The organism is Pseudomonas sp. SWRI81, from assembly GCF_014268545.1.
Classification (GTDB): domain Bacteria; phylum Pseudomonadota; class Gammaproteobacteria; order Pseudomonadales; family Pseudomonadaceae; genus Aquipseudomonas; species Aquipseudomonas hamedanensis.
The window spans coordinates 1-109,051 of sequence record NZ_JABWQS010000017.1; the positions used below are offsets into that span (position 1 = coordinate 1).

Annotated in this window: 95 protein-coding genes and 1 tRNA gene; 55 read left to right on the plus strand and 41 right to left on the minus strand. The window is 60.0% G+C overall.

From position 1 onward, the window contains the following. Positions 1–258: hypothetical protein (locus tag HU765_RS26820; RefSeq protein WP_238344700.1), on the plus strand; the 258-nt coding region annotated here is incomplete at its 5' end. A gap of 122 nt (positions 259–380) precedes the next feature. Here the strand turns inward: HU765_RS26820 and tyrS are convergent. Beyond that, entirely contained in the window at positions 381–1,580 is a 1,200-nt protein-coding gene (tyrS, locus tag HU765_RS13000; protein ID WP_186550948.1) for a tyrosine--tRNA ligase, read from the minus strand. A gap of 213 nt (positions 1,581–1,793) precedes the next feature. Here tyrS and HU765_RS13005 point away from each other — a divergent pair, with 213 nt between their 5' ends. Then, the gene (locus tag HU765_RS13005) at positions 1,794–3,230 is read left to right on the plus strand and encodes a peptidoglycan DD-metalloendopeptidase family protein (protein WP_186620974.1); all 1,437 of its coding nucleotides are present in this window, start codon (positions 1,794–1,796) and stop codon (positions 3,228–3,230) included. Positions 3,231–3,233: 3 nt separating this feature from the next. Beyond that, on the plus strand, positions 3,234–4,325 hold the full coding sequence (locus HU765_RS13010) for an anhydro-N-acetylmuramic acid kinase (protein WP_186620976.1): 1,092 nt from the start codon (positions 3,234–3,236) through the stop codon (positions 4,323–4,325). Between the two features lie 69 nt (positions 4,326–4,394). On the opposite strand, the gene erpA is transcribed toward HU765_RS13010, so the two are convergent. After that, positions 4,395–4,745 carry an iron-sulfur cluster insertion protein ErpA gene (erpA, locus tag HU765_RS13015; protein ID WP_007918905.1) on the minus strand — a complete coding sequence of 117 codons (351 nt, stop codon included), beginning with the start codon at positions 4,743–4,745 and terminating at the stop codon, positions 4,395–4,397. A 168-nt stretch (positions 4,746–4,913) separates the two neighbouring features. Then, positions 4,914–5,948 (minus strand): N-acetyl-gamma-glutamyl-phosphate reductase, encoded by a 1,035-nt coding sequence (gene argC / locus HU765_RS13020; RefSeq protein ID WP_186620978.1) that lies wholly within the window; start codon positions 5,946–5,948, stop codon positions 4,914–4,916. Positions 5,949–6,082: 134 nt separating this feature from the next. On the opposite strand from argC, the gene hemJ reads away from it, so the two are divergent. The 6 genes from hemJ (at position 6,083) to coq7 (ending at position 10,668) form a co-directional block, all read left to right on the plus strand. Next, positions 6,083–6,511 carry a protoporphyrinogen oxidase HemJ gene (gene hemJ / locus HU765_RS13025; RefSeq protein WP_186620980.1) on the plus strand — a complete coding sequence of 143 codons (429 nt, stop codon included), beginning with the start codon at positions 6,083–6,085 and terminating at the stop codon, positions 6,509–6,511. Between the two features lie 33 nt (positions 6,512–6,544). After that, the gene (locus HU765_RS13030) at positions 6,545–7,513 is read left to right on the plus strand and encodes a nitronate monooxygenase family protein (protein WP_186620981.1); all 969 of its coding nucleotides are present in this window, start codon (positions 6,545–6,547) and stop codon (positions 7,511–7,513) included. Positions 7,514–7,589: 76 nt separating this feature from the next. Then, positions 7,590–8,540, plus strand: a complete 951-nt coding sequence (locus tag HU765_RS13035; protein ID WP_186620982.1) for a DUF805 domain-containing protein — start codon at positions 7,590–7,592, stop codon at positions 8,538–8,540. Between the two features lie 61 nt (positions 8,541–8,601). Continuing rightward, a complete protein-coding gene (locus tag HU765_RS13040) occupies positions 8,602–9,390 on the plus strand; it encodes an SDR family oxidoreductase (protein WP_186620983.1) in 789 nt (262 codons plus the stop codon). An 80-nt stretch (positions 9,391–9,470) separates the two neighbouring features. Next, complete coding sequence (locus HU765_RS13045) at positions 9,471–9,809, plus strand: histidine triad nucleotide-binding protein (protein WP_016772924.1); 339 nt, start codon at positions 9,471–9,473, stop codon at positions 9,807–9,809. Positions 9,810–10,020: 211 nt separating this feature from the next. Further along, positions 10,021–10,668 (plus strand): 2-polyprenyl-3-methyl-6-methoxy-1,4-benzoquinone monooxygenase, encoded by a 648-nt coding sequence (gene coq7, locus HU765_RS13050; protein WP_186550940.1) that lies wholly within the window; start codon positions 10,021–10,023, stop codon positions 10,666–10,668. Positions 10,669–10,785: 117 nt separating this feature from the next. Here coq7 and speD read toward each other — a convergent pair whose 3' ends face one another. Together speD and HU765_RS13060 are read right to left on the minus strand one after the other, a co-directional pair. Then, on the minus strand, positions 10,786–11,580 hold the full coding sequence (gene speD, locus HU765_RS13055) for an adenosylmethionine decarboxylase (RefSeq protein WP_034155105.1): 795 nt from the start codon (positions 11,578–11,580) through the stop codon (positions 10,786–10,788). Positions 11,581–11,817: 237 nt separating this feature from the next. Continuing rightward, a complete protein-coding gene (locus tag HU765_RS13060; RefSeq protein WP_186620984.1) occupies positions 11,818–12,240 on the minus strand; it encodes an OsmC family protein in 423 nt (140 codons plus the stop codon). A gap of 236 nt (positions 12,241–12,476) precedes the next feature. On the opposite strand from HU765_RS13060, the gene crp reads away from it, so the two are divergent. Further along, a complete protein-coding gene (gene crp / locus HU765_RS13065; RefSeq protein ID WP_186550939.1) occupies positions 12,477–13,121 on the plus strand; it encodes a cAMP-activated global transcriptional regulator CRP in 645 nt (214 codons plus the stop codon). Here crp and HU765_RS13070 read toward each other — a convergent pair. The 4 genes from HU765_RS13070 to HU765_RS13085 all read right to left on the minus strand — a co-directional run bounded on the left by HU765_RS13070 (position 13,118) and on the right by HU765_RS13085 (position 16,429). Beyond that, complete coding sequence (locus tag HU765_RS13070) at positions 13,118–13,819, minus strand: lipoate--protein ligase family protein (RefSeq protein WP_186550938.1); 702 nt, start codon at positions 13,817–13,819, stop codon at positions 13,118–13,120. The genes crp and HU765_RS13070 overlap by 4 nt on opposite strands. Positions 13,820–13,940: 121 nt before the next feature. After that, positions 13,941–14,780, minus strand: coding sequence for an indole-3-glycerol phosphate synthase TrpC (gene trpC / locus HU765_RS13075; protein ID WP_186620985.1), 840 nt, complete (start codon positions 14,778–14,780; stop codon positions 13,941–13,943). Then, on the minus strand, positions 14,777–15,826 hold the full coding sequence (trpD, locus tag HU765_RS13080; protein ID WP_186620986.1) for an anthranilate phosphoribosyltransferase: 1,050 nt from the start codon (positions 15,824–15,826) through the stop codon (positions 14,777–14,779). The genes trpC and trpD overlap by 4 nt, the downstream gene beginning before the upstream one ends. Positions 15,827–15,835: 9 nt before the next feature. Then, complete coding sequence (locus HU765_RS13085) at positions 15,836–16,429, minus strand: aminodeoxychorismate/anthranilate synthase component II (protein ID WP_186620987.1); 594 nt, start codon at positions 16,427–16,429, stop codon at positions 15,836–15,838. Positions 16,430–16,837: 408 nt separating this feature from the next. Here HU765_RS13085 and estP point away from each other — a divergent pair, with 408 nt between their 5' ends. Next, entirely contained in the window at positions 16,838–18,745 is a 1,908-nt protein-coding gene (gene estP / locus HU765_RS13090; protein WP_186620989.1) for an esterase EstP, read from the plus strand. Positions 18,746–18,916: 171 nt separating this feature from the next. Here estP and trpE read toward each other — a convergent pair whose 3' ends face one another. The 10 genes from trpE to HU765_RS13140 all read right to left on the minus strand — a co-directional run bounded on the left by trpE (position 18,917) and on the right by HU765_RS13140 (position 31,760). Then, entirely contained in the window at positions 18,917–20,398 is a 1,482-nt protein-coding gene (gene trpE, locus HU765_RS13095) for an anthranilate synthase component I (protein WP_186620990.1), read from the minus strand. A gap of 69 nt (positions 20,399–20,467) precedes the next feature. Continuing rightward, positions 20,468–21,286 carry a phosphoglycolate phosphatase gene (locus tag HU765_RS13100; protein WP_186550932.1) on the minus strand — a complete coding sequence of 273 codons (819 nt, stop codon included), beginning with the start codon at positions 21,284–21,286 and terminating at the stop codon, positions 20,468–20,470. After that, positions 21,283–21,957, minus strand: a complete 675-nt coding sequence (rpe, locus tag HU765_RS13105; protein WP_007918813.1) for a ribulose-phosphate 3-epimerase — start codon at positions 21,955–21,957, stop codon at positions 21,283–21,285. Before rpe ends, HU765_RS13100 begins: the two co-directional genes overlap by 4 nt. 114 nt (positions 21,958–22,071) lie before the next feature. Further along, positions 22,072–23,220, minus strand: a complete 1,149-nt coding sequence (locus HU765_RS13110; protein ID WP_186620991.1) for an iron-containing alcohol dehydrogenase — start codon at positions 23,218–23,220, stop codon at positions 22,072–22,074. 501 nt (positions 23,221–23,721) lie between these two features. Next, positions 23,722–24,546, minus strand: coding sequence for an ABC transporter permease (locus tag HU765_RS13115; RefSeq protein ID WP_186620992.1), 825 nt, complete (start codon positions 24,544–24,546; stop codon positions 23,722–23,724). Between the two features lie 12 nt (positions 24,547–24,558). Continuing rightward, positions 24,559–25,806 carry an ABC transporter permease gene (locus tag HU765_RS13120; protein ID WP_186620993.1) on the minus strand — a complete coding sequence of 416 codons (1,248 nt, stop codon included), beginning with the start codon at positions 25,804–25,806 and terminating at the stop codon, positions 24,559–24,561. Positions 25,807–26,066: 260 nt separating this feature from the next. Then, positions 26,067–27,110 carry an ABC transporter substrate-binding protein gene (locus tag HU765_RS13125; protein WP_186550928.1) on the minus strand — a complete coding sequence of 348 codons (1,044 nt, stop codon included), beginning with the start codon at positions 27,108–27,110 and terminating at the stop codon, positions 26,067–26,069. Between the two features lie 48 nt (positions 27,111–27,158). Beyond that, positions 27,159–28,283 carry an ABC transporter ATP-binding protein gene (locus tag HU765_RS13130; protein WP_186550927.1) on the minus strand — a complete coding sequence of 375 codons (1,125 nt, stop codon included), beginning with the start codon at positions 28,281–28,283 and terminating at the stop codon, positions 27,159–27,161. Positions 28,284–28,621: 338 nt separating this feature from the next. Next, positions 28,622–29,251 carry a response regulator transcription factor gene (locus HU765_RS13135; protein WP_116028308.1) on the minus strand — a complete coding sequence of 210 codons (630 nt, stop codon included), beginning with the start codon at positions 29,249–29,251 and terminating at the stop codon, positions 28,622–28,624. 112 nt (positions 29,252–29,363) lie between these two features. Then, positions 29,364–31,760: a sensor histidine kinase gene (locus HU765_RS13140; protein WP_186620994.1), complete on the minus strand. Its 2,397-nt coding sequence runs from the start codon at positions 31,758–31,760 to the stop codon at positions 29,364–29,366. 74 nt (positions 31,761–31,834) lie between these two features. Here HU765_RS13140 and HU765_RS13145 point away from each other — a divergent pair, with 74 nt between their 5' ends. Further along, the gene (locus tag HU765_RS13145) at positions 31,835–32,824 is read left to right on the plus strand and encodes an alpha/beta hydrolase family protein (RefSeq protein WP_186620995.1); all 990 of its coding nucleotides are present in this window, start codon (positions 31,835–31,837) and stop codon (positions 32,822–32,824) included. Between the two features lie 123 nt (positions 32,825–32,947). Here HU765_RS13145 and HU765_RS13150 read toward each other — a convergent pair whose 3' ends face one another. From HU765_RS13150 to HU765_RS13160, 3 genes are read right to left on the minus strand one after another with little or no spacing between them, the layout of a single operon-like run. Beyond that, positions 32,948–33,715: a TerB family tellurite resistance protein gene (locus HU765_RS13150; RefSeq protein WP_186620997.1), complete on the minus strand. Its 768-nt coding sequence runs from the start codon at positions 33,713–33,715 to the stop codon at positions 32,948–32,950. Position 33,716: 1 nt separating this feature from the next. Further along, on the minus strand, positions 33,717–34,388 hold the full coding sequence (murU, locus tag HU765_RS13155; protein WP_186620999.1) for an N-acetylmuramate alpha-1-phosphate uridylyltransferase MurU: 672 nt from the start codon (positions 34,386–34,388) through the stop codon (positions 33,717–33,719). Next, positions 34,385–35,404 (minus strand): phosphotransferase, encoded by a 1,020-nt coding sequence (locus HU765_RS13160; protein ID WP_186621002.1) that lies wholly within the window; start codon positions 35,402–35,404, stop codon positions 34,385–34,387. Before HU765_RS13160 ends, murU begins: the two co-directional genes overlap by 4 nt. Positions 35,405–35,534: 130 nt before the next feature. Here HU765_RS13160 and HU765_RS13165 point away from each other — a divergent pair, with 130 nt between their 5' ends. The 11 genes from HU765_RS13165 to HU765_RS13215 all read left to right on the plus strand — a co-directional run bounded on the left by HU765_RS13165 (position 35,535) and on the right by HU765_RS13215 (position 49,634). Next, a complete protein-coding gene (locus HU765_RS13165) occupies positions 35,535–38,336 on the plus strand; it encodes an LPS-assembly protein LptD (protein ID WP_186621003.1) in 2,802 nt (933 codons plus the stop codon). Beyond that, on the plus strand, positions 38,311–39,633 hold the full coding sequence (gene surA / locus HU765_RS13170; protein WP_186550920.1) for a peptidylprolyl isomerase SurA: 1,323 nt from the start codon (positions 38,311–38,313) through the stop codon (positions 39,631–39,633). The genes HU765_RS13165 and surA overlap by 26 nt, the downstream gene beginning before the upstream one ends. Further along, a complete protein-coding gene (pdxA, locus tag HU765_RS13175) occupies positions 39,630–40,619 on the plus strand; it encodes a 4-hydroxythreonine-4-phosphate dehydrogenase PdxA (RefSeq protein WP_186621004.1) in 990 nt (329 codons plus the stop codon). Before surA ends, pdxA begins: the two co-directional genes overlap by 4 nt. After that, positions 40,616–41,434: a 16S rRNA (adenine(1518)-N(6)/adenine(1519)-N(6))-dimethyltransferase RsmA gene (gene rsmA, locus HU765_RS13180; RefSeq protein ID WP_186621005.1), complete on the plus strand. Its 819-nt coding sequence runs from the start codon at positions 40,616–40,618 to the stop codon at positions 41,432–41,434. Before pdxA ends, rsmA begins: the two co-directional genes overlap by 4 nt. A 112-nt stretch (positions 41,435–41,546) precedes the next feature. After that, complete coding sequence (gene apaG / locus HU765_RS13185; RefSeq protein WP_186550917.1) at positions 41,547–41,927, plus strand: Co2+/Mg2+ efflux protein ApaG; 381 nt, start codon at positions 41,547–41,549, stop codon at positions 41,925–41,927. Further along, complete coding sequence (locus HU765_RS13190; RefSeq protein ID WP_186621006.1) at positions 41,927–42,808, plus strand: symmetrical bis(5'-nucleosyl)-tetraphosphatase; 882 nt, start codon at positions 41,927–41,929, stop codon at positions 42,806–42,808. The genes apaG and HU765_RS13190 overlap by 1 nt, the downstream gene beginning before the upstream one ends. Positions 42,809–42,841: 33 nt before the next feature. Next, complete coding sequence (glpE, locus tag HU765_RS13195) at positions 42,842–43,171, plus strand: thiosulfate sulfurtransferase GlpE (protein ID WP_186621007.1); 330 nt, start codon at positions 42,842–42,844, stop codon at positions 43,169–43,171. 296 nt (positions 43,172–43,467) lie between these two features. Continuing rightward, on the plus strand, positions 43,468–45,390 hold the full coding sequence (locus HU765_RS13200; RefSeq protein WP_186621008.1) for a PrkA family serine protein kinase: 1,923 nt from the start codon (positions 43,468–43,470) through the stop codon (positions 45,388–45,390). A gap of 120 nt (positions 45,391–45,510) precedes the next feature. Further along, positions 45,511–46,782, plus strand: coding sequence for a YeaH/YhbH family protein (locus HU765_RS13205; RefSeq protein WP_039757709.1), 1,272 nt, complete (start codon positions 45,511–45,513; stop codon positions 46,780–46,782). Further along, complete coding sequence (locus HU765_RS13210; protein WP_186621009.1) at positions 46,779–48,341, plus strand: SpoVR family protein; 1,563 nt, start codon at positions 46,779–46,781, stop codon at positions 48,339–48,341. The genes HU765_RS13205 and HU765_RS13210 overlap by 4 nt, the downstream gene beginning before the upstream one ends. 63 nt (positions 48,342–48,404) lie before the next feature. Beyond that, on the plus strand, positions 48,405–49,634 hold the full coding sequence (locus HU765_RS13215) for a multifunctional CCA addition/repair protein (RefSeq protein WP_186621011.1): 1,230 nt from the start codon (positions 48,405–48,407) through the stop codon (positions 49,632–49,634). An 84-nt stretch (positions 49,635–49,718) separates the two neighbouring features. On the opposite strand, the gene folK is transcribed toward HU765_RS13215, so the two are convergent. Continuing rightward, on the minus strand, positions 49,719–50,237 hold the full coding sequence (gene folK, locus HU765_RS13220) for a 2-amino-4-hydroxy-6-hydroxymethyldihydropteridine diphosphokinase (RefSeq protein WP_186550906.1): 519 nt from the start codon (positions 50,235–50,237) through the stop codon (positions 49,719–49,721). Then, complete coding sequence (folB, locus tag HU765_RS13225) at positions 50,228–50,584, minus strand: dihydroneopterin aldolase (protein ID WP_186550904.1); 357 nt, start codon at positions 50,582–50,584, stop codon at positions 50,228–50,230. Before folB ends, folK begins: the two co-directional genes overlap by 10 nt. A gap of 74 nt (positions 50,585–50,658) precedes the next feature. Here folB and plsY point away from each other — a divergent pair, with 74 nt between their 5' ends. Further along, positions 50,659–51,228, plus strand: coding sequence for a glycerol-3-phosphate 1-O-acyltransferase PlsY (plsY, locus tag HU765_RS13230; RefSeq protein WP_186550902.1), 570 nt, complete (start codon positions 50,659–50,661; stop codon positions 51,226–51,228). Between the two features lie 23 nt (positions 51,229–51,251). On the opposite strand, the gene tsaD is transcribed toward plsY, so the two are convergent. Further along, the gene (gene tsaD / locus HU765_RS13235) at positions 51,252–52,277 is read right to left on the minus strand and encodes a tRNA (adenosine(37)-N6)-threonylcarbamoyltransferase complex transferase subunit TsaD (RefSeq protein ID WP_186550900.1); all 1,026 of its coding nucleotides are present in this window, start codon (positions 52,275–52,277) and stop codon (positions 51,252–51,254) included. A 199-nt stretch (positions 52,278–52,476) separates the two neighbouring features. On the opposite strand from tsaD, the gene rpsU reads away from it, so the two are divergent. The 16 genes from rpsU to HU765_RS13315 all read left to right on the plus strand — a co-directional run bounded on the left by rpsU (position 52,477) and on the right by HU765_RS13315 (position 72,978). Next, entirely contained in the window at positions 52,477–52,692 is a 216-nt protein-coding gene (gene rpsU, locus HU765_RS13240) for a 30S ribosomal protein S21 (protein WP_002551877.1), read from the plus strand. Between the two features lie 486 nt (positions 52,693–53,178). Continuing rightward, positions 53,179–55,143, plus strand: coding sequence for a DNA primase (dnaG, locus tag HU765_RS13245; protein ID WP_186621070.1), 1,965 nt, complete (start codon positions 53,179–53,181; stop codon positions 55,141–55,143). Between the two features lie 67 nt (positions 55,144–55,210). After that, on the plus strand, positions 55,211–57,058 hold the full coding sequence (gene rpoD, locus HU765_RS13250) for an RNA polymerase sigma factor RpoD (RefSeq protein WP_186621013.1): 1,848 nt from the start codon (positions 55,211–55,213) through the stop codon (positions 57,056–57,058). Between the two features lie 125 nt (positions 57,059–57,183). After that, the gene (locus HU765_RS13255; protein WP_186621015.1) at positions 57,184–60,930 is read left to right on the plus strand and encodes a bifunctional diguanylate cyclase/phosphodiesterase; all 3,747 of its coding nucleotides are present in this window, start codon (positions 57,184–57,186) and stop codon (positions 60,928–60,930) included. A gap of 15 nt (positions 60,931–60,945) precedes the next feature. After that, positions 60,946–61,022, plus strand: a tRNA-Ile gene (locus tag HU765_RS13260). 195 nt (positions 61,023–61,217) lie between these two features. Continuing rightward, entirely contained in the window at positions 61,218–61,817 is a 600-nt protein-coding gene (locus tag HU765_RS13265; RefSeq protein ID WP_186621017.1) for a PBECR2 nuclease fold domain-containing protein, read from the plus strand. A gap of 245 nt (positions 61,818–62,062) precedes the next feature. Further along, a complete protein-coding gene (locus HU765_RS13270; RefSeq protein ID WP_186550886.1) occupies positions 62,063–62,524 on the plus strand; it encodes an Lrp/AsnC family transcriptional regulator in 462 nt (153 codons plus the stop codon). A gap of 223 nt (positions 62,525–62,747) precedes the next feature. Further along, on the plus strand, positions 62,748–64,430 hold the full coding sequence (locus HU765_RS13275) for an NAD(P)/FAD-dependent oxidoreductase (RefSeq protein WP_186621019.1): 1,683 nt from the start codon (positions 62,748–62,750) through the stop codon (positions 64,428–64,430). Positions 64,431–64,442: 12 nt separating this feature from the next. Then, positions 64,443–65,237 carry a carbon-nitrogen hydrolase family protein gene (locus tag HU765_RS13280; protein ID WP_186621021.1) on the plus strand — a complete coding sequence of 265 codons (795 nt, stop codon included), beginning with the start codon at positions 64,443–64,445 and terminating at the stop codon, positions 65,235–65,237. A gap of 38 nt (positions 65,238–65,275) precedes the next feature. Further along, entirely contained in the window at positions 65,276–67,687 is a 2,412-nt protein-coding gene (gene pqqF / locus HU765_RS13285; protein WP_186621023.1) for a pyrroloquinoline quinone biosynthesis protein PqqF, read from the plus strand. Positions 67,688–67,843: 156 nt separating this feature from the next. Beyond that, a complete protein-coding gene (pqqA, locus tag HU765_RS13290) occupies positions 67,844–67,918 on the plus strand; it encodes a pyrroloquinoline quinone precursor peptide PqqA (RefSeq protein ID WP_003444522.1) in 75 nt (24 codons plus the stop codon). Positions 67,919–67,999: 81 nt separating this feature from the next. Further along, positions 68,000–68,911 (plus strand): pyrroloquinoline quinone biosynthesis protein PqqB, encoded by a 912-nt coding sequence (pqqB, locus tag HU765_RS13295; protein ID WP_186621025.1) that lies wholly within the window; start codon positions 68,000–68,002, stop codon positions 68,909–68,911. A gap of 136 nt (positions 68,912–69,047) precedes the next feature. Then, a complete protein-coding gene (pqqC, locus tag HU765_RS13300) occupies positions 69,048–69,800 on the plus strand; it encodes a pyrroloquinoline-quinone synthase PqqC (RefSeq protein ID WP_186621027.1) in 753 nt (250 codons plus the stop codon). Further along, positions 69,797–70,072, plus strand: a complete 276-nt coding sequence (pqqD, locus tag HU765_RS13305; protein ID WP_186550876.1) for a pyrroloquinoline quinone biosynthesis peptide chaperone PqqD — start codon at positions 69,797–69,799, stop codon at positions 70,070–70,072. The genes pqqC and pqqD overlap by 4 nt, the downstream gene beginning before the upstream one ends. After that, positions 70,044–71,204, plus strand: a complete 1,161-nt coding sequence (pqqE, locus tag HU765_RS13310; protein WP_186621029.1) for a pyrroloquinoline quinone biosynthesis protein PqqE — start codon at positions 70,044–70,046, stop codon at positions 71,202–71,204. Before pqqD ends, pqqE begins: the two co-directional genes overlap by 29 nt. Beyond that, complete coding sequence (locus tag HU765_RS13315; RefSeq protein ID WP_186621030.1) at positions 71,170–72,978, plus strand: S9 family peptidase; 1,809 nt, start codon at positions 71,170–71,172, stop codon at positions 72,976–72,978. Before pqqE ends, HU765_RS13315 begins: the two co-directional genes overlap by 35 nt. Before the next feature lie 110 nt (positions 72,979–73,088). Here the strand turns inward: HU765_RS13315 and HU765_RS13320 are convergent, their stop codons facing one another. From HU765_RS13320 to HU765_RS13335, 4 genes are all read right to left on the minus strand, one after another. Then, positions 73,089–73,247, minus strand: a complete 159-nt coding sequence (locus HU765_RS13320) for a YqaE/Pmp3 family membrane protein (RefSeq protein ID WP_003228885.1) — start codon at positions 73,245–73,247, stop codon at positions 73,089–73,091. A 95-nt stretch (positions 73,248–73,342) separates the two neighbouring features. Beyond that, positions 73,343–73,663 (minus strand): DNA-binding transcriptional regulator, encoded by a 321-nt coding sequence (locus HU765_RS13325; RefSeq protein WP_186621031.1) that lies wholly within the window; start codon positions 73,661–73,663, stop codon positions 73,343–73,345. Next, the gene (locus HU765_RS13330; RefSeq protein ID WP_186621032.1) at positions 73,641–74,012 is read right to left on the minus strand and encodes a type II toxin-antitoxin system RelE/ParE family toxin; all 372 of its coding nucleotides are present in this window, start codon (positions 74,010–74,012) and stop codon (positions 73,641–73,643) included. The genes HU765_RS13325 and HU765_RS13330 overlap by 23 nt, the downstream gene beginning before the upstream one ends. A gap of 249 nt (positions 74,013–74,261) precedes the next feature. Beyond that, a complete protein-coding gene (locus HU765_RS13335) occupies positions 74,262–75,545 on the minus strand; it encodes an aminotransferase class III-fold pyridoxal phosphate-dependent enzyme (RefSeq protein ID WP_186621033.1) in 1,284 nt (427 codons plus the stop codon). A gap of 169 nt (positions 75,546–75,714) precedes the next feature. Between HU765_RS13335 and HU765_RS13340 the strand changes: the two genes are divergently transcribed. Beyond that, on the plus strand, positions 75,715–76,629 hold the full coding sequence (locus tag HU765_RS13340; RefSeq protein ID WP_186621034.1) for a LysR family transcriptional regulator: 915 nt from the start codon (positions 75,715–75,717) through the stop codon (positions 76,627–76,629). Positions 76,630–76,856: 227 nt separating this feature from the next. Here the strand turns inward: HU765_RS13340 and HU765_RS13345 are convergent, their stop codons facing one another. The 10 genes from HU765_RS13345 to bioB form a co-directional block, all read right to left on the minus strand. After that, positions 76,857–78,635 (minus strand): acyl-CoA dehydrogenase C-terminal domain-containing protein, encoded by a 1,779-nt coding sequence (locus tag HU765_RS13345; RefSeq protein ID WP_186621035.1) that lies wholly within the window; start codon positions 78,633–78,635, stop codon positions 76,857–76,859. Positions 78,636–78,897: 262 nt separating this feature from the next. Continuing rightward, positions 78,898–80,694 (minus strand): acyl-CoA dehydrogenase C-terminal domain-containing protein, encoded by a 1,797-nt coding sequence (locus tag HU765_RS13350; protein WP_186621036.1) that lies wholly within the window; start codon positions 80,692–80,694, stop codon positions 78,898–78,900. A 90-nt stretch (positions 80,695–80,784) separates the two neighbouring features. Continuing rightward, positions 80,785–82,074: a GGDEF domain-containing protein gene (locus HU765_RS13355; RefSeq protein WP_186621038.1), complete on the minus strand. Its 1,290-nt coding sequence runs from the start codon at positions 82,072–82,074 to the stop codon at positions 80,785–80,787. Positions 82,075–82,266: 192 nt separating this feature from the next. Then, a complete protein-coding gene (locus tag HU765_RS13360) occupies positions 82,267–84,072 on the minus strand; it encodes a phenylacyl-CoA dehydrogenase (RefSeq protein WP_186550855.1) in 1,806 nt (601 codons plus the stop codon). A 274-nt stretch (positions 84,073–84,346) separates the two neighbouring features. After that, the gene (locus HU765_RS13365; RefSeq protein WP_186621040.1) at positions 84,347–84,643 is read right to left on the minus strand and encodes a pyrroloquinoline quinone biosynthesis protein PqqE; all 297 of its coding nucleotides are present in this window, start codon (positions 84,641–84,643) and stop codon (positions 84,347–84,349) included. 108 nt (positions 84,644–84,751) lie between these two features. Continuing rightward, positions 84,752–85,432 carry a dethiobiotin synthase gene (gene bioD, locus HU765_RS13370; protein ID WP_186550851.1) on the minus strand — a complete coding sequence of 227 codons (681 nt, stop codon included), beginning with the start codon at positions 85,430–85,432 and terminating at the stop codon, positions 84,752–84,754. Further along, positions 85,429–86,238 (minus strand): malonyl-ACP O-methyltransferase BioC, encoded by an 810-nt coding sequence (bioC, locus tag HU765_RS13375; protein WP_186621042.1) that lies wholly within the window; start codon positions 86,236–86,238, stop codon positions 85,429–85,431. The genes bioD and bioC overlap by 4 nt, the downstream gene beginning before the upstream one ends. Further along, entirely contained in the window at positions 86,231–86,962 is a 732-nt protein-coding gene (locus tag HU765_RS13380; protein WP_186621044.1) for an alpha/beta fold hydrolase, read from the minus strand. Before HU765_RS13380 ends, bioC begins: the two co-directional genes overlap by 8 nt. Further along, positions 86,955–88,133, minus strand: a complete 1,179-nt coding sequence (gene bioF / locus HU765_RS13385) for an 8-amino-7-oxononanoate synthase (protein WP_186621046.1) — start codon at positions 88,131–88,133, stop codon at positions 86,955–86,957. The genes HU765_RS13380 and bioF overlap by 8 nt, the downstream gene beginning before the upstream one ends. Before the next feature lie 159 nt (positions 88,134–88,292). Beyond that, positions 88,293–89,348: a biotin synthase BioB gene (bioB, locus tag HU765_RS13390; protein ID WP_186550843.1), complete on the minus strand. Its 1,056-nt coding sequence runs from the start codon at positions 89,346–89,348 to the stop codon at positions 88,293–88,295. A 90-nt stretch (positions 89,349–89,438) separates the two neighbouring features. Between bioB and HU765_RS13395 the strand changes: the two genes are divergently transcribed. The 5 genes from HU765_RS13395 to rarD all read left to right on the plus strand — a co-directional run bounded on the left by HU765_RS13395 (position 89,439) and on the right by rarD (position 95,329). Next, positions 89,439–90,173: a ComF family protein gene (locus HU765_RS13395; RefSeq protein WP_186621048.1), complete on the plus strand. Its 735-nt coding sequence runs from the start codon at positions 89,439–89,441 to the stop codon at positions 90,171–90,173. Between the two features lie 184 nt (positions 90,174–90,357). Further along, positions 90,358–91,122 (plus strand): TOBE domain-containing protein, encoded by a 765-nt coding sequence (locus HU765_RS13400; protein WP_186621050.1) that lies wholly within the window; start codon positions 90,358–90,360, stop codon positions 91,120–91,122. Positions 91,123–91,192: 70 nt separating this feature from the next. After that, positions 91,193–93,094 carry a PhoX family phosphatase gene (locus HU765_RS13405; RefSeq protein ID WP_186621052.1) on the plus strand — a complete coding sequence of 634 codons (1,902 nt, stop codon included), beginning with the start codon at positions 91,193–91,195 and terminating at the stop codon, positions 93,092–93,094. 166 nt (positions 93,095–93,260) lie between these two features. Continuing rightward, positions 93,261–94,235: a serine/threonine protein kinase gene (locus HU765_RS13410; RefSeq protein WP_186621057.1), complete on the plus strand. Its 975-nt coding sequence runs from the start codon at positions 93,261–93,263 to the stop codon at positions 94,233–94,235. Positions 94,236–94,441: 206 nt separating this feature from the next. Continuing rightward, complete coding sequence (gene rarD, locus HU765_RS13415; protein ID WP_186549172.1) at positions 94,442–95,329, plus strand: EamA family transporter RarD; 888 nt, start codon at positions 94,442–94,444, stop codon at positions 95,327–95,329. 223 nt (positions 95,330–95,552) lie between these two features. On the opposite strand, the gene HU765_RS13420 is transcribed toward rarD, so the two are convergent. Then, positions 95,553–96,071, minus strand: coding sequence for a glycine cleavage system protein R (locus tag HU765_RS13420; RefSeq protein WP_186621058.1), 519 nt, complete (start codon positions 96,069–96,071; stop codon positions 95,553–95,555). Between the two features lie 655 nt (positions 96,072–96,726). Between HU765_RS13420 and HU765_RS13425 the strand changes: the two genes are divergently transcribed. After that, the gene (locus tag HU765_RS13425; protein ID WP_186621059.1) at positions 96,727–98,904 is read left to right on the plus strand and encodes a malate synthase G; all 2,178 of its coding nucleotides are present in this window, start codon (positions 96,727–96,729) and stop codon (positions 98,902–98,904) included. A 208-nt stretch (positions 98,905–99,112) separates the two neighbouring features. Here the strand turns inward: HU765_RS13425 and HU765_RS13430 are convergent, their stop codons facing one another. After that, the gene (locus tag HU765_RS13430) at positions 99,113–99,559 is read right to left on the minus strand and encodes a response regulator (protein ID WP_186621061.1); all 447 of its coding nucleotides are present in this window, start codon (positions 99,557–99,559) and stop codon (positions 99,113–99,115) included. A gap of 251 nt (positions 99,560–99,810) precedes the next feature. Here HU765_RS13430 and HU765_RS13435 point away from each other — a divergent pair, with 251 nt between their 5' ends. The 8 genes from HU765_RS13435 to HU765_RS13470 all read left to right on the plus strand — a co-directional run bounded on the left by HU765_RS13435 (position 99,811) and on the right by HU765_RS13470 (position 108,963). Next, positions 99,811–101,751, plus strand: coding sequence for a DUF294 nucleotidyltransferase-like domain-containing protein (locus HU765_RS13435; RefSeq protein WP_186621063.1), 1,941 nt, complete (start codon positions 99,811–99,813; stop codon positions 101,749–101,751). Beyond that, the gene (locus HU765_RS13440; RefSeq protein WP_186621064.1) at positions 101,748–102,455 is read left to right on the plus strand and encodes a 3'-5' exonuclease; all 708 of its coding nucleotides are present in this window, start codon (positions 101,748–101,750) and stop codon (positions 102,453–102,455) included. Before HU765_RS13435 ends, HU765_RS13440 begins: the two co-directional genes overlap by 4 nt. A gap of 204 nt (positions 102,456–102,659) precedes the next feature. Then, positions 102,660–103,136 carry an RNA polymerase sigma factor gene (locus HU765_RS13445; protein ID WP_189684247.1) on the plus strand — a complete coding sequence of 159 codons (477 nt, stop codon included), beginning with the start codon at positions 102,660–102,662 and terminating at the stop codon, positions 103,134–103,136. Next, positions 103,133–104,107, plus strand: a complete 975-nt coding sequence (locus HU765_RS13450) for a FecR family protein (protein ID WP_186621065.1) — start codon at positions 103,133–103,135, stop codon at positions 104,105–104,107. The genes HU765_RS13445 and HU765_RS13450 overlap by 4 nt, the downstream gene beginning before the upstream one ends. Positions 104,108–104,343: 236 nt before the next feature. Continuing rightward, positions 104,344–106,770 (plus strand): TonB-dependent siderophore receptor, encoded by a 2,427-nt coding sequence (locus HU765_RS13455; RefSeq protein WP_186621066.1) that lies wholly within the window; start codon positions 104,344–104,346, stop codon positions 106,768–106,770. Positions 106,771–106,844: 74 nt separating this feature from the next. Next, positions 106,845–107,975, plus strand: coding sequence for a PepSY domain-containing protein (locus HU765_RS13460; protein ID WP_186621067.1), 1,131 nt, complete (start codon positions 106,845–106,847; stop codon positions 107,973–107,975). Next, positions 107,972–108,151, plus strand: a complete 180-nt coding sequence (locus tag HU765_RS13465) for a hypothetical protein (RefSeq protein WP_186621068.1) — start codon at positions 107,972–107,974, stop codon at positions 108,149–108,151. Before HU765_RS13460 ends, HU765_RS13465 begins: the two co-directional genes overlap by 4 nt. Before the next feature lie 182 nt (positions 108,152–108,333). Further along, a complete protein-coding gene (locus tag HU765_RS13470) occupies positions 108,334–108,963 on the plus strand; it encodes a glutathione S-transferase (RefSeq protein ID WP_186621069.1) in 630 nt (209 codons plus the stop codon). Positions 108,964–109,051: the final 88 nt, after the last annotated feature.

Below are 109,051 nucleotides of genomic sequence, written 5' to 3' on the forward strand. Positions count from 1 at the left end.
TCTTTCGTCTCAACCGAGGCGCGCATTCTACAGCAGCCTCATTTGCTGTCAAGTGATTATTTTCAGAAGTTTTCGAAAAATTCTTCAACAACTTCAACCACTTGCGCTTCCGATCTCTCGTTAGCGGGAGGCGCATTCTACAGCGTTACTCGCTGCTGTCAACACCTCTTTTTCTCCGCTTTCGACCGAGAAGATCGAACCGTTGAAAGCGCCATACATCACTGCGATTCCAACTCCTTCCAGCCTTCGATGATCTGAAGCAAGCCGCTGTCGAAAACCGCATAACTCTTTGAATCTCAAGGAGTTTTCCGTTTCGACTGCGCCGGAAGTGGGGCGAATTATAGACTTCTAAAATTCGCCGTCAACCCCTATTTTCAACTTTATTCGGATTTCAACGTGATACGGGCAAAAGCCTTCTTGCCAGCCTGGCAAACATGAGTCGCACCCAGTACATATATAAAGGAGCGATCAACCACTTCACCATCAACACGCACACCACCCGCAGCCAGCAGATCACGCGCCGCTGCCGAGTTCTTCACCAGGCCTGCTTTATTAAGGACAGCCGCAATCGGCATATCTTCAGTCGAAGCCAGCTCGATCTCTGGCAAGTCATCCGGCAGCTCGCCATCCTTCATCCGATTACCCGCACCACGGTGAGCGTTAGCCGCAGCCTCCTCACCATGGAAACGGGCAACGATCTCTTCAGCCAGCTTGATTTTGATGTCACGGGGATTGGCACCCGCCTCAACGTCAGCCCGGAACGCATTGATTTCATCCATCGAGCGGAAGCTGAGCAATTCGAAGTAACGCCACATCAGCGCATCCGGAATCGAAACCAGCTTACTGTACATGACGCCCGGAGCTTCCTGAATACCGACGTAGTTACCCAGGGATTTGGACATCTTCTTGACGCCATCCAACCCTTCAAGCAACGGCATGGTCAGAATGCATTGAGCCTCTTGACCATAACCACGCTGAAGCTCACGCCCCATCAGCAGATTGAATTTCTGATCGGTACCACCCAACTCGACATCCGCACGCAGAGCGACCGAGTCATAACCCTGCACCAGCGGATAGAGGAACTCATGGATAGCGATGGGCTGATTTGTGGTGTAACGCTTGTCGAAGTCATCGCGCTCCAGCATGCGCGCGACGGTGTACTGCGAAGTCAGGCGAATGAAGTCCGCCGGCCCCATCTGGTCCATCCAGGTCGAATTGAACGCAACTTCGGTTTTCGCCGGATCAAGAATCTTGAACACCTGGGTCTTGTAGGTCTCGGCGTTTTCGAGCACCTGCTCGCGAGTCAACGGAGGACGCGTGGCGCTTTTGCCACTGGGATCACCGATCATCCCGGTGAAGTCACCTATAAGGAAGATCACCTGATGCCCCAAGTCCTGGAACTGGCGCAGCTTATTAATAAGCACGGTATGCCCCAGGTGCAGATCCGGTGCGGTTGGATCGAAACCAGCCTTGATACGCAGCGGCTGGCCGCGCTTGAGCTTCTCGATCAGCTCGGACTCGACCAATAGTTCTTCCGCACCACGTTTAATCAGCGCTAGCTGCTCTTCAACCGACTTCATAACAGACCCGCAAGGCTCAGACTCAAAGGGACCCAACCATACAAGATCGCGCACCAATTACAAGTTTTGCCCGGCGCGCGGACACCAATCCACTGACAGGAGGTCTGTAGACTTGCTTCAGAGATGATTTGGTTATATTTTATACAGTTATTTCATCTTCATCATGTCATTCATCTTTTCCAATTCATTCTTTTTTCAAAGTCAAAATTACCTATGACCACAGAACCGTCTAAAGCGCCTCCGCTTTACCCGAAGACCCACCTGCTTGCCGCAAGTGGAATCGCCGCCCTTCTCAGCCTGGCGCTGCTGGTATTTCCCTCTAGCGATGTCGAAGCCAAAAAGACGACTCTGAGTCTTGAGCTGGAAAGTCCTGCTGAACAACTGACACAAGACCAAGACGCTGCCGACGCAGCCCAAGCCACAAACGAACCCGCAACGTCACCGTTCGCACAAATCGAAAACAGCGACGAAAACAGCGACGAAAACGCCGCGCAAACCGCTGAAACCGCGCCGGCACCTGCTGCGCTTGCAGAAAAGCCGAAAGAGCCAGGCCATCGCGAAGTAGTCGTTTCCAAAGGCGATACGCTGTCCACCCTGTTTGAAAAGGTCGGCCTGCCAGCGGCGTCCGTCCATGAAGTGCTGGCAAGCGATAAGCAGGCCAAGCAATTCAGCCAGCTCAAACGCGGTCAGAAACTCGAATTCGAACTGAGCCCTGAAGGCCAGTTGACCAGCCTGCACAGCAAAGTCAGCGACGTTGAAACCATCACCCTGACCAAGAACGACAAGGGTTATTCGTTCAACCGTGTGACCGCCAAGCCAACTGTTCGCACTGCTTACGTCCACGGCGTTATCAACAGCTCGCTGTCGCAGTCCGCTGCGCGCGCCGGCCTCTCTCACAGCCTGACGATGGATATGGCCAGCGTCTTCGGCTACGACGTCGACTTCGCTCAAGACATTCGTCAGGGCGACGAATTCGATGTGATCTACGAGCAGAAAGTCATCAACGGCAAAGCAGTCGGCACCGGCCCGATTCTGTCCGCTCGCTTCACCAACCGCGGCAAGACCTACACCGCCGTTCGCTATACCAACAAACAAGGCAACAGCAGCTATTACACTGCCGATGGCAACAGCATGCGCAAGGCCTTCATCCGTACGCCGGTTGACTTCGCCCGCATCAGCTCGAAGTTCTCCATGGGCCGCAAACACCCGATCCTGAACAAGATCCGCGCCCACAAAGGCGTCGATTACGCAGCGCCACGAGGCACGCCGATCAAGGCTGCCGGTGACGGAAAAGTGCTGTTGGCCGGCCGTCGTGGTGGTTACGGCAACACTGTGATCATTCAGCACGGCAACACTTATCGCACGCTCTACGGCCACATGCAGGGTTTCGCCAAAGGCGTGAAAACCGGCGGTACCGTCAAGCAAGGTCAAGTCATTGGCTACATCGGTACTACGGGCCTGTCCACCGGCCCGCATCTGCATTACGAGTTCCAGGTCAACGGCGTTCACGTCGATCCGCTGGGCCAGAAGCTGCCGATGGCCGATCCAATCGCCAAGTCGGAACGAGCGCGCTTCCTGGCGCAGAGCCAGCCGTTGATGGCGCGCATGGACCAAGAGAAGGCCACCATGCTGGCTTCGAGCAAGCGCTAAGCCATGGCCCTGTATATCGGCGTGATGTCCGGAACCAGTCTCGACGGGCTGGACATTGCCCTGATCGAGCAGACCTCGGCGATCAAACTGATCGCCACTCATTACCTGCCAATGCCCGATTCCCTGCGCGCCGAGCTGCTTGGCTTGTGCGCGAGCGGCTCCGACGAGATCGCCCGCTCGGCTATTGCCCAGCAACACTGGGTCGAGCTCGCCGCTTCAGGTATTCATTCCCTCCTCGCTCAGCAACAGCTCCAACCCGAAGCTATCCGCGCTATCGGCAGTCACGGCCAGACCATTCGCCATGAGCCGGCGCGCGGTTTCACCGTGCAGATCGGCAATCCGGCCCTGCTGACAGAGTTGACCGGCATTACCGTTGTCAGCGACTTTCGCAGCCGCGATGTCGCGGCGGGCGGTCAAGGCGCCCCTCTGGTCCCAGCCTTTCATGAAGCCTTGTTTGAAGAGCGTACCGGCAACCAGGCAGTCTTGAATGTCGGCGGTTTCAGCAATCTCAGCCTGATTGAGCCGAACAAACCTGTAGCCGGTTTCGACTGCGGCCCGGGAAATGTTCTGATGGATGCCTGGATTCACCAGAACCGCGGCGAAAATTATGACCGGGACGGGCAATGGGCTGCGACAGGCACCGCTCAGCCAATCCTGCTAAAGGCACTGCTCAGCGACCCGTTCTTCGTTACCACGGGCCCGAAGAGTACTGGCCGTGAAGTCTTCAATCTGCCTTGGCTGGAACGCCATCTCTCGCGCCTGCCGATGTTTTCGGCCGAAGACGTGCAAGCCACGCTGCTCGAGCTGACTGCGCTGACCATCGTCGAGTCGCTGCAGAGTGCTCAATCGGACACTCAGGAACTGCTGGTCTGTGGCGGCGGCGCGCATAACGCCACACTGATGACGCGTCTGGGGCAGCTACTGCCCAATACCAAAGTCGCCAGCACGGCCACCCACGGCGTTGATCCTGACTGGGTCGAAGCCATGGCCTTTGCCTGGCTCGCCCGTTGCTGCCTCGAAGGCATTGCCGCTAATCGACCAAGCGTCACCGGCGCTCGCGGCCTGCGCGTACTCGGCGCCATCTACCCGGCATAATCGCCAGACACAAAAACGCCGCAGAACCGTAAGGCTCTGCGGCGTTTTGTTATCTGCAGTGGAATGCGTTCAGATCGAGAAGGAAGATCCGCAACCACACGTAGTGGTGGCGTTCGGGTTCTTGATCACGAAGCGCGAACCTTCCAGGCCTTCCTGATAATCCACTTCAGCACCGGCCAGGTACTGGAAGCTCATCGGGTCGACCACCAGACTTACGCCTTCTCGTTCGACGATAGTGTCGTCATCGGCCACGTCTTCATCGAAGGTAAAACCGTACTGAAACCCTGAACAACCGCCGCCCGTAACGAATACGCGCAGCTTCAAGCGATCATTCCCCTCTTCATCGACCAGGCTCTTCACCTTGTGCGCAGCACCTTGAGTGAATTGCAAAGCCGTGGGGGTGAAGGATTCGACGCTCATGCTGACTATCTCCCGGCGTTACGCCGCCATAATGCGTGATGACGCGCATTATCCGCTTGTCCTAGAAAATTGGTCAACTATTAGAAAAGCAGCGGCAAGCTTCAAGCGGTGAGCTTCAAGCTTGCGACTGATCTCTTGTAGCTTGTGGCTTGAAGCTCGTTGCTGCTTCTAAGGAAGCATCCCGGCGTGGGACAGACCAAAGCGCTCGTCCAGCCCGAACAGAATGTTCATGTTCTGCACCGCCTGCCCCGAGGCGCCCTTGACCAGATTGTCGATCACCGAAAGCACCACTACCAGATCGCCATCCTGCGGCCGATGCACGGCAATACGGCAGACGTTGGCGCCACGCACACTCCGGGTTTCCGGGTGGCTGCCCGCTGGCATTACGTCGACGAACGGTTCGTTGGCATAACGTTTTTCAAACAGCACCTGCAGGTCCACCGAACGATCGGTGACGGTTGCGTAGAGCGTGGAGTGAATGCCTCGAATCATTGGCGTCAGGTGTGGCACGAAGGTCAGCCCTACGTCCTTGCCCGCCGCACGACGCAAGCCCTGGCGAATTTCCGGCAGGTGACGGTGACCCTTCACCGCGTAGGCCTTCATGCTTTCCGACGTCTCGGAGTACAACGAGCCCACAGCCGCACCGCGACCGGCACCGCTGACGCCGGATTTGCAGTCGGCGATCAGACGCGAAGTATCCGCCAGACCGGCTTCGAGCAAAGGCAGGAAGCCCAATTGCGTAGCGGTTGGGTAGCAACCCGGAACAGCGATCAGGCGCGCTTGGCGAATCTGTTCGCGATTGACTTCCGGCAGACCATAAACAGCTTCATCCAGCAGCTCCGGCGCGCCATGCGGCTGGCCGTACCACTTGGCCCACTCTTCGGCGTCTTGCAGGCGGAAATCGGCTGACAGGTCGATCACCTTGGTGCCTGCTGCCAACAGTTCGCCGGCCAAAGCATGAGCGACGCCATGCGGTGTAGCGAAGAACACCACATCGCAAGCGCCCAGGGTCTTGATGTCCGGCACGCTGAAGGCCAGACCGTCATAGTGGCCACGCAGGTTCGGGTACATGTCAGCCACGGCCAGACCGGCCTCGGATCGGGAAGTGATGACCACTACCTCTGCCTGCGGATGTTGTGCCAACAGACGCAGCAGTTCGACACCGGTGTAACCCGTGCCGCCGACAATACCGACCTTGACCATAAACCTGCCCTCAACGAACCCACTGGAAAGCCGTCGATAATAGGGGCCGCGCGCGGCTGCGACAACCGTCAAGGTGACGCGCGGACGCTCAAGCCTCTACTATCTGGCTACCGTGAATGAGGGAATAACCAAAAATGCTCTATCTATGGCTCAAAGCGTTTCATATCGTCAGCGTCGTATGCTGGTTTGCAGGGCTGTTCTACCTGCCGCGACTGTTCGTTTACCACGCACAAAGCGAAGACTCGATCAGTAAGGAACGCTTCAGCATCATGGAGCGCAAACTGTATCGCGGGATCATGGGGCCGGCGATGATCGCCACGCTGATCTTCGGTGGCTGGCTGATCTACCTGAACCCGAGCATTTTCAGCCAGGGCGGCTGGATTCACGCCAAGCTGACTCTCGTCGTCTTGCTGATCGGCTACCACCACATGTGTGGCGCACAGGTAAAACGTTTCGCCCGTGGCGAGAACACCCGCAGCCATGTCTTTTATCGCTGGTTCAATGAAGTGCCGGTTCTGCTATTGCTGGCTATCGTAATTCTGGTCGTGGTCAAGCCGTTCTAACTTCAATACGTACAGATCTCTGGGGTGTCCATCATGTCGCTGCCCGCTCTGCTCGAACAACGTCTGCGTTTGCCTGTGGTGGCCGCGCCGATGTTCCTGATTTCCAATCCCGAGCTGGTGCTCGCCTGCTGCCGTAACGGCGTGGTCGGCAGCTTTCCGGCGCTGAACCAACGCGAAAGCAGCGGTTTCAAGGCATGGCTGGAACAGATCGAGGCGGGGCTGGCGACGCTGGACAATCCGGCCCCTTACGCCGTGAACCTGATCGTGCACAACAGCAACCCACGCTTGCAGGCGGATCTGGAGATCTGCGTCGAGCACCGTGTACCGATCGTGATTACCAGCCTCGGTGCGGTGAAAGAGCTGGTCGATGCAGTTCATAGCTACGGTGGCCTGGTGTTCCACGATGTAACCACGCGCCGGCACGCCGAGAAAGCCGCCGAGGCCGGTGTCGATGGTTTGATCGCGGTCGCCGCCGGCGCTGGCGGTCATGCCGGCACCTGGAGCCCGTTCGCACTGATTGCCGAAATCCGCGAATTCTTCGACAAGACCTTATTGCTTGCCGGATGCTTGAACCACGGCCACGAGATTCTTGCCGCGCAACTGCTCGGCGCAGATTTGGCCTACTTCGGTACACGATTTATCGGCACCCTCGAAAGCCATGCGCCTGACGCCTATAAAGAAATGCTGCTGACAGCCAAGGCGGCGGACATCATTCATACTCCGGCGGTGTCAGGGGTTCCGGCCAGCTTCATGCGCCAGAGCCTGGAGGCCGCCGGGTTCGACATGGCCGCGCTGCAAGGCAAGGGCGAAGTGAATTTCGGCGACAAGCTCAAACCGATCAACGACGAAGCCAAAGCCTGGAAGACCGTATGGTCGGCTGGCCAAGGCGTCGGGCAGATAAGTGATCTGCCAAGCGTGGATCAATTGATCGCTCGCCTTGATGCCGAGTACCGCCAGGCGCAGAAACGCGCAGCGCAATTGCCGCAACGCTGGCCACGTTAACCCTGCCAGGCCGATTGCCTGGATCGGCCTGACACTGACTCCCTTTGAATCTACTCGCGACAAGGATGCCCCGGCCATGAGCGAACCCCGCTACAAGATCGTATTCGACGGAGCTTTACAGCCCGGTGTCGACCTCGCTACCGCCAAGCTCAATCTGGCCGATCTGTTCAAAACCGATGTCACCGCCATCGAGCGCCTGTTCAATGGCCGTACGGTCGCCCTCAAGCGTGACCTGTCCCACAGCGACGCCCAGACCTATCTGCAAGCGCTGAGCAAAACCGGGATCGATGCGCGGATCGAAACGCAAACAGCCATTGAACTGAACCTGGCGGATGTTCACGAAAACACCGCCGCCGTGGCCGAACCGGACTCACCTTATGCACCACCGCGCGCCAGCGTCGGTGAACGCCTTCCTGAATTCGCGACGCTCAAGCCATTGAGTGTCGAAGGCCGGATCGGACGCCTGCGCTTTCTTGCCTGGACCATGGTCCTGAGCCTGGTGACCTTGCCCATCGTCGGCGTGTTCGCCCTGCTGGCCCTCGGGCTGGTCAGCGGCGACTCGACCACCGGGCTGATTGTCGGCGCGATTCTCGCGTGCTTCCTGTTTATCGGCTTCCTGATCGTCAGCATTCTGTTCAGCGTCCAACGTCTGCACGATATCGGCTGGTCGGGCTGGCTCTGGCTGTTGAACCTGGTGCCGTTCGTGGGCAGCTTCTTTCCTCTGGTCATCATGGTCGTCCCGGGCAATACCGGCGCCAACCGCTATGGCCCGCCACCTCCACCCAACAGCACGGCGGTAAAAGTGCTGTGTTCGTTGTGGATTGTATTTTTCGCACTGATCTTTGCCGGCGGAATACTCGGTGGCTTCTCGGCCGTTCAGGAGGAATACGAAAGCAGCCTGGAAAGCAGCTATGACAGTGGCGCGGTGAGCACTGATGAAATCGAGATCGAAGTCGAACCGCCGGTGAATTCCGCCGACGATGCAGCCGAAGCGGCGCAGGCCCCTGTAGACTCTGCGAAAGAATGAACAGCGCTCCCCGCCGTGACACCCGCGTCGCCGGCGCGGAGCTGTTGCGATGGAGAATTGCATGACCCGTTACGCTCTGATCACTGGCGCTTCCAGCGGCATCGGCCTGGCCATGGCCGAAGCGCTGGCCCGGCGTGGCCGCAGCCTGATACTGGTGGCACGACAGCGTGATCAGCTGGAAAGTATTGCCATCGAACTGACCCAGCGCTTCGACGTCGAGGTACTGTTTCGCGCCTGCGATCTGGGCGAGCCCTTGCGTTTGTCCGGGTTCCTGCTGGAACTGGAGGAAGGCGACCGGCAGATCGATCTGTTGGTCAATTGTGCCGGTATCGGCACCTGCGGACCTTTTCTGGCGCAGGACTGGATGACCGAGCAGGATCTGATCGAAGTGAACATTCTCGCCCTCACCCGCCTGTGCCATGCCATCGGCAACAGCATGGCACTGCAAGGCGGCGGGCAGATTCTCAATGTCGCCTCGATGGCGGCGTTCAATCCGGGGCCGTGGATGAGCACCTATCACGCCAGCAAGGCCTATGTGCTGCACTTTTCCGAAGCCCTGCGGATCGAGCTGAAAAAATGTGCGGTCAAGGTCTCGGTGCTGTGCCCTGGCCCGACACGCACAGCCTTTTTCCGCACGGCGCAAATGGACAGCGACAAACTCAACGACAGCCACAACCTGATGAGTCCCGAAGAAGTCGCGCTGTATACCGTACGCGCCCTCGACAAAAATCGCGCAATCATTATCCCGGGTCGACGCAATCGTTGGGTCGCCTTCGTCTCGCGATTCGGCTCGCGCTGGCTCAATCGGACCCTCGCCGGCATGGCTAACAAGTCTTACTGCCCGCGCTGAATCGCCCTACAGCAAAACACTGGGAGGGTTGATCTCCCGTGGGTACACTCAAGCCAGTCCAAACAACGGAGAAAACAGCAGTGGATACTCTGTTCACCAAGATCATCAATCGGGAAATCCCGGCCAACATCATTTACGAGGACGACCAGGTTCTGGCCTTCCACGATATTGCCCCGCAGGCACCGGTGCATTTCCTGGTGATCCCGAAGAAGCCGGTGCGTACGCTTAATGACCTGACCGAGGACGACAAGGCATTGGCCGGGCACATCCTGTTCACGGCGCAGCGTCTCGCGCTGGAGCTGGGCTGCGAGGAAGGCTTTCGCGTGGTGATGAACTGCAATGAACTCGGCGGGCAAACGGTCTATCACATCCATATGCACGTGCTGGGTCAGCGCCAGATGAACTGGCCACCGGGCTGATTCACGGCAACCGACGGTGGGAGCGAGCCTGCTCGCGAAGGCTTCGGCAGGCTCAGCAGATGGGTACCAGTGACTCTGCTTTCGCGAGCAGGCTCGCTCCCACCAATAGACCCACAGTGCGATCCAGCGCTGCGCGACCAATGACCCAACGCAAACCCTCGTCGGCCGATTCGGTTAAACTGGCCACCGAGATATTTCCCCGGAGGTCAGCATGACTACCCAACGTCACTACTCGCCCATTGACCGTCTTCTGCTGCAAGCCGATGCCGCGATGCGCACCCTGTTGCCCTTCAGCGGCCAGCCGTACCGCCCGTCGCCCGCCATCCTGCAGCCGGACACGCCGATGAGCGATGAAGACACCCGTCACGTCGCTGGCCTGATGCGCATCAACCATACCGGTGAAGTCTGTGCCCAGGCGCTGTACCAGGGACAGGCGCTGACCGCCAAGCTGCCTCAGGTGCGCGAGGCCATGGAACATGCGGCCGAAGAAGAAATCGATCATCTGGTCTGGTGCGAACAGCGCATCCATCAGTTGGGCAGCCATACCAGTGTCCTGAATCCGCTTTTTTACGGCATGTCGTTCGGGATTGGCGCCGTGGCCGGATTGATCAGCGACAAGGTCAGTCTGGGTTTTGTCGCGGCGACCGAGCATCAGGTGTGCAAGCACCTGAATGAACATCTGGAGCAATTGCCCGCCGAGGATGAGAAGTCCCGGGCGATTCTGGAGCAGATGCGCATCGATGAAGAACATCATGCGGAAAGTGCGCTGGACGCAGGCGGTTTTCGTTTTCCGGCGCCGGTGAAATTCGGGATGAGTTTGTTGGCGAAGGTGATGACCAAGAGTACTTATCGGATCTGAGATCTCGATTGCTGTAAATGGCCTCTTCGCGAGCAGGCTCGCGCCTACAGGGGGCTGTGTTCGAGCAATAAAAAAGGCGACTGCCGTGAGGGAGTCGCCTTTTTTGTGCCTGGAATCTTAAGTCGGCATGTTGCGCGCGTAGAAGATTTCGAGCATTTCGTGTTTCACACGATCAGTCACCTGAGCACGCTGCTCAGAGGACAGATTGCTGGTGGCGTCGCCGAACAGGTAGTTATCCAGTTCGAAGTTCTTCAGCAGCATTTTGGTGTGGAACAGGTTTTCCTGGTACACGTTCACGTCGGTCATCTGGTACGCGTCGCGGGTGTCTTCGGACAGGTAGTTCTGGATCGAGTTGATCTCGTGGTCGATGAAGTGCTTGTTGCCTTCAACGTCACGGGTAAAGCCGCGCACACGGTAATCCACGGTCACGATGTCCGAATCGAACTGGTGAATGAGGAAGTTGAGCGCCTTGAGCGGTGAAATGACACCACAGGTCGACACGTCGATATCCACACGGAAGGTAGCGATACCGTCGTCCGGATGGATTTCCGGGTAGGTGTGCACCGTGATGTGGCTCTTGTCGAGGTGGGCCAGGATAATTTCGGGCAACGGGCCCGGCGATTCTTCGATCTGGCTTTCGGTCGGGGTTACCGGCTCTTCCGAAATCAGAATCGTGACGCTGGCGCCCTGGGGTTCATAGTCCTGACTGGCGATGTTCAGGATGTTGGCACCAATGATCTCGACAACTTCTGTGAGAATCTGCGTCAGGCGTTTCGCGTTGTACTCTTGATTGATGTACTCGACGTAGGCCTGCTGGTCTTGCGGGGTTTCCGCGTAGCAGATGTCATAGATGTTGAAGCTCAAGGTCTTTGTCAGGTTATTGAACCCGTGGAGCTTGAGTTTGCTTTTCACCGTTAAAAACTCTCTATGTATGCGGCGCGGCCGCGTGATCAAGCATGCCCGTCAAATGCGAACAACGCACCTGCGTAGGACGGTTAACACCTCTTCGCGATGGCGATTTTGGTTATCTGTTCAGGCGAATGACCCGTCGGCTGACCGATCACTGCCCTGAAAAAAGTGGCGCATTATGCAGACGTCAGCGGGGGATCGCCAGAGTCTGCACTGCTTTTATGATAGTTGAATGTCGGATCAACCGAGTTCGACGATTTCGTAGTCGTGGGTAATCGCCACGCCAGCCGCGCCGAGCATGATCGAGGCCGAGCAATACTTCTCGGCGGACAGCTCGATGGCGCGTTTGACCTGAGCCTCTTTCAGACCACGGCCCTTGACCACGAAGTGCATGTGGATCCTGGTAAACACCTTCGGATCTTCAGTCGCACGCTCGGCTTCGAGGAAGGCTTCACAGCTTTCAACGGCTTGGCGGGACTTCTTCAGAATGCTGACCACGTCGAAGTTGCTGCAACCGCCGACGCCCAGCAGCAACATTTCCATCGGGCGAACCCCAAGGTTACGGCCACCGGCGTCCGGCGGACCATCCATCACCACGACATGACCGCTACCGGATTCGCCGAGGAACATGGCTTCGCCAGCCCATTGGATGCGTGCCTTCATCGCCCAGACTCCACTGTAAAAAAAGGGTCGCCAGCTTAGCACAGCGGTTTGGCCTGACAGCGACCGACGTCCTAGGACCGCTACCTCTAAGCTGTAGGTAATTTCTCGAATTTCCGACGAAGTGTCTGGTAAGCTGGCGCCAATTCGCTGGCGCGCCTGTCAGTCAGCGTCACGACCGCCTACGGCGCCTCATAAAAAAATCAAACATCACCGTGCAGTTTTTTCGGGATACAACCATGGTTGCTATTACCCCCACATCCAAAATCAAGAATCTCGACAAGCTGTTGATGCATTGCCAGCGCCGTCGCCATGCGGCCAAGAGCAACATTATCTGTGCCGGTGACCGCTCCGATACGCTGTACTTCATTATCAAGGGCTCGGTCACCATCCTGATCGAAGACGACGATGGCCGCGAAATGATCATTGCGTACCTGAACGCCGGTGATTTCTTCGGTGAGCTGGGCCTGTTCGAACAGGCGGGCCAGGAACAACAACGCAGTGCCTGGGTACGGGCCAAGGTCGAATGCGAAACGGCGGAAATCAGTTACACCAAGTTCCGCGAACTGTCGCAGCAGGATCCGGACATTCTTTACGTCCTCAGCGGACAAATCGCACAGCGCCTGCGCAACACCACGCGCAAGGTCGGCGATCTGGCGTTCTTCGACGTCACCGGTCGAGTCGCTCGCTGCCTGCTGGAACTGTGCAAACAGCCGGACGCCATGACTCACCCGGACGGCATGCAGATCAAAGTGACCCGTCAGGAAATCGGCCGGATCGTCGGTTGTTCGCGAGAGATGGTCGGTCGCGTGCTCAAGGATCTTGAGGAACGCAACCTGGTCGACGTGAAAGGCAAGACCATGGTGGTCTACGGGACACGCTAAGCGCTGTAGATCCGCGCCAGCATCAAGCGAAACAATTCATCCAGACGCGCCAAGGCCTGTGGCGCGTTGAATTTCTCATGCAGGGCGATGTGGCTTTCAGCCCTCACCCGCTGCTCCAGACCGCAGGCCTCATTGAAGCGATTGACCGCTGCGACCAATGCCTGGCGCTCGTCATCGATCAACATCGCACCGTGCACCAGCCCGACCGGACGCTGACCGCCCTGACTCTGGCGCCAGCGCTGGGCGGTGCCGACCATCTTGCGCCCGTCCAGATTGACGTTGAAACGACCGTCGCAAAAGGCGCCGTCGACTTCGCCCACCGACGAGGTGCCGCCCAATTCATCCAGTAACTGACAGATCGGATCGCAGAGACGGCGGTAGCCGGTTTCGATGCGATTCAAGTCGCCTTCGCTGCGCGGCGGCGCATACACCAAGGCAATATTGATCGTTGAAGCGGACTGCGGCACCGGCTCACCGCCGGTTTCGCGCAGCAGTACCGGCCAACCGGCGGCGGCGGAGACTTCGCAGGCGTGGTCGAATTCAGGGAGGCGATTGAGGCGGCGCGGCATGACCAGCGCGCGATCGGTGGGTTGCCAGAACAGCAGGCCGAATTCGGCGTCGCCGGCGCAGATCGAGGCCAACAAGTCTTGTTCGGCTTGCAGGCCGGATTCGATGGTCAGGGGGGTTGGCAGCGACATGGTGAGCTCCGGCAAGTCGAGTCTCTTTAGCGGATTCGAGGGCCCCATCGCGAGCAGGCTCACTCCTACAGGGGGAACGCGTTTCAAATGTAGGAGTGAGCCTGCTCGCGATGGCGTCGAATCAGTCGAGGGTCGAACCGCTTATCACCGGACCGCCACGTTCCGGGAAGAACAGGCGCTGCAATTCAATGCCTGGGTTCTCTGCGCGCATGAACGCTTCGCCGACCAGGAACGCGTAGACGTCGCTGATTTCCATCAACTCGACATCGGCGCGATTGAGAATGCCGCTTTCGGTGATTACCAATCGATCCCGCGGAATTCGCGGCAGCAGGTCGAGGGTGGTCTCCAGGCTGACATCGAAGGTGTGCAGATTACGGTTGTTAACCCCGACCAGCGGCGTGTCGAGGGTTTTCAACGCGCGCTCAAGTTCGTCGCCGTCGTGCACTTCCACCAGCACATCGAGACCGACGCCTTTGGCCACGGCTGCCAGCTCGGCCATTTTCACATCGTCGAGTGCGGAGACGATCAACAGCACGCAATCGGCGCCCAAGGCTCGGGCTTCAACGATCTGGTACGGATCGATCATGAAATCCTTGCGGATGACCGGCAGTTTGCAGGCGGCACGGGCCTGTTGCAGGTAAGCATCGGCGCCCTGGAAGTAATCGACATCGGTCAGCACGGACAGGCAGGTCGCCCCGCCCTTCTCGTAGCTTTTGGCGAGGTCGGCGGGTACGAAATCCTCGCGGATCACGCCTTTGCTCGGTGAGGCCTTTTTGATTTCGGCAATCACCGCAGGCTGTTTTTTCTTCGCCTGCGCCAGCAACGCTTGAGCAAAACCACGGGGCGCATCGGCCGCCCGGGCCAGGTTTTCCAGCTCACTGAGGCTTACACGGGCACTGCGCTCGGCAACTTCCTCGACTTTGCGCGCAAGGATCTTCTCCAGAACCGTCGGTACGCTCATCCCTCATTCTCCACTTTGAATACCGCGGTAAAGGCACCCAGCTCCTCGAGTTTTTCCCGAGCGAGGCCGGTGTGCAGGGCATCGTGCGCAAGCTCTACGCCCTGTTTCAAACTGTTCGCCACGTCGGCGGCATACAGCGCGGCACCGGCGTTAAGCACAATCATCTCGGCCGCTTTCTGGCCGTTTTCGGTCTTGCGCTTGCCCAGCGCATCGCGGATCAGCGCCAGCGACGCTTCCGGGCCTTCGACCGACAGGCCGTGCAGGCTCTGGCTTTTCATGCCCAGATCTTCCGGCTCGACCCAATATTCGCTGATTTCATTGTTCTTCAGCTCGGCGACGAAGGTCGGCGCGGCGAGGCTGAACTCGTCCAGCCCGTCCTTCGAATGCACCACCAGCACATGTTTGCTGCCCAATCGCTGCAAGACTTCGGCCAATGGCCGGCACAGCGCCTGGGTGAACACACCCACCACCTGATGTTTCACACCGGCCGGATTCGTAAGCGGGCCAAGCATATTGAACAGTGTCCGCAGGCCCAGGTCGCGGCGCGGGCCGGCGGCGTACTTCATGGCTTTGTGATGGGTCTGGGCGAACATGAAACCGATGCCGACGTTGTCGATACAACGCGCAACCTGAACCGGGGTCAGGTTCAGGTAGATGCCGGCGGCTTCCAGCAGGTCGGCACTGCCGCTCTTGCCGGAGACTGCGCGGTTGCCGTGCTTGGCCACGGTGCAACCGGCCGCAGCGACAACAAAAGAGGAAGCGGTCGAGACGTTGAAGATGTTCGCGCCGTCGCCGCCGGTGCCGACCACGTCGACCACGCCATCGAGGGTTTTCAACTCGACCTGATCGGCCAGCTCGCGCATCACCGACACGGCGCCGACGATTTCGTCGATGCTCTCGCTCTTCATGCGCATGGCCATCATGAACGCGCCGATCTGCGCGTCGCTGCATTGGCCAGTCATGATTTCGCGCATCACGTCGCGCATTTCATCGGTGCTGAGGTCGAGGTGATCGACGATACGGCTCAGGGCTGTCTTGATATTCATGGAAAGTCCTTAGCGCGTGCCGCCGGTTTGTTTGAGGAAATTGGCAAACAGTTCATGGCCCTGCTCGGTGAGGATCGACTCGGGATGAAACTGTACGCCCTCGATGTTCAGGGTTTTGTGACGCAGGCCCATGATCTCATCGACCGAGCCGTCGTCGTGTTGCGTCCACGCGGTCAGCTCCAGGCAATCGGGCAAAGTCTGGTGCTTGACGATCAGCGAGTGGTAGCGGGTGACGGTCAGCGGATGATTGAGGCCGGCAAAAACGCCCTTGTCCTCGTGGAATACCGGGCTAGTCTTACCGTGCATCACTTGACGCGCGCGTACGACATCGCCACCAAAGGCCTGGCCGATCGACTGATGGCCCAGGCAGACGCCGAGGATCGGCAGTTTGCCGGCGAAGTATTTGATCGCGTCGATGGAGACGCCGGCTTCGGTCGGCGTGCAAGGACCGGGGGACACCACGATGCGCTCAGGGTTGAGCGCTTCGATCTGAGCAATCGTCAATTCATCGTTGCGCACGACTTTGACCTCGGCCCCCAGCTCGCCGAGGTATTGCACAACGTTGTAAGTAAAGGAGTCGTAGTTGTCGATCATCAGCAACATGGCGTTTCGAACCTCTTGAATTCTGACTTGGAGACAGCCTTCAGATGACTTGCCCGCAGGGCGCTGCACGATGTCGGACGCCGGAACAGACGGCGACACAGCGGCATTTCAAACAGACAAGGAAGGCAAAGCGATACAGATCCGGCGGGGCCGGCGGAAAAGATTCAGGCGCGCCAACGCCAGCGGGCGTGTGCCTTGATGACTTGATCCAGAAGTTTGCTGGTGATCAACACGGGGAAGGTCTCGTTCATACGTTCCGGCACAGTAACTTAGCTGGGCAGAGCGTGCAATATGACCTTGGCTGCAAGGGATAAAACCAGACAGGGATTGGCGATCGATGGCAAAAGGCCGGAAGTTTTTGGTACTGTCGTTTCGTTCACCTACAACAATAAATAAACGGACTTGCTCATGAATAAAAAGACGTTGTTTGCACCCATGGCCGGCTGCCTGCTCGCGCTGGCCTGCGCCCAGGCGAATGCGGCGCCCAACCCCTATTCGAATTTCATTGTGTTTGGCGACAGCCTCAATGACGCCGGGACGTTCGCCGACAGCGGCGGGCCGGCAGGCGCCACCGAGCGTTACACCAACCGCACCGGGCCGCTGTATCAGGATGGCAGCGGCGAACTGTATTCGTTGAATTCCACCCAACTGCTGGGCGGCCGCCTGGGCTTCACGGCGGATCAGACAGCGTCGTCAAGTTCAGCCGTGCGCGCCGACAACGGTCAGGTCGACGGCAGCAACTGGGCGGTCGGCGGTTATCGCACCGACCAGATTCTCGACTCGATCACCACGCAATCGGCCACGGGCGAACGTACCCGCGCCGGCTACTTGCCGTCGAACGGTTTGCGTGCCGACCCGAATGCCCTCTATTACATTTCCGGCGGCGGCAACGACTTCCTGCAAGGCCGTGTCCTCAGTCTGCCCCAGGCCAGTGCCGCTGCCGATCGCCTGGCTGACAGCGTGCAAACCCTGCAAACCGCCGGCGCCAAATACGTGATGGTCTGGCTGCTGCCCGACGTTGGCTTGACCCCGGCCCTGAACGGCACGCCGCTGCAGGCCTTCAGCAGTACCCTCGCCAACCAGTTCAACAGCCAGTTGGTGACGCGTCTGCGAGGCATTGACGCGGAAATCATACCGTTGAATATTCCGGCGCTGCTCTCGGAGGCTTTTGCCGATCCGGGACGCTTTGGCCTGGCCACTGACCAGAACCTTACCGCGACCTGTTTCAGCGGCAACGGCTGCCCCGAAAACGCCCGTTACGGGATCAACAGTGCCACGCCGGATCCGACCAAGTTGATCTACAACGACGGCGTGCACCCAACCGAGTCCGGGCAGAAACTGATCGCCGACTACGCTTATTCCTTGCTGGCAGCACCGTGGGAATTGAGCCTGCTGACGGAAATGGCCCACGGCACCGTGCGTGCACATCAGGATGAATTGCGTAACCAGTGGCAGGCGGACTGGGAGAACTGGCAAGCGGTCGGCCAATGGCGCGCCCTTGTCTCTGCAGGCGGCCAGCACCTGGATGTCGACAGCCAAAGCAGCGGCGCCAGCGCCGATGGCAGCGGTTATAACCTCAACGTCGGCGGCAGCTATCGCCTCAACGATGCCTGGCGTGTGGGCGTGGCAGCAGGTTTCTACCGGCAGAACCTGGAGGCTGGACACAACGACTCTGACTACAAACTCAACAGCTACATGGGCACCGCATTCGCCCAGTTCCAGCAGAATCGCTGGTGGGCTGATGCCGCACTGACCGGCGGCAAACTCGACTACGACAACCTCAAGCGCAAGTTTGACCTCGGCGCCAGCGAGGGTGCGGAGAAAGGCGATACCGACGGCAGCCTGTGGGCGTTCAGCACCCGTATCGGTTATGACATTGCCCAGCCGGGCAGCGAATGGCACCTGTCGCCGTTCGTCAGCGCCGACTACGCCAGCGTCGATGTCGACGGTTACTCGGAAAAGAGCAATCGCGCCACCGCGCTGAGCTTCGATGACCAGAGTCGCGATTCGAAACGCCTGGGCCTGGGTATTCAGGGCAAGTACAACTTCACCGCGCAAACCCAGGTGTACGGCGAATACGCGCATGAGCGGGAGTACGAAGATGACGTGCAGAAGGTCAACATCGCGCTTAACACTTTGCCGGCCAATGACTTCACGCTTGAAGGCTACACACCGGCGAGCCACCTGAACCGCTTGAGCCTGGGAGTCAGTCACAAGCTGACGACGGATCTGGCGTTGCGCGCTGGTTATACGCTGCGCAAGGACGATGACTTCAAGCAGCAGGGCTTGAATGTCGGGGTTGTGCTGGATTTCTGAGTTGCAGACGCAAAAAAGCGGCGCCCTCACAGGCGCCGCTTTTTTTTGCCCCGACACAATCCAAATGTAGGAGTGAGCCTGCTCGCGATTGCGGTGGGTCAGTCAACGAATATGTTGAATATTAGTCCGCAATCGCGAGCAGGCTCACTCCTACAAGGGTTTTGTGTTGGCTCAGGCTTGCGGGGTTTGTTCGGCAAGGGCCACGGCGCGGAACATCGCGCGGCGCTTGTTCAGGGTTTCTTCCCATTCCAGCGCCGGCACCGAGTCGGCGACGATGCCGCCGCCGGCCTGCACGTGCAACTCACCGTTCTTGATCACCGCCGTGCGAATGGCAATGGCGGTGTCCATGTTGCCGTTCCAGGCGAAATAACCGACTGCGCCGCCATACACGCCACGCTTGACCGGCTCGAGTTCGTCGATGATTTCCATTGCGCGAATCTTCGGCGCGCCGGACAAAGTGCCCGCCGGCAGAATCGCCCGCAGCGCGTCCATCGCAGTCAGGCCGGCCTTCAACTGGCCGGTGACGTTGGAGACGATGTGCATCACGTTGGAATAACGCTCGATGACCATCTTCTCGGTGAGTTTCACCGAGCCGATTTCCGAGACGCGCCCAGTGTCGTTGCGGCCCAGGTCGATCAGCATCAAATGCTCGGCGATCTCTTTGTCGTCCGACAGCAAGTCTTGTTCCAGCGCCACATCGGCTTCTTCGGTGGCGCCACGCGGGCGCGTACCGGCAATCGGGCGCACGGTGATCAGGTTGTCCTCGACCCGCACCAGCACTTCCGGCGAACTGCCGACGACGTGGAAGTCGCCGAAGTTGAAGAAGTACATGTATGGCGTCGGGTTGAAGCAACGCAGGGCACGGTACAGATCGATCGGCGCAGCCTTGAAATCGATCGACATGCGCTGCGACGGCACCACCTGCATGCAGTCACCGGCAAGGATGTATTCCTTGATGGTGTCGACGGCTTTTTCGTAATCGTCTTGAGTAAAACTCGAACGAAACACCGGATCGGCCGACTGCTGCTTGCTGAAATCCAGGCCACGACGCGGGGTGATCGGCTGGCGCAGTTTTTCCAACAGCGTCTGCAGTTGCGCCTGGCCCTGCTCGAAGGCATCGGCCTGGGCCGGGTCGGCGAGGACGATTGCGTGCATCTTGCCGGCGAGGTTGTCGAACACCACGACCGCGTCGGACACCATGAGCAGAATATCCGGAACGCCCAGCGGATCCGGGTTCGGGCACTTGCCCAGGCGCTTCTCGACATACCGCACGCAGTCGTAACCGAAGTAGCCGACCAGACCACCATTGAAGCGCGGCAGACCGGCGATGGTCGGCACGTTGTAGCGCGCCTTGAAGGTTTCGACAAAGGCCAGCGGATCATCGACATCGTGACTTTCGGTCTCGACGCCATCAACGGTGATGCTCACGTGATGGTCGTGGACCCGCAGCACGGTGCGGCACGGCAAACCGATGATCGAGTAACGGCCCCACTTTTCGCCGCCCTGCACCGATTCGAGCAGGTAGGAGTTGGGTTGGTCGGCCAGTTTCAGGTAGATCGACAGCGGCGTGTCGAAGTCGGCCAGGGTTTCGCAGGCCAGCGGGATGCGGTTGTAGCCGTCAGCGGCCAGACGCAGGAATTCTTCGCGGATCATAAGGTGCCTCGTGGTGTGAGGTGCAATCAGTCAGTCAGGCAAACGCGCCGGCAGGCCGGCCAGAATCAGTCAGGCGCGCCAACGCCAGCGGGCCAGGGCCTTGATGACTTTCATCCAGAGTTTGCGGGTGACCACCACGATGGCGTTTCCAGAAGGGGGTTGAGCAGCGTCGGGCAACGTTATCTCAGCGGCCGTGACGAGGCAACCGGGAATTAGTTTGCGCAGATCGTCGATCACCAGTGCCGGCGATTCCTCGGCAATTGGCCGGCCATGGTTATAGCCGTAACTCAGTGCCACACACTTGACCCCCGCCGCTTTCGCCGCCAGCACGTCACTGCGCGAGTCACCGACGAACAAGGATTGCGAGGCCGGAATGTTGGCCATTTTCATCACGAAGAACAGCGCGGCCGGGTCAGGTTTCTTCTGCGGCAGGGTGTCGCCGCCGATGATCCACTTGAAGTAACGGCCGATTTTCATCTGATCCAGCAGCGGCGCGACGAAACGCTCCGGCTTGTTGGTGATCAACGCCATGGCCACGCCTTGTTTGTGCAGCCACTTGAGGGTGTCGCGCACACCGGGATACACCACGGTCAGCTCATGGCTGGCGCCGTAGGCCTCCATGAAAATCTCCAGCGCACGCTCGGCCTCGGTGTCATCCACCGCCGTGTGATCGATGCCACCGGCCAGCGCGCGACGCACCAGCACCGGTGCGCCATTGCCAACCCATTCGCGCACCGCCGCGATGCCCGCAGGCGGGCGGCCGAGGGTGAGCAGCATGCGATCCACCGCCACCGCCAGATCGGGAACAGAATCGATCAGGGTGCCATCCAGATCGAACATCACCAACCGTGGCAGCTGCCCTGGGAACAACTGCTCAAAACCGCTCATGGCCGCGCCAGTGCCAGTTCGGAACGCATCTTGTCGATGACTTCCTGATAGTTTGGCGCGTTGAAAATGGCCGAACCGGCGACAAAGGTGTCAGCGCCAGCGGCAGCGATTTCGCGGATGTTGTTGACGTTGACGCCGCCGTCGATTTCCAGGCGGATGTCACGGCCCGAAGCGTCGATGATCGCCCGCGCTTCACGCAGTTTGTCGAGGGTGCCGGGAATGAACTTCTGCCCGCCGAAGCCTGGGTTGACGCTCATCAGCAAAACCATGTCGACCTTGTCGATCACGTACTTGAGCACGTCCAGCGGGGTCGCCGGGTTGAACACCAGGCCGGACTTGCAGCCACCTTCACGGATCAGTTGCAGCGAGCGGTCGACGTGCAGCGTGGCTTCCGGGTGAAAGGTGATGTACGTCGCGCCGGCCTCGATGAAATCGCCAACGATGCGATCCACCGGGCTGACCATCAGGTGCGCGTCGATCGGCGCGGTGACGCCGTACTTGCGCAGTGCGGCGCAGACCATCGGGCCGATGGTCAGGTTCGGCACGTAGTGGTTGTCCATGACGTCGAAATGGACGAAGTCGGCGCCGGCGGCGAGAACGTTGTCCACTTCCTCGCCGAGGCGGGCGAAGTCGGCGGAGAGGATCGACGGAGCAATTACGAAGGGCTGCATGACGCACCTGTGCTGAGCTAAATCACGATGGCGCGCATTGTATACCTCAAGTTTGTGCGCACGCACCGTGACCGCGATGATTGGGTTGTGCCATGAGTCCTCAGCGACTGTGCCTCAGTAGGCCGCGCGGTAGATCTTCTCGATGTCGACGGCGCTGAGCTTGCGCGGATTGTTGCGCATCAGGCGCTCGATCCCGGCGGCTTCCACGGCCATCGCCGGGATCGCCTCTTCCGGCACGCCGAAACTGCGCAGCCCGGCGGGAATTTCCACCGCCGCGCACAGTTCCGTCATCGCCTGCACGGCTTTGTCCGCCGCCTCGTTCGCGCTCAGATGAGCGGTCTTCACGCCCATGGCTTCGGCAATATCCTGCATGCGTTCGACGCAGGCCATTTTGTTCCAGGTCATGACATAGGGCAGCAACAAGGCGTTACTGACGCCGTGGGCAATGTTGAAACGCCCGCCCAGCGGATAGGCCAGCGCATGCACTGCCCCCACCCCGGCGTTGCCGAACGCCATGCCGGCCATCAGGCTGGCGGTGGCCATGTCTTCGCGCGCTTGCAGGTTGGCGCCGTTGGCGTAGGCCTTGGGCAAGGCGCTGGCAATCAGTTTGATCGCGCCGATGGCGAGGGAATCGGTGATCGGCGAGGCATTCACCGACAGATAGGATTCGATGGCGTGCACCAGCGCATCGACGCCACTGGCCGCGGTAACGCTGCGCGGACAGGTCAGGGTCATTTGCGGGCTGACCAGTGCGACATCCGGCAGCAGGAAATCGCTGACGATGCCTTTCTTCAGTTGCGCGACCTTGTCCGAAAGAATCGCGACGTTGGTCACCTCCGAGCCGGTGCCGGCGGTGGTCGGGATGGCGATCAGCGGCGGGCCTTTGCGCGGCACCTGATCGACACCGAACAGGTCCTCAAGTGCGCCGTGGTAACCGGCGTACGCGGCGACACTTTTGGCGATGTCGATGGCGCTGCCGCCACCGAGGCCGATCAAACCGTCATGCCCGCCTTCGCGGTAGGCGCGCATGCAGTCTTCGACGATGGCAATCTCCGGGTCGGGCAGCACACGGTCGAAAATCTCGTACTCGCGCCCGCCCAGTTGTACCAGCGCCAGCTCGACGGTGCCGGACTTGACCAGCGCGGCGTCGGTGACGATCAGCGGGTTGTCGATGTCCAGCCGGGTAAGTTCTGCCGCCAATTGTTCGATGGCTGCGGCGCCGGTGATCAGTTTGTGAGCGATTTTGAACTGGGACAGACTCATGGTGCGCAGCCTCTTATAGATAGGGGAGCTGGGCACAAGATTAGCTGGGGATTTGGGGTTGTCTGCTATTCAGGGTGTGAATGACCGAGAACTTTGCATACAACACAAATCCCTTGTGGGAGGGGGCTTGCTCCCGAAAGCGGTGGATCAGTTGAAACAATGTCGACTGACCCACCGCTTTCGGGGGCAAGCCCCCTCCCACATTTTTTGACCGAGTGCGGCGTCAGACCTGCGCAGTACGCAGTTTCTCGCTTCGGCCACGCAGCCATTCCAAAGTCAGCAGCAAGATCACCGAAGATGTGCGAGTTGGGCACAAGATTAGCTGGAGATTTGGGGTTGTCTGCTATTCAGGGTGTGAATGACCAAGAACTGTGCATACAACACAAATCCCTTGTGGGAGGGGGCTTGCTCTCGAAAGCGGTGGATCAGTTGAAACAATCTCGACTGACCCACCGCTTTCGGGAGCAAGCCCCCTCCCACATTTTTTGACCGAGTGCGGCGTCAGACCTGGGCGGTACGCAGTTTCTCGCTTCGGCCACGCAGCCATTCCAGGGTCAGCAGCAAGATCACCGAGAAGGCAATCAGCAACGTCGCGGCAGCGGCGATAGTCGGACTGAGGTTCTCGCGAATCCCGCTGAACATCTGCCGAGGCAAGGTTGCCTGCTCTGGCCCTGCCAGAAACAGCGTCACCACCACTTCATCAAACGAAGTGGCAAAGGCAAACAGCGCCCCGGAAATCACCCCCGGCGCGATCAGCGGCAAGGTCACCCGGCGAAACGCGGTCAGCGGCGAAGCCCCTAGGCTGGCAGCCGCTCGCACCAGATTGTGATTAAACCCCTGCAACGTCGCTGATACCGTAATGATTACAAACGGTACGCCGAGCACCGCGTGCACGACGATTAGCGAGAAGAAACTATTGCCAAGGCCCAGCGGCGCGAAGAACAGATAACTCGCCACACCGATGATCACTACCGGTACCACCATCGGCGAAATCACCAGCGCCATCACCAGCGATTTGCCCGGGAAGTCCCCGCGAGTCAGGCCGATCGCCGCCAGGGTGCCGAAAATCATCGCCAGCACGGTCGCGGCCGGAGCAACGATGATGCTGTTCTTCAGGGCGCGCATCCATTCGGCCGAGGCGAAGAAGTCGTGGTACCACTGCAGCGAAAAACCCTGCAGGGGGTAGACCAGAAAACTTCCCGAGTTGAACGACAGCGGCACGATCACCAGCACCGGCAGAATCAGGAACAACAGGATCAGGCCGCAGAGGATCCGCAGGCTGTAGAACCACACCCGTTCAACGGGCGACATGTAAGGACTCAGCATCGCAAATTCCCCTTAGCTCAGGCGCAGGCGACTGGCGCCCACCAGCCAGCTGTAGATCAGATAAAGCACCACGGTCGCCAGCAAGAGCAGACCGCCCAGCGCGGTGGCCATGCCCCAGTTGATGCTGGTGTTGGTGTAGAAGGCGACGAAGTAGCTGACCATTTGGTCGTTCGGGCTGCCGAGCAGCGCCGGGGTGATGTAGTAGCCGATGGCGAGGATGAACACCAACAGGCACCCGGCGCCGACGCCGGCGTAGGTCTGCGGGAAGTACACCCGCCAGAAACTGGCGAACGGATGGCAGCCGAGGGAAATCGCCGCGCGCATGTAGGTTGGCGAGATGCCTTTCATCACGCTGTAGATCGGCAGAATCATGAACGGCAACAGGATGTGCACCATCGAGATGTACACGCCGGTACGGTTGAACACTAGCTCCAGCGGCTTATCAATGATGCCCATCGCCAGCAATGCGCTGTTGATCAGCCCGCCGGATTGCAGCAGCACGATCCACGCGGCAACGCGTACCAGAATCGACGTCCAGAACGGCAGCAGCACCAGAATCATCAACAGGTTGCTCTGTCGCGACGGCAGGTTCGCCAGCAGGTACGCCAATGGATAAGCCAGCAACAGGCAGATCACGGTGATGACCAGCCCCATCCAGAAGGTGCGGGCAAAGATGTCGAGATAGATCGCCTGGTCCGGGGTCGCCGGGGCGAGTTCGCCGAGGTCATCGATTCGGTGGTCGACCGCCGCCAGCAGGTAATACGGAGTGATGCTGCTGGTGTTGCGTTTCACCGCTTGCCAATAAGCCGGATCGCCCCAACGCTCGTCCAGCGCTTCGAGCGCTTCTTTATAGGAGGCCGGTTCGCTGGCAAACGGCAGCGCCCGGGCGGTTTTGGTCAGCAGGCTGCGGTAGCCGGCCAACTCCATGTTCAAGCGCTTGGACAGATCGCCCAGCGTCTGGTTTTTGCGGGCTTCGGCGAGGTCTTCGCTGGCAGCCTTGTACACCGGTTCGGCGGGCAGACCGCGGCCGTCCCAACCCGCGATGGCCGTAACGGTGCGCGGCATGCCGCCGACCACTTCCGGGTTGCCGACGCTTTTATAGAGCAGCGCCACGATCGGCACCAGAAACACCAGCAACAGAAACAGCACCAGCGGCGCAATCAGCGCCTGCGCTTTCCAGCGGTTGACCCGCTCGGCGTGCTTGAGCTTCTGCTTCAAGGTGGGGCTGGCGCCCTCGTTCAGGGGAACGGCGATGGCCATGACGTACTCCGCAAATCTTTTGATCGTTACAGAGGTGGCAAGCCACCTCTGTTGAGTTGAAACACAGCAACCTGTGGGAGCGAGCCTTGTGGCGAGGGGATTTATCCCCGTTCGGCTGCGCAGCAGTCGTAAAACCTGAGAATGCGGTTTATCTGACCCACCGAGCGGGTATGGCTTTGGGGCTGCTTCGCAACCCAACGGGGATAAATCCCCTCGCCACACATTCACCCTTGCCATTTCCCGTACAGGTAAGAAAGTGGTTATTTCGCAGCCCAGGAATTAAAGCGCTGTTCCAGCTGCTCGCCGTTGTCAGCCCAGAAGCTGACGTCGATCTGCACCTGGTTGGCGATGTTTTCCGGGGTGGTCGGCATGTCTTTCAGGACATCCTTGGCCAGCAGCGGCACTGCCTGGGTGTTGGCCGGGCCGTAGGCGATGTTTTCCGAATAGGTCTTCTGCTGCTGCGGCTGCACCGAGAAGGCGATGAATTTCTTCGCCGCTTCGGCGCGCTTGGCGTCCAGGCCTTTAGGGATCGCCCAGGCGTCGAAGTCGTAGATGCCGCCGTTCCACACCACTTTCAGGTTGGATTCTTTCTGCACGGCGGCGATACGACCGTTATAGGCCGAGCTCATGACCACATCACCAGAGGCGAGGTATTGCGGCGGTTGCGCGCCGGCTTCCCACCATTGAATGCTTGGCTTGAGTTCATCGAGTTTTTTGAACGCGCGATCCTGACCGTCCTTGCCGGCCAGCACCTTGTAGACGTCTTTTGGCGCCACGCCATCGGCCATCAACGCGAATTCAAGGGTGTACTTGGCGCCTTTACGCAGGCCACGCTTGCCCGGGAATTGCTTGGTGTCCCAGAAATCCGCCCAACTGGTCGGTGCGGTTTTCAGCTTGTCGGCGTTATAGGCCAACACGGTCGACCAGACGAAGAAACCGACGCCGCACGGCTGGATCGCACCTTTGACGTAGTCTTCGGTCTTGCCGAACAGCGCCGGATCGAGTTGCTCGAACATGTCTTCGTCGCAACCACGGGACAGCTCTGGCGATTCAACTTCTACCAAGTCCCAGGACACGCTCTTGGTGTCGACCATGGCTTTGACCTTGGCCATTTCGCCGTTGTACTCGCCGGCAACAATCTTGCCATTGCCTGCTGCTTCCCACGGGGCATAGAAGGCTTTGACTTGCGCCGCCTTGTTCGCCCCGCCAAACGACACCACGGTCAAATCCGGGCCGGCGGCCATCGCGCCGGTTGCACCCATCAGGCCCAGAGTCAGGGCGGTGAACTTCAGGGATCTCAACATTTATTGTTCTCTCCACGTGCAGGGTTGGTGTTGGTATTGCCGGGGCGCTTAGTGCGCCTCTAAAAGAGGATCAAGCGCGCGAACGTGCTCGACCTGCCAGCCAAGCGGTACCACGTCACCGACGCTGAGCGCTGGATCGAGCTCGGCAATCGGTTGTTTCACGAAGAAGTCGGTCTTGCCGCAGACTTCCAGGCGCACCCGGACGTGGTCGCCCAGATAGATGAATTCCGCCACCCTCCCTGAGAAGCGGTTGACACATTGATCGCTGGAGCCGTTGAGGCTGACGCGTTCAGGACGAATCGACAGCGTGACTGGCTCACCGGTCTGGCCGACGTTGACCGCCAGCGCCTCGACCTTTTCGCCCCGACCCAACTCAACCACGCAGCGCTCGCCGCTCTGGCTGAGCAGGCGCCCGTTGAGGCGGTTGTTCTCGCCGATGAAATTGGCGACGAAGGTGTTTTTCGGTTCTTCGTAAAGCGTGCGCGGCGGCGCAATCTGCTGGATCTCGCCCTGATGGAACACCGCGACACGATCCGACATGGTCAGCGCTTCACCCTGGTCGTGGGTCACATAGACCACGGTCACGCCGAGGCGCTGGTGCAGGTGTTTGATCTCCATCTGCATGTGTTCACGCAGTTGTTTGTCGAGCGCGCCCAACGGTTCGTCCATCAACACCAGTTGCGGTTCGAACACCAGCGCACGGGCCAGCGCCACACGTTGCTGCTGACCACCGGACAACTGCGCCGGATAGCGCGAAGCGAACGCGTCGAGCTGGACCATGCTGAGGACTTTCTTCACCCGGTCGCTGACGTCGCTTTTGTTCAGGCCACGGACGGTCAGCGGGAAGGCGAGGTTCTCGGCCACGGTCATGTGTGGGAACAGTGCGTAGTTCTGAAACACCATGCCGATGTCGCGCTTGTGCGGTGGCACGTTGTTGATCGAGCGCCCGGCCAGGAGGATTTCCCCGGCAGTTGGCGTTTCGAAACCGGCGAGCATCATCAGGCTGGTGGTCTTGCCGGAACCGGACGGCCCGAGCAGGGTGAGGAACTCGCCTTTGCGAATGTCCAGGTTGAGGTCTTTGACGATCAGGTTCTCGCCGTCGTAGCTCTTCTGCACTCCACGAAAGCTGACCAGCACATCACTGGCCCCTGCGTTTGAATCGACCTGGCTCATACCCGCACCTTTGTTGTTGATGACTGCTTGTTCATCAAGCCTAGTGGCTGGCAGCAGCCACGCAAATCGGGGCGCAGGAGAGAATCGCTTAAGCGCGATGGAAGATTGGGGGTAGGGATTGCCCTACAAGGATGGCGCTAATGGATAAGGCAGTGGCAAGTGGCGAGCTGCAAGCCGCAAGCAAGGGCAAAAGCGTTTGTCGTGAATGGATATGCCCACACGCAAATCCCCTGTAGGAGTGAGCCTGCTCGCGATAGCGGTAGGTCAGTCGCTGAATTGTTTTCAGAAAGGACGCTATCGCGAGCAGGCTCACTCCTACAGTTTGATCGCGGTGATGCTCAGAGGAGTTTATGCTCCATCGCATATTTCACCAGCTCGGCCAGTGAAGTGATGTTGAGCTTCTGCATCAGCCTTGCCTTGTGCGTGCTGATGGTCTTGCTGCTCAGAGCCAGTTGCTGGGCGATGTCATTGACGTTGGCGCCCTGGGCCAGTCGTTCGAACACCGAGAACTCGCGCTCGGACAGCAAAGAATGCAGGGGGCGCGCGTCAGTCAACCCGACTTCGAAGACCATGCGATCGGCCAGATCCGGATCGATGTAACGCCCGCCCGCCGCCACTTTACGAATGGCTGTGAGCAACAGCGCCGGATCGCTGTCCTTGGTCGCATACCCGGCCGCGCCGACCTTCAGTGCGCGCGCGGCCATCTGCGCTTCGTCGTGCATCGACAACACCAGAATCGCCGGCGGGTTGTTCAGTGCGCGGATGCGCGGGATCGCTTCCAGGCCATTGACCCCGGGCATGGAGATGTCCAGCAACACCACTTCACAAGGGACGCTGCGCAGGGTTTCGAGCAGTTGCTCACCATTGCTCGCCTCACCCACCACTTGCAGGTCCTTGGCCAGGCCAATCAATTGCTTGATGCCCTCGCGAACGATGGTGTGGTCTTCGGCTACCAGTACACGGATCACATTTTTCTCCTCAGCCAATATTTCGCGAGCAGGCTCGCTCCCACCCTGAAATGCACTCCTCTGTGGGAGCGAGCCTGCTCGCGAAGAGGCCCGCATCAGCGCCACACAATGATCAGACTGCCTCTACCGGCACCCAGACATTCAGACTGGTGCCCTCCCCCGGCTCACTCACAAGCTCCAGCCGCCCGCCCATGATCAACACCCGCTCACGCATGCCAACCAATCCAAACGACGTCGGCCGCCCCTCGGCAACGACAAATCCTACGCCATCGTCGCTGACCGTCAGGCACAATTCATCGCCCGCAAGCTCCAGCGTCAATTCCACGGTATGCGCCTGGGCATGACGCATCACATTGGTCAGCGCCTCCTGCAGGATCCGGAACAGCCCCACCGCTTTGGCATCGCTAAGCGCCGGCAGGTTATCCGGCACCCGCACCAGACACGGAATCTGCGTGCGCGCTTCAAAACGACGCGCCTGCCACTCGATTGCCGAGGCAATCCCGGCATCGAGAATCGGCGGACGCAATGCCGTTGCTACATCACGGACCAACTGAAACAGCTGCGCGATCAGGCGCTTCATGCTGTTGAGCCGTTCGTTCAGACCCGGATCGAGTTGCGCGTAGGCCAGTTCGCACATCGACGTTTCCAGTTTCAGCACGGTCAGCATCTGCCCCAGTTCATCATGGACCTCACGCGCGATGCGCGCCTTCTCTTCTTCGCGCACGCTCTCAAGGTGCGCCGACAGCTCGCGCAGTTGCTCGCGCGAGGCGGCCAGCTCCAGTTCGATGCGCTTGCTTTCACTGATGTCCCAGACGATGCCGTCCCACACGTAAGCGCCATCTTCCAGCTGCCGGGTGATCGCCTTGATCTCGGCCCAGCGCTGTTCGCCATGGCGTGTGACGATGCGGCCCTGCCACGACCAGTCGCTGTCGGTGTCCAGTGCCTGATCCTGGGTGCGGTGATAACTGGCCTTGTCGTCGGGGTGCACCAGACTGCGCAGGCCCATGTCACGATGGGCGATGACTGCGGGCGCGTAGCCGACCAGACTTTCGCTGCCTTCGCTGATGTAGGCAAAATCGATCTGTCCGGTGACCGGCGCCCGCTCCAGTCGAAACACCAGGCCCGGGACGTTGGCGGCGATGCCTTGCAGCCGCGCCTCACTTTCCTGCAATGCGGCAAGTGCGCGTCGGCGGTCGGTGACGTCGGTGAGGTAGACCACCAGATATTCGCTGTCGCGAAAGCGCAGAAAGCTCAGGGATACGTCCGCTGGCAGTACGCTGCCATCGGCGCGCAGGCAACTGGTTTCGAAGCTCAGCGGCCCCTCTTCACTGGCCCGCGCACGCTTCCACAGATTGAGCCAGCGGTCCATGTGCAGGCCGGGTTCGAAGTCGATCAGCGGCCGTTCGATCAACCCGCCCGAGGGATAACCGAGCATGTTTTCCGCCGCCCGATTGGCGTAGCGCACATGACTGTCCCAGTTGACCCAAAGGATGCCGACAGTGCTTTGATCGATGGAAAACTGCGTCAGCCGCAACGCCTCTTCGCTGGCCGCCCGGAGCGCAATGTCTTCGCGTGCACTGAGCAAGCGCTGTTCGAGACTGTGCTGCTGGCGCCGCTGCCAGAACACGATCGCCACGCAACTGAGGAGCATCACCGCGAATAACAGGCTGAGGTTTTGCCAGAATCCCGGTGATTCGGCGAGCCGTGGGTATTTCGGCTGTAGCCATTGGTTATGCAGTTGCTCCAGATCCTTGGCCGGGATTGCGCGCAAGGCACTCTGGACGATGCCGGCCAACTCCGGCCAATCGCGCCGCGAGGCCACACGCAGCAATTGCGGCAGGCCGATATCACCGACCACCACCAGTTCGGCGAATTCCGGCTCTACCGACAGGCGCCCCAACTGCGCTTCGTCGACCACCGCGTACGCCGCCTGCTGACTCAACAGCAATTGCAACGCCTGGCGTTCCAGCGGCACACCTTGCAGATTCAGATGTGGATAGTTGCTGCGCAGATAATCGGCGGTGGTGCTCGGCATGCGCACGGCGACGCGGGTCTGGCTGTCGAGTTTTTCCAGATCGACCGCGCCGCTGCTTTTCCGGTCACTGACCACCAGTTGCGGCACGCGCATGTACGGATCGGAAAACTGCCAGAGGCGCAACGCGCCCGGGGTCTGGCTCAGACCCGGGGCGATGTCGATTTCACCTTCGCGCAAAGCGGCCTCCAGTTGCCCTAGATCCTGGAAGTTGCGCCAGCTCAGTTCGACACCCAGGGTTCTGGCGAGCAATTTCATCAGCTCGACGTTGGCCCCGGACAATCGCTGCAAGCGTCGATCGTAAGTCGCGTAGGGCGCCTGCAAGACCAGGCCGACGCGCAACTCAGGGTGCTGCGCCAGCCATTGCTGCTGGTCTGGCGTCAGTTGCGCGACATGTGCCGGTGGCGCAGGCGCCGCCCAGCCCATCAAGGGAAGCCACAAACAGCCGATAACCCACAGGCAGCAAAATCGCTTCATTGAAGTCTCATACACTGACAAATTCTGACCAACCCATTAGGCTGCCGGGATACATTTCTGGCCTGGAATAACCGATGCCCTCTGTCTATCGCCTGGCAATGCCAGCATTGTGCCTGTCGCTGATCCTGCCTTGTGCGTTTTCCGTCAGCGCCGCTGATCCGGCACCTGCCCCCGCGGCGGAAAAACCCGCCGAAGAACAACCCGTCGAACGTCAGCCACTGCTTGAGCGTAGTCAGGAAGAAGCGGCGGCACTGCAACGTAAGGTGCCGGCGCAGGAACAGCAACAACTGCAAGCAGGCAGCGAGACATTTCTGGCCCTGTGGAAGCAGGCCAACACCGCCGAACCGAAAGGCGCAGTGATCATCGTCCCCGGTGCCGGCGAAACCGCTGACTGGCCGCAGGCTATCGGCCCGTTGCGGCAAAAACTGCCGAACGCGCAGTGGAGCAGCCTGAGCATCACCCTGCCTGACGTGCAAGGCGACGCCATCGCCCCGCGCGTGGTCGAACCCGCCGCCGCGCCGAAAGCCCCGGAAACCGCAAGCAAGGACGCCACCACCGCGCAGCCGATCGAACAAGCCGCTGGCGGTGAAGCGGAAGTCGCCGAACAGGTGGTGGCCGAAACTGTCGAGGAACACGCCAAAGCCGATGCCGAGCGCATTTTTGCGCGGATCGATGCGGCCATCGCCTACGCCGAACAGCAGAGTGCGCGCAGCATCGTCGTGCTCGGTCATGGCACCGGCGCCTATTGGGCGGCGCGTTTTCTGAGCGAACGACAAACTGCGCAGGTGGAAAAACTGGTCATGGTCGATGCACAGACGCCGGCCAAGGCCCTGCCGCCGCTGGCGGAACTGACACCGACATTGAAGCTGCCGACGGTGGATATTTTCTACATGGACAAAGCGCTGGATCGCAACGCGGCGCTGGAGCGCATGCAGGCGAGCAGGCGCTTGAAGACCTCGGCGTTCAGCCAGGTGGCGCTGAAGGTGTTGCCGGACAAGAACGCTGAGCAGGAGCAATTGTTTCGGCGGGTGCGGGGCTGGTTGAGTCCTCAAGCTACTGACTGACTTTCAGACCGAGTCGGCCCTATTCGCGAGCAGGCTCGCTCCCACATTGGATCTATGCACACAATTCAATGTGGGAGCGAGCCTGCTCGCGAAGGGGCAGCACAAACGACATCCATCTACCGCCTAACGAAAATCCCGCCGCTCGCGAATCAAGGTATAGGCGTTATGCAACTCGCGCGTACGCTCCGTCGCCTCGCGCACCTGCGCCGCCGTCGCGCCACTGCCGGCAATCTTGTCCGGGTGGTGGCGACTGAGCAGACGCCGATACGCCCGCTTGATCTGCGCCGGCTCACTGCCCGCGGACACCCCGAGCAGTTTCATCGCCTCCTGATAACTCACCGCCGCGCTGACGATGGGCCGTTTACCCGGCTCGTAATCGCTGGCCAGCGCTTGCACCTGCTGCGGCGTCCAGCCCAGCCACTTGCCCCACTGCGCCAGCAACTCCCGCTCGCTGACCCCGGCACGACCGTCGGCCCAGACCATCCGCCAACAAGCGCGCAACACGCCTTCCGCCGCGTGGGGCTGAGCACTCAGGCGGCGCAGATAACCTCGCAAATGATCGCTGCCTGACTTGCCACGATTGAACGCGGCGATCGCCCGACGTGTCGCCGGCTCGCTCATTTCCAGCGCGCGCATCTCATTGCGCGCCTGCTGAATGTGCCCATCGGTGACGCGTCCGTCGCTCTTGGCGAGACGCCCAAGTAACACGAACAGCAATTCGTCGTTGCGCAGCATCGGCCGACCGCCGAGTCTTTCCCGCAAATGCCCCCAGCTCTGCAGGTGCAGGCGCCGGTCCAGCGCCTGCCCCAACAATGCCCCAAGCATGGCCCCCGGAATGCTGGCAATGGCAAAACCCGCTCCGGCTCCAATCAGAGTCCCTGGCCACAACATGTCAGCGACTCGCTTCTATCAAGGCTTCGGCTTCGGCCAGACGCTCATGCGTACCGACATCCACCCAGTGACCTTTCAGCCGCTCGCCTGTCACTTCGCCGTCGGCCATGGCCTTGCGCAATAACGGCGCGAGCTTGAAGGCGCCCTCGCTGCAGCCATCGAACAACTGCGGGTGGAGCACGGCGATGCCGCTGTAGGTCAGGGTCTGTGCATCAGGCTCGCCGTCCTGCACTTTGCCGTCGAACAGCGTGAAATCACCGTTCGGGTGATGCGCCGGATTATCCGCCAGCACCAGATGCGCCAGGCTGTTGATCGGCTGGTGCAACACGCTGAAGTCGTAATCGGTCCAGATGTCGCCGTTGACCACCACAAACGCATCGTCACCGAGCAACGGCAGCGCCCGGAAGATTCCACCTCCGGTTTCCAGCGGCTCGCCTTCGGGCGAGTACTGAATGCTCAGGCCAAACCGCGAGCCATCACCGAGGTAATCCTCGATCTGCTGACCCAGCCAGGCATGGTTGATCACGATGTCGTTGAAGCCTGCGGCCGCGAGGGTCCGCAGGTGATATTCAATCAACGGCACGCCACCGGCACGCACCAGTGGTTTCGGCGTGGTCAGGGTCAGCGGGCGCATGCGCTCGCCTTTGCCCGCCGCCAGAATCATTGCCTTCATGCCGTCGCTCCAGCACGCAAGCTGCTGAACAACGCTTGCAGTTCCGCCAGTTCGGGACGCCGGGCGATCACCGCGTCTATATAAGAGAAGAAGCGCGGCACGTCCGCCAGATAGCGTGGCTTGCCGTCGCGGTGGCAGATGCGCGCGAAGATACCGATGACTTTCAGATGGCGCTGCACGCCCATCAAATCGCTGGCGCGCAGGAAGTCTTCGAAGTCCGCATGCACGGGGATATCCAGCGCCGACGCTTGCTGCCAATAACTTTCCAGCCAGCCGCGCACACGTTCTTCAGGCCAACTGAGGAAGGCGTCCTTGAACAGGCAGGTCACGTCATAAGTCACCGGACCATAGACCGCGTCCTGAAAATCCAGCACGCCGGGATTTGGCTCGCTGATCATCAGGTTGCGCGGCATGTAGTCGCGGTGCACCAGCACTTTGGGCTGCGCCAGGGCGCTGTTGATCAACAGCTCACTGATGCGCTGCCACTGTTGCTGTTGGGTCGCATCGAACTCGACGCCCAGCTCGCGCTTGACGTACCACTCGGGAAACAGCTCCAGCTCGCGACGCAGCAAGGCAACGTCATAACCGGGCAGCGGCGCTACCATCGGCAATTGCTGAAAAGCCAACAGCGCTTGCAGGGCATCGTGAAATAACGCGTCGGCATTTTCGCCGTCGATCACGTCCAGATACGTCTTGTTGCCCAGGTCATTGAGCAAAAGAAATCCGCGATCGAGGTCTTCGGCGTAAATTTTCGGCACATTAATTCCGGATTTCGCCAGCAAAAAGGCGATATCCACGAACGGTTTGCAGTTTTCCTGCGGTGGCGGCGCGTCCATCACGACGAAGCTGCGACCGTCGCCCTCCCAGCGGAAGTAGCGGCGGAAACTCGCGTCGCTGCTGGCCGCGGTCAACGTGGCCGGGGGCACGGGGCCCCAGCCCTGCTCGGCAAACAACTTTGCCAACTGCTCATCGAGCCAAACTTTCAGGTGTTGCAAGCGTACATCTTGGTCAGGCATTGCAAGGGTCTCCGACGGCGCTAGCCGTCAAGCGGGTCATGCTTTATTATCCAGCATCTTTTTCAGACCATCGAGAGGCGTGCGGCCCACACCGCGGGCAGATGGCACGCAGGAAGCCCGGACTAATAAGATGGCATTGAAATCCCCCGCGTTTCGTAAAAAATTTCCGTTGTTGGTAACCGGCAGTCTGCTGGCTATGCAACCTCTGGCCAGTCCATTCGTTGTTGCCGCCGAGCAGTATGACTGCTCCGTCTCGGCGACGGGTGGCTGGGACTGTGCACCCAAATCACCCGCCGCGGCGTTGCCGCCGCGTCCGGTGCATGACGGCAGTGCCATCAGCTCCAGTGGCGAGGCCCCGGCCGACAGCGGCTCGGTTGCCGACACAGGGCCGAAAACGGCGCTGGTCACCGAAGCCAAGGGCCGTGGCCTGAAATCCCGTAGCGAAGACTACAGTCACCTCGACTGGGTTCCGCGCGAGAAGCTCACCGCCGCCCAACTGGCCGAGACCGGTCCTTATTGCTCCGGTGCCTATATCGAACCGGTTCGTCCTGGCATGAATGACAAGACGAACAAAAGCGATGCTCCGACCTTTATCGGCGCAAAAGCCTCGCGCTATAACACCGATGATCAAGTCGGTACGCTGGCCGGCGACGTCGTCCTGCGCCAAGGCAGCATGCAGGTCGAATCCGACGAGGCCAGCCTGTACCAAGCCGAGAGCCGCGCCGAGCTCAACGGTGACGTGCGCATCCGCGACAACGGCGCGCTGATCGTCGGCGACCACGCCGATGTCCAGCTCGACACCGGTGAAGCCAAGGTCGACAACGCCGAATACGTGATGCACAAATCGCGCATCCGCGGTAGCGCGCTGTACGCCAAGCGCGCCGAAAACGCGATCATCCGCTTGAAGGACGGCACGTACACCACGTGCGAACCGAACAGCAATGCGTGGCAGCTCAAAGGCAACAACATCACGTTGAACCCGGCCACCGGTTTCGGTACCGCGACCAACGTGACCTTGCGCGTCAAAGACATTCCGATTCTGTACACGCCGTACATTTACTTCCCGATCGACGACCGTCGCCAGTCGGGCTTCCTGCCGCCGACCATCGGTTCGGGCACAGACACCGGCTTCATGCTGGTCACGCCTTATTACTTCAACCTGGCACCGAACTACGACGCCACGTTGTATCCACGTTACATGAGCAAGCGCGGCATGTTGGTGGAAGGCGAGTTCCGTTACCTGACCAAGTCGAGTGAAGGTCAGTTTGGTGCGGCGTACCTCAATGACGAGGACGATGATCGCAAGCGCCAGTCGGATTACAGCGAGACTCGCTACATGTACAACTGGCAGCACAAGGGCGGTCTCGACTCCCGCTTGCTGACCGAAGTCGATTACACCAAGATCAGCGATCCGTATTACTTCCAGGATTTGCAGACCGATCAGATTGGTGTGAAAAGTTCTGACTATGTGAATCAGCAGGGCGCGGTCACCTACCGTGGTGACAGCTATACCGCACGCCTGAATGCTCAGCAGTACCAACTGGCGACTGTTTCGAACATCACGCCTTATGGTCGTTTGCCGCAGATCACCTTCAATGGTCAGTTGCCGTACCACCCGGAAGGTCTGAATTTCGATTACGAGACCGAGCTGGTACGTTTCGACCGTGACCTGCGCAGCGGCACGTTTGTACAGGAAGACGGCATCACCACCGAGCCGCGCCTGGACAATAATATTCAAGGCCTCGCTCGCGCCAATGGCGACCGTTTGAATCTGAAACCGGGTGTAAGCCTGCCGATGAACTGGACGTATGGTTTCCTCAAGCCATCCTTGAAGTATCAGTACACTCAGTACCAGCTTGACCTGGACAACACCGGTAAATCGCAGATCGATGTGATGACCGCAGAGCAGAAAAAGCTCAACGGCGAATTCGACAGCAACCAGAACCGCGGCGTACCGATCGCCAGCATCGATGGTGGCCTGTACTTCGACCGCAATACCTCGTATTTCGGCAAGAACTACCGCCAGACTCTGGAACCACGCCTCTTCTATCTCTACGTACCTGAGGTCGACCAGGAAGACATTCCGGTATTCGACACCAGCGAGTACACCTTCAACTACGCCTCGTTGTTCCGCGACAACCGCTTCTCCGGCGCAGACCGTGTCGGCGACGAGAACAAATTGTCGCTGGGTGTGACCAGCCGCTGGATCGAAGACAACGGTTTCGAGCGTCAACGCATCAGTGTCGGTCAGGCTCTTTACTTCAAGGACCGCGAAGTTCAATTGCCTGGTATCGCTTTCAAGGATCGTGATGACGCGAAATCCAACGTCTCGCCTTATGCGCTTGAATACGAGTACCGCTGGAACCGCGACTGGCGCACCACCGCCGACTACAACTGGGACCCGGACAGCCACAGCCCGCGTTCCGGCAGCGCGATGTTCCACTACCAACCGGAAGACAACCCGAACAAGGTTATCAACGCCGGCTATCGCTATCGCAATGACCAGGTCCGTTTCGACCAGAACACCGGTAAATGGAGTGTGGGCGGCGGTGATTACGGAACCCCGGGCACCCCTGGCTACGTCAAGGACTACTACAAGATCAAGCAGCATGATTTCTCGGTCATCTGGCCGATCGTTCCGCAGTGGAACGCAATCAGCCGCTGGCAGTACGACTACAACCGCAACCGTACCCTGGAAGCCTTCGGTGGTTTCGAGTACGACAACTGCTGCTGGAAACTGCGCCTGATCAACCGTTACTGGGTTTCCTATGACGAGTTCAGCCAGGAAGCTCCGCAAAACGAAAAAGGCGACCATGGCGTCTTCCTCCAAATTGTTCTGAAGGGACTCGGCGGCCTGACTGGCGCCAAGGTAGAGAGCTTCCTCGACAAAGGCATTCAAGGTTATCGTGAACGTGAAGACCAAGCTTTCTGATTGTCTGCGCCCGGTGCTGCTGGGCGCGCTGTTCCTGGGTACGGCGGCCAACGCCGCCGTACAGTCCATCGACAAAGTGGTAGCGATCGTCGACAACGACGTGGTCATGCAGAGCCAACTGGACCAGCGTGTTCATGAAGTTCAGCAAACCATCGCCAAGCGCGGTGGCGGCTTGCCGCCTCCGGGCGTGTTGGATCAGCAGGTGCTCGAGCGCCTGATCGTCGAAAACCTGCAACTGCAGATCGGCGAACGTTCCGGCATTCGCATCACCGATGAAGAACTGAACCAGGCTGTCGGCACCATCGCTCAGCGCAACAACATGACGGTTGATCAGTTTCGTGCTGCGCTGGCTCGCGATGGCCTGAACTATGACGACGCCCGCGACCAGATCAAGCGCGAAATGATCATCAGCCGTGTGCGTCAGCGTCGCGTGGCAGAACGCATTCAGGTCTCCGAGCAGGAAGTGAAAAATTTCCTCGCCTCCGACCTGGGCAAGATGCAACTGTCCGAAGAACTGCACCTGGCCAACATCCTGATTCCGACACCGGAAAGCGCCAACTCTGATGCCATTCAGAGCGCCGCGCGTCAGGCCATGGAGGTTTACCAGCAGCTCAAGCAAGGCGCCGACTTCGGTCAGATGGCCGTTGCCAAATCCGGCAGCGACAATGCGCTGGAAGGCGGCGACATGGGCTGGCGTAAAGCCGCACAACTGCCACCGCCGTTCGATCGCGAGCTGAGCAGCATGGCCGTTGGCGACATCACTCAGCCTGCACGTACGCCGGGCGGTTTCATCATTCTGAAGCTGTTGGGCAAGCGTGGCGGTGAAGCGCAGATGCGCGATGAAGTGCATGTGCGCCACATCCTGGTCAAGCCAAGTCCGATTCGCGATGAAGCCAAGACCAAGGCGCTGGTTCAGTCGCTGTATGACCGCATCACCGCTGGTGAAGATTTTGCCGAGCTGGCGAAAAACTACTCGGAAGATCCGGGTTCTGCCCTCAACGGCGGCGACCTGAACTGGATCGACCCGAACGTGCTGGTGCCGGAATTCCGCGAAGTGATGGCCTCGACCCCGCAAGGTCAGCTGTCCAGGCCCTTCCAGACCCAATACGGCTGGCACGTGCTGGAAGTCCTTGGCCGTCGCGCCACCGACAGCACCGAACAGGCCCGTGAGCAGCAGGCAATGACCGTACTGCGTAACCGCAAATACGATGAAGAGCTGCAAACCTGGCTGCGTCAGATCCGTGACGAAGCGTACGTAGAGATCAAACTCCCTGGTGCAGACCAGGCAGCGCAGTGAAACCCAAGCGTTTCGCGCTGACACCCGGCGAGCCCGCCGGCATCGGTCCCGACCTGTGCCTGCTGCTCGCCTCGCAAGCCCAGCCTCATCCCCTGATTGCCATCACCAGCCGCGACCTGCTCCTTGAGCGGGCCGCGCAGCTGGGACTGACCGTCAATTTGCTGGATGTCGGGCCGGACCGCTGGCCGGACGCTCCGGCACCGGCCAACAGTCTGTACGTCTGGGATACATCGCTCAGCGCACCGGTGATCGCCGGGCAACTGGATAAGGCCAACGCGGCTTTCGTTCTCGAGACCCTGACCCGTGCCGGCAATGGCTGCCTGAACGGCGACTTCGCCGGGATGATCACCGCGCCTGTCCATAAAGGCGTGATCAACGAGTCCGGCATCGCCTTCTCCGGTCACACTGAATTTCTCGCTAACCTGACCCACACCGCCCAAGTGGTGATGATGCTTGCGACCCGCGGTTTGCGCGTGGCCCTGGTCACCACCCACCTGCCCTTGCGCGAGATTGCCGACGCGATCACGCCAGAGCGACTGGAACGAGTCACGCGAATCCTGCACGCCGACCTGCAAGACAAATTCGGCATCGCCCGGCCCCGCATTCTGGTCTGCGGCCTCAACCCGCACGCCGGTGAAGGCGGACACCTGGGCCATGAAGAAATCGACATCATCGAACCGACATTAGAGCGCCTGCGCGGCGAGGGCATGGACCTCCGTGGCCCGCTGCCTGCCGACACTCTGTTTACCCCCAAATATCTGGAGCACTGCGACGCAGTGCTGGCGATGTACCACGACCAGGGCTTGCCCGTGCTCAAGTACAAAGGCTTCGGCGCTGCGGTCAACGTGACGCTGGGCCTGCCGATCATCCGCACGTCCGTCGACCATGGCACTGCCCTGGATCTGGCCGGCAGCGGCAAGATCGACACCGGCAGCCTGCAAGTCGCCCTGGAAACCGCCTACCAGATGGCCGAGACCCGTTTATGACCGAGCAATACCAACACAAGGCGCGCAAACGCTTTGGCCAGAATTTCCTTCACGATGCCGGCGTTATCGACCGCATCCTGCGCTCCATCCACGCCAGGCCTGACGACCGCCTGCTGGAAATCGGTCCAGGCCAGGGCGCACTGACCCAAGGCTTGCTCGGCTCTGGCGCACAACTTGACGTGGTGGAACTGGACAAGGATCTGATCCCGATCCTCAATCAGCAATTTGCCGGCATGAACAACTTCAACCTGCATCAGGGCGATGCACTGAAGTTTGACTTCAACACGCTCAACGCCGCACCGAACAGCCTGCGCGTGGTCGGCAACCTGCCGTACAACATTTCCACGCCGCTGATTTTCCATCTGCTGAACAACGCCGGGATCATCCGCGACATGCACTTCATGCTGCAGAAAGAAGTGGTCGAGCGGCTGGCCGCAGGCCCGGGTGGCGGTGACTGGGGTCGCCTGTCGATCATGGTTCAGTACCATTGCCGCGTTGAGCATCTGTTCAACGTCGGGCCGGGCGCATTCAACCCGCCGCCGAAGGTCGACTCGGCGATCGTTCGTCTGGTGCCGCACGCGGTGCTGCCGCACCCGGCCAAGGACCACAAGTTGCTGGAGCGCGTTGTGCGCGAGGCGTTCAACCAGCGGCGCAAAACCCTGCGCAACACCCTCAAGCAATTGCTCAGCAATGCCGAGATCGAAGCCGCCGGCGTTGATGGCAGCCTGCGTCCGGAACAGCTGGACCTGGCCGCGTTCGTGCGCCTGGCCGACCAGCTCGCGATACAAGTCCCGGCTGCCCCTGCCGCCGACTGACAGACGATGAACGCTATCGGGCAGGACGCCACTCTGGTTTACTGCCCGATACTTGCCTAGACTGATTCTCCATCAGCTACGCCCCGCGTTCCGCTTCGTTAAGGCCTTTTGCATGTCCGATTCCCGTTACCAGGTCGATGTCAGCGTCGTTACCCGCTATCTGACCGAACAATCGCAACCCGAGCACAGCCGCTTCGCCTTCGCCTACACCATCACCGTGCAGAACAACGGCCAGCTCCCTGCCAAGCTGTTGTCGCGGCACTGGGTGATTACCGATGGTGACGGCCATGTCGAAGAAGTACGCGGTGAAGGTGTCGTCGGTCAGCAGCCACTGATCGCCGCTGGCGAGAGCCACACGTATACCAGCGGCACGGTGATGACTTCCAAGGTCGGCACCATGCAGGGCACCTATCAAATGCTCGCCGACGACGGAAAACGTTTCGACGCGATCATCAAACCGTTTCGCCTCGCTGTGCCTGGGGCCCTGCACTGATGGCGACGTACGCTGTCGGTGACCTGCAGGGCTGCCTCGAACCGCTCAAGTGCCTGCTCAAGCAAGTCGCCTTCGACCCGGCGCTCGATCAGCTGTGGCTGGTCGGCGATCTGGTCAACCGTGGCCCGCAGTCGCTGGAAACCCTGCGTTTTCTCTATGGCATGCGCGGGTCTCTGGTGTGCGTGCTCGGCAACCACGACCTGCACCTGCTGGCCGCAGCGAAGAACATCGAGCGCTTGAAAAAAAGCGACACTTTGCGCGAGATCATCGAGGCGCCCGACGGCCCGGTGCTGATGGAATGGTTGCGCCAGCAAAAGCTGATGCATTACGACGAAATGCGCGATGTCGCCATGGTCCACGCTGGCGTCCCGCCGCAATGGTCGCTGCGCCGCGCCTTGAAGTGCGCCGCCGAAGTCGAGACCGCACTGCGCGACGATAATGTGTTCCCAGCCTACCTCGACGGCATGTATGGCAACGAGCCGACGAAATGGGACAACGACCTCAAAGGCATCGAGCGCCTGCGCGTAATCACCAATTACTTCACGCGCATGCGCTTCTGCACCGCCGAGGGCAAGCTTGACCTCAAAAGCAAGGAAGGCCTCGACAGCGCCCCGCCCGGCTACAAACCGTGGTTTCAGCACAAGGAGCGCAAGACCAAAGGCCTGCGCATCATCTTCGGTCACTGGGCAGCGCTCGAGGGCAATATTCACGAGCCGGGCATTTCGGCGCTGGACACCGGATGCGTATGGGGCGGCAGCCTGACGCTGATGAATGTCGACAGCGGCGAACGCCTGTCGTGCAAATGCGACGAGCATGGTGGGCTTGCATCCTCCGTCGCACCACTTATCCCCGAATCTTCGCCAGTCGGCGCGCCGCGTTAGACTGCACTTTCAGTTGAGCAACAGGAATACGCAATGACCGAATTCAAACGAATCCCTCCAGAACAGGCCAAGGCCCTGCGTGAGAATGGGGCTGTGGTAGTTGACGTTCGTGACCCTCAGACCTATGCCGCGAATCACATTCCCGGATCTCACCACCTGGACAACCATTCGATCGCCGACTTTATCCGCAACGCCGACCTTGATGCACCGGTGGTAGTGGTCTGCTATCACGGCAATTCCAGCCAGAGCGCTGCCGGCTACCTGATCAGCCAAGGCTTCACCGACGTCTACAGCATGGACGGCGGCTTCGAGCTGTGGCGTGCGACTTATCCGTCGGAAACCGCGCAAGAAGCTGTCGAATAATTTTTTTGTCACGCGCAGGCCCCGGCTCCCGCGGGCCTGCGCGCAGCAGACGAACGGTCTGCCACAACTAATTACGTATCTCGCCTTTACCTCTCAAATTCCCAACTATCCTTAAGCGCAGGCCATCCAAATCAGGGGAGAGCCGGTACACCGGCGCGCGGGTCATCGGGAGTAGCTTTCGCGGTTTGTCGACCGTGGGAGAATTCTGGGGGGTAAACAGCAGTTGCCATAACGACTGCTGCCAGCATCGACTGACTGATCCGGCGTCGGCTCCACGTATCGAGCGAGGTGACGTCATGAGTATCTTTAGCCACTTCCAACAACGCTTCGAATCCACACGCCAGGAAGAATTCTCCCTGCAGGAGTACCTGGAACTGTGCAAAAAGGATCGCAGCGCCTACGTTTCCGCCGCCGAACGTCTATTGATGGCGATCGGCGAGCCGGAACTGCTCGACACTTCGACCAACTCGAGGCTGTCGCGCATCTTCTCCAACAAGGTGATCCGCCGCTATCCGGCCTTTGAAGACTTCCACGGGATGGAAGAATGCATCGACCAGATCGTCTCGTATTTCCGCCACGCCGCACAGGGCCTGGAAGAGAAGAAACAGATTCTTTATCTGCTCGGGCCCGTCGGTGGCGGTAAATCGTCCCTGGCCGAGAAGCTGAAACAGCTGATGGAAAAAGTGCCCTTTTACGCAATAAAGGGCTCGCCGGTCTTCGAGTCGCCCCTGGGTCTGTTCAACGCCACCGAAGATGGCGCGATCCTCGAGGAAGACTTCGGCATTCCCCGGCGCTATCTCAATACCATCATGTCGCCTTGGGCGACCAAGCGCCTGGCCGAATTCGGCGGCGACATCAGCCAGTTCCGCGTGGTCAAGCTGTATCCGTCGATCCTGAACCAGATTGCCGTGGCCAAGACCGAGCCGGGCGACGAGAACAACCAGGACATCTCGGCGCTGGTCGGCAAGGTCGATATTCGTAAACTCGAGGAATTCCCACAGAACGACGCCGACGCCTACAGCTACTCCGGTGCGCTGTGCCGGGCCAACCAGGGCCTGATGGAGTTCGTCGAAATGTTCAAGGCACCGATCAAGGTGCTGCACCCGCTGCTGACCGCCACTCAGGAGGGCAACTACAACAGTACCGAGGGCCTCGGTGCGATACCGTTCACCGGGATCCTGCTGGCTCACTCCAACGAATCGGAGTGGCACACCTTTCGCAACAACAAGAACAACGAGGCGTTCATCGACCGGATCTACATCGTCAAGGTGCCGTACTGCCTGCGCGTCAGCGATGAAGTGAAGATCTACGACAAACTGCTCTTCAACAGCTCGCTGTCCAAAGCCCATTGCGCGCCGGACACCCTGAAGATGCTGGCGCAGTTCACCGTGCTGTCACGCCTCAAGGAGCCGGAAAACTCCAACATCTATTCGAAGATGCGCGTCTACGACGGCGAAAACCTCAAGGACACCGATCCGAAAGCCAAGTCGATTCAGGAATACCGCGACTCGGCCGGCGTCGACGAGGGCATGAACGGTCTGTCGACCCGCTTCGCCTTCAAGATTCTGTCCAAGGTCTTCAACTTTGACCCACACGAAATCGCCGCCAACCCCGTGCATCTGCTCTATGTACTGGAACAGCAGATTGAACAGGAGCAATTCCAGGCCGAGACCCGCGAACGTTATCTGCGCTATCTGAAAGAATACCTGGCGCCGCGCTACATCGAGTTCATCGGCAAGGAAATCCAGACGGCGTACCTGGAATCCTACAGCGAGTACGGTCAGAACATCTTCGACCGTTACGTACTGTACGCAGACTTCTGGATTCAGGATCAGGAATACCGCGATCCGGAAACCGGCGAAATCCTCAACCGCGTGGCCCTGAACGAAGAACTGGAAAAAATCGAAAAACCGGCCGGCATCAGCAATCCGAAGGATTTCCGCAACGAAATCGTCAACTTCGTGCTGCGTGCCCGGGCCAACAACAACGGCAAGAATCCGACCTGGCTCAGCTACGAAAAACTGCGGGTGGTCATCGAGAAGAAAATGTTCTCGAACACCGAGGACCTGCTGCCAGTCATCAGCTTCAACGCCAAGGCCAGCAAAGAGGATCAGCAGAAACACAACGATTTTGTTACACGCATGGTCGAACGTGGCTACACCGACAAACAGGTACGACTTCTGTCCGAATGGTACCTGCGGGTCCGCAAGTCGCAGTGAGGCAGCTGCAAGCTATAAGCCACAAGCTGCAAGAAACAAGCGCTCGACCCCGGATTCAGCGGGATTCGCTTCTACTTGCAGCTTGCAGCTCACAACTTGAAGCTGCCCGGAGGGCCACCTATGAGCTATGTGATCGACCGACGCCTCAATGGCAAGAACAAGAGCACGGTGAACCGCCAGCGTTTCCTGCGGCGTTATCGTGACCACATCAAGAAGGCCGTCGAAGAGGCGGTCAGCCGGCGCTCCATTACCGACATGGAACACGGTGAACAGATCAGCATCCCCGGTCGCGACATCGACGAGCCGGTGCTGCACCATGGCCGCGGCGGCAAGCAGACCGTGGTTCATCCCGGCAACAAGGAATTCACTGCCGGCGAACACATCGCGCGGCCACCGGGTGGCGGCGGCGGGCGAGGTCCGGGCAAGGCCGGCAATTCCGGCGAAGGCATGGACGAGTTCGTCTTCCAGATCACCCAGGAGGAGTTCCTCGAATTCATGTTCGAGGACCTGGAACTGCCGAATCTGGTCAAACGCAACCTCACCGGAACGGACACCTTCAAGACCGTGCGTGCCGGGATCAGCAACGAGGGCAACCCGTCTCGTATCAATATCATCCGCACCTTGCGTTCCGCCCACGCGCGCCGTATCGCCCTGTCCGGCAGCAGCCGGGCAAAACTGCGTGAAGCCAAGGAAGAACTGGCGCGCCTCAAACGCGAAGAGCCAGACAACTTCGGCGATATTCAGGAACTTGAAGCTGAAATAGAAAAACTCAGCGCGCGCATTCACCGGGTGCCGTTTCTCGACACTTTCGATCTGAAATACAACCTGTTGGTCAAGCAGCCGAATCCCAGCTCCAAAGCGGTGATGTTCTGCCTGATGGACGTTTCCGGCTCGATGACCCAGGCGACCAAAGACATCGCCAAGCGTTTTTTCATCCTGTTGTACCTGTTCCTCAAGCGCAATTACGACAAGATCGACGTGGTATTCATCCGCCACCACACCAGCGCCCGGGAAGTCGACGAAGAAGAATTCTTCTACTCGCGGGAGACCGGCGGCACCATCGTTTCCAGTGCCCTGAAGCTGATGCAGGAGATCATGGCCGAGCGCTACCCGAGCAACGAGTGGAACATCTACGCCGCACAGGCCTCCGACGGCGACAACTGGAACGACGACTCGCCGATCTGCCGCGATATCCTCATCAACCAGATCATGCCGTTTGTGCAGTACTACACTTACGTGGAGATTACCCCGCGCGAACACCAGGCGTTGTGGTACGAATACGAACGCATCGCCGAAGCCTTCTCTGACACTTTTGCCCAGCAGCAACTGGTCTCGGCCGGAGATATCTATCCGGTCTTCCGTGAACTCTTCCAGCGCAGGTTAGTGACATGACCGCCAAAGAGCAGAAGCGCCAACCCATTTCCACCGGCTCCGAATGGACGTTCGAGCTGATCCAGACCTACGACCGTGAAATTGCCCGTATCGCGGCCCGTTATGCGCTGGATACCTATCCCAACCAGATCGAAGTGATCACCGCCGAGCAAATGATGGACGCCTACGCCTCGGTGGGCATGCCGCTGGGTTATCACCACTGGTCCTACGGCAAGCACTTCCTCAGCACCGAAAAATCCTATAGTCGCGGACAGATGGGGCTGGCGTACGAAATCGTGATCAACTCCGATCCGTGCATCGCCTACCTGATGGAGGAAAACACCATCTGCATGCAGGCGCTGGTGGTGGCCCACGCCTGCTATGGCCATAACAGCTTTTTCAAGGGTAATTACCTGTTCCGCACCTGGACGGACGCCAGCTCGATCATCGACTACCTGGTGTTTGCCAAGCAGTACATCATGCAGTGCGAAGAGCGCCACGGCATTGACGCGGTGGAAGACCTGCTCGACTCCTGCCATGCCCTGATGAACTACGGTGTCGACCGTTACAAGCGGCCGTATCCGATCTCCGCCGAGGAAGAACGTCGGCGGCAAAAGGATCGCGAGGAACATCTGCAGAAGCAGATCAATGACCTGTGGCGCACCATCCCAAAGGGTGCCGACAAATACAGCGACAAAGACAACGCCCGTTTCCCGGCCGAGCCGCAGGAAAACATCCTGTACTTCATCGAAAAGCACGCTCCGCTGCTGGAGCCGTGGCAGCGCGAGATCGTGCGGATCGTGCGCAAGATCGCCCAGTATTTCTATCCACAGCGCCAGACCCAGGTGATGAACGAAGGCTGGGCAACGTTCTGGCACTACACGCTGATGAATGACCTGTATGACGAGGGCCTGGTCACTGACGGCTTCATGATGGAGTTCCTCACGTCGCACACCAGCGTGGTGTTCCAGCCGGGGTTCGACAGCCCTTACTACAGCGGCATCAACCCCTACGCGCTGGGCTTTGCCATGTACCGCGACATCCGGCGCATGTGCGAAGCGCCCACCGAGGAAGACCGCCACTGGTTCCCCGACATCGCCGGTTCCGACTGGCTGTCGACCATCAAGTTCGCCATGAGCAGCTTCAAGGATGAAAGCTTCATCCTGCAGTACCTGTCGCCCAAAGTGATTCGCGACCTGAAGCTGTTCAGCATTCTCGACGACGACCAGAAAGATGACCTGCTGGTGCCGGCAATCCATGATGAAACCGGCTACCGGATCATCCGCGAAACCCTCGCGGCGCAATACAACCTCGGCAATCGTGAGCCGAACGTGCAGATCTACAGCATCGACCGGCGCGGCGACCGCTCCTTGACCTTGCGGCACCAGCAGCACGACCGCAAGCCGTTGGGCGACTCCACTGACGAGGTACTCAAACACCTGCACCGCTTGTGGGGTTTCGACATTCACCTGGAAACCCTGCAGGGCGACCAGATCATGAAAACCCATCACGTGCCGCCGCGCAGTGAACACAGCGAGGGGGATTACGGCCGGCTCGACCTCGCCGTGATTCATCTTTGAGCAGGTTTCAGCCTCCGAAAGTCTGACGCAAGGGTTATCCTGTCGGACTGACGGAGGTTTTTTATGCAGGTTTACAAGGTTGGCGGCGCGGTACGTGACCGTCTGTTGGGATTACCGGTCACTGACGTGGACCGGGTCGTGGTCGGCGCCACCACGGAAGAAATGCTCGCCCAGGGATATCGTCCGGTCGGCGCAGACTTCCCGGTGTTTCTGCACCCGAAAACCGGAGAGGAGTACGCCCTCGCCCGCACGGAGCGCAAAAGCGGTCGCGGCTACGGTGGTTTCACTTTTTACGCCAGCCCGGAAGTCACGCTGGAAGAAGATCTGATCCGCCGCGACCTGACCATCAACGCGATGGCCGAGGACGATGAGCTCAATCTGACCGATCCGTACCATGGCCAGCGTGATCTGGAAGCTCGCATCCTGCGCCACGTTTCTCCGGCGTTCGCCGAAGATCCCTTGCGGGTGTTGCGCGTTGCCCGCTTCGCAGCGCGTTACGCCGGGCTGGGCTTTACGGTCGCCGACGAGACAATGGAACTGATGCGCCAGCTCAGCGAGTCCGGCGAACTGCAAGCGCTGACCGCCGAACGCAGTTGGAAGGAAATTTCCCGGGCACTGATGGAAAATCATCCGCAAGTGTTCGTCGAGGTGTTGCGCGACTGTGGTGCGTTAAAAGTGCTGATGCCGGAAGTCGACGCCTTGTTCGGTGTGCCGCAGCCGGAGACGCATCACCCGGAAATCGACACGGGCCTGCATACGTTGAGCGTGCTGGAGCAGTCCGCCTTGCACAAGCAGCCACTGACGGTGCGCTGGGCCTGCCTTCTGCATGACTTGGGCAAAGGCCTGACACCCGAAGAACAATGGCCGCGGCATATCGCCCATGAACACACCGGATTGAAGCTGATCAAAGCGGTCAACGAACGCTTCAAGGCGCCCAAGGATTGTCAGGAACTGGCGCTGCTGGTCGGGAAATATCACACCCACGGTCATCGGGCACTGGAATTGAAAGCCTCGACGTTGCTGGAGTTGCTGCAGAGTTTCGATGTCTATCGTCGGCCGCAGCGCTTCGAGGAATTTATCGCCGCGTGCGAGATGGACGCTCGTGGCCGTAAGGGCTTGGAGCAGCGCAGTTATCCACAGGCGGATTATTTGCGCGGAGCCGCCGTCGCAGCGCGCGGGGTTGCGGTGCAGCCGTTACTGGAAAAGGGATTCAAGGGGCCTGAGCTGGGTGAAGCGCTGAAGCGTGAACGGCTCAAGGCTTTGAAGGCTTACAAAGAAGCGGCGTCGATTTAAAAAAGCATCGCGAGCAGGCTCACTCCTACAGGGGAATGCATTCCAAATGTAGGAGTGAGCCTGCTCGCGATGGCGCCCTGGATATCACCGCGAATCCAAAGGTGTCAGTTGCACACCCCGCCATTCGAATGCAACCGGCGCCAACACCTGATCGATCTTCGCCTCGGCCCATAATGTCGCGAAGCTCTTTCCCACGCCCGGATGCACCCGATCCGGCGCGATCAGCGACAGCGGCCACAAGACAAAAGCGTTCTTCAGGATTTCCGCCCGCGGCAAAATCAATCCATCGAAGTTTCCCACCAGATCGCCGTACAGCAGCACGTCGATATCCAGCGGCAAGCCCTTGCGGTCCGGCGCGTAACGACCGTTATCCGCCTCGATGAATTTAAGCCGCCGATCCAGCTCCATCAACGGCAGGTCGGTGTACGCCGAGACCACGAAATTGAAGAACGGCCCGCTCTTGATCCCCACCGGCTGGCTTTCAAATACCGCCGAACAGCGGATATCCACCAGAAACGTAGCCAGCGCATCGAGACCGGCGCGCAAATGGGTTTCGCGCTCGATATTGCTACCGAGCCCGAGATAGACCTGAGTCAGCGACATCCGCGCTCGATCTCCACACCCACGCCGCCCTTCGCAGCCGGCACGGCACCGGGCTTGGTCAGTTTCAGGCGCACCCAGGTGATCTTGAACTCACTCATCAGCACTTCAACCAGACGCTCGGCAAACGTCTCGACCAGTTGAAACCGGGCCTGTTCGGCAAACGCCTGGATACGCATGGAGACACTGGCGTAATCGAGCGCCAGTGTCAGGTCGTCACCGGCCGCGGCCGGGCGATTGTCCCAGGCGAAGCTCAGATCAAGACGCAGGCACTGTCGGATGTCGCGCTCCCAGTCGTAGGCACCGATCACGGTGTCGACTTCCAGGCCCTCGATAAACACTCTGTCCAAGCACTTCTCTCCGCTGCACGACAAGGGCGCAATGCGCCGTTAGAATCAGGGCGTCCTCGCCCGGAATAGTTAGCATGTTTTGGTTACTGGCGACTCTCGCCTACCTGCTCGGCTCGCTGTCCTTCGCCATTTTGCTCAGCCGCCTGACCGGACATCCGGATCCGCGAATGAGTGGCTCGGGTAATGCCGGCGCCACCAACATGCTGCGCCTGGCCGGTCGCAAACTGGCGATCCTGACCCTGCTCGGTGATTTGTGCAAAGGCCTGCTGCCGGTGCTGATCGCCGCAGCCGCGGGCCTTTCGTTGCAGGATCAGGCCTGGATCGGCGTATGCGCCGTGATCGGTCACCTGTTCCCGCTGTACTTCCGCTTTCGTGGCGGCAAGGGCGTTGCCACCGCCGCCGGCATGCTGCTGGGCCTGTATCCACCCGCTGCGCTGCTGGCCGTGTGCGCCTGGCTGCTGACGTTCTACCTGACCCGGACCAGCTCGCTGGCGGCATTGATCGCCACGCCGCTGACCCTGCCATTGCTGGCCTGGCAGGAACCGGAGGCGCTGTTGCCGATGAGCGCGCTGACATTGCTGATCGTCTGGCGTCACCGCGGCAATCTACGCGACCTGTTTGCCGGGCGCGAACGGCATTTTTAAATACCGTTCACGGGCGCCGTCTTTTACAAGGCCGACAATTGCTCCATCGGCCAGCGCGCCTGCACGCTGATCGCCAGGCTTTCCTGCTGACCGGCCTGCAGACGCTGGCAACCGGCGAAGGCAATCATCGCGCCGTTGTCGGTGCAGAACTCGGGACGCGCGTAGAACACATCGCCTTTCAGATCGCCCAGCATTTTCTCCAGCGACACACGCAGCGCCTTATTGGCGCTGACGCCGCCAGCAATCACCAGGCGCTTCATGCCCGCTTGTTTCAGGGCGCGCTTGCACTTGATGGTCAAAGTCTCCACCACGGCCTGCTGGAACGCCAGCGCGATGTCGCAACGGGCTTGTTCGCCGTCGTCCCCGGCGCTGACACATTGCTGCCAGGTATTGAGGGCAAAGGTTTTCAAGCCGCTGAAGCTGAAATCCAGACCAGGACGGTCGCACATCGGCCGCGGAAAGGTGAAACGTCCAGCGACGCCCTTCTCGGCCAGTTTGGCGATTTCCGGCCCGCCCGGATAATTGAGGCCCATCATCTTCGCGGTTTTGTCGAAGGCTTCGCCGGCCGCGTCGTCAAGGGTTTCGCCGAGCAGGCTGTATTGACCGATGCCATCGACCTGAACGAGCTGCGTATGACCACCCGAAACCAACAAAGCGACGAACGGGAATTCGGGCGGTTTCGGCTCAAGCATCGGCGCCAGCAAGTGGCCTTCCATGTGGTGCACACCGAGCGCCGGGATCCCCCAGGCAAACGCCAGTGCCTGCGCGCAGGACGCACCGACCAGCAGCGCGCCGACCAGGCCGGGACCGGCGGTATAGGCGATCGCATCGATCTCGGTCGGCACGCAGTCGGCCTCGGCCAACACCTGACGGATCAAGGGCAGCATGCGTTTGACGTGGTCACGCGAGGCCAGCTCCGGCACCACACCGCCATAGACGCGGTGGAGGTCGATCTGGCTGAACAGCGCGTCGGCCAGCAGGCCGCGTTCACTGTCATATAATGCGACGCCGGTTTCGTCGCAGGAGGTTTCTAATCCCAGTACTAGCATGGGTTTGCGCCTTGTTTAGGCTGAATTCGAAGGCGCGCATAATAGTCGCCACGTGATGCCCCGACCAGCGGTTTTCGATCAGAGGCTTTGCATTCCGAGCGATGAGGGGTTAACATCCGCAACCCTTAAAAACCGACGTCTTCAAGTGCTCTTTTGCCGCGAGGATGTTGACCCCGGTAATGAATGAAGGTAGCTCTGGATGCCAGCCGTCAAAGTAAAAGAGAACGAACCCTTCGACGTAGCTCTGCGTCGTTTCAAGCGCTCCTGCGAAAAAGCCGGTGTACTGGCTGAAGTTCGTAGCCGCGAATTTTACGAGAAGCCAACTTCTGAGCGTAAGCGCAAGGCAGCAGCTGCTGTTAAGCGCCACGCCAAGAAAGTTCAGCGCGAACAGCGCCGCGCCGTTCGTCTGTACTAATACACAGACGTTCGTAGCAAGCTTCTTGCCTAAGCCCGGCCCTCAGCCGGGCTAATGGCATTTGCGTAAAACGCTTGATGCTTCACCGTCGAAGCCGCCGATGCGACCGAGACAAATCTGCTTCACCGCGTCAGGCCTGGCTCTTTTGCCAGCGGTGCACGTCTTTTCTGACGAGCCTTTCAAGGCTACTGACGAGCACACCCACTGATTCCTCTTACGACGATCAGCCCAAGGCACCTGCATGCGTGCCCGTTTTATTGAGCTATCCGAGGCCTGCAACCGGCCGTCAGCGGATTCAGCGCAACACTTTCAAATAGTCGAAGACTGATAGGTACTAACGTCAGTGGATTTTCGGCAGATACACTTCCCGACAGCGATCACGCAGACGACACCGGTCGAGCCGCACTTTTTGTGCGTTTCCAACAATCGCCCGCGTCCTACAGCCTGTCGCAACGGACTTATTGCAGCGCAGACGACGAGAACGCCATGGCCGGGCTGATTCCCCAGAGCTTCATTGACGACCTGCTGAACCGCACCGACATCGTCGACGTGGTCAGCTCGCGCGTGCAATTGAAGAAGGCCGGCAAGAACTACACCGCCTGTTGCCCGTTCCATAAAGAGAAAACCCCGTCCTTCAGCGTCAGCCCGGACAAGCAGTTCTACTACTGCTTCGGCTGCGGCGCTGGCGGCAACGCCCTCGGCTTTCTCATGGATCACGACAACCTGGACTTCCCCCAGGCTGTCGAAGACCTGGCGAAAGCCGCCGGTATGGAAATCCCCCGCGAAGAAAGCGGCCGCGAGCGTAAGCCACGCCAGCCGACCGACTCGCCACTGTATCCGCTGCTTACCGCCGCCGCCGACTTTTACCGGCAGGCACTCAAGAGCCATCCGTCGCGCAAGGCCGCGGTGGATTACCTCAAGGGTCGCGGCCTGACCGGCGAGATCGCCCGGGATTTCGGCCTGGGTTTTGCGCCACCGGGCTGGGACAACCTGCTCAAGCATCTGAGCAGCGATACACTGCAGCAGAAGGCGATGATCGAGGCCGGCCTGCTGATCGAGAACGCCGAAACCGGCAAGCGCTACGACCGCTTCCGTGATCGAGTAATGTTCCCGATCCGCGACACCCGGGGGCGCATCATCGCTTTCGGTGGCCGCGTACTGGGCGACGACAAGCCCAAGTACCTGAACTCACCGGAAACTCCGGTATTCCATAAAGGCCAGGAACTCTATGGCCTTTATGAAGCGCGCAAGAACAACCGCAACCTCGACGAAATCATTGTCGTCGAGGGCTATATGGACGTCATCGCCCTCGCCCAGCAAGGCTTGAAGAATGCCGTCGCCACGCTGGGCACCGCGACCAGCGAAGAACATTTGAAGCGCCTGTTTCGCGTCGTGCCCAACGTATTGTTCTGCTTCGACGGCGACCAGGCCGGCCGCAATGCCGCGTGGCGTGCGCTGGAAGCGACACTACCGTGCCTTCAGGACGGGCGCCGCGCGCGATTCCTGTTCCTGCCCGAGGGCGAAGACCCGGACACGCTGGTTCGTGCCGAAGGCACCGATGCCTTCAAGGCGCGCATCAATCAACATGCGCAACCGCTGGCCGATTATTTTTTCCAGCAACTGACCGAAGAAGCCGATCCGCGTTCGCTCGAAGGCAAGGCCCACATGGCCACCCTCGCGGCGCCGCTGATCGACAAGGTTCCAGGGGCGAACCTGCGTATCCTGATGCGCCAGCGCCTGACCGAAATCACCGGCCTGAGCAGCGAGACCGTCAGTCAGCTTGCCCAGAGTGCGCCGCAGGAAGCACCGCCCGCCTACGATCCGGGCATCGATTACGATGCCATGCCGGATTATGGCGACTACCATCAGCCGCAGGCACAGGACATGTATGTGCCGCAGCAGGAATGGACACCGAAGAAACCCGGCGCCGGCGGCAAGAAGTGGGACAAAAAACCCTGGGACAAGAATGGCAAGCGTGGCGGCGATCGCGATCAGCAACGCCCGCGCACGCCGATCGGCGTCGAATCGCCGACCCTGACAGCCCTGAGAACATTGCTTCATCACCCGCAGCTGGCCGGGCGCGTCGAAGACGCCGGGCACATTGCCGATGAAAATCAGACCAACGCCCAGTTGCTTGTGGCGCTGCTGGAAGCCGTACAGAAGAATCCCCAGCTAAACTCATTTCAGTTGATCGCACGATGGCACGGCACCGAACAGGGTCGCTTGCTCAAGGCACTGGCAGAAAAGGAGTGGCTGATTGACGGAGATAACCTTGAACAACAGTTTTTCGACACCATTACTAGCTTGTCAGCCCGCCAACGCGAGCGAAATCTGGAACAGTTGCTCAGGAAAGCGCGACAAAGCGAACTGAGCCTGGAAGAGAAAAATCAACTGCGCGACCTTTTAAGTCGCAATGTTTCCGCATCAAACCCGACCTCAACTGGCGCGTGAGGTCATAGCTCAGGTATAATCCTCGGCTTGTTTTTTGCCCGCCAAGACCTTCAGTGGATAGGGTGTTATGTCCGGAAAAGCGCAACAGCAGTCTCGTATTATTGAGTTGATCAAACTGGGTCGTGAGCAGAAGTATCTGACTTACGCCGAGGTCAACGACCACCTGCCCGAGGATATTTCAGATCCTGAGCAGGTGGAAGACATCATCCGCATGATTAACGACATGGGGATCCCCGTACACGAGAGTGCTCCGGATGCGGACGCCCTTATGTTGGCCGACGCCGATACCGACGAGGCCGCTGCGGAAGAAGCAGCCGCTGCGTTGGCGGCGGTGGAGACCGATATTGGTCGCACCACTGACCCGGTGCGCATGTACATGCGTGAAATGGGTACGGTCGAGCTTCTGACCCGTGAAGGCGAAATCGAAATCGCCAAGCGGATCGAAGAAGGCATTCGTGAAGTGATGAGCGCAATTGCGCACTTCCCTGGCACGGTTGACCACATTCTCTCCGAGTACACCCGCGTCACCACCGAAGGTGGTCGCCTGTCCGACGTCCTCAGCGGTTATATCGACCCGGACGACGGCATCGCGCCGCCTGCCGAAGTGCCGCCGCCTGTCGAAGCGAAAGTCGCTAAAGCCGACGACGAAACCGACGACGAAGAAGCCGAAGCATCTTCCGATGACGAAGAAGAAGCCGAAAGCGGTCCGGACCCGGTCATCGCTGCCCAGCGCTTCGGCGCTGTGGCCGACCAGATGGAAATCACCCGCAAGGCCCTGAAAAAGCACGGTCGTCACAACAAGGCAGCGGTTGCCGAGTTGCTGGCCCTGGCCGAGCTGTTCATGCCGATCAAGCTGGTGCCGAAGCAATTCGAAGCCCTGGTCGAGCGTGTGCGCAGTGCCCTGGATCGTCTGCGTCAGCAAGAGCGCGCGATCATGCAGCTGTGCGTACGTGATGCACGTATGCCACGCGCCGATTTCCTGCGTCAGTTCCCGGGCAATGAAGTCGACGAAAGCTGGTCCGACGCCCTGGCCAAAGGCAAGAGCAAGTACGCCGAAGCCATCGGTCGCGTGCAGCCGGACATCATCCGTTGCCAGCAGAAACTGATCGCGCTGGAAACCGAGACCGGCCTGACCATCGCAGAAATCAAGGACATCAACCGTCGCATGTCGATCGGTGAGGCCAAGGCCCGCCGCGCGAAGAAAGAGATGGTTGAAGCCAACCTGCGTCTGGTGATCTCGATCGCCAAGAAGTACACCAACCGCGGCCTGCAGTTCCTCGACCTGATTCAGGAAGGCAACATCGGCCTGATGAAAGCGGTGGACAAGTTCGAATACCGTCGTGGTTACAAGTTCTCGACTTATGCCACCTGGTGGATCCGTCAGGCGATCACTCGCTCGATCGCCGACCAGGCCCGCACCATCCGTATTCCGGTGCACATGATCGAGACGATCAACAAGCTCAACCGTATTTCCCGGCAGATGTTGCAGGAAATGGGTCGCGAACCGACCCCGGAAGAGCTGGGCGAGCGCATGGAAATGCCTGAGGACAAGATCCGCAAGGTACTGAAGATCGCCAAAGAGCCGATCTCCATGGAAACCCCGATTGGTGATGACGAAGACTCCCATCTGGGCGACTTCATCGAAGACTCGACCATGCAGTCGCCAATCGATGTCGCCACGGTGGAAAGTCTGAAAGAAGCGACTCGCGAAGTGCTGTCCGGCCTCACTGCCCGTGAAGCCAAGGTACTGCGCATGCGTTTCGGTATCGACATGAACACCGACCACACACTCGAAGAAGTGGGCAAACAGTTTGACGTAACGCGTGAGCGGATCCGTCAGATCGAAGCCAAGGCGCTGCGCAAGCTGCGCCACCCGACGCGAAGCGAGCATCTGCGCTCCTTCCTCGACGAGTGATACCAGAACCCCCGGCCCAGGCCGGGGGTTTTGTTTTGTGGCAGATTAAATACCGCGCACCACCCTCCCCGCCGTTACCCCGTCTACACTCGAAACAACCCTCCAAAAGCCATAACGAGAGCGTTATGCACAGACTGGCGCCTGCGCTTTTTCTGCTGTCATTGATGATCTGGACCGCAACGGCTGACGCGCTGACTCTGACCGATGAAGAACGCAGCTGGCTGGCGGCCCATCCTGACCTGCGCCTGGGTGTGGACGCGTCGTGGCCGCCGTTTGAGTTCCGTGATGACCAGAATCGCTATCAAGGCCTGGCCGCCGACTACATAGACGTGATCCGCGAACGCCTGGCGATCAGGCTCACCCCTATCGAACCGGTGAGCTGGACGGTGGTGCTGGAGCAGGTCAAGAAAGGCAAGATCGACTTGCTGCCCGGCATCATGTCCACCCCGGAGCGCCAGAACTACCTGGCGTTTACCCGCCCCTATCTCGACTTTCCGATCGTCATCCTTGCCCATGTCGGCGGGGCACAGCCGCGCAAACTCGATGATCTGTACGGTTTGAAAATTGCCGTGGTGGAAAACTACGCACCCCACGAATTGCTGCGCACGCACCATCCGGATCTGAATCTGGTAGCGATGCCCAACGTCAGCTCGGCCTTGCAGGCACTGGCCACCGACGAAGTGGACGCTGTCGTCGGCGACCTTGCCTCCAGCGTCTGGAGCCTGCGCCAGCTCAAGCTCGACGGGCTGTACGTCAGCGGCGAAACCCCGTATCGCTATCAACTGGCGATGGCCGTGCCCCGCGACAACAAAGTGCTGGTGGGGATTCTCGACAAAGTTCTCGCCGACATGACCCCCGCCGAAATCAGCAGTATTCAGGAGCACTGGGTCGGCAATGTCCTCGACCACCGTACGTTCTGGTCGGATCTATTGATTTATGGCCTGCCGGGTCTGTTGCTGCTGATGACCATCCTTGCCGTGGTGATTCGCATCAACCGTCGTCTGAGCTCGGAAATAACCCGACGCATCGACCTCGAACAGGAATTGCGCAGCAGCGAGTATCACTATCGCGGCCTGGTCGAGAGCCTCTCGGCCATCGCCTGGGAAGCGCGCATGAGCGACTTCACTTACAGCTATGTTTCGCCCCACGCAGAAAATCTGCTTGGTTATCCACAATCCCATTGGCTGATTCCGGGCTTCTGGCACAACATCATCCACCCGGCCGACCTGACCCGCACACAGAATTACTGCAAGCAAGCCTTGAGCGAGGGGCGCGATCATATCGTTGATTATCGCGTCATCACTGCCGACGGCCGCTGCCTGTGGGTGCGTGACATCGTCAGCCTGATCGAGCATGGTCACGAGCCGGTGATGCGCGGGCTGATGATCGACATCAGCGAAATCAAGCGCACGGAGGAGGCTCTGCGACTGTCGGAGCAGAAGTTCGCTTCGGTCTTCCAGCAATGTCCGGATATTCTGGTCATCGCGCGTTTGTCCGACGGCTGTTTGCTGGAGGTCAACGAGGCCTTCGAAGAGCAGATCGGCCTCACGGCTGAGCAAGTGGTAGGCCAAACCGCCACCAACCTGAATATCTGGGGGATTCCCGGTGTCGGGCCGGGGCTGTTGCAACGCTTGCAGGCGGGCAGCATCCGCAATCTGGAAATGCCCTTTCGCCGTAACAACGGCCAATTGTTCACCGGGCTGATTTCCGCCGAGCCATTCGACCTCGACACCACGCCGGCGCTAGTGGTTGTGGTGCGCGACATCAGCCAACTCAAGGAAACCCAGCAACAGCTGCAAACCTCCGAAGAGAAGTTCGCCAAGGCCTTCCACGCGTCACCGGACGGCTTGCTGCTGTCGCGCCAGAGTGACGGCCTGCTGCTTGAGGTCAACGAAGGTTTCAGTCGCATCACCGGGTTCAACAGCGCCATGTCGGTAGATCGCTCGACGCTTGACCTGGGCATCTGGGTCAACCTCAACGAACGCAAACAGATGCTCGACCTGCTGCAGCGCGACGGTTTCGTTCGAGACTTCAGTTGCCATATCCGCCGCAGCGACGGGCAGATTCGCCTGTGCGAAGTGTCCAGTCGCCCGCTGCCGATCGGCGACGAAGACTGCATGCTGACCATCGCTCGCGATATCACTGAACGCCATTTGATGCAGGAAAAACTGCAACAGGCCGCCACCGTGTTCGAGAGCACCGCCGAAGGCGTGCTGATTACCGACACCCAGCAACACATCAGCGCGGTCAACCGGGCGTTTACCGAAATTACCGGCTACAGCGAAAGCGAAGCGCTTGGACATACACCCCGCCTGCTCGCCTCAGGCCTGCATGACAGCGCGTTTTACGCTGCGATGTGGCATCAATTGACCGACGAGGGTCACTGGCAGGGCGAGATTTCCAACCGGCGCAAGAACGGCGAGTTGTACCCGAGCTGGCTGACCATCAGCGCCGTGCGCAACCGTGACAAGTTCATCACTCACTTTGTCGCGGTGTTCGCCGACATCTCCAGCCTCAAACATGCCCAGGCCAGGCTCGACTATCAGGCCCACCATGACCCGCTCACCGGCCTGCCGAACCGTACGCTGTTTGAAAGCCGCTTGTTGGCGGCACTGAACAGTCAACAGGAAAACGGCAGCCTGGGTGCCGTGCTGTTTCTGGATCTGGACCGCTTCAAGCACATCAACGACAGCCTTGGCCATCCGGTCGGCGACCTGCTGCTCAAAGGCATCGCGGTGCGCTTGAAAGAACAACTGCGCGACATCGACACGGTCGCGCGACTGGGCGGCGACGAATTCATCATCCTGCTGCCCGGCCTGCAACAGGCCAGCGATGCCGACAACATCGCGACCAAACTGCTCAACTGCTTCAGCGCGCCGTTCCAGGCTGGTGAACATGAGTTTTTCATCAGCGCCAGTATCGGCACCAGCCTCTATCCTCGCGATGGCTGCGATGTCGCTACCTTGGTGAAGAACGCCGATGCGGCGATGTACCGCTCCAAAGCCAAGGGCCGTAACCGCGTCGAAAGCTACACCCGCGACCTCACCGCCCAAGCCAGTGAACGCGTCGCCCTGGAACACGAACTGCGCCGGGCAATCGAGCGTGATGAACTGTTCCTCTATTACCAGCCAAAAATCAGCCTCATCGACCACCGTCTGGTCGGCGCCGAAGCCTTGATCCGCTGGCGGCATCCAACGTTCGGCGAGGTCCCGCCGGAGCACTTCATTGCGTTGGCCGAAGAAAACGGCATGATCCTGCAGATCGGCGACTGGGTCCTTGAGACCGCGTGCCGGCAAATGTTCGAGTGGAACCAGGTCTACGACAGTCTCGGCCCGCTCTCGGTAAATCTCGCCGGTGCGCAATTGCGCCAGCCGAACTTGCTCGGGCGCATCGAGCAACTGCTCAGCGACAACCGCCTGCAGCCGGAATTACTGCAACTGGAAATTACCGAGAATTTCATCATGAGTCAGGCCGAAGAGGCACTGGCGGTCCTGCATCAACTCAAACGCCTCGGCGTACAACTGGCAATCGACGACTTCGGCACCGGCTACTCTTCGTTGAGTTACCTCAAGCGCCTGCCCCTGGACATCCTCAAAATCGACCAGTCTTTCGTCCGCGGCCTGCCCGACGACCCCCACGACGCAGCGATTGTGCGCGCCATCATTGCGCTGGGACGGAGCATGCAATTCACCATTATTGCCGAAGGCGTCGAAACCCAGGCGCAACAGCAATTCCTCGCCACTGAGGGCTGTGAACAGATCCAGGGCTACATCGTCAGCCTGCCGCTACCACCGGACGAATTCGCCGCAACGTTTCTGCAAGTAACCGTATCGGATTTTTCGGATAGCACAGCCGCGAAACCGTCGCTATAATCCGCGGCCTACTGAGGGCCTATAGCTCAGTTGGTTAGAGCAGAGGACTCATAATCCTTTGGTCCACGGTTCAAGTCCGTGTGGGCCCACCAAATTAAAAGCCGCGCTGAATGCGCGGTTTTTTTTTGGCGTTTAATTTCTCAGTCTTGCTAATCGCGACGCTCGGAAGACAGCTGCGATATCTGTAGGAAGATTCTGAAGTGATGTTTCTGGCACGTTTGCAGCGTTGTTAGGTTCTCCTGCGAGCTAGTAATCTCCGGACGCCATCGCCGCCCAGGATTGTTTCCATGCTCACAAATGCTGCTCCAACAACAAAGGAAGCAGCCGGCCAAGCAACCTGGACCGATCTTGCTTTACCCGACTTGCGAACGCTCTCGAAAGAACTTCGATCAGCCGCAATCGAGGAAATAAAGAGGGCTGACGATGCAGCGGGTGCCTTGGGAATACTCCTTGAATACTTCGGATTCATTGATGAATCAATCATGGCCGTCACCATCCTGACGCCTATTGGAAACGTTGCGGTTGCGAGAGAAAAACTGGCCCACATCGTTGAGAAACGCCCGGATTCCCGCGAGCGCTATGTTCGACACGCTATCGATACCTTAACGGGCCCCTTTGAAATATGGAGAATTCGTTACGATAACGGCGGACATCGAATGGCATTCATCAATGCCTATGAGGCCAAAAACGACATGCTTGTGGTTGTGGACACTCGCAATGGACACGTTTTATGGAATTTCATGCACGCTCCGGCGAGAGCGATGAACAGGCATCGAAAAGGCGTGCTTTTGTATAGGCGGTACATTCTTACGGACAAAAAAAGGGCAGCCATCGGGCCGCCCATAACATCTAAATCCCGATATTTGCATCCCCAGGAAATGGGATGAAGAGGTCTCACCTGACACCGATGTTGCAGCATCGCTGAGGTACCTACGTCTGCTATCGCCCTGCAAGGCAACAGATTTCGCGCTCTTGTTGGCATTCTTGGGAAACAGGGCAGACAAGTCAAATCAATTGTCAGAACATTTGTTTCAGCGGAGCCACACGTAGCCACTTTGTTATCGCTCAAAAGCCTATCGTCGTTTGCCTGTAAAGTGCGCCCCGTTCCGACCCAACGCTTATGGAGCTTCCCTTGCCTGACACCCGCCCCCCCATCCTCGACGAAATCGACCGCCAGTTGATCGCCGCTCTGCAGATCAATGCCCGCGAAAGCGTGGCCATGCTCGCTCGGCAACTGGGGATTGCTCGCACCACCGTCACTTCGCGTCTGGCACGCCTGGAAAAAGCCAAAGTGATTACCGGTTACGGCGTACGCCTCGGTCAGCGCGTGGTCGACGGCGGCCTGCAGGCATACGTCGGGATCAAGGTGCAGCCGCGCTCTGGCAAGGAAGTGCTGCGCCGTTTGAGTGCGATGGCGCAGGTGCAACAGCTCTGTGCGGTGAGTGGCGAGTTTGATTATGTGGCTTGGCTACGTACGGATTCGCCAGAACAGCTCGATCAGTTGCTGGACCAGATTGGCAGTGTCGATGGGGTGGAGAAAACCACGACTTCGATTATTTTAAGTAGCAAGATTGATCGGGGACAGCCGGTTTAAGATATTGGCAGGACTCCCGGGTGGGTGACAGGACCTCTTCGCGAGCAGGCTCGCGCCTACAATCTGGTCGGTGTGCAGTCAGCGATCGTCAAATTGAATGATTGATCGGCAAAACGACGACACTTTGCGTCTTATTAACGTGTTCTAGCCTCCCTAGAATGGCTGGCATCTTTTCCTATACTCAGACGCGAATCCTGCGTCGGGTCGCCAGTAAGGTCAGCCAATGAACAAGAACAATCGCCATCCTGCAGACGGCAAGAAACCAATCACGATTTTCGGTCCGGACTTTCCGTTCGCGTTTGACGACTGGATCGAGCACCCCGCCGGCCTGGGCAGTATTCCTGAGCATAACCATGGCGCCGAAGTGGCAATTGTCGGCGCGGGCATTGCCGGTCTGGTGGCTGCGTATGAACTGATGAAACTCGGTTTGAAGCCGGTGGTGTACGAGGCATCGAAGCTCGGCGGCCGTCTGCGCTCGCAAGCCTTCAACGGTACCGACGCCATCGTCGCGGAACTCGGCGGCATGCGTTTCCCGGTGTCTTCCACGGCGTTCTATCACTACGTCGACAAGCTCGGTCTGGAAACCAAACCTTTCCCGAACCCGCTGACGGGTGCCTCAGGCAGCACCGTGATCGACCTGGAAGGCGAAACCTATTACGCAGAAAGCCTGAAGGATCTTCCAGCATTGTTTCAGGAAGTGGCAGACGCTTGGGCGGATGCGCTGGAGGCCGGTTCGCAGTTCTCCGACATCCAGCAAGCCATTCGCGATCGCGATGTGCCGCGCCTGAAAGAGTTGTGGAACAAGCTTGTGCCGCTGTGGGACGACCGGACCTTTTACGACTTTGTCGCCACCTCGAAAGCCTTCGCCAAATTGTCGTTCCAGCACCGTGAAGTGTTCGGCCAGGTCGGTTTCGGCACCGGCGGCTGGGATTCTGACTTTCCCAACTCCATGCTGGAAATTTTCCGCGTAGTGATGACCAACTGCGATGATCACCAACACCTGGTGGTCGGCGGCGTCGAGCAGGTCCCACAAGGCATCTGGCGCCATGTGCCGGAGCGCTGCGTGCATTGGCCCGCGGGCACCAGTCTGAAATCCCTGCACCGTGGCGCACCGCGTTCCGGTGTGAAAAAAATTGCCCATGCCCCGGGTGGCCGCTTCGCCGTTACCGACAACAACGGTGACACCCGCGAATACGCCGCCGTGCTGACCACCTGCCAGAGCTGGCTGCTGACCACGCAGATCGAATGCGACGAAAGCCTGTTCTCGCAGAAGATGTGGATGGCTCTCGACCGCACGCGCTACATGCAGTCGTCGAAGACTTTCGTGATGGTCGATCGGCCATTCTGGAAGGACAAGGACCCCGAGACCGGCCGCGACCTGATGAGCATGACCCTCACCGATCGCCTGACCCGTGGCACCTACCTGTTCGACAACGGCGACGACAAGCCGGGCGTGATTTGCCTGTCCTATTCATGGATGAGCGACGCGTTGAAAATGCTCCCGCATCCGGTGGAAAAACGCGTTGAGCTGGCGTTGAACGCGTTGAAAAAGATCTACCCGAAAGTCGACATCGCCGCACGCATCATCGGCGATCCGATCACCGTGTCATGGGAGGCCGATCCGTATTTCCTCGGTGCCTTCAAAGGCGCGCTGCCGGGCCATTACCGCTACAACCAGCGCATGTACGCGCACTTCATGCAGGACGAGATGCCGGCCGAGCAGCGCGGGATTTTCATCGCCGGCGACGATGTGTCGTGGACGCCGGCGTGGGTCGAAGGCGCGGTGCAGACTTCGCTCAATGCGGTGTGGGGAATCATGAACCACTTCGGCGGGTCCACACATAAAGAGAACCCCGGCCCGGGTGATGTGTTCAAAGACATCGGCCCTATCGCCCTGCCCGAGTAAGAGGAATCCCTGATGCGCGTAGCCGTTTACCAATGTCCGCCGCTACCACTCGACCCCGTCGCCAACCTGCATCGCCTGCATCAAGTGGCGATGGAGGCCAAAGGCGCTGATCTGCTGGTGCTGCCGGAGATGTTCATGACCGGCTACAACATCGGCGCCGAAGCGGTCAGCACCCTGGCCGAGGTCTACAACGGTGAATGGGCGCAGCAGATCGGCCGGATCGCCAAGGCTGCCGGCTTGGCGATCGTTTACGGTTACCCCGAGCGCACCGCTGACGGGCAGATTTACAACGCTGTGCAACTGATCGACGCGCACGGCGAGCGCCTGTGCAATTACCGCAAATCGCATCTGTTCGGCGACCTCGACCGGTCTATGTTCAGCCCTGGCGATGCGGAGTTGCCGGTGGTTGAACTGAACGGCTGGAAGCTCGGATTCCTGATCTGCTACGACCTGGAATTTCCGGAAAACACTCGTCGTCTGGCCTTGGCCGGCGCCGAGCTGATTGTGGTGCCGACAGCAAACATGATTCCGTTCGACTTTGTCGCCGATGTCACCGTGCGTGCCCGCGCCTTCGAAAACCAGTGCTATGTGGCTTACGCCAATTACTGCGGGCATGAAGGCGATATTCAGTACTGCGGGCAAAGCAGCCTCGCCGCGCCGGACGGCAGCCGTATCGCTCTGGCAGGTCTGGACGAAGCGTTGATCGTTGGCGAACTGGACCGACAACTGATGAACGATTCACGCCAGGCCAACCGCTATCTCAGCGATCGCCGTCCAGAGCTTTACGGCGCGCTCAACCGGCGCTAATCCGCTAGCATGGGCACTTCACTGTTCTGGAAGTGCCCATGCCTGCGCCGACTCACCCCCGCCCCCAAATTGAAACCCTGGCCAACGGCCTGCGCGTGACCCTGCGCCATGTGCCGGGCCTCAAGCGCAGTGCCGCCGCATTGCGGGTGGCCGCTGGCAGTCACGACGTGTCGCTGGCATGGCCGGGGCTGGCGCATTTTCTTGAGCACTTGCTGTTCCTCGGCACCGAGCGTTTTCCCACAGACGAAGGGCTGATGGCCTACGTGCAACGTCACGGCGGGCAGGTGAATGCCAGCACCCGCGAACGCACCACGGATTTTTTCTTCGAGTTGCCTGTGTCGTCCTTCAGCGCGGGGCTCGAGCGTCTGTCAGACATGCTCGCCCGGCCACGTATGAATCTGGACGATCAACTGCGTGAACGGGAAGTGCTGCAGGCCGAATTCGTCGCCTGGTCGCAGGATCCGACAGCGCAACAGCAGTTTGCCTTGTATGAAGGTCTACCAGCGGAGCATCCGTTGCGCGGTTTTCATGCGGGCAATCGGGACAGCTTGCAGGTCGAATCGCCTGGGTTTCAGTCGGCGCTGAAAGATGTCCATCAGCGGTTTTATCGAACCGGGCAAATGAGCCTCAGTCTGGTCGGTCCGCAGAGTATTGATGAATTGCGGGAGTTGGCGCGGCAATTCGCAGCGGTGTTGCCGGTTGGGGATAAAGTGGCCCAGGCCGCACCGCCACCGCTGACGGTGAAAAGTTATCAACAGGTTGGCGCTCACGCGAACCTGTTATTCGCTTTCGAGGCTTTGCCCCAGTCATCCGCCGAGGCGATGGCCTTTCTCTGCCATTGGTTGAACAGCGCCAAAACCGGTGGATTGCTCGCGCATTTGCGCCAGCAAAAACTGGCCGATGGTTTGAAAGCCACGCCGCTCTACCAGTTTGCCGGGCAAGCGCTGCTGCATCTTCAATTCCATGCCGACGGCGAGCACTTGAACGCCATTCACGAACAGCTGCTGGATTGGCTGAGCTTCTTCGCCCGTCAGGACTGGACGCCGTTGCGCGAGGAATACGCCGCCCTGCTTCAGCGCCAGCAGCAAGTCCGCGGCGCGTTGCAACTGGCGCGAATCGACGTCGAGCAGCATGCATTCGGCCTGTCCGAATCGGCTGCCGCCGCGCTTGAGCGCATCCTGCGGGAAATCGGCGTTGTGGATAACTTCAGCGATCAGTGGCACCTGCCCGCAGCCAATCCTTTCTTGCGCGCCAGTGAACCGCTGGCCAACGCCGGGCTGATTCGCGGCCAGACCAGCGCCCACCGTGGCCTGCGCACCTTCGCCCAGGATCGCTCGCGCAGCCGTCGCGAACGGTCTCCTATGCAGTTCAGCCAGACGCTGCCGGACTGCGGCGATGAAGGCGCGATTTATCTTCGTTGGCAGGTCGAGGCGGCAGCCAGCGTCGATCTGCGTTCAAGATTACAGCGCAGTCTGCAGCAAACCCGGCAAGACGCGTCCGAAGCCGGCGTGGAGTTGTCTTTCAGCGCCGCAGGTAACCAATGGCTGCTGAAGATGACCGGACTTCAGGAACCGATGCCTAGCATCCTTGAGCATGCGCTGAAATGTCTGACGATGATCGAAGCCGTTTCGCCGCGCGATGAGCTACAGATACCGTCGATGCCGATCCGCCAACTACTCGAAGCGTTGCCGGAAAAATGCCTGCCCACGATTGAAACCAGCGATGACGCCAATCAGCTGTGGACAACTTCGCGCTGGGACGGCCTCGCTCTAGGGCTAAATCAACAGACCCAGTCAGCCATGGATCTGGCGCTGAGCCGCATTCCCGGCACGCCGGACACTCAGCTACCGGTGACACCGATCACCCAAGGCCAGTACCAATGGAGCCAGATCAACACGGCCTCCAGCGAACACGCCTTGCTGCTGATCTGCCCGACTGCCAGCCGCGACATCGCTGATGAAGCAGCATGGCGCCTTCTGGCTCAGTTGTGCCAGACGCCTTTTTATCAGCGCCTGCGTGCCGAACTGCAATTGGGTTACGCCGTATTCAGCGCCCTGCGCCAGTTGTACGGCAAGACTGCGATTGTCTTTGGCGTGCAATCGCCGACGACTGCGGCGGGCAAGTTGCTCGAATACACTCAGGAGTTTTTCAACGGCATTCCCGCGTTGATCGAAACGCTCGATGAAGCAAGCCTCAAGCAGCAGCGCCAAAGCCTCGCCGATCAGTTCGACGACGCCACGTTTTCCACTAAGGATGCTGCCGACTTGCTGTGGCAGGGCAAACTCGCTGGCCATTCGTCGGATTACTGTGAGCAGTTGGTCGCGGCGATCCAGCAGCTGAATCGCCAGGCTTTGCTCGATGCTGCGCAACGTCTGATCAATGCCGAGGGCGGTTGGCATTGCCTGGCCAATGAATCGATGCCGGACGCGCCGTGGCAAGCGGCAAACTGATCATTACCGAGGCCGCAAAGAGCTTTCTCAAAGATTCAGGGGTCATCGCGCTGAAATTTTGAGTAACATAGCCGCCTAACTAATTGGAACATCGTCGCGCTGCCGTGGACTATACCTATGGATAGCGCTATCCCAACCCACAGAAGGAGACACCTCATGGCCTGGACCAAACCTGCTTACACCGACCTGCGTATCGGCTTCGAAGTCACCATGTACTTCGCCAGCCGCTGAGTTCTGCTTACGTAGAATTGCAGTGCAACGCCTCGGCTCGCCGGGGCGTTTTATTTTCCGCGTTGAAATGATGGAGCGTTCATGTTCGTCCAGATTCTGGGTTCGGCCGCCGGTGGCGGTTTTCCGCAGTGGAACTGCAACTGCGTCAACTGCGCAGGCTTTCGCGACGGCAGCCTGAATGCCAAGGCCCGCACCCAATCGTCCATCGCCCTTTCCGATGACGGTGTGAACTGGGTGCTGTGCAACGCCTCGCCGGACATCCGCGCGCAACTGCAAAGCTTTGCCCCGATGCAACCGGGCCGCGCCCTGCGTGACACCGGCATCAGCGCGATCATCCTGATGGACAGCCAGATCGACCACACCACCGGCCTGCTCAGTCTGCGCGAAGGCTGCCCGCATCAGGTCTGGTGCACAGACATGGTCCACGAAGACCTGAGCACCGGTTTCCCCCTGTTCAAGATGCTTACGCACTGGAACGGCGGTTTGAACTGGAACCGTATCGAACTCGATCAGAGCTTCACCGTCGCAGCCTGCCCGAACCTGCGCTTCACTCCACTGCCATTGCGCAGCGCCGCACCGCCGTATTCGCCGCACCGTTTCGATCCACATCCGGGTGACAACATCGGTTTGATCGTCGAAGACCTCAACACAGGTGGCAAGCTGTTCTACGCGCCGGGCCTGGGCAAAGTCGATGCGCCACTGCTGGAAATCATGGCGGGCAGCGATTGCCTGTTGGTCGACGGCACGCTGTGGGACGACGACGAAATGCAGCGCCGTGGCGTCGGCACCCGCACCGGTCGCGAAATGGGCCACCTGGCGCAGAACGGCCCCGGCGGCATGCTCGAAGTGCTGGAGCAATTGCCTGAACAGCGCAAGGTGCTTATCCACATCAACAACACCAACCCGATTCTTGACGAGGATTCGCCGGAGCGTGCGGAGCTGGCTCGGCGTAATGTTGAGGTGGCGTTTGATGGCATGAGTATTGTGCTGTAGCGCATGACCCCTTCGCGAGCAGGCTCGCTCCCACAGGGGTTTTGTGTACGCCGCAGACCCAATGTGGGAGCGAGCTTGCTCGCGAAAGCGCCCGACCAGACTCCACAGAATCCAATGGTTGTTCAGGAGAACAAACATGCCCGACACGCCAATGTCCCCCGCCGAATTCGAAGCGGCCCTGCGCGCCAAAGGCGCCTATTACCACATCTACCACCCCTACCACGTGGCGATGTACGAAGGCCGGGCGACCCGCGAGCAGATTCAGGGCTGGGTCGCCAACCGTTTTTACTACCAGGTGAACATCCCTCTGAAAGACGCGGCGATCCTCGCCAACTGCCCGGATCGGGAAATCCGCCGCGAGTGGATTCAGCGCCTGCTCGACCACGACGGCGCGCCCGGTGAAGACGGCGGCATCGAAGCCTGGCTGCGTCTGGGCCAGGCTGTCGGCCTCGATCCAGATCAATTGCGCTCGCAAGAGCTGGTGCTGCCCGGCGTGCGTTTCGCCGTCGATGCCTACGTCAACTTCGCCCGCCGCGCCAGTTGGCAGGAAGCCGCCAGCAGCTCGCTGACCGAGCTGTTCGCGCCGCAGATCCACCAATCGCGCCTCGACAGTTGGCCGCAGCATTACCCGTGGATCGACCCGGCCGGCTACGAATATTTCCGCACCCGCCTCGGTCAGGCGCGCCGTGACGTCGAGCATGGTCTGGCGATCACGCTGGAACACTACAAGACCCGCGAAGGCCAGGAGCGCATGCTGGAAATTCTACAGTTCAAACTGGACATTCTTTGGAGCATGCTCGACGCCATGAGCATGGCCTACGAACTGAACCGTCCGCCGTATCACAGCGTGACCGAACAACGGGTCTGGCATAAAGGAATCACCTTATGAGTTTCGACCGCACCTGGACACCGAAATGGCGCCCCGGCTACCGGTTTCAGTACGAACCGGCGCAGAAAGGCCATGTGCTGTTGTATCCGGAGGGCATGATCAAACTGAACGACAGCGCCGCGCTGATCGGTGGCTTGATTGATGGCGAACGCGATGTTGCCGCAGTCATCGCCAAGCTCGAAGAGCAGTTCCCCGACGTGCCTGAGCTTGGTGATGACATCGAGCAATTCATGGAGGTTGCCCGTGCAGAGCACTGGATCACCCTTGACTGATCTGCCGGCAAAACCTGAAGTCGGCCTGCCGCTGTGGCTGCTCGCCGAGCTGACTTACCGCTGCCCGCTGCAATGCCCGTACTGCTCCAATCCACTGGATTTCGCCGAGCAAGGCAAAGAGCTGAGCACCGAGCAGTGGATCAAGGTCTTTCGCGAAGCGCGGGAAATGGGCGCCGCGCAACTGGGCTTTTCCGGTGGCGAACCGTTGGTGCGCCAGGACCTCGCCGAGCTGATTCGCGAAGCACGGCAGTTGGGTTTCTACACTAACCTGATCACCTCCGGCATTGGTCTGACCGAGCAGAAAATCAGCGTTTTCAAAAAGGCCGGGCTCGATCACATTCAGATCAGCTTCCAGGCCAGTGACGAGCAAGTGAACAACCTGCTCGCCGGTTCGAAAAAAGCCTTCGCGCAGAAGCTGGAAATGGCCCGGGCGGTAAAGGCCCACGGCTATCCGATGGTGCTGAACTTCGTCACCCATCGGCACAACATTGACAAGATCGACCGCATCATCGAGCTGTGCATTGCGCTGGAAGCCGACTTCGTCGAACTCGCCACCTGCCAGTTCTACGGCTGGGCGCAGCTCAATCGGGTCGGCTTGTTGCCGACCCAGGAACAATTGGTCCGCGCCGAACGCATCACCAACGAATACCGGGCGAAACTGGAAGCCGAAGGGCATCCGTGCAAGCTGATTTTCGTCACTCCGGACTACTACGAAGAACGCCCGAAAGCCTGCATGAACGGCTGGGGCAGTATTTTCCTGACCGTGACCCCGGACGGCACCGCCCTGCCCTGCCATGGCGCCCGTCAGTTGCCGGTGCAATTTCCCAACGTGCGCGATCACAGCATGCAACACATCTGGTACGACTCGTTCGGCTTCAACCGCTTTCGCGGTTACGACTGGATGCCCGAACCGTGCCGGTCCTGCGATGAAAAAGAGCAGGACTTCGGCGGCTGCCGCTGCCAGGCCTTCATGCTCACCGGCGATGCCAGCAATGCCGACCCGGTGTGCAGCAAGTCGGAACATCACGGCGTGATCCTCAAGGCCCGCGAAGAAGCCGAGCACGCCACTCAAACCATTGAACAACTGGCCTTTCGCAATGAACGAAACTCGCGCCTCATCGCCAAGGGCTGAGCCTTTCAGCGCCGCCCAAGCCGTCGCCGCCGGGACCGACTTCGCCGAATTGCAGCTCGGCGCCCACGGCTTGTTCTGGAATGAATATCGCCCCGAAGATGCGGCCTGTCGCATCTGGCATTGGCGCGACGGCGTGGCGAAACGTCTGACACCCGATGGTTTCAGCGTACGCAGCCGTGTGTACGAATACGGCGGTGGAGCGTTTTGTCTGACGCCTGACGGTGTGGTTTTCGTCAATGAAGCGGATCAACAGCTGTATCGGCAGACGCTGGAGAGTGAGCCGCAAGCGCTGACTTCGGCTGATTGCCGTTATGGCGATCTGCATTTCGCCAATGGTCGGATCCTGGCGGTCGAGGAGCAGCAGGATCAGCATCGCCTGGTGGCAATCGATCTGGTGAGCGGCGCACGGCAGGTCCTGGCCGAGGGCGCCGATTTTTATGCGGCGCCGACGCTCAGCCCGGATGGCCAGCGTCTGGCGTGGGTCGAGTGGAGCCGGCCGCATCAGCCGTGGACCTCGACACGCCTGATGATCGCTGACGGTGATTTTTCCGTGCCTCGCTGTGTCGCCGGCGACCAGATGGAAGAGTCGATCCAGCAGCCGCGTTTTGACGCCCATGGCCGTTTGTATTGCCTGACTGATCGTGGCGGATTCTGGCAACCGTGGGGCGAAACGTGCGACGGACTGCAAGCGCTGTCCAGTGCCACAGCCGATCATGCGCCCGCGCCGTGGCAACTGGGCGGCTGCACCTGGTTACCTGTCGGCGATCGCGTGTTAGCCAGTTGGAGCGAAGGCGGCTTTGGCCGTTTGGCTCTCGGCAATCAAGACTTCACCGGCGATTACAGCCGCTTCCGTCATCTGGCGCTGGATGAGCAGTTTATCTACTGCATTGCCGCGTCACCGCTCAGCCCTTCTGCGGTGATTGCCATTGATCGAGCGACGGGCGCAGTGAACGTTTTGGCGGGTGGCGTGGCTCCATTGCCCGACGAACGCATCAGCCACCCGCAAACCTTGCGCTATCCCAGCGGTTCGGGTGAGGCGCACGGCTTCTTTTATCCGACCATGAGCGATGAGCCAAAACCGCCGCTGGTGGTGTTCATCCACGGCGGCCCGACGTCGGCCTGCTACCCGATACTCGATCCGCGCATTCAGTACTGGACACAACGTGGCTTCGCCGTCGCCGACCTCAACTATCGCGGCAGCAGCGGTTATGGCCGCGAATACCGCCGAGCGTTGCACCTGCGCTGGGGCGAGGTGGATGTCGAGGATGCTTGCGCGGTGGTCGGCTACCTGGCCGAACAGGGTCTGATCGACGGCAACTGCGCGTTTATTCGTGGTGGCAGCGCAGGCGGCTATACGACTTTGTGCGCACTGGCGTTCAGGCAGGTTTTCCGCGCAGGCGCCAGCCTCTACGGCGTCAGCGACCCGGTCACATTGGCCCGGGCCACGCACAAGTTCGAAGGCGATTACCTGGACTGGCTGATCGGCGATCCCGGGCAGGACGCCGAACGCTACGCCGCCCGCACTCCGCTGTTGCATGCGAACAACATTCGCGTGCCGGTGATTTTCTTTCAAGGTGAGCTGGATGCCGTGGTCGTGCCACAACAGACCCGCGACATGGTTGCGGCGCTGGAGCAAAACGGTATTGGTGTCGAGGCGCATTACTACCCCGACGAACGCCACGGCTTTCGCCGCGCGACCAATCAGGCGCATGCGCTGGAACAGGAGTGGACATTTTATCGGCGGGTAATGGGATCAGAGCTTGCTCAGAACTAGCGGTGCCTCATTCGCAAGCAGGCTCGCTCCCACATAGGACTTATGTACAACACAGATCCAGTGTGGGAGCGAGCCTGCTCGCGAAAGCTATCTAATAGACGCTACCGGACTCAACGCTTGGCGATGATATACACCGCATGCACGATGCCCGGAATGTAGCCACACAACGTCAGCAGAATGTTCAACCAGAATGCCCCGCCAAACCCGACCTGCAAAAACACGCCCAGTGGCGGCAACAGAATAGCGATGATGATGCGAATGAAATCCATGGGGCAGCTCCTGAATGGGGGTTGGCTCGCCTGAGCCATACAAGCTAATCGACCAGCGCCGTTCGTCAGGGTTCACTGCAATAGCTGCACCCGACTCAAGCCAGAATTTTCAGTCCATGTTTCTGCACGATGCTCAGCAACTTCAGAGCCATTCCGCTGGGATGTTTGTCACCCGACTCCCATTGTTTTACTGTCGATGCACTGGTGTTCAGATACCGTGCAAACACCGGTTGGCTGACTTTGTTGCGCTCGCGGAGTGCCTTTATTTCCTCGGCCGGGATCGCTGCAGGTACCGATGCCAGACAGGACTCATCGAACTCCCGCATCGTTGCCTTGCTAATGGCTCCGACAGCGAGTAACGCACCGGCTGATTCGTGTATCGATTCAAAGACTTCACTTTTGAATTTCTTGCTCATGAAATATCTCCACAAATTCCTTCATCGCCAACAAATCTCCGATTTGCTCTTCGGTCAGTTGCGCATAGGCCTTCGCCAACTTACGTAAATCCCTTAATTCAATTGGGGTGATATTGCTCTGATCCTGTTTGGCGAACAGTACCTGATAGATCCAATAATGCCCGCCCTTTGCCAAGACAATCGAACGGTGACGGTTAGCATTCAAACGCTTCTTCCACACGCCCCCGCCAAGATCGTCCGCTTGCCCCTGAAGCATCTGGAGAAACGCTCCTTGCAACTCCTCGTCGGTAATCCATGCCCTGCCGGCCTGTAAGGCAAAACGTTTGGTCTTGAACAGCCTGAATGACATAGGTATCCCTTCCAAAAACATACCACCTAGTGGTACATATCGCAAAACAGCTTTTCGTCAATTTCGAGTGGGCCGCGCCCGCATCCTTTGCTGGCGTTTTCTAAAAGACCATTCGCGTCAAAATCTCTCAAGCTCTAAATCCCATCTGCAAAACCCGGCCACAAAAAAACGCCCCACGCCAAAAGAATCAGGCGTGGGGCGTGCGTTATACCGCGAGACGGTTCTTTCAGTTCGGCAGTGCTTGCCCGCTCAGACGGCTATCCCCTTGCGGCATTGCAGCTGTGCCGTGCGTACGCGGGAAAAAGCGCGACCCAACCGCAGAAGCATTTCATCGATGTTGGCTTTGCTGACGGTAAGGGCCGGAGTGAAGCGCAGGCAGTCGGCTTGCGCGGCGTTGAGTATCAGGCCTTCGTGCAGCGCGGCGTGAACGACGGCGTCGGCGCAGTTTTCGGACAGGGTCAGCCCATAAAACAGGCCTTGGCCGCGCAATTCGCCATGGCCGTAGCGCTGCGCCAATCGCGCCAAACCCGCGCGCAGATGCTCGCCGTTGTCATTGATCTGCTGGAGGAAGCTACGGTCGTGCACGCTGTCGAGTACCACCAGGCCGGCCGCGGTCATCAGTGCGTTGCCGTGATGCGTGCCGCCCAGTTCGCCGACGGCGAAGCAACAGGCCTTGCCGCGGGCCAACAGTGCCGCCAACGGCACACCGCCGCCCAAGCCTTTGCCAAGCACGACGATATCGGCGCGTACGCCATAGGACTGCTCGGCGAGCAGGGTGCCGCAACGCCCGATGCCGGTCTGCACTTCGTCGAGTATCAACAGAATGCCTAACTCGCGACACAGTCGCTCGACGCCTTTGAGATAGTGCTCGGTCGCCGGTACAACGCCGGCATCGCTCTGGATCGGCTCAAGCATGATCGCTACGGTCTGCGCATCGACCGCCGCATGCAGTGCTGGCAAGTCGTTGAAGGGTACCGGATCGAAACCCGGTAGCAACGGCGCAAAACGATTGTGCAGATTGTCGCTGTCCGATGCCGAGAGCGTCGCCAGGCTGCGCCCATGGCAACCTTGCTTCGCGACGATGATGCGCGAGGCACCGCCGCGGTGCAGTTGCCCCCATTTGCGCGCCAGTTTGATCGCGGCTTCACAGGCTTCGCTGCCGCTGTTGAGCAGATACGCCTGATCGCTGGCGGTGCTGGCGCACAGGCGTTCGGCCAGGCTGAGCATGCCGCGATTGTGCAGATTGAAACCGGGATTGATCAGCGCCTGAGCCTGGCTGGCGATCGCCTTGACCAGTGCCGAAGGGCTATGGCCAAGGCTGTTCGCGCCGCCGGCCTGGGAAAAATCCAGATAGGCGCGGTCTTGACTGTCCCACAGCCAGGAGCCCTGCCCGCGAACGAAGACCTGTCGGGGACGTTCGACGCTGGGCATCAGCCGCTCGGCGCTCAGCGTATCGCTGTCTGCCGATTGAGCAACCTCGCTGGCGAGGTCATCAAGACTCGGCGCCTGACGCCGCAAACTGAACAGATTCATGGATAAAAACCTCGCTTGAGGTTTTTTGAACTGCCTATGCAAAGACTCGGTATGCGAACGCTATTCATCGCGCTTTCTGGCCCTGTAAGCCTTACGAATGCGGTTAGACTAGGCTCACGGGCGGCTTCAGGCCATTTCGATTTCCCAGCATTTTCGATAAGCATTACTTATGGACTTCAAGCAACTGCGTTATTTCGTCGCGGTCTACGAGGAAGGTCATGTCGGCCGCGCCGCAGAACGCCTGTCGATCTCGCAACCGGCGCTGTCACAGCAGATCCGCCAACTCGAACAAAACCTCGACGTCAGCCTGTTCGAACGCAGCAGCAAGCGCCTCTTGCCGACCCTCGCCGCGCACACGTTGTACAACCACGCGTTGCCACTGCTTGATGGCTTGCAGCGAGCGCGCGAGGCGTTGGGCAATTTCAAGGGGCAGGCACTGCGCACGTTGGCGATCGGTGTGCTGCAAACGGTGCACACCAGCCTCGTGCCGCAGATGCTCGAACGTGTGCGCAAGGCGCAGCCGCATCTGGTGGTGCAGATCTATGAACTGACCGGGCTGGAGATCGAGCGGCGTTTGCTCAACGGTTCACTGGACATCGGCATCAGCTATCTGCCGCCGCGCCAACCGGGTCTGCATGGCGTGCAGCTCTACGAAGACGAGCTGACACTCGTCATCCCGGCAGATCATCCTTTGCGCGAATTCAAGAAAGTCTCGATGCGTCAGGCGGCGGAACTGCCGATGTTGTTGCTGGGTGAAGAATTCCAGATCCGTCAGATCTGGCAGGCGCAACTGAGCAGCCTCGGGCGTCGCCCGCAAGTGCAGGCAGAGCTGAACAATATGCTGGGGATTCTCGACAGTTTGCCTCACACCAAACTGGCGACCGTGCTGCCGGGACGCTCGCAAAAGGAGTACGACGATCAGGCCCTGCTGTGGAAACCGCTGAGCGAGCCACGGGTGCCGCTGCAAGTCGGCCTGGTGTGCCGCGACGTACAACGCCAGCAGGCCTCGTTGGCGCTGCTGCGCACGTTGCTCGAAGAAGTGATGGAGCGCGAAGTGAAGCCGGCGCTTGATCCACGGGTCTGAACACTTTTTCCAGACAAAAGAAAACCCCGCCGAAGCGGGGCTTTGCAGACTGTTTCCCTGACATCCATTTCACTCCGCCACCCTGGCAGAATCCTACGTGTCCGTGTTGTTACTTTGCGCTTCCTGCGCGACGTCCATGAAATGTAGAGTAGCTCTGGATCCAATCCTCGCCTATGGGAGAACAGCAGCACGTCGTGTAAGAAAATGCTTACACGGCGCGCACGGGTTCAGAACTGCGCCGCATCCAGCAGGAACAGGGATTCGCTACCAGCCTTTACCGACGCGCTCAAGGAGTGGATGCGCGGCAGCAGACGGGCGAAATAGAAGCGCGCGGTGCCTAGCTTGCTGGCGTAGAAATCGTCTTGGGTTTCCTTGCCCAGCGAAGCCTTGGCCATCAACGCCCACATATAGGCGTAGGCGGTGTAGCCGAACGCTTGCAAATATTCGACCGATGCCGCGCCGATTTCGTTCGGATTGTTTTTCGCCCGGTCCAGCAGCCACGCGGTCAGCTCGTCGAGGGTATCGACAGCGTCGTTCAGCGGCTTGGTGAACTCGCCCAGATCGGCACTGGCGGTTGCGGTGAAGTGGCGGATCTCATCGGCGAACAGCTTGTAGAACGCACCGCCGCTGCCGACGATCTTGCGCCCGACCAGGTCCAGCGCCTGGATGCCGTTGGTGCCTTCGTAGATCTGCGTGATGCGCACGTCACGCACCAGTTGCTCCTGGCCCCACTCGCGAATGTAACCGTGGCCGCCAAAGATCTGCTGACCGTGAACCGTGGTTTCCAGTCCCAGATCGGTCAGGAATGCCTTGGCGACGGGCGTCAGCAATGCCACCAGATCCTCGGCACGCTTGCGGGTGGTCGGGTCTTCGCTGAACTTCGCGGTGTCAAGCTGCATCGCCACATACGTGGAGAACGCACGGCCGCCTTCGTTCGAGGCTTTCATGGTCAACAACATGCGCCGTACGTCCGGGTGGACGATGATCGGGTCAGCGACCTTGTCCTTGTTTTGCGCACCGGTCGGCGAACGGCTTTGCAGACGGTCGCGCGCGTATTCGACGGCGTTCTGATAAGAGCGCTCGCCGGTTGCCAGGCCCTGAATGCCGACGCCCAAACGCTCGTAGTTCATCATGGTGAACATCGCAGCCAGGCCTTTGTTCGGCTCGCCGACCAGATAACCGACCGCTTCGTCGAAATTCATCACGCAGGTCGCCGAAGCCTGGATGCCCATCTTGTGTTCGATCGAACCGCAATTGGCCGGGTTGCGCGCGCCCAGGCTGCCATCGGCATTGACCATGAACTTCGGCACCAGGAACAGCGAAATGCCCTTCGGACCGGCCGGGGCGTCCGGCAGCTTGGCCAGCACCAGGTGAATGATGTTTTCGGTGAGGTCGTGTTCGCCGCCGGTGATGAAGATTTTGGTGCCGCTGACCTTGTAGGAACCGTCAGCCTGAGGTTCGGCTTTGGTGCGAATGATCCCCAGATCGGTGCCGGCGTGCGGCTCGGTCAGACACATGGAACCGGCCCAGACGCCGGCATACATGTTTGGCAGATACGCCGCTTTCAGTTCTTCGCTGGCGTGGGCGTTGATCGACAGGCAGGCGCCGGCGGTCAGCATCGGGTAGAGACCGAAGGCCAGGCTGGCGGAGTTGACCATTTCTTCGACCTGCGCCGACACGGCTTTGGGCATGCCCATACCGCCGTAGGCCGGATCGCCGCCAACGCCGACCCAGCCGCCTTCGGCATAGGTCTGGTAGGCCTGTGGGAAACCGGCCGGTGTGGTGACGGCGCCGTCGGCCCAGTGACAGCCTTCTTCGTCAGCGGCGCGGCTTAAAGGCGCGATGCTTTTACTGGTGACCTTGCCCGCTTCTTCGAGAATCGCTTCAACGGTTTCCGCATCGACCGTCTCGGCCAGCGCCGGCAATTCGGCCCAGAGTTTGGCGACTTCGAACACTTCATTGAGGACGAAGCGCATATCACGCAGCGGCGCTTTGTAGTCAGCCATGGCAAACCTCGCAAGATCTAAACAGGTGGTTCGTGGAATGATGTTTTCGTTGAGCCTGAGTGTACCCCAACAACTTTTGCGACACATAGGGTCAACCGGTGACTGATTTGTTATTTTTAGTCATTAACTTTGAGCGACATTGAAGTGCTGCAAGGAAACCTGTGGAGAGGGTGCTTGCTCCCGCTCGGATGCGTAGCAGCTGCCAACCGGTGAGCGCTGCGCACTCAAGCGGGAGCAAGCTCCCTCGCCACACAAAGCGGTGTCAGAGCGCAAACGACTCCGCCGGCAAAGTCATCAAGCAATCACTCCCCGCCTCGATCGCCGCTTGATGCGCAGCCGTACGCGGCAACAAGCGCTTGAAGTAAAACTCGCAGGTCGCCAATTTACCGCGCAGATAATCCGCCTCCCCCTCGCCTGTCTCCAACTGAACCTGTGCCACCAGCGCCATGCGCAGCCACAAATACCCGAGGATGATGTAGCCGCTGTACATCAGGTAATCCACCGACGCGGCGCCGACTTCGTCCGGGTTCTTCATGGTCGCCATGCCGACCTTCATTGTCAGGCCGCCCCACTGCTGATTCAGCGTATCAAGCTGCGCAACGAAGCTGCCCAGTTGCGGATGCCCGGCATTTGCCGCGCAGAACTTGTGAACGATTTTGGTAAAGCCACGCAGCAACTTGCCTTGACTGCCCAGCACTTTGCGTCCGAGCAAGTCCAATGCCTGAATGCCGTTGGTGCCTTCATAGATCGGTGCAATGCGGCAATCTCGTACCAGTTGCTCCATGCCCCATTCGCGGATGAAACCGTGGCCACCGAAAATCTGCATGCCGAGGTTGGTCACTTCCAGCCCGGTGTCGGTCATGAACGCCTTGCAGATCGGCGTGAGGAACGCCAACAGGTCTTCAGCGTCCTGACGCGCCTCGGCATCTGCATTTAAATGGGCGACATCGAGCATTTGCGCAGTGAAGTAGGTCAGTGCGCGGTTGCCTTCGTTGAAGGCTTTCATCGTCAGCAACATCCGGCGCACGTCCGGGTGGACGATGATCGGGTCGGCGGGTTTATCCGGAGCCTTGGCGCCAGTCAGCGAGCGCATCTGCAAGCGGTCGTTGGCATATCTGACCGCGCCCTGAAAACTCGCCTCGCCCAGACACAGCCCCTGCATGCCGGTGCCGAGCCGCGCGTGGTTCATCATGGTGAACATGCAGTTGAGGCCTTTGTTCGGCTCGCCGATCAAATAACCGGTGGCGGCATCGAAATTCAACACGCAGGTGGCCGAAGCCTTGATACCCATTTTGTGCTCGATCGAGCCACAGGAAACGCCGTTGCGCTCGCCCGCTTCGCCTGCCGCATCCGGCAAGAATTTCGGCACGATGAACAGGGAAATGCCCTTCGTTCCGGCCGGCGCATCCGGCAGCTTGGCCAGTACCAGATGGATGATGTTGTCACTCAGATCATGTTCGCCGGCCGAGATGAAAATCTTGCTGCCGGTGATCGCGTAGCTGCCATCGGCCCGTGGTACCGCGCGGGTTTTGATAATGCCCAGATCGGTGCCGCAATGGGCTTCGGTCAGGCACATGGTGCCGGTCCATTGTCCGGCGGTGAGTTTGCTCAGGTAGGTGTCTTTCTGCTCCGCGGTGCCGTGGGCGTGAATCGCCGACATCGCGCCATGGGTCAGGCCCGGATACATGCCCCATGAGGTATTGCTGGAGCCGACCATTTCGCTGATCACCAGCCCCAGCGAACTCGGCAGGCCCTGACCGCCGTAGGCCGGATCAGCGGCCAGGCCGTGCCAGCCGCCCTCGACGTATTGTGCGAAGGCTTGTTTGAAGCCTGTAGGCGTTGTCACCACACCGTTGTCGAAATGGCAGCCTTCCTCGTCACCACTGCGATTGATAGGTGCCAGAACGTTCTCGCAGAACTTCGCGCCCTCTTCGAGGATCGCGCTGATCATGTCCGGGCTGGCGTCATGCGCGCCCAGATTGGCGTAGTTGGCGTGGAAATCGAAGACGTGATCGATCAGAAAACGCATGTCGCGCAGAGGCGCTTTGTACTCGGGCATGGTGGATTCTCCGTCAGCAGATTTTTCCAACCTACTGCCGGCCACCACGCGCCACAATCACTGTGCGGACGCTGAATGCGCCGTCATCACTCAACCCGCAGCGGTGTCCATGCGCACCGCGCCGCGGCGGTTCTGCCCGAAGGCCATCACGCAGTTTCGCCCGGCACCCTTGGCGCTGTACAACGCCTGATCGGCTGACTTGAGCACTTCTTCCGGAGTGCGCTGCTCGACGCGTTCGGCAACGCCAATGCTGACCGTCACCGACACGGCGCTGACCCCGCTGCCACTGCGGCGCTGGCGTCCTTGCTGGTCATCCTGCGGGCGGTTTTCCTGATTACGCAATTGAATGCTGTAGGACGCAATCGACTCACGAATCACTTCCAGATGCGGCATGCACTCCTCAAGAGTTTTGCCTGCAAAGACCAGGGCAAATTCCTCGCCGCCATAGCGATACGCCCTACCGCCACCGCTGATTTTCGACAGCTTGCTGGCGACCAGACGCAGGACCTGATCGCCGACATCGTGGCCGTGGGTGTCGTTGAATTTCTTGAAGTGGTCGACGTCGCTCATCGCCAGCACGTAGTTGCGACCCAGGCGCTGCATACGCTCGTTGAGGGCGCGACGTCCCGGCAGACCGGTGAGCTCGTCGCGGAAGGCCATTTGATAGGCTTCGTGCGCCACGGCCGCCGCGATCATCAACATCACCTGGCTGCACATGATGTTCAGGGTGAACGGCAGGATGAAGGTTTTCGGCAGCATCCAGAACACCCCGAGCAAGCCCACCAGTTGGGCTGCATGCAGGGGGCGCGGGTTGCGCCAGTATTGCCAGGCCAACAGCAGAAATGCCGAAATGAACACCGGATAGGAAAGTTGGATCAGGCTCATCCACGCCCCATGCAGCGCCGGCCAGCGAATCTCCGAGAGCCAGAGCAGCAACGCCTGCGGGTAACTTTGCTCGAGTCCCAACGCAACGCTGCCGAATGCCAACAGCACGGCGAACCGCGCGACCATGTCCTGGAACAGATGCGTGCGTTCCTGCCATGCCGCGAACAGGCCAAACAATAACGGCAACAGCAGGCAGACCAGATGAAAAACCACCGCCGCGTCTTCGCGGACCTTGCCGTGATCGCGGTAAAAGTCAGTCTGGGTGTCGAGCAAAAAGTAGGCAATGTACACGGTGAGCATCAGAAACAGCTCGCGCTGGCGTCGGTAGACCGCGCAATACGCACCACCCAGCAGCAACACCAGCGTCGGCAGCACGTTGAATAGAGAGGTGAAGAACACGCTGAGGTCTTTGACGTACGCAGCCGCCAGCCCCGCGAGCAACAACAGCAGCGATGGTAGGAAATGGCTGAAACGTACAGCGGAAGAACGCGGCAAGGGTAAGCTCCGACCCGTCATATCAAAGAGATGGCATTGTGCCTGCAAAGCGCAGTTAAGCACATACAATGTGATGCAGATCACATGCAGCCTCTTTAACGGCCGAAAAGCTGACTATCTGAGCGATTCATCAACAAAAAAAAACCGCTGCCCCCAGTGGGAGCAGCGGTTTTCATGAGACAGCGCTAAGGCTTAGTAGCCCAGTGCGAAGTCTTCTTCCTTCATGTCCATCAGGTTATTGGCGCCCGACAGCATAGTGGCCACGTGAGTACGGGTGCGTGGCAGGATGCGCTGGAAGTAGAAGCGCGCGGTCTGCAGCTTGGCGGTGTAGAACGCCGCGTCGCCTGTGCCTTCTGCCAGCTTCTCGGCTGCCACACGCGCCATGTCGGCCCAGAAATAAGCCAGGCAGGCATAGCCGGAGTACATCAGGTAGTCCACGGAGGCCGCGCCGACTTCTTCACGATCTTTCATGGCCGCCATGCCGACCTTCATCGTCAGCTCGCCCCACTCCTTGTTCAGTGCAGCCAGCGGCGCGACGAATTCCTGAACGGCTTCGTTGCCTTCGTTGGTCTGGCAGAACTTGTGGACGATCTTGGTGAAGCCTTTCAGAGCCTCGCCCTGGGTCATCAGCACTTTACGGCCCAGCAGGTCGAGTGCCTGGATGCCGGTGGTGCCTTCGTACAGCATCGAAATGCGGCTGTCGCGAACGTTCTGCTCCATGCCCCACTCGGCGATAAAGCCGTGGCCGCCGTAGATCTGCACGCCGTGGTTGGCGGCTTCGAAACCGACTTCGGTCATGAACGCTTTGGCGATCGGCGTCATGAACGCCAGCAGTGCGTCGGCTTTCTTTTTCTCTTCTTCGTCAACGCCGTATTTGACGATGTCGACCAGCTTGGCGGTGAAGTACACCATTGCGCGGTTGCCTTCGGCGAACGCCTTCATGGTCAACAGCATGCGGCGCACATCAGGGTGCACGATGATCGGGTCAGCGGCCTTGTCCGGTGCTTTCGGGCCCGTCAGCGAGCGCATTTGCAGGCGATCGCGAGCGTATTTCAGACCACCCTGGAAACCGATTTCGGCGTGAGCCAGACCTTGCAGCGCGGTGCCCAGACGTGCGGTGTTCATAAAGGTGAACATGCAGTTCAGGCCTTTGTTCGCCGGGCCGATCAGGTAACCGGTGGCGCCGTCGAAGTTCATCACGCACGTGGCGTTGCCGTGGATGCCCATCTTGTGTTCCAGCGAACCGCAGGTCACAGCATTGCGTGCGCCAACGGTACCGTCAGCATTCGGCAGGAACTTGGGAACGATGAACAGCGAAATCCCTTTGGTGCCGGCCGGTGCATCCGGCAGGCGCGCCAGTACAATGTGGACGATGTTGTCGGCCATGTCGTGTTCACCGGCCGAAATAAAAATTTTGGTACCGGAGACTTTGTAGGAACCGTCGGCCTGAGGTTCGGCCTTGGTGCGCAGCATGCCCAGGTCGGTGCCGCAGTGCGGTTCGGTCAGGCACATGGTGCCGGTCCATTCGCCGGAAACCAGCTTGGTCAGATAGGCTTCCTGCTGCTCAGGGGTGCCGTGCTCGGAAATAGTGTTCATCGCGCCGTGCGACAGGCCTGGGTACATGCCCCACGACCAGTTGGCTTCGCCAACCATTTCGCTTACCGCCAGGCCCAGCGACTCAGGCAGGCCTTGACCGCCGTGCTCGACGTCATGCGCCAGGCTTGGCCAGCCGCCTTCGACGAATTGCTTGTAAGCCTCTTTGAAGCCAGTCGGGGTTTTCACGCCGGACTCGCTCCAGGTGCAACCCTCAAGGTCGCCCACGCGGTTCAGCGGTGCCAGTACCTGCTCACAAAACTTGGCGCCTTCTTCGAGAATGGCGTCAACCATGTCCGGAGTTGCGTCTGCGCAAGCCGGAAGGCTCTGATAGTGCGCTTCGTAGCCGAGCAGTTCGTCACGAACGAAGCGAATATCACGCAAGGGGGCCTTGTAGTCAGGCATAGCGATAAACCTCTGCTGATGTAACCGGGAATGAACGACCGCGTAGATTTGTTGTGACGGTCAAACAGTTGTTTGAAACATACGTTTACGCCGAAATCTTGTCAAGCGTCGATCTTTTGCCGTTCGTCTTCGCCTTTTTCAAACGCCGGACACAGCAAACCGCCGCAGGCTCGGACGAGCCACGGGCGCAGAGAGAAGATTAGTTGAGCAAGAAGGACTTACCACGAAAAACGCCGCGACAAGGCGCGGCGTTCAATCAGCAGCAGACGAAACGTCAGGCAAAAGTATCGATGATCGTACCCAGCACTTCGTCAGAGGCTTTGACGACTTTGACACCCAGCTCCGCCTGGAGCTTGCCCTGGGACAACTCGATGATGTTGCTGGCCAGGTCCGACTGTTGCGCACGATCCACACCGCGCAGGCGATCGACCTGAACTTCGGACGACTGGCTGGTCACCGAGCGTTCAATAGTGTTATTGGCGATCTGGCTGGCAGCCTGATCGACACGGTTCTGCCCTGACTGAATCGAGCTCAGCCCCGCATAAAAAGCTGTGTTGCCGGAGATTTCCATAGTCGCTCTCATCCCTGTAAAGGATCAATGGCAGCCATTGAAGCAGACACGCCAGAAAAACACCCGTCAAAAACACTAATGGCACAGTGCCCAGTCATAGCGAAAAACTTAGTCGAGCAGATCCAGCTGTAAATACTCGGCCACCGCTTCGGCACTCGGCGCCTTGAGTTTCGGCACTCGGCCCAGGCAAGGTGCGGGAATGCGCTCGGCCAGAGTCGCAAGGTTTTCCTCCAACCGCGAAGTCTTCGGATCGATGATGTTCGCCACCCATCCCGCCAATTGCAGGCCGTCGCGGGCAATCGCCTCGGCCGTCAGCAACGCATGACTGATACAGCCCAGCCTGACGCCTACCACCAAAATCACCGGCAGCTTCAGCGCAATCGCCAGATCCGACAAATTATCCTGGTCCGCCAACGGCACCCGCCAGCCCCCCGCGCCTTCAATGAGGGTGAAGTCGGCATTCATTGCGAGAATCGCGCGCATCGGCGCCAGCAGCGATTGCACGGTCAGCGCCACGCCCGCTTCCCGCGCCGCCAGATGGGGAGCGATCGCCGGTTCGAACGCCACCGGATTGACCTGTTGATAAGTCAGCGGGATCGAACATTCGGCCAGCAGCGCCAGCGCATCGGCATTGCGCAGGCCTTTTGGCGTGACGTCACAACCGGAGGCCACCGGTTTGCCCGCTGCGGTACTCAATCCTGCCGCACGCGCGGCGTGCAGCAACCCGGCGGCGACGGTGGTCTTGCCGACATCGGTATCAGTGCCAGTGATGAACCAGGCTGCGCTCATAGCGGTTTCTCCAACACGGCGTAGACCACCTGGTAAGTCGCCGGCAATCCCGACGCCTCACGGAAACGTTCATAAGCCTCGACCAGACCGAGAATTCGGGCTCGCCCCGTCAACCCGCCCGGCCGCCCCGGATTCAGATTGTGCGCGCCCAAGGCTTTCAATTCATGGGTCAGGCTGCGCACGTCCGGGTAGTGCAACACGTGAGGCTGATTATCCAGCTCTAACGTGCGCAAGCCGCTGGCCGCACACAGTCGCTCGTAGCGAGCGAATTCGCGAAAACGATTGACGTGTACCCGCCCATCGACCTGCCGCCAGCTATCGCGCAACTCAATCAGCGTCCCCGTACAAAGACTGGTAAAGGCAAAGATCCCGCCCGGTTTCAGCACGCGAAACGCTTCGCCGAGTACCGCCTCGAAATCCTCGCACCACTGCACCGCGAGGCTGGAGAAAACCAGATCGCAGGTCGAGTCCCGCAACGGCAATCGCTCTGCATCCCCGGCGATAAAATGCTCGGCGCCGCCGACAGGCCGCGCATGCCTGAGCATGCCCTCGGCAATATCCAGCGCCAAACCGTGACCCTTGGCAAAACGCGAGGCCAACGCGCGAGTGAAATAACCGGTGCCACAGCCCAGATCCAGCCAGCGCGACGGCTGCAATGCCGCCGGCAGACGCTGCAGCAACTGGGTACCGACATCACGTTGCAACTCGGCGACGCTGTCGTAGCTGGCCGCCGCACGGGAGAAAGAAGCCGCCACCTGGCGCTTGTCAGGCAAGCCACTCGGTTGTCCAAAAGACAAATCAGTCATCACCGCACTCGTGTAGAAAAGCCTGGATCGCACCCGCCACTCCGTGTGGGTCCTCCAGGAGAAACGCATGACTGGCCTGTTCGATCAGACCGATTTCAATATCGGGCAACAAGGCGAACAACGCTGCCGCCGCCTCGGCCGGCACCAGCGCATCGAGGCCGGCAAACAGATGAAACTGCGGACCGCGAAAGCCCTGCAACGCTGCACGGGTGTCGAGTTGCGCAAGCAGTTCCAACCCCGCCAGCAGCACATTGGCCGTGGTGTTCGGAGCGCCGCCGAGGAGCAAGCGCGACAAGCCCCGCGGGTCTTCCGCACCTTGGGTGCACAGCAGCGCAAAACGTTTGAGGGTCAACCGAGGATCGGCGCTGCACCCGGCGAGAAACGCCTCGAACGTCGCCCCGGTCATCGCGTTCGGCCACTGTTCATGAGCGACGAAGGACGGATTACTCGCCAGCGTCACCACGCCGCAGCAGCGCTCGCCGCGCCGCGCCGCCAGCCCTGACGCGAGCATGCCACCCAGCGACCAGCCACCGAGCCAGATATCCTGAGGGATGCGCTCATCGAGTTCATCGAGCCAGTCCTGCAGGTCACTGGAGTCCAGCTCCGGCAACGGTTCGATGTCGACCTGCAGATGTTCATCGAGTCCCCGCAGCGCCGCCGCCAAGGGTTCCATCGGCGAGACACCGAGGCCCCAGCCGGGCAGCAGAATCAGGCGATTACGCATGGCAGGGCTCCGATGACAGTTGGGCAAAGCAATCGGCCAGTCCTTCTAACAATAGCTGCACCTGCGCCTCGCTGTGGGCGGCGGTCAAGGTCACTCTTAATCGCGCGCTGCCGGCAGGCACGGTCGGGGGACGAATGGCCGTGACCATCAGCCCGCGCTCGCGCAGCATTTGCGACAACCGCAGCGCACGGCCCGCGTCGCCGACCAGGATCGGCTGGATCGGCGTGAAGCTGTCCATCAGCGCAAGCCCGATCTGCTCGGCGCCTTGGCGGAACTGGCGGATCAGTGTCTGCAAGTGCTCACGACGCCAGTGTTCAGTGCGTAGCAGCTCGAGGCTTTTCAGCGTCGCACAGGCCAGCGCGGGCGGCTGGCTGGTGGTGTAGATGTATGGGCGGGCAAACTGGATCAAGCTTTCGATGAGTTCTTCGCTGCCAGCGATAAATGCCCCGGCGGTGCCGAAGGCTTTGCCGAGGGTACCGACCAGCACCGGTACATCGTCCTGGCTCAAGCCGAAATGCTCGACGATGCCACCTCCGTTGGCGCCCAACGGGCCGAAGCCATGGGCATCGTCGACCATCAGCCACGCGCCTTTGGCCTTGGCCTCTCGCGCCAGCGACGGCAAGTCGGCGAGGTTTCCGTCCATGCTGAACACACCGTCGGTGACCACCAGCGTGTTGCCTGTGGCTTTCTCCAGGCGCTTGGCCAGGCTTGTCGCGTCGTTGTGCAGATAGCGATTGAAACGCGCCCCGGACAACAGACCGGCGTCAAGCAACGATGCATGATTGAGACGATCTTCCAGCACGGTATCGCCCTGCCCGACCAGCGCCGTGACGGCGCCGAGGTTGGCCATGTAACCGGTGGTGAACAGCAGCGCACGGGGCCGGCCGGTGAGATCGCCGAGCGCTTCTTCCAGGGCGTGATGCGGGCCGCTGTGACCGATCACCAGATGCGACGCGCCACCGCCGACGCCCCAACGCTCGGCGCCAGCGCGCCAGGCTTCGATCACCTGCGGATGATTGGCCAGGCCCAGATAGTCGTTGTTGCAAAAGGCGAGCAACGGCTTACCGTCGACTATTACTTCGGGCCCCTGAGGGGACTCCAGCAGCGGACGCTGGCGATAGAGATTTTCCGCGCGGCGGGCAGCAAGGCGTGCGGCGAGATCGAAAGACATGCAGGCCTCGATGTTCAAATGACGCAGGTCCCTGTGGGAGCGGGCTTGCTCGCGAATGCTGTGTGACATTCAACGGTGATGTCGACTGGACTGACGCTTTCGCGAGCAAGCCCGCTCCCACAGGGGTTTTGCATTCCTTCAGAGGAATCCGCGCAGTTCTTAAACCGCAGCGTTATAGAACTGCTCGCTACTCTTCTGCTCGACCAGTGCCTGCTCGATCGCGGCCTGGTGAACCTCATCGGCGTGTTCTTCGCGAGCTTCCGGCTGGATGCCCAGACGTGCGAACAGCTGCATGTCCTTGTCCGCCTGCGGGTTGGCGGTGGTCAGCAATTTATCGCCGTAGAAAATCGAGTTGGCGCCAGCAAAAAACGCCAGGGCCTGCATCTGCTCGTTCATCGCCTCGCGGCCGGCGGACAGGCGCACGTGGGATTGCGGCATGAGAATGCGCGCCACGGCGAGCATGCGGATAAAGTCGAACGGATCGACGTCGTCGGCGTTTTCCAGCGGCGTTCCGGCGACTTTCACCAGCATGTTGATCGGCACCGATTCCGGGTGCTCGGGCAGGTTGGCCAACTGGATCAGCAGATTGGCGCGGTCATCCAGCGATTCGCCCATGCCGAGAATGCCGCCGGAGCAGATTTTCATCCCTGACTCACGTACATAAGCCAGCGTCTGCAGGCGCTCGCTGTACGTGCGGGTAGTGATAATGCTGCCGTAGAACTCCGGCGAGGTGTCGAGGTTGTGGTTGTAGTAATCGAGACCGGCCCTGGCCAGCGCTTCGGTCTGTTCCTGATCGAGGCGACCGAGGGTCATGCAGGTTTCCAGGCCCAGGGCTTTGACGCCCTCAACCATTTTCAACACATACGGCATGTCTTTGGCTGACGGATGTTTCCACGCCGCGCCCATGCAGAAGCGCGTCGAGCCGATGGCCTTGGCGCGTGCCGCCTCTTCAAGGACCTTCTGCACTTCCATCAACTTCTCTTTTTCCAGACCGGTGTTGTAGTGCCCGGACTGCGGGCAGTACTTGCAGTCTTCGGGGCAGGCACCGGTCTTGATCGACAGCAAGGTCGAGACCTGCACGCGGTTGGCGTTGAAATGGGCCCGATGCACCGTTTGCGCCTGGAACAGCAAGTCGTTGAATGGCTGTACGAAGAGCGCTTTGACTTCGGCCAGTGACCAGTCGTGACGCAGGGTGGCGGTGGTGCTCGCACTCATGGGGAGTTCCTTGGTTATGCTTGGCTGGCGCTGCGGGAATGGAATACCCACAGGCGCTACACGGATGTTCGGCATATTTAAGGAAGACGCATGCACTGTCAACCACGTTACGAAGGTACGGTTTACATCTGTTTAAAAAACATACAGACCTGCCTGCTCTGCGATGAGCCCGCCGAAGCACAAATGCCAATGTGTGTGGCGTGTGAAAGCGAACTGCCCTGGCTCGTTAGCCATTGCCAGAGCTGCGCTTTGCCGTTGGCCGCAGACGGGCTGACGTGCGCAGAGTGCCTGCTAGAGCCGCCGACCTTTGAGCAGGTCGCCGCACCCTGGGTTTATGGCTTCCCGGTGGACAGCCTGATCACCCGCTTTAAACACAACGCGAAATGGCCGTTTGGTCACTTGCTCGCCGACGTTCTCGGGCAATACCTGCAACATCGCTTCGATGAAGGCTTGCCGCGTCCTGACGGGTTATTGCCGGTGCCGCTGGCGCGTAAACGCCTGCGTCAACGCGGCTTCAACCAGGCGGCGATGCTGGCGCGCTGGTTGAGTGTTTCGCTGGACTTGCCGTATGAAGAGCAGCTTTTGCGGCGGATCGTGGACACCGATGCCCAGCAGGATCTGGATGCCAAGGCGCGCCAACGCAATTTGCGCAACGCCTTCGCGTTGGCGCCGGATGCCGATGTGAAGGGGCGGCATTGGGCGCTGGTGGATGATGTGCTGACCACCGGTGCGACTGCTCAGGCGCTGGCGCGGTTGTTGATGGACGCAGGTGCGGCGCGGGTAGATGTGTATTGCCTCGCCCGCACGCCGAAACCCGGCGCCTGAAGCCCACTAGATCCCCTGTAGGAGTGAGCCTGCTCGCGATAGCGTCGGCACTGCTTACATCTATGCTGATTGATCCACCGTCATCGCGAGCAGGCTCACTCCTACAGGTTTTGTGTTCGGCTTGACTCATGCGTTGCAAGTGGCCAACGTCCAATTCACCGCCCAAGTCAAAAGCGCCGCAGATATGTCCATGCTTTCTCTCTTGTCCCAACACATCGTCCGCCGCCCGCAACGCATCGCTCTGTTGCAACACATCGCCGAACAGGGCTCGATCACCCGTGCGGCGAAGAGCGCCGGGCTCAGTTACAAAGCGGCATGGGATGCGATTGATGAGCTGAATAACCTTGCGCAGAAACCTCTGGTCGAACGTGTCGTCGGCGGCAAGGGTGGCGGCGGCGCCAGGCTGACCCTTGAGGGCGAGCGTGTGCTGCGCCTGTATCAGAAGCTGCAAGCCTTGCAGGCGCAGGTGCTGGAAGCGGCGGAAGACGCCAGCGATCTCGATTTGCTCGGGCGGCTGATGCTCCGGACCAGTGCGCGCAATCAGTTGCATGGCAGGGTCGTGTCGATTCAGGCACAGGGTCGCAATGACCTGATTCGCCTCGAACTCGCTGAAGGCCTGGGCCTCGACGCGCAGATCACCCACGACAGCACCGTGCATCTGGAATTGCAAAACGGCACGGAAGTGGTGGCGCTGATCAAGGCCGGCTGGCTCGAATTGCTGGGCAACGATCAACCGGCAGCGCCCGGACACAATGTCCTGCGCGGCATCATCGAAGCGGTCCTTGATGCCGAGGATGGCCCCAGCGAGGTTCGCATCTCTTTGCCCAACGGCCACACTCTTTGCGCCTTGGCCGAACCGCTGCATTTGCGTCGTCAGGGCCTGGCCGTCGGGCAACCCGCGCAGGTGCAGTTTTCGCCGTCCAACGTACTGATCGGCACCCCACTCTGATCCGGCCCTGCAACAAAAACGTCATCGCCCCGCATTAAGGTGTTCGCCACAACCATGCAGGGAGCCTGAGATGAGCCTGTTAGAAGAAAACCAATCCACCGATCTGGAAAAAATCGTCGGCCTCAGCCGTCGCGGCTTCATCGGCGCCGGTGCCTTGTGCGGCGCGGCGATGTTTCTTGGCGGCAACCTGCTGAGCCGCAGCGCGCTGGCCGCCAGCGTCAGTGCCGGCACCAGCCGCTTGCTCGGTTTCGAGAGCATCCCGGCGGCAACCACTGACGCCATCAGCCTGCCGAAGGGCTACAAATCCTCGGTGCTGATCAGTTGGGGCCAGCCGCTGCACAAGAACGGTCCGGCCTTCGATCCGAGCGGCAACGGCACGGCCGCCGCGCAGGAAGTACAGTTCGGCGACAACAACGACGGCATGAGCCTGTTCGCTTTCCCTGACGACCGAAACCGCGCGTTGATGGCAATCAACAACGAATACACCAACTACCGTTATCTGTACCCGCACGGCGGCATGCCGCAGTCGGCCGAAGATGTGCGCAAGGCGCTGGCCTGCGAAGGCGTGTCGGTGATCGAAGTCCAGCGCAGGAACGGCCAGTGGCAGTTCGTTCAGGGCTCGCGCTACAACCGCCGCATTCACGGCAACTCGCCGCTGCGCATCAGCGGGCCGGCCGCCGGCCACGACTTGATGAAAACCGCCGCCGACAAGCACGGCAAAAAAGTCCTCGGCACCTTCCAGAACTGCGCCAACGGCAAGACGCCGTGGGGCACTTACCTGACCTGCGAAGAAAACTTCACCGACTGTTTCGGCAGCAGCAACGCGCAACAACAATTCGATGCCGCGCAAAAGCGCTACGGCGTCGTTGCCACCAGCAAAGACATCAACTGGCACCCGCACGATCCGCGCTTCGACATGGCCAAAAACCCCAACGAACTCAACCGTCATGGCTGGGTGGTCGAGATCGATCCGTTCGATCCGCAATCGACCCCGGTCAAGCGCACCGCACTGGGCCGCTTCAAACACGAAAACGCCGCACTGGCCGAGACCAGCGACGGTCGCGCCGTGGTGTACATGGGCGACGACGAGCGTGGCGAGTTCATCTACAAGTTCGTCAGTCGCGACCGCATCAACCACCGCAACCAGAAGGCCAATCGCGACATCCTCGATCACGGCACCTTGTACGTGGCGAAATTCGATGCCGGCGACAACAACCCTGATCACCCGAAAGGCCAGGGCCAGTGGGTCGAACTGACCCACGGCAAGAATGGCATCGACGCCAGCAGCGGTTTTGCCGATCAGGCCGAAGTGTTGATTCACGCACGCCTCGCCGCCAGCGTAGTGGGCGCGACGCGCATGGACCGCCCGGAATGGATCGTCGTCAGTCCCAAGGATGGGCAGGTCTATTGCACCCTGACCAACAACGCCAAGCGCGGCGAAGACGGGCAACCGGTGGGCGGACCGAACCCGCGCGCGAAAAACGTCTACGGGCAGATCCTGCGCTGGCGCACCGACCGCGACGATCATGGCTCGAAGACCTTTGCCTGGGACCTGTTTGTGGTCGCTGGCAACCCGGGCGTACATGCCGGGACGCCAAAAGCCGGCTCGTCCAACATCACCCCGCAAAACATGTTCAACAGCCCCGATGGTCTCGGTTTCGACAAGGCGGGGCGCCTGTGGATTCTCACTGACGGTGATTCGAGCAACGCCGGCGACTTTGCCGGGATGGGCAACAACCAGATGCTTTGCGCGGATCCCAAGACCGGTGAAATTCGCCGCTTCATGGTCGGGCCGGTAGGTTGCGAAGTCACCGGCATCAGCTTCTCGCCGGATCAGAAAACCCTGTTTGTCGGGATTCAGCACCCGGGCGAAAACGGTGGCTCGACCTTCCCCGAGCATCTGCCCAATGGCAAGCCGCGCTCGTCGGTGATGGCGATTACCCGTGAGGATGGCGGGATCGTCGGCGCCTGATACACCCTCATCGCGAGCAGGCTCACTCCTACAGGGGAATGCGTTGCAAATGTAGGAGTGAGCCTGCTCGCGATGGCGTCGGCACAGACACCAACCCCCTCAATGCCTGCCATCTGCGCTACCATGCCGGGCCGGACGCAGCAGCCTGCTGCGCGCAGGAGTCAGCATGGCCCACCCGTTTGAAACCCTCACACCCGACCTTGTCCTCGATGCCGTTGAAAGCATCGGGTTTCTGAGTGATGCACGCATTCTGGCGCTCAACAGCTACGAGAATCGCGTTTACCAGGTCGGCATCGAAGATTCCGAGCCGCTGATCGCCAAGTTCTATCGTCCGCAGCGCTGGACCAACGAAGCCATCCTCGAAGAACACCAGTTCACCTTCGAACTGGCAGACATCGACATTCCGGTGGTCGCGCCGCTGATCCATAACGGCGAAACCCTGCACGAACATGCCGGCTTCCGTTTCACCCTGTTTCCGCGCCGTGGTGGCCGCGCGCCGGAGCCGGGCAATCTCGATCAGCTCTATCGCCTGGGTCAGTTGCTCGGGCGCATGCATGCGGTGGGCGGCACCAAGCCATTCGAACACCGTGAAGCCCTCGCCGTGCAGAACTTCGGTCATGCTTCGCTGAAGACCCTGCTCGAAGGCAACTTCATTCCGAAAAGCCTGCTGCCGGCCTATGAGTCCGTCGCCCGCGACCTGCTCAAGCGCGTCGAAGACGTCTATGCCGCCACGCCGCACCAGAACATCCGCATGCACGGCGACTGCCACCCCGGCAACATGATGTGCCGCGACGAGATGTTCCACATCGTCGACCTCGACGACTGCCGCATGGGTCCGGCAGTGCAGGACATCTGGATGATGCTCGCCGGCGATCGTCAGGAATGTCTGGGGCAGTTGTCGGAGTTGATGGACGGCTACAACGAATTCCACGATTTTGATCCGCGCGAGCTGGCGCTGATCGAACCGCTGCGCGCCCTGCGCCTGATGCACTACAGCGCCTGGCTGGCGCGGCGCTGGGATGACCCGGCGTTTCCGCACAGCTTTCCGTGGTTTGGTACGGAACGGTATTGGGGCGATCAGGTGCTGGCGCTGCGTGAGCAACTGGCGGCGCTCAATGAAGAGCCGCTGAAACTGTTCTGATTCAACGTTTGGCTAATGTGGGAGGGGGCTTGCTCCCGAAAGCGGATCGACATTCAACAATGATGTTGGCTGATACACCGCTTTCGGGAGCAAGCCCCCTCCCACATTTTCCGGTGTTCACAATTCCATGAACATTGGGCTACGACATTTGCAGACAAATCTCCTTACAATCCCTCCTTTGTCAGTTGCCTGAGCAAGGATTCTGCATGCAAGCCGCCAACCCGCGTCGCGGGTACATTCTGGGCCTGAGCGCCTACATCATCTGGGGCCTGTTCCCGATCTATTTCAAAGCCATCGCCGAAGTGCCGGCCGTCGAGATCATCATTCATCGAGTGCTGTGGTCGGCGCTGTTCGGCGCGCTGTTGCTGATGGTGTGGAAGCACCCCGGCTGGCTGCGCGAGTTGCTCGACAATCCCAAGCGTCTGGCGATTCTCGCCTTGAGCGGCACGCTGATCGCGGCCAACTGGCTGACCTACGTGTGGTCGGTGAATAACGGCCGCATGCTTGAGGCCAGCCTGGGTTACTACATCAATCCGCTGGTCAATGTGCTGTTGGGCATGGTGATTCTCGGTGAGCGTCTGCGGCGCATGCAGTGGGTGGCGGTCGGCCTGGCGGCCGTTGGCGTGGCGCAGCAGGTGTGGCAGGTCGGCAGTTTGCCGTGGGTGTCGCTGGCCCTGGCGCTGACGTTCGGTTTCTACGGGCTGATCCGCAAGCAGGCGCCGGTCAAGGCATTGCCGGGGCTGGTGGTGGAAACCTGGATGCTGGTGCCGATCGCTATCGCCTGGTTGTTGTTCAACCAGACCGCGACCAGCGTGCAACCGGCATTCTGGACCACCTCCGAGGCCTGGTGGCTGGTGGCCGCCGGGCCGGTGACACTGGTGCCGCTGGTGTGTTTCAACGCCGCCACCCGCCATCTGCCCTACACCACCATCGGTTTCCTGCAATACATCGCGCCGACGCTGGTGCTGCTGCAAGCTGTGCTGCTGTTCGGCGAGCACTTGTCGTCCAGCACGCTGGTGGCGTTCATGTTTATCTGGGCCGGTCTGGCCGTTTACAGCGTCGACGCGTGGATAAGTCTGCGCCGGCGCAGCTGATCAAAAAACGCACAAACCACCACAGGCCACGGTTATCGTGGCCTGCAGCGTTCCTTCCCAAGGTTATCCACAGCGTGATCCCCGCCGTTTGTGTGCAACTCACTGAAAACTGGCGGTTTTTTGATCAACCTTGGCAAAGCCACGGCCACTATGGGGTTGCGGGCTGTCTCTACAGGTTATCCACAGGCAGGTGCACGTTAAAACTGGATAACCTCAACGGCCGTTAAACGTCTGTGCGTAACACCAACTCGACCATCAGATCATCGGCCAGGGTTTCCAGCCGCGCTTGCAAGACGTCCAGCGATAACGTCAGCGGCACCGCGAGTGTTGCTTCGGCGTGAAACAGCGATTCGCTGCTCATCGGGGCCGGACGCACCTCCGTCACCAGCCTTTCCAGATTCACGCCCTGCTCGCTCAACAACCGTGTGATGTCGCGCACGATGCCGGGGCGATCATTGCCAACCAGTTCCATGGCGATCGGTTTCCAGGTGCAGGATTGCTCGACACCGCTCTCGGCGATCAGCACGCGGATACCGTGCGCCGCCAGCGCCTGTAAGGAATCGACTAATTCGTCGTAAGCCTCCGCCGGCACACCCACACGCAGAATCCCCGCGAATTGCCCCGCCATCCGCGACATGCGGCTTTCCAGCCAGTTGCCGCCGTGCTCGGCAATGCACTGGGCGATGCGCTCGACCTGCCCGGGCTTGTCCGGGGCGAAAACCGTGAGTACGAGATGGTCCATGGCGCAGCCCTCTTGTCATGACTTTTGTTATCGAAGGGCAAGTATAGGCAAGGGCGTTGATTCAGCCCGACCCGGTGCTGGAATTGGAAACCATCTGCAGACGATGACCTGTGGCGAGGGGATTTATCCCCGTCCGGCTGCGCAGCAGTCGTAAATCCTGCCAATTGCGTCTGCCTGGCAGAGCGCAGGGGCGGCTTCGCCACCCAACGGGGATAAATCCCCTCGCCACAGATCCCTCGCCCCAAAGGTGGAGACGCCAAAACTGCGCCATAGCAGCCAAACAGCATTTATGTGTACAACTTTCGATATTTAGCTGGAACAATCCAACAGTTTTTTGAGAACATCCCGTTCCGCGATGTGACCGCAATGCGACATGAGGTCGCAGAACGACGTAATTAGTCTGATTTTCACAAGCGCAACTCATCATGTAGTATGCCGCAGCGCGCACTACATAACGCTGGATCGATGTCTGCCCAAGGCCCGTCCGCAACCCTGAAAGCCCTGTCAGCAAGGCCCCCAAGCCGTTGATTGGTCCCAGCCCAGCCGCCCGCAATGGCATGTACTGGTCGGCAGGTTTGTGGTTTAAATGGCCCGAGGCTTCATTTCCATATTGAAGAGCTGAAAAGCGAAATAGCTGAGCAGAGTGAGGCAAGCAATGACTGAACACGTTCAAGTCGGTGGCCTGCAGGTCGCCAAAGTCCTGTTCGACTTCGTGAACAACGAAGCCATTCCCGGTACCGGCCTCACCGCCGAACAATTCTGGGACGGTGCCGACAAGGTCATTCACGACCTGGCGCCGAAGAACAAAGCCCTACTCGCCAAACGCGATGACTTCCAGGCGCGCATCGATGCCTGGCACCAGCAGCATGCCGGCCAGGCTCACGACGCCGTGGCGTACAAGGCTTTCCTGCAAGAGATCGGTTATCTGCTGCCAGAAGCGGCTGATTTCCAGGCCACGACGCAAAACGTCGACGATGAAATCGCTCGTACCGCCGGCCCGCAACTCGTGGTGCCGGTGATGAACGCTCGCTTCGCACTCAATGCCTCGAACGCTCGCTGGGGTTCGCTGTATGACGCCCTCTACGGCACCGACGCGATCAGCGAAGAAGGTGGCGCGGAAAAAGGCAAAGGCTACAACAAGGTGCGTGGCGACAAAGTCATCGCCTTTGCCCGGGCCTTCCTCGACGAAGCGGCACCGCTGGCTGCCGGTTCCCACGTCGATTCGACCGGCTACAAAATCGCTGACGGCAAACTGGTGGTAACGCTGAAGGGCGGCAGCAACAGCGGCCTGCGCGATGACGCTCAGCTGATCGGTTTCCAGGGCGACGCCAACGCGCCGATCGCGATTCTGCTCAAGCACAACGGCCTGCACTTCGAAATCCAGATCGATGCCAGCACCCCGGTCGGCCAGACCGATGCCGCCGGCGTCAAAGACATCCTGATGGAAGCGGCGCTGACCACCATCATGGACTGCGAAGACTCCGTGGCCGCCGTCGATGCCGACGACAAAGTGGTGATCTACCGCAACTGGCTCGGCCTGATGAAGGGCGACCTGGCGGAAGAAGTCGCCAAGGGCGGCCAGACCTTCACCCGCACCATGAACCCGGATCGCACCTACACCGCGCCCAATGGCGGTGAAGTCACCTTGCACGGCCGTTCGCTGTTGTTCGTGCGCAACGTCGGTCACCTGATGACCATCGACGCGATCCTCGACAAGCACGGCAACGAAGTGCCGGAAGGCATCCTCGACGGCCTGGTCACTTGCCTGGCGGCGGTGCACAACCTCAACGGCAATACTTCGCGGCGCAACACCCGCACCGGTTCGGTCTACATCGTCAAACCGAAGATGCATGGCCCGGAAGAAGCCGCGTTCACCAACGAGCTGTTCGGGCGCATCGAAGATGTCCTGCGCTTGCCGCGCAACACCCTGAAAGTCGGGATCATGGACGAGGAACGCCGCACCACGGTCAACCTCAAGGCCTGCATCCAGGCCGCGAGCGAGCGCGTGGTGTTCATCAACACCGGTTTCCTCGACCGCACCGGCGACGAAATCCACACCTCCATGGAAGCCGGCCCAGTGGTGCGCAAGGCTGACATGAAGGCCGAGAAGTGGATCGGCGCCTATGAGAACTGGAACGTCGATATCGGTTTGAGCACCGGCCTGCAAGGTCGCGCGCAAATCGGTAAAGGCATGTGGGCGATGCCGGACCTGATGGCTGCGATGCTTGAACAGAAAATCGCTCACCCACTGGCCGGCGCCAACACCGCCTGGGTGCCATCGCCGACCGCCGCTGCGCTGCACGCGCTGCATTATCACAAGGTCGACGTGTTCGCCCGTCAGGCCGAACTGGCCAAACGTGCACGCGCCTCGGTGGACGACATCCTGACCATCCCGCTGGCAGTGAACCCGAACTGGACGCCAGAGCAGATCAAGCACGAACTGGACAATAACGCCCAGGGCATTCTTGGCTACGTGGTGCGCTGGATCGATCAGGGCGTCGGTTGTTCGAAAGTGCCGGACATCAATGACATCGGCCTGATGGAAGACCGTGCGACGCTGCGTATTTCCAGCCAGCACATCGCCAACTGGTTGCGCCACGGCATCGTCACCCAGGACCAGGTCATGGAAAGCCTCAAGCGCATGGCGCCGGTGGTCGACCGTCAGAACGCCAACGACCCGCTGTATCGTCCGCTCGCCCCGGATTTCGACCGCAACATCGCCTTCCAGGCGGCGGTCGAACTGGTGATCGAAGGCACCCAACAGCCGAACGGCTACACCGAGCCGGTGTTGCACCGTCGTCGTCGTGAGTTCAAGGCTGCGAATGGTCTGTAATTTGCGCTGATGCTGGAAACGAAAAAGGCCCTGATCGAGAGATCAGGGCCTTTTTCATTGGAGAACCGAAATTCTACTATCACTCGAGAGCCAATGTGGGAGCGGGCTTGCTCGCGAAAGCGCCCTGTCTGTCGACATCAATGTTGAATGCCGGTCCGCATTCGCGAGCAAGCCCGCTCCCACATTGGATTTTCATTGATTCGCAATGTCAGGGTTCAATGCCCAATTCGTGTTTCACCAGACCGAGCAGCTTCTCCGTATCAATCGGCTTGAGCAGAAAATCCACCACGCTCAGATGCATCGCCTCGATCGCGTCTTTCACGTCGGCATCGCCGGAGACAATGATGATCGGCATCGCTGCACGCACCGACTCGCGAACCTGCCGGATCAGCTCCAGGCCATCGACGTTGCCCATGCGCAGATCGGTAATCACCAGCCCGATCGAAGGCTTTTCGTCGAGCATTTTCAGCGCGGTTTCACCGCTGGCCGCGGTCATGCAGCGAATCCCGTCCAGCGCGAGAATTTCCGACAACAGTTCCCGGGCATCCTTGTCGTCGTCGACGATCAAGACACGCTGCGGCGGCAGATCGGGTTCGAGCATCACTGCGCTGAGCGCTTCACGCTCGGCATCGCTCAAAATATCGTGGTCGGACATGGCGTTCTCTAAGTGTTCCAAACAATCATCTGGCAAGTCGTCAGACATCGCCAGACAGCGCTTCAATGTGCACTTCGTCGGATTTTTTTCCAAGGGGCAACGGCACGCTTTTCCGGGCTTTTGCGTAGGGTATTTCCGAAATGTTGCCAATGGTGGCAAAACCTAGACTTACGTCCAATGGGCACCCCGCCTGTGGGGGAAGACCATGGTTGCCACGATCCGACAACAACAATTCGAAAAAGACTGCGGTAATGGTTATGAGTAAAGCGGACGCCTTCACCCAGGCAGGGAAAACCGCGGTTTTGCAGAATATTCAGGGCACCCTGCAATTCCTCCAGCGCTTCCCGCCCTTCAATCAGATGGAACACGCCCACCTCGCTTATCTGGTGGAGCAATGTCAGCTGCGTTTTTTCGCCCAGGGCGAGAGCATCATCAAACCCGCCGACGGCCCGGTCGAACATTTCCATATCGTCAAGCAGGGTCGCGTGGTCGGCGAACGCCAGCACATCACCAAACCCGGCACCGAAACCACCTTTGAAATCACCACCGGCGAATGCTTTCCGCTGGCGGCCCTGCTCGGTGAGCGCGCCACACGCACCGAACATCTGGCGGGTGAAGATACTTTTTGCCTGCAACTGAACAAACTGGCGTTCATCAAACTGTTCGCGCTCTCCAGCACCTTCCGTGATTTCGCTTTGCGCGGGGTCAGCAGCCTGCTCGATCAGGTCAACCAGCAGGTGCAGCAAAAAGCCGTGGAAACCCTCGGCACGCAATATTCGCTGAACACCCGACTGGGTGAGCTGGCGATGCGGCATCCGGTAACGTGCAGCGCGGACACGCCATTGCGCGAGGCGGTAAAGCTGATGCACGAGCAACAGGTCGGCAGCATCGTCGCGGTGGATGAGCACAAGGCGCCGCTGGGGATTTTTACTCTGCGCGATCTACGCCATGTGGTGGCCGAAGGTGCCGGCGATTTCAGCGATGCCATCGAACAGCATATGACCCGCGCGCCATTCTATCTGTCACCGGATCACAGCGCATTCGACGCAGCGATCGCCATGACCGAGCGGCACATTGCGCACGTTTGCCTGGTCAAGGATCAGCGCCTGTGTGGCGTGGTCTCCGAGCGCGATCTGTTCAGTCTGCAACGGGTCGATCTGGTCCACCTGGCCCGAACGATTCGCAGTGCCCAGCGGGTTGAGCAACTGGTGATCCTGCGCGGTGAGATCGGCCAACTGGTCGAACGCATGCTCGCCCACGGCGCATCCTCAACGCAGATCACTCACATTATCACCTTGCTCAACGATCACACCGTATGCCGGGTGATCGAGCTGACCCTCGCCGAAAAAGGCGATCCCGGCGTACCGTTCAGCTGGTTGTGTTTCGGCAGTGAAGGTCGCCGCGAGCAAACGCTGCACACCGATCAGGACAACGGCATCCTGTTCGACGCCCGCGATGCGGTGCACGCAGCGGAGATCCGCGGCAGGTTGCTGCCGATTGCCCAGCAGATCAACCAGAGTCTGGCGCAGTGTGGCTTCACCCTGTGCAAGGGCAACATCATGGCCGGCAACCCCGAGCTGTGTCTGTCGCGGGCCGAATGGGCGCGGCGCTTCGCGGCATTTATTCGAGAGGCGACGCCAGAGAACCTGTTGGGCTCAAGCATTTATTTCGACCTGCGCGTGGTCTGGGGCGATGAGCAAGGCTGCGAGCAATTGCGCCGAGGCATTCTCGAGCAGGTCGGCGACAACCGTTTGTTCCAGCGCATGCTGGCTGAAAACGCGCTGCGCAATCGCCCGCCGGTGGGCCGATTCCGTGAGTTCGTGCTGGCACGCAAGAATGGCGAGAAAGCCACGCTGGATCTGAAAATCCAGGGCCTGACGCCGTTCGTGGATGGCGCCCGCTTGCTGGCGCTGGCCAACGGCATCGACGCCAACAACACCCTCGAACGCTTCCGCCAACTGGTGGACAAAGAGGTGATCGAGCCGCTGGACGGCGCCGCATACGAAGAGGCCTATCACTTCATTCAGCAAACGCGGATGCAACAGCATCAATTACAGACCCGCGAGAATCTGCCGTACTCCAACCGCGTCGATCCCGACAGCCTCAATCATCTGGACCGGCGCATCCTGCGTGAATCCCTGCGCCAGGCGCAGCGTCTGCAAAGCAGCCTGACCTTGCGGTATCAGCTATGAGCCTGTTTTCCTGGCTGCGCCCGGCCAGCCCGGTGGTGTCGGTGGATTTACAGCAGCGGCTGGCAAAGTTGCCAGTCATCACCGGGCTGAGCGAATGCAGCCTGCGCGAGCAGCGTTGGGTGGTGCTGGATCTGGAAACCACCGGCCTCAATATCAACAAGGACCGCGTGCTGTCGATTGGCGCGGTGGCCATCGAGGACGGCGCGGTTGATTTCAGCCAGCAGTTCGAGCGCACCTTGCAATATAGTGAGTTGAAGGTCAGCCCAAGCGTGCTGATTCATGGGTTGGGGCCAAATGCGATTGCCGCCGGCAGTGACCCGGCCGAGGCCCTCGTGGAGTTCATGGAGTTTGTCGGCGACAGCCCGTTGCTGGCGTTCCATGCGCCATTCGATCAGCACATGCTCGGGCGCGCGTTGAAGGAACATCTGGGGCATAAGTTGCAGCATGTGTTTCTGGATGTGGCGGATATCGCGCCACTGTTGTGTCCACAAGCGAACATTCGCGAAGCCGGCCTGGATGAATGGATCGAGTGGTTCCGGCTTGAAGTGTTCGAGCGGCATAACGCGAGTGCCGATGCGCTGGCCACGGCGGAACTGGCGTTGATTCTGTTCAGCCGGGCGCGGGCGCAGCAGATTCACAGTCCGTTGAATCTGCAGCAGCGGCTGGGTCAGTGGAAGCGACGGCAGCAGGCACCGTCCTTTTAGCTTTTCGACGCCTGTCCGGCCGCCTTCGCGAGCAGGCTCGCTCTCACAAGGCAGCGCGTTGCCTCATATCACCTGACCAGTGGCCAATTGCTAACCATTCCCACCTCTGCCAGAATCGCGAACAATTCGCGTTAGTTAATATTTCCCAATCGGTGATGTCCGGTGTCGTCAGTCCCAAGTCCCCGCAGTGAGCTCGTCGGTGCGATGTATCGCGATCATCGCGCTTGGCTGCTGGCGTGGTTGCGGCGCAATGTGGCATGTCCGCAGCGTGCCGAAGATTTGAGCCAGGACACCTTTGTGCGCCTGCTCAACCGCGACGAGCTGCTGACACCACGTGAGCCACGGGCATTTCTGGTGGCGATCGCCAAAGGCCTGCTGTTCGATTATTTCCGTCGCGCCGCGCTGGAACAGGCCTACCTCACCGAGTTGATGCTGATCCCCGCGGGCGAACAACCGTCGGTGGAAGAACAGCAGATGATCCTCGACGACCTCAAGGCCATCGACCGCCTGCTCGGCAAGCTGTCGACCAAGGCCCGCGCCGCCTTCCTTTATAACCGCCTCGATGGCCTCAGCCACGCCGAAATCGCCGACAAGCTGGGTGTCTCGGTGCCGCGCGTGCGGCAGTATCTGGCGCAAGGCCTGCGCCAGTGTTACGTGGCGTTGTACGGTGAGCCGACATGAGCCCGGCCAGTTCCAGACCGGTACCGGCCCATGTGCTGGACGCGGCGATTGCCTGGCAGTTGACCCTCGATTCGAGCACCGCGCTGGAGCGTGAGGAATTCGCCAAATGGCACGCGGCCCATGAAGAGCATGCCCGCGCCTGGCGCCAGTTGGGCATGCTCGATCAGCGTTTCAGCGTCGCCAAGGGCCCGGCCCGAAGTGCGTTGCTGCAATCGCGCGAAGGCATCCGTCGGCGCGTGCGCAAACTCGGCAGCGGGCTGGCCAGCGTCGTCGTGATCATCGGTCTGGGGTTATTTGTCAGTGAGCGTTATCTGCCGCTGGACTACTGGCTCGCCGATCAGCGCACCGCTACCGGCGAACAGCGCACCCTACGCTTGCCCGATGGCACCCTGCTCAATCTCAACACCCACAGCGCGGTGGATGTGCGCTTCGATGAGCAGCGCCGTTTGGTCGTGCTGCAGGAAGGCGAAATCCTCGTCGAGACTGGCCATGGCGATGCGCGGCCGTTCATCGTCGAAACCCGCGAAGGCAGCATGCGCGCTCTGGGTACACGGTTTCTGGTCAAGCGCGAAGAGCAAGGCACGCGCCTGAGCGTGTTGCAGTCGGCGGTCGCCGCACAGGCGCAAGGCAACCCGGCAGAACAGATTCTGCGCGAAGGCCAGCAAGTGCTGCTGCGCAGCGACGGGCTGGGCTCAATTGTCGCGCTCAACCCCGGCGCCGATGCGTGGACGCGCGGCATGCTGGTGGTGGATAACGCGCGGCTAGGGGATCTGGTGCAGGAGCTGGGACGCTATCGGCGCGGCCATCTGGGCGTGGCGCCGGACGTGGCGGACCTGCGCATCACCGGCAGCTTCCCGTTGCATGACACCGATAAAGCGCTGAGTGCATTGCTGCCGACCCTGCCAGTGCAGATCGAGCGGCATACACAGTATTGGGTGACTGTGGCGAAGGCTGAGACCAAACCCGAGTAATGCGGCGTCTGAGCGGCCGCCTTCGGGAGCAAGCCCCCTCCCACATTTGAAATGCATTCTCCTTGTGGGAGCGGGCTTGCTCGCGAATGGGCCGTTAGCCACAGCACCAGAAACAGGCTCAACCCAGATATCGGCAGCCCCGGTAAACCGAAATAATTTCCACCCAGCCCTATCACTTTTCGAATCTCGTCCGGCACACAGGCAATTGAGAAATATTTCCATTCAGGAGCCGCCGTATGTCCCGTTCGCTAGACACCTTGTTGCGTCCCAGTCTGCTTGCCATTGCCATTGCTTGCGGGACACCGCTGATCAGCAGCCCGCTGCTCGCTGCTGAACAAGCGTCCAGCGTGCGCGCCTACAGCCTGCCGGCGGCGCCGCTGTCGACCACGCTGAACCAGATCGCCAGCCAGGGCGGCCTCGCGCTGTCGCTGAACCCGTCGCTGGCGGCCGGCAAGACCTCGGCGCCGGTCAACGGTCAATATGACCCTGCCGGCGCCCTGCGTGCAGCGCTGCGCGGCACCGGTCTGCAACTGGAACAAAGCAGCGCCGGCACCTTCACCCTGGTGGCCGTGCCCGACGGCACGATGGCCCTGCCGGAAACCGCGATCATCGGCGTGGAAAACCTGGAAAGTGCCTGGGGCCCGGTCGAGGGCTATACCGCGACCCGCACCGCCGCCGGTACCAAGACCGACACTGCACTGGTCGAAGCACCGCGTTCGATTTCCGTTGCCACCCGTCAGCAAATGGACGACCGCAGCGTGCACAGCCTCGATGACGCCGTGCGCTACATGCCGGGTATCACCGCCAGCAGCTATGGCAGCGACACGCGCACCGACTGGCTGCGTGTACGCGGTTTCGAACCGACCCAGTTCCTCGATGGCCTGCCGCTGCCCAAAGGCGTGTACGCCAACCCGAAACAGGAAACCTGGAACCTTGACCGCCTCGCCCTGCTGCGCGGCCCGGCCTCGTCGGTGTACGGCCAGACCCCGCCGGGCGGCCTGCTCGACATGGTCAGCCGGCGTCCCAGCGCCGAAACCAGCAGCGAAATCCAGCTGCAATACGGCAGCGACAATCATCGCCAGATCAACTTTGCCAGCACCGGCAAGATCGATGACGCCGGGCAGTTTCTCTACGGCATCAGCGGCGTGGTGCGCGACAGCGGCACGCAGGTCGATCATGTCGACAACAAGCGCTACAACATCGCGCCGAGCCTGACCTGGAATATCGATGACGACACCAAATTCACCCTGCTGAGCCAGTTCACCCGCGACGATACCGGCATCACCAGCCAGTTTTTGCCGATCCAGGGCACCAAAATCAAATCGCCGTTCGGTGATATTTCTCACCATAAAAATCTCGGCGATCCGGACTGGGAATATTACGACCGCACTTACTACGCGCTGGGTTACGCCTTTGAGCATCGGTTGAACGATGTCTGGCAGTTCAAGCAGAACCTGCGTTATACCAAGTCGGATTTGTCGTTCCAGTCGCTGACGCCCGGTTCCTACCCGTTCACGACCGTGGATGAGCAGGGCAACGTCGGCCGCACCAGCACGAGCGTCGACGAGGACATCAGCCAGTTCGCCGTCGACAACAACTTCCAGGCCGACTTCTCTACCGGTGATATCCGCCACACCCTGCTGCTGGGCCTGGACCACCAGCGCAGCAACACCAACTACACCTCAATCTTCGGCGATGGCCTGACCACCAACGTGATCACGCCGATCTACGGCCAGCCAATCGTGCGCCCGGCGCGCTCCACAGCGTTTTACGACTACAACCAGAAAACCTTCCAGACCGGTCTCTACGTCCAGGACCAGATGGCCCTCGACCAATGGCGCCTGACCCTCGGCGGCCGTGAAGACTGGGTGCACACCAGCACTGAGTTCTTCAACAAGGGCGATGCGACAAATACTCAGCGCGACAAACAGTTCAGCGGCAACGCCGCGCTCAGTTACGTGTTCGACAACGGCTTTGTACCGTACCTGTCGTATGCCGAATCCTTCCAGCCGACCACGGGCGCTGACGCCACCTCGACCGGTTCGCTCAAGCCAACCGAAGGCAAGCAGTGGGAACTGGGTATCAAATACCAGCCACCGGGCAGCAAGACCCTGCTGACCGCCGCCGTGTATGACCTCACCCAGAAGAACGTGTCGGTCAACACCTTCGTCAACAATGTCTCGATCACCAGCCAGGCCGGCGAAGTGAAGGTCAAGGGCCTGGAACTGGAAGCGGTCTCCGACGTGACCGACAACCTGAAAGTCATCGCCGCCTACACCCTGGCCAAGTCCGAAGTGCAGAACGGCGTCGACAAGGGCAACCGCCTGCAATTGATGCCGAACCAGCAAGCCTCGCTGTGGACCGACTACACCTGGCACACCGGCGTGCTTGACGGTTTCGGCGTGGGCGCCGGCGTGCGTTACACCGGCAATACCTACGGCGACAAGGCCAACACCTGGCTGGGCAAGGCTGACGCCTACACCGTGTTCGACGCTTCGGTGCATTACGACCTCGGCCGCCTGGACAACAGCCTCAAAGGCGCGTCGCTGGCAGTCAACGCGACCAACCTGTTCGATAAAGACTACATTTCCACCTGCGACGGCTTCTATTGCTATTACGGCGACCAGCGCAGCGTGGTCGCCAGCGCGACTTACAAATGGTAAGCCAGTGAGCTGAAACAGGCCCTGTTACCAGGCCGTCCTCCGTGGACGGCTTTGGTGCTTTTGAAGGTCATGAAATGAAAAGTAAAACAATTCGTCGCTGGTCGTTCATCCACACCTGGACCAGCCTGATTTGCACCGTGTTTCTGCTGATGCTGGCATTGACCGGTCTGCCGCTGATTTTCCATCACGAGATCGAGCACCTGCTCGGCGATGCGCCTGAAGTGCGCGAGATGCCGGCCGACACACCGCGGCTGAATCTGGCGCAGTTGGTCGCAGCGGCCGAAAAACATCGCCCCGATGATGTCGTGCAGTACTTCGGTTTCGACGACGATGAGCCGAACGCCGTGCTGACCATCATGGCAAAAACCGCCGGCACCGAGCCGAACGCTTCCCACACGTTCATGCTCGATGCACGCACCGGTGAAGCGCTGGAAACGCCTTCGGCCAACGGCGGCTTGATGCTGTTCATCCTGCGCCTGCATGTCGACATGTTTGCCGGATTGCCTGGCAAGCTGCTGCTGGCGTTCATGGGTCTGCTGTTTGTCGTGGCGATTGTCTCCGGAACGGTGCTGTACCTGCCGTTCATGCGCCGCTTGAAATTCGCCACCGTGCGCCAAGACAAATCCACACGCCTGCGCTGGCTCGACCTGCATAACCTGATTGGCGTCGTGACGCTGACGTGGTGCCTGGTGGTGGGCGTGACCGGGGTGATCAGCGCCTGCGCCGACCTGCTGATCGCCGCGTGGCGCAACGACGCGCTGACCACGCTGATCGCACCGTATCGCGATGCACCGCCGCTAACCAGACTGGCACCGGCCACGCGCCTGCTCGATATCGCCGCTGAAGTGGCACCGGGCATGAAACCCGACTTCATCGCTTTCCCCGGCACACGATTTTCCAGCGAACACCATTACTCGGTGTTCATGAAGGGCGGCACGCACCTGACCTCGCACCTGCTGACGCCGGTGCTGATCGATGCCACGACCCTGCAAGTCACCGCCGTGGCCGAACGCCCGTGGTACATGGACGCCATGGGCATGTCGCAGCCGCTGCACTTCGGTGATTACGGCGGCATGCCGATGAAGATCCTTTGGGCGACGCTGGATGTGCTGACTATCGTTGTGCTGGCGAGCGGCGTGTATCTGTGGGTGGTGCGGCGTAAAGCGGCCAGACCGGTGCTGGAAACCACGGAGGCTTCGGCATGAAACCGCGTCAGTCGAGTTTCTGGAAAGTCTTCAGCACGCCGATTGTGATTGCGCTGCTCAGTGCCGGGGGGTTGTTTGCGGCGTTGCTCGGGGACGGACTCTGGGATGCGTTGAGCTGGGTCGGGCTTGGCGTGCCGGCATTCCTGGCGATAAGAGGCTTCCTGCAACGCGGGTGATTTTTGTATTGCCTGACGTGGCCCCTTCGCGAGCAAGCCCGCTCCCACATTTGGAATGCGTTCCCATGTGGGAGCGGGCTTGCTCGCGAAGGCGCCAGTGATTACACCATCAATGCCTCGCCAGCCGATCACTATCTGACTAGGCTAACCTCCTGCTCTTCGACGACCACCGAGGCTTGAACATGTCCGCCCCCAGCATGACCCTGTACCACAACACCCTGTCGCCCTTCGTCCGCAAGGTCATGGTGCTGCTGCACGAAACCGGTCAGCAGGATCGCGTCGCCCTGCAAGACTGTGTGCTCAGCCCGGTCAGCCCGGACCCGGCGCTGATCGCCGACAACCCGCTGAGCAAGATCCCCGCCCTGCGCCTGGCCGATGGCAACGTCATCCATGACAGCCGGGTGATCCTCGAATACCTCGACCAGCAGCACGTCGGCAACCCGCTGATCCCCCGCGAAGGCGCGGCGCGCTGGCGGCGGTTGACCCTGGCGTCGATGGCCGACGGGATCATGGATGCCTCGGTGATGGTGCGATACGAAACCGTTTTGCGTCCGGTAGAGAAGCACTGGGACGAATGGCTCGACGCCCAGCGCGACAAGATTCGTCGCGCCCTGGCCGTGCTGGAAAAGGATGCGATCGCCGAGCTGACCAGCCATTTCGATGTCGCGGCGATTAGTGTTGCCTGCGCATTGGGCTATCTGGATCTGCGCTTCCCCGACCTGGACTGGCGCGCGGCCAATCCGCAACTGGCCAACTGGTATTTTGAGGTGAGTCAGCGACCGTCCATGGTTGCGACAATGCCCAAGTCCTGATTCTGCGGCGCTTGCTCGGCCCCTATCGCGAGCAGGCTCGCTCCCACAGTTGGCCGCGTTCCCCTGTAGGAGTGAGCCTGCTCGCGAT

What these genes read in the sequence shown, in the direction of transcription:
- tyrS (WP_186550948.1), bottom strand. Translation starts at nt 1,580, where the DNA reads ATGAAGTCGGTTGAAGAGCAGCTAGCGCTGATTAAACGTGGTGCGGAA.
- HU765_RS13005 (WP_186620974.1), top strand. Translation starts at nt 1,794, where the DNA reads ATGACCACAGAACCGTCTAAAGCGCCTCCGCTTTACCCGAAGACCCAC.
- HU765_RS13010 (WP_186620976.1), top strand. Translation starts at nt 3,234, where the DNA reads ATGGCCCTGTATATCGGCGTGATGTCCGGAACCAGTCTCGACGGGCTG.
- erpA (WP_007918905.1), bottom strand. Translation starts at nt 4,745, where the DNA reads ATGAGCGTCGAATCCTTCACCCCCACGGCTTTGCAATTCACTCAAGGT.
- argC (WP_186620978.1), bottom strand. Translation starts at nt 5,948, where the DNA reads ATGGTCAAGGTCGGTATTGTCGGCGGCACGGGTTACACCGGTGTCGAA.
- hemJ (WP_186620980.1), top strand. Translation starts at nt 6,083, where the DNA reads ATGCTCTATCTATGGCTCAAAGCGTTTCATATCGTCAGCGTCGTATGC.
- HU765_RS13030 (WP_186620981.1), top strand. Translation starts at nt 6,545, where the DNA reads ATGTCGCTGCCCGCTCTGCTCGAACAACGTCTGCGTTTGCCTGTGGTG.
- HU765_RS13035 (WP_186620982.1), top strand. Translation starts at nt 7,590, where the DNA reads ATGAGCGAACCCCGCTACAAGATCGTATTCGACGGAGCTTTACAGCCC.
- HU765_RS13040 (WP_186620983.1), top strand. Translation starts at nt 8,602, where the DNA reads ATGACCCGTTACGCTCTGATCACTGGCGCTTCCAGCGGCATCGGCCTG.
- coq7 (WP_186550940.1), top strand. Translation starts at nt 10,021, where the DNA reads ATGACTACCCAACGTCACTACTCGCCCATTGACCGTCTTCTGCTGCAA.
- HU765_RS13060 (WP_186620984.1), bottom strand. Translation starts at nt 12,240, where the DNA reads ATGAAGGCACGCATCCAATGGGCTGGCGAAGCCATGTTCCTCGGCGAA.
- crp (WP_186550939.1), top strand. Translation starts at nt 12,477, where the DNA reads ATGGTTGCTATTACCCCCACATCCAAAATCAAGAATCTCGACAAGCTG.
- HU765_RS13070 (WP_186550938.1), bottom strand. Translation starts at nt 13,819, where the DNA reads ATGTCGCTGCCAACCCCCCTGACCATCGAATCCGGCCTGCAAGCCGAA.
- trpC (WP_186620985.1), bottom strand. Translation starts at nt 14,780, where the DNA reads ATGAGCGTACCGACGGTTCTGGAGAAGATCCTTGCGCGCAAAGTCGAG.
- trpD (WP_186620986.1), bottom strand. Translation starts at nt 15,826, where the DNA reads ATGAATATCAAGACAGCCCTGAGCCGTATCGTCGATCACCTCGACCTC.
- HU765_RS13085 (WP_186620987.1), bottom strand. Translation starts at nt 16,429, where the DNA reads ATGTTGCTGATGATCGACAACTACGACTCCTTTACTTACAACGTTGTG.
- estP (WP_186620989.1), top strand. Translation starts at nt 16,838, where the DNA reads ATGAATAAAAAGACGTTGTTTGCACCCATGGCCGGCTGCCTGCTCGCG.
- trpE (WP_186620990.1), bottom strand. Translation starts at nt 20,398, where the DNA reads ATGATCCGCGAAGAATTCCTGCGTCTGGCCGCTGACGGCTACAACCGC.
- HU765_RS13100 (WP_186550932.1), bottom strand. Translation starts at nt 21,286, where the DNA reads ATGAGCGGTTTTGAGCAGTTGTTCCCAGGGCAGCTGCCACGGTTGGTG.
- rpe (WP_007918813.1), bottom strand. Translation starts at nt 21,957, where the DNA reads ATGCAGCCCTTCGTAATTGCTCCGTCGATCCTCTCCGCCGACTTCGCC.
- HU765_RS13110 (WP_186620991.1), bottom strand. Translation starts at nt 23,220, where the DNA reads ATGAGTCTGTCCCAGTTCAAAATCGCTCACAAACTGATCACCGGCGCC.
- HU765_RS13115 (WP_186620992.1), bottom strand. Translation starts at nt 24,546, where the DNA reads ATGCTGAGTCCTTACATGTCGCCCGTTGAACGGGTGTGGTTCTACAGC.
- HU765_RS13120 (WP_186620993.1), bottom strand. Translation starts at nt 25,806, where the DNA reads ATGGCCATCGCCGTTCCCCTGAACGAGGGCGCCAGCCCCACCTTGAAG.
- HU765_RS13125 (WP_186550928.1), bottom strand. Translation starts at nt 27,110, where the DNA reads ATGTTGAGATCCCTGAAGTTCACCGCCCTGACTCTGGGCCTGATGGGT.
- HU765_RS13130 (WP_186550927.1), bottom strand. Translation starts at nt 28,283, where the DNA reads ATGAGCCAGGTCGATTCAAACGCAGGGGCCAGTGATGTGCTGGTCAGC.
- HU765_RS13140 (WP_186620994.1), bottom strand. Translation starts at nt 31,760, where the DNA reads ATGAAGCGATTTTGCTGCCTGTGGGTTATCGGCTGTTTGTGGCTTCCC.
- HU765_RS13145 (WP_186620995.1), top strand. Translation starts at nt 31,835, where the DNA reads ATGCCCTCTGTCTATCGCCTGGCAATGCCAGCATTGTGCCTGTCGCTG.
- HU765_RS13150 (WP_186620997.1), bottom strand. Translation starts at nt 33,715, where the DNA reads ATGTTGTGGCCAGGGACTCTGATTGGAGCCGGAGCGGGTTTTGCCATT.
- murU (WP_186620999.1), bottom strand. Translation starts at nt 34,388, where the DNA reads ATGAAGGCAATGATTCTGGCGGCGGGCAAAGGCGAGCGCATGCGCCCG.
- HU765_RS13160 (WP_186621002.1), bottom strand. Translation starts at nt 35,404, where the DNA reads ATGCCTGACCAAGATGTACGCTTGCAACACCTGAAAGTTTGGCTCGAT.
- HU765_RS13165 (WP_186621003.1), top strand. Translation starts at nt 35,535, where the DNA reads ATGGCATTGAAATCCCCCGCGTTTCGTAAAAAATTTCCGTTGTTGGTA.
- rsmA (WP_186621005.1), top strand. Translation starts at nt 40,616, where the DNA reads ATGACCGAGCAATACCAACACAAGGCGCGCAAACGCTTTGGCCAGAAT.
- apaG (WP_186550917.1), top strand. Translation starts at nt 41,547, where the DNA reads ATGTCCGATTCCCGTTACCAGGTCGATGTCAGCGTCGTTACCCGCTAT.
- HU765_RS13190 (WP_186621006.1), top strand. Translation starts at nt 41,927, where the DNA reads ATGGCGACGTACGCTGTCGGTGACCTGCAGGGCTGCCTCGAACCGCTC.
- glpE (WP_186621007.1), top strand. Translation starts at nt 42,842, where the DNA reads ATGACCGAATTCAAACGAATCCCTCCAGAACAGGCCAAGGCCCTGCGT.
- HU765_RS13200 (WP_186621008.1), top strand. Translation starts at nt 43,468, where the DNA reads ATGAGTATCTTTAGCCACTTCCAACAACGCTTCGAATCCACACGCCAG.
- HU765_RS13205 (WP_039757709.1), top strand. Translation starts at nt 45,511, where the DNA reads ATGAGCTATGTGATCGACCGACGCCTCAATGGCAAGAACAAGAGCACG.
- HU765_RS13210 (WP_186621009.1), top strand. Translation starts at nt 46,779, where the DNA reads ATGACCGCCAAAGAGCAGAAGCGCCAACCCATTTCCACCGGCTCCGAA.
- HU765_RS13215 (WP_186621011.1), top strand. Translation starts at nt 48,405, where the DNA reads ATGCAGGTTTACAAGGTTGGCGGCGCGGTACGTGACCGTCTGTTGGGA.
- folK (WP_186550906.1), bottom strand. Translation starts at nt 50,237, where the DNA reads ATGTCGCTGACTCAGGTCTATCTCGGGCTCGGTAGCAATATCGAGCGC.
- plsY (WP_186550902.1), top strand. Translation starts at nt 50,659, where the DNA reads ATGTTTTGGTTACTGGCGACTCTCGCCTACCTGCTCGGCTCGCTGTCC.
- tsaD (WP_186550900.1), bottom strand. Translation starts at nt 52,277, where the DNA reads ATGCTAGTACTGGGATTAGAAACCTCCTGCGACGAAACCGGCGTCGCA.
- rpsU (WP_002551877.1), top strand. Translation starts at nt 52,477, where the DNA reads ATGCCAGCCGTCAAAGTAAAAGAGAACGAACCCTTCGACGTAGCTCTG.
- dnaG (WP_186621070.1), top strand. Translation starts at nt 53,179, where the DNA reads ATGGCCGGGCTGATTCCCCAGAGCTTCATTGACGACCTGCTGAACCGC.
- rpoD (WP_186621013.1), top strand. Translation starts at nt 55,211, where the DNA reads ATGTCCGGAAAAGCGCAACAGCAGTCTCGTATTATTGAGTTGATCAAA.
- HU765_RS13255 (WP_186621015.1), top strand. Translation starts at nt 57,184, where the DNA reads ATGCACAGACTGGCGCCTGCGCTTTTTCTGCTGTCATTGATGATCTGG.
- HU765_RS13265 (WP_186621017.1), top strand. Translation starts at nt 61,218, where the DNA reads ATGCTCACAAATGCTGCTCCAACAACAAAGGAAGCAGCCGGCCAAGCA.
- HU765_RS13275 (WP_186621019.1), top strand. Translation starts at nt 62,748, where the DNA reads ATGAACAAGAACAATCGCCATCCTGCAGACGGCAAGAAACCAATCACG.
- HU765_RS13280 (WP_186621021.1), top strand. Translation starts at nt 64,443, where the DNA reads ATGCGCGTAGCCGTTTACCAATGTCCGCCGCTACCACTCGACCCCGTC.
- pqqF (WP_186621023.1), top strand. Translation starts at nt 65,276, where the DNA reads ATGCCTGCGCCGACTCACCCCCGCCCCCAAATTGAAACCCTGGCCAAC.
- pqqB (WP_186621025.1), top strand. Translation starts at nt 68,000, where the DNA reads ATGTTCGTCCAGATTCTGGGTTCGGCCGCCGGTGGCGGTTTTCCGCAG.
- pqqC (WP_186621027.1), top strand. Translation starts at nt 69,048, where the DNA reads ATGCCCGACACGCCAATGTCCCCCGCCGAATTCGAAGCGGCCCTGCGC.
- pqqD (WP_186550876.1), top strand. Translation starts at nt 69,797, where the DNA reads ATGAGTTTCGACCGCACCTGGACACCGAAATGGCGCCCCGGCTACCGG.
- HU765_RS13315 (WP_186621030.1), top strand. Translation starts at nt 71,170, where the DNA reads ATGAACGAAACTCGCGCCTCATCGCCAAGGGCTGAGCCTTTCAGCGCC.
- HU765_RS13320 (WP_003228885.1), bottom strand. Translation starts at nt 73,247, where the DNA reads ATGGATTTCATTCGCATCATCATCGCTATTCTGTTGCCGCCACTGGGC.
- HU765_RS13325 (WP_186621031.1), bottom strand. Translation starts at nt 73,663, where the DNA reads ATGAGCAAGAAATTCAAAAGTGAAGTCTTTGAATCGATACACGAATCA.
- HU765_RS13330 (WP_186621032.1), bottom strand. Translation starts at nt 74,012, where the DNA reads ATGTCATTCAGGCTGTTCAAGACCAAACGTTTTGCCTTACAGGCCGGC.
- HU765_RS13335 (WP_186621033.1), bottom strand. Translation starts at nt 75,545, where the DNA reads ATGAATCTGTTCAGTTTGCGGCGTCAGGCGCCGAGTCTTGATGACCTC.
- HU765_RS13340 (WP_186621034.1), top strand. Translation starts at nt 75,715, where the DNA reads ATGGACTTCAAGCAACTGCGTTATTTCGTCGCGGTCTACGAGGAAGGT.
- HU765_RS13345 (WP_186621035.1), bottom strand. Translation starts at nt 78,635, where the DNA reads ATGGCTGACTACAAAGCGCCGCTGCGTGATATGCGCTTCGTCCTCAAT.
- HU765_RS13350 (WP_186621036.1), bottom strand. Translation starts at nt 80,694, where the DNA reads ATGCCCGAGTACAAAGCGCCTCTGCGCGACATGCGTTTTCTGATCGAT.
- HU765_RS13360 (WP_186550855.1), bottom strand. Translation starts at nt 84,072, where the DNA reads ATGCCTGACTACAAGGCCCCCTTGCGTGATATTCGCTTCGTTCGTGAC.
- HU765_RS13365 (WP_186621040.1), bottom strand. Translation starts at nt 84,643, where the DNA reads ATGGAAATCTCCGGCAACACAGCTTTTTATGCGGGGCTGAGCTCGATT.
- bioD (WP_186550851.1), bottom strand. Translation starts at nt 85,432, where the DNA reads ATGAGCGCAGCCTGGTTCATCACTGGCACTGATACCGATGTCGGCAAG.
- bioC (WP_186621042.1), bottom strand. Translation starts at nt 86,238, where the DNA reads ATGACTGATTTGTCTTTTGGACAACCGAGTGGCTTGCCTGACAAGCGC.
- HU765_RS13380 (WP_186621044.1), bottom strand. Translation starts at nt 86,962, where the DNA reads ATGCGTAATCGCCTGATTCTGCTGCCCGGCTGGGGCCTCGGTGTCTCG.
- bioF (WP_186621046.1), bottom strand. Translation starts at nt 88,133, where the DNA reads ATGTCTTTCGATCTCGCCGCACGCCTTGCTGCCCGCCGCGCGGAAAAT.
- bioB (WP_186550843.1), bottom strand. Translation starts at nt 89,348, where the DNA reads ATGAGTGCGAGCACCACCGCCACCCTGCGTCACGACTGGTCACTGGCC.
- HU765_RS13395 (WP_186621048.1), top strand. Translation starts at nt 89,439, where the DNA reads ATGCACTGTCAACCACGTTACGAAGGTACGGTTTACATCTGTTTAAAA.
- HU765_RS13400 (WP_186621050.1), top strand. Translation starts at nt 90,358, where the DNA reads ATGTCCATGCTTTCTCTCTTGTCCCAACACATCGTCCGCCGCCCGCAA.
- HU765_RS13405 (WP_186621052.1), top strand. Translation starts at nt 91,193, where the DNA reads ATGAGCCTGTTAGAAGAAAACCAATCCACCGATCTGGAAAAAATCGTC.
- HU765_RS13410 (WP_186621057.1), top strand. Translation starts at nt 93,261, where the DNA reads ATGGCCCACCCGTTTGAAACCCTCACACCCGACCTTGTCCTCGATGCC.
- rarD (WP_186549172.1), top strand. Translation starts at nt 94,442, where the DNA reads ATGCAAGCCGCCAACCCGCGTCGCGGGTACATTCTGGGCCTGAGCGCC.
- HU765_RS13420 (WP_186621058.1), bottom strand. Translation starts at nt 96,071, where the DNA reads ATGGACCATCTCGTACTCACGGTTTTCGCCCCGGACAAGCCCGGGCAG.
- HU765_RS13425 (WP_186621059.1), top strand. Translation starts at nt 96,727, where the DNA reads ATGACTGAACACGTTCAAGTCGGTGGCCTGCAGGTCGCCAAAGTCCTG.
- HU765_RS13430 (WP_186621061.1), bottom strand. Translation starts at nt 99,559, where the DNA reads ATGTCCGACCACGATATTTTGAGCGATGCCGAGCGTGAAGCGCTCAGC.
- HU765_RS13435 (WP_186621063.1), top strand. Translation starts at nt 99,811, where the DNA reads ATGGTTATGAGTAAAGCGGACGCCTTCACCCAGGCAGGGAAAACCGCG.
- HU765_RS13440 (WP_186621064.1), top strand. Translation starts at nt 101,748, where the DNA reads ATGAGCCTGTTTTCCTGGCTGCGCCCGGCCAGCCCGGTGGTGTCGGTG.
- HU765_RS13445 (WP_189684247.1), top strand. Translation starts at nt 102,660, where the DNA reads ATGTATCGCGATCATCGCGCTTGGCTGCTGGCGTGGTTGCGGCGCAAT.
- HU765_RS13450 (WP_186621065.1), top strand. Translation starts at nt 103,133, where the DNA reads ATGAGCCCGGCCAGTTCCAGACCGGTACCGGCCCATGTGCTGGACGCG.
- HU765_RS13455 (WP_186621066.1), top strand. Translation starts at nt 104,344, where the DNA reads ATGTCCCGTTCGCTAGACACCTTGTTGCGTCCCAGTCTGCTTGCCATT.
- HU765_RS13460 (WP_186621067.1), top strand. Translation starts at nt 106,845, where the DNA reads ATGAAAAGTAAAACAATTCGTCGCTGGTCGTTCATCCACACCTGGACC.
- HU765_RS13465 (WP_186621068.1), top strand. Translation starts at nt 107,972, where the DNA reads ATGAAACCGCGTCAGTCGAGTTTCTGGAAAGTCTTCAGCACGCCGATT.
- HU765_RS13470 (WP_186621069.1), top strand. Translation starts at nt 108,334, where the DNA reads ATGTCCGCCCCCAGCATGACCCTGTACCACAACACCCTGTCGCCCTTC.